The 111,759-nt window shown below is 69.4% G+C and carries 107 protein-coding genes and 3 pseudogenes (2 of these 110 cut by a window edge); 72 read left to right on the top strand and 38 right to left on the bottom strand.

The genetic code is table 11. The annotated features are described in order from the left end of the window. On the top strand, positions 1–420 hold the 3' end of the coding sequence (locus ASD38_RS19260) for a hypothetical protein (protein WP_056462601.1). It extends 948 nt beyond the left edge of the window; the window shows 420 of its 1,368 coding nt (coding positions 949–1,368); the start codon falls outside the window, past its left edge; its stop codon occupies positions 418–420. Between the two features lie 174 nt (positions 421–594). Then, complete coding sequence (aroC, locus tag ASD38_RS19265) at positions 595–1,719, top strand: chorismate synthase (protein WP_056462904.1); 1,125 nt, start codon at positions 595–597, stop codon at positions 1,717–1,719. A 161-nt stretch (positions 1,720–1,880) separates the two neighbouring features. On the opposite strand, the gene ASD38_RS19270 is transcribed toward aroC, so the two are convergent. Beyond that, a complete protein-coding gene (locus tag ASD38_RS19270; RefSeq protein WP_056443022.1) occupies positions 1,881–2,093 on the bottom strand; it encodes a hypothetical protein in 213 nt (70 codons plus the stop codon). 316 nt (positions 2,094–2,409) lie between these two features. Between ASD38_RS19270 and ASD38_RS19275 the strand changes: the two genes are divergently transcribed. Then, positions 2,410–2,916: a response regulator gene (locus ASD38_RS19275; protein WP_056443019.1), complete on the top strand. Its 507-nt coding sequence runs from the start codon at positions 2,410–2,412 to the stop codon at positions 2,914–2,916. 18 nt (positions 2,917–2,934) lie between these two features. Here the strand turns inward: ASD38_RS19275 and ASD38_RS19280 are convergent, their stop codons facing one another. Further along, entirely contained in the window at positions 2,935–3,609 is a 675-nt protein-coding gene (locus tag ASD38_RS19280) for a tetratricopeptide repeat protein (RefSeq protein ID WP_056462603.1), read from the bottom strand. A 170-nt stretch (positions 3,610–3,779) separates the two neighbouring features. Between ASD38_RS19280 and ASD38_RS19285 the strand changes: the two genes are divergently transcribed. Next, positions 3,780–4,013, top strand: a complete 234-nt coding sequence (locus ASD38_RS19285; RefSeq protein ID WP_056462606.1) for a hypothetical protein — start codon at positions 3,780–3,782, stop codon at positions 4,011–4,013. Between the two features lie 153 nt (positions 4,014–4,166). Here ASD38_RS19285 and ASD38_RS19290 read toward each other — a convergent pair whose 3' ends face one another. From ASD38_RS19290 to queC, 7 genes are all read right to left on the bottom strand, one after another. Beyond that, positions 4,167–4,538: a YciI family protein gene (locus ASD38_RS19290; protein WP_056443010.1), complete on the bottom strand. Its 372-nt coding sequence runs from the start codon at positions 4,536–4,538 to the stop codon at positions 4,167–4,169. An 83-nt stretch (positions 4,539–4,621) separates the two neighbouring features. Further along, positions 4,622–5,086, bottom strand: coding sequence for a hypothetical protein (locus ASD38_RS19295; RefSeq protein ID WP_200941445.1), 465 nt, complete (start codon positions 5,084–5,086; stop codon positions 4,622–4,624). Continuing rightward, positions 5,086–5,301, bottom strand: coding sequence for a hypothetical protein (locus ASD38_RS19300; RefSeq protein WP_156390793.1), 216 nt, complete (start codon positions 5,299–5,301; stop codon positions 5,086–5,088). Before ASD38_RS19300 ends, ASD38_RS19295 begins: the two co-directional genes overlap by 1 nt. A gap of 9 nt (positions 5,302–5,310) precedes the next feature. Continuing rightward, positions 5,311–5,625: an ArsR/SmtB family transcription factor gene (locus tag ASD38_RS19305; RefSeq protein WP_200941444.1), complete on the bottom strand. Its 315-nt coding sequence runs from the start codon at positions 5,623–5,625 to the stop codon at positions 5,311–5,313. 260 nt (positions 5,626–5,885) lie between these two features. Next, entirely contained in the window at positions 5,886–6,251 is a 366-nt protein-coding gene (locus tag ASD38_RS19310; RefSeq protein WP_056443003.1) for a 6-pyruvoyl trahydropterin synthase family protein, read from the bottom strand. Positions 6,252–6,323: 72 nt separating this feature from the next. Then, on the bottom strand, positions 6,324–6,956 hold the full coding sequence (gene queE, locus ASD38_RS19315; RefSeq protein WP_056462608.1) for a 7-carboxy-7-deazaguanine synthase: 633 nt from the start codon (positions 6,954–6,956) through the stop codon (positions 6,324–6,326). Between the two features lie 123 nt (positions 6,957–7,079). After that, positions 7,080–7,832, bottom strand: a complete 753-nt coding sequence (queC, locus tag ASD38_RS19320; RefSeq protein ID WP_056442997.1) for a 7-cyano-7-deazaguanine synthase QueC — start codon at positions 7,830–7,832, stop codon at positions 7,080–7,082. Positions 7,833–8,367: 535 nt separating this feature from the next. On the opposite strand from queC, the gene ASD38_RS19325 reads away from it, so the two are divergent. Further along, positions 8,368–11,196 carry a TonB-dependent receptor gene (locus ASD38_RS19325; RefSeq protein WP_056462609.1) on the top strand — a complete coding sequence of 943 codons (2,829 nt, stop codon included), beginning with the start codon at positions 8,368–8,370 and terminating at the stop codon, positions 11,194–11,196. A gap of 383 nt (positions 11,197–11,579) precedes the next feature. Next, a complete protein-coding gene (locus ASD38_RS19330; protein WP_056442992.1) occupies positions 11,580–13,115 on the top strand; it encodes an ATP-binding response regulator in 1,536 nt (511 codons plus the stop codon). 47 nt (positions 13,116–13,162) lie between these two features. Here the strand turns inward: ASD38_RS19330 and ASD38_RS19335 are convergent, their stop codons facing one another. Next, positions 13,163–13,621 carry an SRPBCC family protein gene (locus ASD38_RS19335; RefSeq protein WP_056462611.1) on the bottom strand — a complete coding sequence of 153 codons (459 nt, stop codon included), beginning with the start codon at positions 13,619–13,621 and terminating at the stop codon, positions 13,163–13,165. Next, on the bottom strand, positions 13,618–13,980 hold the full coding sequence (locus tag ASD38_RS19340) for an ArsR/SmtB family transcription factor (protein WP_056462617.1): 363 nt from the start codon (positions 13,978–13,980) through the stop codon (positions 13,618–13,620). The genes ASD38_RS19335 and ASD38_RS19340 overlap by 4 nt, the downstream gene beginning before the upstream one ends. Before the next feature lie 170 nt (positions 13,981–14,150). Between ASD38_RS19340 and ASD38_RS19345 the strand changes: the two genes are divergently transcribed. Together ASD38_RS19345 and ASD38_RS19350 are read left to right on the top strand one after the other, a co-directional pair. Beyond that, positions 14,151–14,582: a hypothetical protein gene (locus ASD38_RS19345; protein ID WP_235523898.1), complete on the top strand. Its 432-nt coding sequence runs from the start codon at positions 14,151–14,153 to the stop codon at positions 14,580–14,582. 49 nt (positions 14,583–14,631) lie between these two features. After that, the gene (locus tag ASD38_RS19350; RefSeq protein WP_056462629.1) at positions 14,632–15,120 is read left to right on the top strand and encodes a CPBP family glutamic-type intramembrane protease; all 489 of its coding nucleotides are present in this window, start codon (positions 14,632–14,634) and stop codon (positions 15,118–15,120) included. A 144-nt stretch (positions 15,121–15,264) separates the two neighbouring features. Here ASD38_RS19350 and ASD38_RS19355 read toward each other — a convergent pair whose 3' ends face one another. Together ASD38_RS19355 and ASD38_RS19360 are read right to left on the bottom strand one after the other, a co-directional pair. Then, a complete protein-coding gene (locus ASD38_RS19355) occupies positions 15,265–15,612 on the bottom strand; it encodes a hypothetical protein (RefSeq protein WP_156390794.1) in 348 nt (115 codons plus the stop codon). 471 nt (positions 15,613–16,083) lie between these two features. Then, a complete protein-coding gene (locus tag ASD38_RS19360) occupies positions 16,084–17,490 on the bottom strand; it encodes an amidase family protein (RefSeq protein WP_056462632.1) in 1,407 nt (468 codons plus the stop codon). Between the two features lie 313 nt (positions 17,491–17,803). Between ASD38_RS19360 and ASD38_RS19365 the strand changes: the two genes are divergently transcribed. Together ASD38_RS19365 and ASD38_RS19370 are read left to right on the top strand one after the other, a co-directional pair. Next, a complete protein-coding gene (locus ASD38_RS19365; RefSeq protein WP_082554796.1) occupies positions 17,804–19,189 on the top strand; it encodes a sensor histidine kinase in 1,386 nt (461 codons plus the stop codon). Further along, a complete protein-coding gene (locus ASD38_RS19370) occupies positions 19,150–19,608 on the top strand; it encodes a response regulator (protein ID WP_082554795.1) in 459 nt (152 codons plus the stop codon). Before ASD38_RS19365 ends, ASD38_RS19370 begins: the two co-directional genes overlap by 40 nt. A gap of 311 nt (positions 19,609–19,919) precedes the next feature. On the opposite strand, the gene ASD38_RS19375 is transcribed toward ASD38_RS19370, so the two are convergent. Beyond that, positions 19,920–21,614 (bottom strand): acyl-CoA dehydrogenase family protein, encoded by a 1,695-nt coding sequence (locus tag ASD38_RS19375; protein ID WP_056442975.1) that lies wholly within the window; start codon positions 21,612–21,614, stop codon positions 19,920–19,922. A 105-nt stretch (positions 21,615–21,719) separates the two neighbouring features. Between ASD38_RS19375 and ASD38_RS19380 the strand changes: the two genes are divergently transcribed. Then, positions 21,720–22,346, top strand: a complete 627-nt coding sequence (locus ASD38_RS19380) for a glutathione S-transferase family protein (protein ID WP_056442971.1) — start codon at positions 21,720–21,722, stop codon at positions 22,344–22,346. 40 nt (positions 22,347–22,386) lie between these two features. On the opposite strand, the gene ASD38_RS19385 is transcribed toward ASD38_RS19380, so the two are convergent. The 3 genes from ASD38_RS19385 to ASD38_RS19395 form a co-directional block, all read right to left on the bottom strand. Further along, positions 22,387–23,166: a site-2 protease family protein gene (locus ASD38_RS19385; protein ID WP_056462634.1), complete on the bottom strand. Its 780-nt coding sequence runs from the start codon at positions 23,164–23,166 to the stop codon at positions 22,387–22,389. A 51-nt stretch (positions 23,167–23,217) separates the two neighbouring features. Then, on the bottom strand, positions 23,218–23,649 hold the full coding sequence (locus ASD38_RS19390; RefSeq protein WP_056462637.1) for an endonuclease domain-containing protein: 432 nt from the start codon (positions 23,647–23,649) through the stop codon (positions 23,218–23,220). Positions 23,650–23,818: 169 nt separating this feature from the next. Beyond that, complete coding sequence (locus ASD38_RS19395) at positions 23,819–25,129, bottom strand: aspartate aminotransferase family protein (protein WP_056462638.1); 1,311 nt, start codon at positions 25,127–25,129, stop codon at positions 23,819–23,821. A 143-nt stretch (positions 25,130–25,272) separates the two neighbouring features. On the opposite strand from ASD38_RS19395, the gene ASD38_RS19400 reads away from it, so the two are divergent. The 3 genes from ASD38_RS19400 to ASD38_RS19410 all read left to right on the top strand — a co-directional run bounded on the left by ASD38_RS19400 (position 25,273) and on the right by ASD38_RS19410 (position 29,129). Continuing rightward, positions 25,273–25,962 carry a GntR family transcriptional regulator gene (locus ASD38_RS19400; RefSeq protein ID WP_056462642.1) on the top strand — a complete coding sequence of 230 codons (690 nt, stop codon included), beginning with the start codon at positions 25,273–25,275 and terminating at the stop codon, positions 25,960–25,962. 225 nt (positions 25,963–26,187) lie between these two features. Next, a complete protein-coding gene (locus tag ASD38_RS19405) occupies positions 26,188–27,675 on the top strand; it encodes an aldehyde dehydrogenase (protein WP_056462645.1) in 1,488 nt (495 codons plus the stop codon). After that, positions 27,672–29,129: an NAD-dependent succinate-semialdehyde dehydrogenase gene (locus tag ASD38_RS19410; protein ID WP_162252150.1), complete on the top strand. Its 1,458-nt coding sequence runs from the start codon at positions 27,672–27,674 to the stop codon at positions 29,127–29,129. The genes ASD38_RS19405 and ASD38_RS19410 overlap by 4 nt, the downstream gene beginning before the upstream one ends. An 88-nt stretch (positions 29,130–29,217) precedes the next feature. Here ASD38_RS19410 and ASD38_RS24750 read toward each other — a convergent pair. Then, positions 29,218–29,301: pseudogene (locus ASD38_RS24750) on the bottom strand (hypothetical protein); the annotation flags it as partial. On the opposite strand from ASD38_RS24750, the gene ASD38_RS19415 reads away from it, so the two are divergent. From ASD38_RS19415 to ASD38_RS19435, 5 genes are all read left to right on the top strand, one after another. Beyond that, positions 29,302–30,669: an aspartate aminotransferase family protein gene (locus tag ASD38_RS19415; protein ID WP_056462648.1), complete on the top strand. Its 1,368-nt coding sequence runs from the start codon at positions 29,302–29,304 to the stop codon at positions 30,667–30,669. An 8-nt stretch (positions 30,670–30,677) separates the two neighbouring features. Then, positions 30,678–32,051: a glutamine synthetase family protein gene (locus ASD38_RS19420; protein WP_156390811.1), complete on the top strand. Its 1,374-nt coding sequence runs from the start codon at positions 30,678–30,680 to the stop codon at positions 32,049–32,051. Positions 32,052–32,274: 223 nt separating this feature from the next. Next, on the top strand, positions 32,275–33,375 hold the full coding sequence (locus tag ASD38_RS19425) for an ABC transporter substrate-binding protein (protein ID WP_056462652.1): 1,101 nt from the start codon (positions 32,275–32,277) through the stop codon (positions 33,373–33,375). Between the two features lie 143 nt (positions 33,376–33,518). Further along, entirely contained in the window at positions 33,519–34,406 is an 888-nt protein-coding gene (locus ASD38_RS19430) for an ABC transporter permease (protein ID WP_056442940.1), read from the top strand. A gap of 163 nt (positions 34,407–34,569) precedes the next feature. After that, positions 34,570–35,421 carry an ABC transporter permease gene (locus ASD38_RS19435; RefSeq protein WP_056462653.1) on the top strand — a complete coding sequence of 284 codons (852 nt, stop codon included), beginning with the start codon at positions 34,570–34,572 and terminating at the stop codon, positions 35,419–35,421. A 48-nt stretch (positions 35,422–35,469) separates the two neighbouring features. Here ASD38_RS19435 and ASD38_RS24755 read toward each other — a convergent pair. Then, positions 35,470–35,583 (bottom strand): annotated as a pseudogene (locus ASD38_RS24755) (hypothetical protein); the annotation flags it as partial. 82 nt (positions 35,584–35,665) lie between these two features. Between ASD38_RS24755 and ASD38_RS19440 the strand changes: the two are divergent. The 13 genes from ASD38_RS19440 to ASD38_RS19500 all read left to right on the top strand — a co-directional run bounded on the left by ASD38_RS19440 (position 35,666) and on the right by ASD38_RS19500 (position 51,312). Continuing rightward, positions 35,666–36,736, top strand: a complete 1,071-nt coding sequence (locus tag ASD38_RS19440; protein ID WP_235523913.1) for an ABC transporter ATP-binding protein — start codon at positions 35,666–35,668, stop codon at positions 36,734–36,736. 211 nt (positions 36,737–36,947) lie between these two features. Beyond that, a complete protein-coding gene (locus tag ASD38_RS19445; protein ID WP_056462660.1) occupies positions 36,948–37,748 on the top strand; it encodes a gamma-glutamyl-gamma-aminobutyrate hydrolase family protein in 801 nt (266 codons plus the stop codon). 118 nt (positions 37,749–37,866) lie between these two features. After that, positions 37,867–39,270, top strand: coding sequence for an aspartate aminotransferase family protein (locus tag ASD38_RS19450; RefSeq protein ID WP_056462662.1), 1,404 nt, complete (start codon positions 37,867–37,869; stop codon positions 39,268–39,270). Between the two features lie 12 nt (positions 39,271–39,282). Then, positions 39,283–39,519: a hypothetical protein gene (locus ASD38_RS19455; protein WP_056462665.1), complete on the top strand. Its 237-nt coding sequence runs from the start codon at positions 39,283–39,285 to the stop codon at positions 39,517–39,519. Then, complete coding sequence (locus ASD38_RS19460; RefSeq protein ID WP_200946025.1) at positions 39,509–39,937, top strand: PIN domain-containing protein; 429 nt, start codon at positions 39,509–39,511, stop codon at positions 39,935–39,937. Before ASD38_RS19455 ends, ASD38_RS19460 begins: the two co-directional genes overlap by 11 nt. Before the next feature lie 26 nt (positions 39,938–39,963). Continuing rightward, positions 39,964–41,364: a glutamine synthetase family protein gene (locus tag ASD38_RS19465; RefSeq protein WP_056462668.1), complete on the top strand. Its 1,401-nt coding sequence runs from the start codon at positions 39,964–39,966 to the stop codon at positions 41,362–41,364. 133 nt (positions 41,365–41,497) lie between these two features. Next, positions 41,498–42,787 carry an NAD(P)/FAD-dependent oxidoreductase gene (locus tag ASD38_RS19470; protein ID WP_056462673.1) on the top strand — a complete coding sequence of 430 codons (1,290 nt, stop codon included), beginning with the start codon at positions 41,498–41,500 and terminating at the stop codon, positions 42,785–42,787. Positions 42,788–42,983: 196 nt separating this feature from the next. After that, positions 42,984–45,005 (top strand): tetratricopeptide repeat-containing sulfotransferase family protein, encoded by a 2,022-nt coding sequence (locus ASD38_RS19475; protein ID WP_056462676.1) that lies wholly within the window; start codon positions 42,984–42,986, stop codon positions 45,003–45,005. A gap of 127 nt (positions 45,006–45,132) precedes the next feature. Beyond that, entirely contained in the window at positions 45,133–47,487 is a 2,355-nt protein-coding gene (locus ASD38_RS19480) for a TonB-dependent receptor (protein WP_056462677.1), read from the top strand. A 162-nt stretch (positions 47,488–47,649) separates the two neighbouring features. Further along, the gene (locus ASD38_RS19485) at positions 47,650–48,999 is read left to right on the top strand and encodes an amino acid permease (RefSeq protein WP_056462678.1); all 1,350 of its coding nucleotides are present in this window, start codon (positions 47,650–47,652) and stop codon (positions 48,997–48,999) included. 185 nt (positions 49,000–49,184) lie between these two features. Next, complete coding sequence (locus ASD38_RS19490) at positions 49,185–50,453, top strand: Xaa-Pro dipeptidase (protein WP_442857060.1); 1,269 nt, start codon at positions 49,185–49,187, stop codon at positions 50,451–50,453. 236 nt (positions 50,454–50,689) lie between these two features. Then, positions 50,690–50,875 (top strand): hypothetical protein, encoded by a 186-nt coding sequence (locus ASD38_RS19495; RefSeq protein WP_056442899.1) that lies wholly within the window; start codon positions 50,690–50,692, stop codon positions 50,873–50,875. Between the two features lie 197 nt (positions 50,876–51,072). Continuing rightward, positions 51,073–51,312, top strand: coding sequence for a hypothetical protein (locus ASD38_RS19500; protein WP_056442896.1), 240 nt, complete (start codon positions 51,073–51,075; stop codon positions 51,310–51,312). Positions 51,313–51,497: 185 nt separating this feature from the next. Here ASD38_RS19500 and ASD38_RS19505 read toward each other — a convergent pair whose 3' ends face one another. The 5 genes from ASD38_RS19505 to ASD38_RS19525 all read right to left on the bottom strand — a co-directional run bounded on the left by ASD38_RS19505 (position 51,498) and on the right by ASD38_RS19525 (position 59,826). Continuing rightward, positions 51,498–52,088, bottom strand: a complete 591-nt coding sequence (locus ASD38_RS19505) for a TetR family transcriptional regulator C-terminal domain-containing protein (protein WP_056462680.1) — start codon at positions 52,086–52,088, stop codon at positions 51,498–51,500. 173 nt (positions 52,089–52,261) lie between these two features. Beyond that, positions 52,262–53,431: an aromatic ring-hydroxylating oxygenase subunit alpha gene (locus ASD38_RS19510; protein ID WP_056462681.1), complete on the bottom strand. Its 1,170-nt coding sequence runs from the start codon at positions 53,429–53,431 to the stop codon at positions 52,262–52,264. A gap of 157 nt (positions 53,432–53,588) precedes the next feature. Next, entirely contained in the window at positions 53,589–55,238 is a 1,650-nt protein-coding gene (locus tag ASD38_RS19515) for a phytoene desaturase family protein (RefSeq protein WP_056462682.1), read from the bottom strand. A 219-nt stretch (positions 55,239–55,457) separates the two neighbouring features. After that, positions 55,458–58,538: an efflux RND transporter permease subunit gene (locus tag ASD38_RS19520; protein WP_056462683.1), complete on the bottom strand. Its 3,081-nt coding sequence runs from the start codon at positions 58,536–58,538 to the stop codon at positions 55,458–55,460. A gap of 208 nt (positions 58,539–58,746) precedes the next feature. Further along, positions 58,747–59,826 carry an efflux RND transporter periplasmic adaptor subunit gene (locus ASD38_RS19525; protein ID WP_056462686.1) on the bottom strand — a complete coding sequence of 360 codons (1,080 nt, stop codon included), beginning with the start codon at positions 59,824–59,826 and terminating at the stop codon, positions 58,747–58,749. A gap of 255 nt (positions 59,827–60,081) precedes the next feature. Here ASD38_RS19525 and ASD38_RS19530 point away from each other — a divergent pair, with 255 nt between their 5' ends. Continuing rightward, complete coding sequence (locus ASD38_RS19530) at positions 60,082–60,714, top strand: TetR/AcrR family transcriptional regulator (RefSeq protein ID WP_056442877.1); 633 nt, start codon at positions 60,082–60,084, stop codon at positions 60,712–60,714. A 15-nt stretch (positions 60,715–60,729) separates the two neighbouring features. Here the strand turns inward: ASD38_RS19530 and ASD38_RS19535 are convergent, their stop codons facing one another. Further along, positions 60,730–61,002 (bottom strand): hypothetical protein, encoded by a 273-nt coding sequence (locus ASD38_RS19535; protein ID WP_056442874.1) that lies wholly within the window; start codon positions 61,000–61,002, stop codon positions 60,730–60,732. A 120-nt stretch (positions 61,003–61,122) separates the two neighbouring features. On the opposite strand from ASD38_RS19535, the gene ASD38_RS19540 reads away from it, so the two are divergent. The 5 genes from ASD38_RS19540 (at position 61,123) to ASD38_RS19555 (ending at position 65,105) form a co-directional block, all read left to right on the top strand. Continuing rightward, on the top strand, positions 61,123–61,320 hold the full coding sequence (locus ASD38_RS19540; protein WP_056442871.1) for a hypothetical protein: 198 nt from the start codon (positions 61,123–61,125) through the stop codon (positions 61,318–61,320). 213 nt (positions 61,321–61,533) lie between these two features. Continuing rightward, the gene (locus ASD38_RS19545; protein ID WP_156390798.1) at positions 61,534–61,869 is read left to right on the top strand and encodes a hypothetical protein; all 336 of its coding nucleotides are present in this window, start codon (positions 61,534–61,536) and stop codon (positions 61,867–61,869) included. Between the two features lie 48 nt (positions 61,870–61,917). Then, positions 61,918–62,064 carry a hypothetical protein gene (locus ASD38_RS24345; protein WP_200946026.1) on the top strand — a complete coding sequence of 49 codons (147 nt, stop codon included), beginning with the start codon at positions 61,918–61,920 and terminating at the stop codon, positions 62,062–62,064. A 101-nt stretch (positions 62,065–62,165) separates the two neighbouring features. Next, the gene (locus ASD38_RS19550) at positions 62,166–63,053 is read left to right on the top strand and encodes an EamA family transporter (RefSeq protein WP_056462688.1); all 888 of its coding nucleotides are present in this window, start codon (positions 62,166–62,168) and stop codon (positions 63,051–63,053) included. A gap of 138 nt (positions 63,054–63,191) precedes the next feature. Beyond that, positions 63,192–65,105: a potassium transporter Kup gene (locus tag ASD38_RS19555; protein ID WP_056462689.1), complete on the top strand. Its 1,914-nt coding sequence runs from the start codon at positions 63,192–63,194 to the stop codon at positions 65,103–65,105. Between the two features lie 201 nt (positions 65,106–65,306). Here the strand turns inward: ASD38_RS19555 and ASD38_RS19560 are convergent, their stop codons facing one another. Next, positions 65,307–66,239: an iron-containing redox enzyme family protein gene (locus ASD38_RS19560; RefSeq protein WP_056462690.1), complete on the bottom strand. Its 933-nt coding sequence runs from the start codon at positions 66,237–66,239 to the stop codon at positions 65,307–65,309. 90 nt (positions 66,240–66,329) lie between these two features. Beyond that, positions 66,330–66,533: a hypothetical protein gene (locus ASD38_RS19565; RefSeq protein ID WP_056462693.1), complete on the bottom strand. Its 204-nt coding sequence runs from the start codon at positions 66,531–66,533 to the stop codon at positions 66,330–66,332. A 119-nt stretch (positions 66,534–66,652) separates the two neighbouring features. Here ASD38_RS19565 and ASD38_RS24760 point away from each other — a divergent pair. Beyond that, positions 66,653–66,754, top strand: a pseudogene (locus tag ASD38_RS24760) (hypothetical protein); the annotation flags it as partial. A gap of 26 nt (positions 66,755–66,780) precedes the next feature. Here the strand turns inward: ASD38_RS24760 and ASD38_RS19570 are convergent. The 3 genes from ASD38_RS19570 to ASD38_RS19575 form a co-directional block, all read right to left on the bottom strand. After that, positions 66,781–67,872 carry a 3-deoxy-7-phosphoheptulonate synthase gene (locus tag ASD38_RS19570; RefSeq protein WP_056442853.1) on the bottom strand — a complete coding sequence of 364 codons (1,092 nt, stop codon included), beginning with the start codon at positions 67,870–67,872 and terminating at the stop codon, positions 66,781–66,783. A 96-nt stretch (positions 67,873–67,968) separates the two neighbouring features. Then, positions 67,969–68,052 (bottom strand): hypothetical protein, encoded by an 84-nt coding sequence (locus tag ASD38_RS24080; protein WP_145688053.1) that lies wholly within the window; start codon positions 68,050–68,052, stop codon positions 67,969–67,971. Between the two features lie 176 nt (positions 68,053–68,228). After that, positions 68,229–70,061, bottom strand: coding sequence for an ABC-F family ATP-binding cassette domain-containing protein (locus ASD38_RS19575; protein ID WP_056462696.1), 1,833 nt, complete (start codon positions 70,059–70,061; stop codon positions 68,229–68,231). Between the two features lie 164 nt (positions 70,062–70,225). On the opposite strand from ASD38_RS19575, the gene ASD38_RS19580 reads away from it, so the two are divergent. After that, complete coding sequence (locus ASD38_RS19580) at positions 70,226–70,978, top strand: hypothetical protein (RefSeq protein ID WP_056462698.1); 753 nt, start codon at positions 70,226–70,228, stop codon at positions 70,976–70,978. Positions 70,979–71,204: 226 nt separating this feature from the next. Here ASD38_RS19580 and ASD38_RS19585 read toward each other — a convergent pair whose 3' ends face one another. Then, on the bottom strand, positions 71,205–74,066 hold the full coding sequence (locus ASD38_RS19585; protein WP_056462701.1) for a TonB-dependent receptor plug domain-containing protein: 2,862 nt from the start codon (positions 74,064–74,066) through the stop codon (positions 71,205–71,207). Between the two features lie 566 nt (positions 74,067–74,632). Between ASD38_RS19585 and ASD38_RS19590 the strand changes: the two genes are divergently transcribed. After that, on the top strand, positions 74,633–77,134 hold the full coding sequence (locus ASD38_RS19590; RefSeq protein ID WP_056462704.1) for a response regulator: 2,502 nt from the start codon (positions 74,633–74,635) through the stop codon (positions 77,132–77,134). Between the two features lie 144 nt (positions 77,135–77,278). On the opposite strand, the gene pbpC is transcribed toward ASD38_RS19590, so the two are convergent. Continuing rightward, complete coding sequence (gene pbpC / locus ASD38_RS19595; RefSeq protein WP_056462707.1) at positions 77,279–79,429, bottom strand: multimodular transpeptidase-transglycosylase PbpC; 2,151 nt, start codon at positions 79,427–79,429, stop codon at positions 77,279–77,281. Between the two features lie 68 nt (positions 79,430–79,497). Between pbpC and ASD38_RS19600 the strand changes: the two genes are divergently transcribed. From ASD38_RS19600 to ASD38_RS19610, 3 genes are all read left to right on the top strand, one after another. Beyond that, the gene (locus tag ASD38_RS19600) at positions 79,498–79,983 is read left to right on the top strand and encodes a YcgN family cysteine cluster protein (RefSeq protein ID WP_056442837.1); all 486 of its coding nucleotides are present in this window, start codon (positions 79,498–79,500) and stop codon (positions 79,981–79,983) included. A gap of 144 nt (positions 79,984–80,127) precedes the next feature. Further along, entirely contained in the window at positions 80,128–80,811 is a 684-nt protein-coding gene (locus ASD38_RS19605; RefSeq protein WP_056462709.1) for a DUF3313 family protein, read from the top strand. Positions 80,812–81,339: 528 nt separating this feature from the next. Beyond that, positions 81,340–82,635, top strand: coding sequence for a dienelactone hydrolase family protein (locus ASD38_RS19610; RefSeq protein WP_235523900.1), 1,296 nt, complete (start codon positions 81,340–81,342; stop codon positions 82,633–82,635). Positions 82,636–82,919: 284 nt separating this feature from the next. Here ASD38_RS19610 and ASD38_RS19615 read toward each other — a convergent pair whose 3' ends face one another. Continuing rightward, a complete protein-coding gene (locus ASD38_RS19615; RefSeq protein WP_056442829.1) occupies positions 82,920–83,147 on the bottom strand; it encodes a DUF4287 domain-containing protein in 228 nt (75 codons plus the stop codon). A gap of 306 nt (positions 83,148–83,453) precedes the next feature. Here ASD38_RS19615 and ASD38_RS19620 point away from each other — a divergent pair, with 306 nt between their 5' ends. From ASD38_RS19620 to ASD38_RS19630, 3 genes are all read left to right on the top strand, one after another. Continuing rightward, positions 83,454–83,894: a DUF1801 domain-containing protein gene (locus ASD38_RS19620; RefSeq protein WP_056462715.1), complete on the top strand. Its 441-nt coding sequence runs from the start codon at positions 83,454–83,456 to the stop codon at positions 83,892–83,894. A gap of 213 nt (positions 83,895–84,107) precedes the next feature. Beyond that, positions 84,108–84,575 carry a hypothetical protein gene (locus tag ASD38_RS24765; protein WP_235523901.1) on the top strand — a complete coding sequence of 156 codons (468 nt, stop codon included), beginning with the start codon at positions 84,108–84,110 and terminating at the stop codon, positions 84,573–84,575. Further along, on the top strand, positions 84,532–85,710 hold the full coding sequence (locus ASD38_RS19630; RefSeq protein ID WP_235523902.1) for a DNA-packaging protein: 1,179 nt from the start codon (positions 84,532–84,534) through the stop codon (positions 85,708–85,710). Before ASD38_RS24765 ends, ASD38_RS19630 begins: the two co-directional genes overlap by 44 nt. A gap of 91 nt (positions 85,711–85,801) precedes the next feature. Here ASD38_RS19630 and ASD38_RS19635 read toward each other — a convergent pair whose 3' ends face one another. Next, complete coding sequence (locus ASD38_RS19635; RefSeq protein WP_056462920.1) at positions 85,802–86,191, bottom strand: endonuclease domain-containing protein; 390 nt, start codon at positions 86,189–86,191, stop codon at positions 85,802–85,804. A 137-nt stretch (positions 86,192–86,328) separates the two neighbouring features. On the opposite strand from ASD38_RS19635, the gene ASD38_RS19640 reads away from it, so the two are divergent. The 10 genes from ASD38_RS19640 (at position 86,329) to ASD38_RS19685 (ending at position 92,293) form a co-directional block, all read left to right on the top strand. After that, positions 86,329–87,483, top strand: coding sequence for a phage portal protein (locus ASD38_RS19640; RefSeq protein WP_056442817.1), 1,155 nt, complete (start codon positions 86,329–86,331; stop codon positions 87,481–87,483). A 159-nt stretch (positions 87,484–87,642) separates the two neighbouring features. Next, entirely contained in the window at positions 87,643–87,882 is a 240-nt protein-coding gene (locus ASD38_RS19645; RefSeq protein WP_056462724.1) for a hypothetical protein, read from the top strand. A gap of 158 nt (positions 87,883–88,040) precedes the next feature. Next, entirely contained in the window at positions 88,041–88,460 is a 420-nt protein-coding gene (locus ASD38_RS19650) for an HK97 family phage prohead protease (protein ID WP_056462727.1), read from the top strand. A 158-nt stretch (positions 88,461–88,618) separates the two neighbouring features. Next, positions 88,619–89,845 (top strand): phage major capsid protein, encoded by a 1,227-nt coding sequence (locus ASD38_RS19655; RefSeq protein ID WP_056442810.1) that lies wholly within the window; start codon positions 88,619–88,621, stop codon positions 89,843–89,845. A 152-nt stretch (positions 89,846–89,997) separates the two neighbouring features. Next, on the top strand, positions 89,998–90,267 hold the full coding sequence (locus ASD38_RS19660; RefSeq protein ID WP_056442807.1) for a head-tail connector protein: 270 nt from the start codon (positions 89,998–90,000) through the stop codon (positions 90,265–90,267). Beyond that, a complete protein-coding gene (locus tag ASD38_RS19665) occupies positions 90,264–90,677 on the top strand; it encodes a DUF3168 domain-containing protein (protein WP_156390800.1) in 414 nt (137 codons plus the stop codon). Before ASD38_RS19660 ends, ASD38_RS19665 begins: the two co-directional genes overlap by 4 nt. Positions 90,678–90,692: 15 nt before the next feature. Further along, positions 90,693–91,109, top strand: a complete 417-nt coding sequence (locus tag ASD38_RS19670) for a phage major tail protein, TP901-1 family (RefSeq protein WP_056442800.1) — start codon at positions 90,693–90,695, stop codon at positions 91,107–91,109. Positions 91,110–91,264: 155 nt separating this feature from the next. Next, on the top strand, positions 91,265–91,558 hold the full coding sequence (locus ASD38_RS19675; protein WP_056442797.1) for a GTA-gp10 family protein: 294 nt from the start codon (positions 91,265–91,267) through the stop codon (positions 91,556–91,558). Positions 91,559–91,571: 13 nt separating this feature from the next. Beyond that, positions 91,572–91,757, top strand: a complete 186-nt coding sequence (locus ASD38_RS19680) for a phage tail assembly chaperone (protein ID WP_056462732.1) — start codon at positions 91,572–91,574, stop codon at positions 91,755–91,757. Beyond that, entirely contained in the window at positions 91,754–92,293 is a 540-nt protein-coding gene (locus ASD38_RS19685; RefSeq protein WP_056462735.1) for a hypothetical protein, read from the top strand. Before ASD38_RS19680 ends, ASD38_RS19685 begins: the two co-directional genes overlap by 4 nt. A gap of 143 nt (positions 92,294–92,436) precedes the next feature. Here the strand turns inward: ASD38_RS19685 and ASD38_RS19690 are convergent, their stop codons facing one another. The 3 genes from ASD38_RS19690 to ASD38_RS19700 form a co-directional block, all read right to left on the bottom strand. After that, on the bottom strand, positions 92,437–92,730 hold the full coding sequence (locus ASD38_RS19690; protein WP_056442789.1) for a GIY-YIG nuclease family protein: 294 nt from the start codon (positions 92,728–92,730) through the stop codon (positions 92,437–92,439). Positions 92,731–92,795: 65 nt separating this feature from the next. Beyond that, positions 92,796–93,257, bottom strand: coding sequence for a DUF805 domain-containing protein (locus ASD38_RS19695; RefSeq protein ID WP_056442786.1), 462 nt, complete (start codon positions 93,255–93,257; stop codon positions 92,796–92,798). A 77-nt stretch (positions 93,258–93,334) separates the two neighbouring features. Beyond that, positions 93,335–93,868, bottom strand: coding sequence for a hypothetical protein (locus ASD38_RS19700; protein ID WP_056462738.1), 534 nt, complete (start codon positions 93,866–93,868; stop codon positions 93,335–93,337). Between the two features lie 63 nt (positions 93,869–93,931). Between ASD38_RS19700 and ASD38_RS19705 the strand changes: the two genes are divergently transcribed. The 8 genes from ASD38_RS19705 (at position 93,932) to ASD38_RS24090 (ending at position 102,870) form a co-directional block, all read left to right on the top strand. Further along, positions 93,932–94,567: a DUF2460 domain-containing protein gene (locus ASD38_RS19705; RefSeq protein WP_156390801.1), complete on the top strand. Its 636-nt coding sequence runs from the start codon at positions 93,932–93,934 to the stop codon at positions 94,565–94,567. Beyond that, a complete protein-coding gene (locus tag ASD38_RS19710; RefSeq protein ID WP_056462741.1) occupies positions 94,567–95,217 on the top strand; it encodes a baseplate hub domain-containing protein in 651 nt (216 codons plus the stop codon). The genes ASD38_RS19705 and ASD38_RS19710 overlap by 1 nt, the downstream gene beginning before the upstream one ends. 148 nt (positions 95,218–95,365) lie before the next feature. Further along, positions 95,366–95,788, top strand: a complete 423-nt coding sequence (locus ASD38_RS19715; protein WP_235523903.1) for an NlpC/P60 family protein — start codon at positions 95,366–95,368, stop codon at positions 95,786–95,788. Positions 95,789–95,798: 10 nt separating this feature from the next. Beyond that, positions 95,799–99,635, top strand: coding sequence for a baseplate multidomain protein megatron (locus ASD38_RS19720; RefSeq protein WP_056462748.1), 3,837 nt, complete (start codon positions 95,799–95,801; stop codon positions 99,633–99,635). Positions 99,636–99,720: 85 nt separating this feature from the next. Continuing rightward, positions 99,721–100,665, top strand: a complete 945-nt coding sequence (locus tag ASD38_RS19725; protein WP_056462750.1) for a DnaJ C-terminal domain-containing protein — start codon at positions 99,721–99,723, stop codon at positions 100,663–100,665. Between the two features lie 176 nt (positions 100,666–100,841). Next, positions 100,842–102,023, top strand: coding sequence for a hypothetical protein (locus ASD38_RS24085; protein WP_156390802.1), 1,182 nt, complete (start codon positions 100,842–100,844; stop codon positions 102,021–102,023). Then, the gene (locus ASD38_RS23515) at positions 102,020–102,361 is read left to right on the top strand and encodes an STAS-like domain-containing protein (RefSeq protein ID WP_082560820.1); all 342 of its coding nucleotides are present in this window, start codon (positions 102,020–102,022) and stop codon (positions 102,359–102,361) included. Before ASD38_RS24085 ends, ASD38_RS23515 begins: the two co-directional genes overlap by 4 nt. Positions 102,362–102,363: 2 nt before the next feature. Continuing rightward, a complete protein-coding gene (locus ASD38_RS24090; RefSeq protein ID WP_156390803.1) occupies positions 102,364–102,870 on the top strand; it encodes a hypothetical protein in 507 nt (168 codons plus the stop codon). 98 nt (positions 102,871–102,968) lie between these two features. Here the strand turns inward: ASD38_RS24090 and ASD38_RS19730 are convergent, their stop codons facing one another. Further along, positions 102,969–103,943 carry a hypothetical protein gene (locus tag ASD38_RS19730; protein WP_056462753.1) on the bottom strand — a complete coding sequence of 325 codons (975 nt, stop codon included), beginning with the start codon at positions 103,941–103,943 and terminating at the stop codon, positions 102,969–102,971. 261 nt (positions 103,944–104,204) lie between these two features. Between ASD38_RS19730 and ASD38_RS19735 the strand changes: the two genes are divergently transcribed. From ASD38_RS19735 to ASD38_RS19765, 7 genes are all read left to right on the top strand, one after another. Next, the gene (locus ASD38_RS19735) at positions 104,205–104,522 is read left to right on the top strand and encodes a PepSY domain-containing protein (RefSeq protein WP_056442768.1); all 318 of its coding nucleotides are present in this window, start codon (positions 104,205–104,207) and stop codon (positions 104,520–104,522) included. A gap of 38 nt (positions 104,523–104,560) precedes the next feature. Continuing rightward, positions 104,561–105,238, top strand: a complete 678-nt coding sequence (locus tag ASD38_RS19740; RefSeq protein WP_056442765.1) for a response regulator transcription factor — start codon at positions 104,561–104,563, stop codon at positions 105,236–105,238. Positions 105,239–105,390: 152 nt separating this feature from the next. Next, on the top strand, positions 105,391–106,773 hold the full coding sequence (locus tag ASD38_RS19745) for an ATP-binding protein (RefSeq protein ID WP_056462756.1): 1,383 nt from the start codon (positions 105,391–105,393) through the stop codon (positions 106,771–106,773). A gap of 371 nt (positions 106,774–107,144) precedes the next feature. After that, positions 107,145–108,485: a hypothetical protein gene (locus ASD38_RS19750; RefSeq protein ID WP_056462759.1), complete on the top strand. Its 1,341-nt coding sequence runs from the start codon at positions 107,145–107,147 to the stop codon at positions 108,483–108,485. Positions 108,486–108,552: 67 nt separating this feature from the next. Then, complete coding sequence (gene ccmI, locus ASD38_RS19755) at positions 108,553–109,674, top strand: c-type cytochrome biogenesis protein CcmI (RefSeq protein WP_056442758.1); 1,122 nt, start codon at positions 108,553–108,555, stop codon at positions 109,672–109,674. Continuing rightward, positions 109,671–110,174, top strand: a complete 504-nt coding sequence (gene ccmE / locus ASD38_RS19760; RefSeq protein ID WP_056442757.1) for a cytochrome c maturation protein CcmE — start codon at positions 109,671–109,673, stop codon at positions 110,172–110,174. The genes ccmI and ccmE overlap by 4 nt, the downstream gene beginning before the upstream one ends. Beyond that, positions 110,171–111,759, top strand: partial view of a heme lyase CcmF/NrfE family subunit gene (locus ASD38_RS19765; protein WP_056462762.1) — the 5' portion only. The gene runs 388 nt beyond the window's last position; the window shows 1,589 of its 1,977 coding nt (coding positions 1–1,589); it begins with the start codon at positions 110,171–110,173; its stop codon lies off the right edge, out of view. Before ccmE ends, ASD38_RS19765 begins: the two co-directional genes overlap by 4 nt.

A 111,759-nucleotide genomic window follows, 5' to 3' on the forward strand; every position in this document is an offset into this window, starting at 1 on the left:
AACGGCGTCGTGCCCGAGGATCCCTGGAGCCTGGTCAGCGGGCTGCAGGCCCCGGGCTGGCGCCAGGCGGGGCCGATCGACGTCGCGCCGGTGGCGGCTGATCCGGCGGCCAGCGCCTATGAGCGGGTGCTGAAGGACGCCGGGGCTTCGGTGTTCCGCGACAGCGTCGACGCCCGCGTGGTGGCCGGGGTGCGCGACAAGACCGGCAGGCAGATCGACAGCCAGGCCCAGGTGGGCGGGTGGCCCATGCTGCCGGCGGGGGCCGCGGCGGTCGATACGGACGGGGACGGGATGCCGGACGCCTGGGAGAAGGCGCACGGCTTCAATCCCGGGAAGGCCGACGGGGCGCTGGACCGCAACCGGGATGGGTGGACGAACCTGGAGGACTACCTGGCGGACGCGGCGAAGAAGCGGGGTTAGTGGCTCACCCCCTTGCCCCCACCTGACGGCTTCGCCGTCTGTCCGCCCCCGTAGGGGGCGGAGGACGCGCCTCTTCCCCCTCTGGGGGAAGACGACCGCGAAGCGGTCCGTAGGGGGCAAGTGATCGCCGCCCCGACCTTTGCCCCCCTGCGCGCTTTCCGCTACACCGCCCCCATGTCGCACAACACCTTCGGCCACCTGTTCCGCGTCACCACCTGGGGCGAAAGCCACGGCCCGGCCCTGGGCTGCGTGGTCGACGGCGTTCCCCCCGGCATCGCCCTCGACGCCGAACAGATCCAGGCCTTCCTCGACAAGCGCCGCCCCGGCCAGGGCAAGTTCGTCACCCAGCGCCAGGAGCCGGACGCCGTGCGCATCCTGTCGGGGGTGTTCGAGGACGAGCGCAGCGACGGCCAGCGCACGACCGGTACGCCGATCAGCCTGATGATCGACAACACCGACCAGCGCTCCAAGGACTATGGCGAGATCGCCCAGGCCTTTCGGCCCGGCCACGCCGACTATCCCTATTTCGCCAAGTACGGCGTGCGCGACTATCGCGGCGGCGGGCGCAGCTCGGCGCGCGAGACCGCCGCGCGGGTGGCGGCCGGCGCGATCGCCCGGCTGGTGATCCCCGGCGTCACGGTGCGCGCGGCCCTGGTGCAGATCGGCCCGCACGTCATCGACCGCGCGAACTGGGACTGGGACCAGATCAACGAGAACCCCTACTGGTCGCCCGACGCGGCGATCATTCCGGTCTGGGAAGAGCATCTGGAGACGGTCCGCAAGGCCGGCTCCTCGACCGGGGCCGTCGTCGAGGTCGAGGCGGCCGGCGTGCCGGCCGGCTGGGGCGCGCCGCTGTACGGCAAGCTGGACGCCGAGCTGGCCTCGGCCCTGATGTCGATCAACGCCGCCAAGGGCGTGGAGATCGGCGAGGGCTTCGCCAGCGCCGCCCTGTCGGGCGAGGACAACGCCGACCAGATGCGGATGGGCGAGGATGGTCCGGTGTTCCTGAGCAACCACGCCGGCGGCGTGCTGGGCGGCCTGTCGACCGGCCAGCCGGTGGTGGCCCGCGTGGCCTTCAAGCCGACCTCCTCGATCCTGACGCTCCGCCAGAGCGTCAACGAGGCGGGGGAAGAGATCGACCTTCGCACCAAGGGCCGTCACGACCCCTGCGTGGGCATCCGCGGCGTGCCGGTGGTCGAGGCGATGACCGCCTGCGTGCTGGCCGACGCCTTCCTGCGCCACCGCGCCCAGACGGGCGGCGGCGCGTTCGCGCCGGGCGGCCAAGGCCAAAGGGTTTGATTTAGAGCTCGTCATCCCGGGCCTTGTGCCCGGGACCCCTCTGTCCGCCGCAAGGGCGGGGGTGTGGCGCGCTGGCGCGCCAATGCGCGTCACCGTCAGCTGAACCAGGGGTCCCGGGCGCAAGGCCCGGGATGACGATGAGATTTTGGAAGCGAGGGCGACTACGCCTTGCGCGCCTCCGGCCATTCCTCGGGGCGCAGGATCATCGTGGGGCGCAGGAAGGCCGACTGGACGCGGTCGTAGCCGCGAACATCAAGATCTCGACAAATGATCTCAAGCAACTCCCCGCCGCTGACCTCCGGCGGGGGTGCGTCGTGCGTCTGGCGCCAGAGCTCCAGAGCTTCGCGTTTGATGAGTTCGTCGCGGGAGGCCATGTGGAATCATATCCCTTCGGCCAAACAACTCTCGGACCTTGCGACTCGTTCCTATTTTTTTCGTTGACAAAAGGTAATCAACCGCCACTGAATTAAGAATAATCTGAATATCCGCCAAGAAGACGCGGGCCAAAACTCGCCATAATTGCGCGGGCCCGGCCAAATCCGAAAACGGCTGGTTATGTCGAAATTCGACATAAGACGAGAAACACCGAGGTCTCGGGTGAATTTCCGATTGACCGATTATTACCGTCTCGTAACGTTTGATCTTGAGCGACGCGTCAAATGGCGAGTCCTCTGAGCGAGCCGGGGGCGCGTGCGCTTCGATCTGCTGAAGATTCTGTTAGTCGACGACAATCAGCACATGCGCATGTTGCTGACCGAGATCCTGCGAGCTCTGGGCGTACGGCAGATTTTCGAGGCGATGGACGGCGCCGAGGCGCTGCAGATGATGCGCGAAACCCAGATGGACTTGGTCATGACCGACCTGACCATGGGTCCGCTGGACGGCATCGACTTCGTCAACCTCCTGCGCAATTCGCCCGACAGCCCCGGCCCGTTCACCCCGGTCATCATGATCACCGGCCACTCCACGATGCGGCGGGTGGCCGAGGCGCGCGACGCCGGGGTCAACGAGTTCCTGGCCAAGCCGGTGACGGCGCGCGGCGTGATCCACCGCATCAACCTGCTGATCGAGCACCCCCGCCAGTTCATTCGCTGCCAGGACTATTTCGGCCCCGACCGCCGCCGCCGCCAGGACCCGGCCTTCATCGGCCCCTGGCGCCGCCAGGGAGACCCGGGCGTGGTGGAGCTGCAGTACTGAGCGGTGCGCGAAAACGGCCTAGGCTTCCACGCCGCGCCGTTTCCAGACATCGGCGATGCGCGGATTGATCTTCAGAGCCCGCTTGATATCGGCCGCGCCGGCCGCCGGATCGCCGGCCCGCTGCTTCACCAGGCCACGCATGTAGAGCGTCGACGCCGAGCGGGGAAACAGGCGCAGGGCCGCGTCGTAATCGGCCAGCGCCAGACCGAGCTCGCCGCGCCGGAAGTGGATGAAGCCCCGCGAGTCGAGGGGATCGATGTTCACGTCACCGATGGCCGTGTTCAGGTCCACCGCCTTGTCGCAATAGGCCAAGGCCTGATCCAGGTCCACGCCCCGCAAGGCGCGGATCCACCCCGCGTGACTCCAGGCGTTGGCGCGATCGGGCGTCAGGCGCAGGACGGCGTCGTGGTCCTCCTGCGCGCCGGCCAGATCGCCGGCGGCCTCGCGCGCGAAGGCGCGTTCGGAGAGCGCCGCGGCGAATTGCGGCTGAAGGGCGATCACCTCGTCGAAAGCCGCGATGGCGGCCGGATAGTCTCGCCGCGCCATCAGGACGCGGGCGTGGTTCAGGGCGTGCTCCTGCCGCGAACCGGTCGGCTGGTAGAGCGGATTGGGGCGCCCGCGGACATCTCGCGCAGAACTGGGCGAGCCGATGAGACATCCCAGCACGACGATCGTCAAAACCAGCGCCCGCATATTGTCCCCGTCTCCGCGGCCCCGCGCCCTTCCACGGCGCAGCTAGTGATATCCGTTTTCGAGGGACTGGCCATCGGCGATCCTTCGGCGCCATACAGCGGCCATCGGACGCGGAGATCCTTAACGCACCCTGGGCTAGAACACTGGCTCCAACCGCAGTGAGCCCGCCCATGTCCGCGCGTCGCCTTCCTCTCGCCCTGGCCCTGCTGGCCGTCGCGTTCACGAGCCAGGGCTGCCTGGCCGTCGCCGCCGGCGGCGCCGTGGTCGGCGCGACCGGAGCCGTGGTCGGAACCACCGGCAAGGTCGTGGTCGCCACCGGCAAGGCGGTGATCCCCGGCGAGAGCAAGAAGGACCGCGAAAAGCGCGAGTTCAAGGAATGGAAGAAGTCGCAGCGGCGGGGCTAGCGCGCCTGCCCACCTTAGGCCCTCCCCCAGTGGGGGAGGTGTCGGCGAAGCCGACGGAGGGGGCGTGTTCGGCGGACGACCACAACCCGGACCTTCGACCCTAGAACTCCCCCGCCGGCCTTCGGCCGCCTCCCCCACAGGGGGAGGGATTGCTTACCCCGCCGCGATCGCCCCCGGCAGGTACAGCCGCATCGGCCGCACCTCGTACGCCCCGCCGGGATTGGCCACGCCCAGCTCGCGGGCGATGTCGAGGGCCTCGTCCATGTCGGCGACGTCCAGCACGTAGAAGCCCAGGAACTGCTCCTTGGTCTCGGCGAACGGGCCGTCGACCACGAAGGGGGCGTCGGTCTTGACCAGGGTCTTGGCGGTCGTCGTGGCGCTCAGCCGGCCCGACGGGCCCATCTTGCCCTCGGCGATCAGCCGGTCATGGACCACCGACAGGCGGCCCATCACCGCGTCGTCCTGCGCCTGGGTCCAGCCCATGACCTCGTCCTGGTTGTTGTAGCACAGCAGCATGTAGAGCATGGGCGAGGTTTCCCGACGTCATTGGCGAGGCAGAGATAGGCCAGCCGGACGCGCGAAGGAAGACCGACGTTTTTCGAATCCGCCTAGCGCCACCGATCGCCCTTCGCCCGGGCGAAGGCGGAAAGCACGTAGGGCCAGGGGATGATGATCGGGAAGATCACGACCAGGGCGCAGGCGAAGGCGGTCGATGCGGTGTCCGCGTCCATCCGGCCCGCCCGCCACAGCGGAACCGCCACCACCGACAGCCAGATCACCTTCCACGCGATCTCGAACAGCAGCAGCGGCAGCATCTTCAGCGGATAGCGCAGGCCCAGCAGCGCCAGCAGCGACAGCGCGCCCAGCATGCACTGCACGACGCCCTGCATCAGCCCCCATGACCCGTGGTCGAGGAGGATGCCCGGCCAGATCTCGATCCCGAGACCGACGGCGATCAGCAGGTAGCCGGCCCGCAGCGCGTACAGACGCCAGAGGGGCGGCGCGGCGTGGTCCCGGGCGGACGAAGCGGCCCCGCCGCGCCCGGCGGAGGCCAGGGAAAGGTCGGCGGCCACTATTCCACCGCCTTGAGGATCTTCTCGATCCCGTCCAGCCGCGCGCGGACCTCGACCAGGACGGTCAGGGTCTGTTCCGAGATCTCCCGGTAGGCCTGGTCGCCGGCCAGGCGCGCCTTGGCCTGCTGCACGGCGGCCAGGTAGCGCAGGCCGAAGATCAGCAGCACCGTCCCCAGCGGGAGGCAGATCGTCAGAATGTACAGGTGTTCGGACATGAACATCTCCTACTTGTCGGTTTTCTGGGTGAGGGACTGGACGCGCTCGGCGATCAGGGCGGGGGTGATCTCGAGCTGGAAATCGGCGACCTCGAAATAGTTGAGGGCCTTGCCGTCCTGCGACAGCTCCAGCTGGCTGGTGACCAGCCCCGCCTCTTCCAGCTTGTTCAGATGCAGGTGGAGCAGCGGCCGGCTGATGCCGATCTCGCGCGCCAACCGGCTGACATAGTTGCGCCCGCCCGCCCGCAGCGCCGCGATGATCCGCAGGCGGTGCGGACTGTCCAGCGCCGACAGGATCGCCAGCAGCCTGTCCCCCGGGGTCATGTGATCCATCCGCATTTCATGTGTAATAAATAACTGACACATGAAAGCTGTCAAGCGGCTTTCTGTCCCCTCGCTCGCGACACGCCACCTAAATTTCCGTCATCCTCGGACTTGTTCCGAGGACCCCTGCTTCAGCCGCGAAGAAGGAAGATCCTTTTGAAACAGACACGGGCGGGCACGCCGTCAGGCGACAGCGCGGCGGACCTAGGGATCCTCGGAACCAGTCCGAGGATGACGGGCGCTGGGGACCGGTAGGGCGCTTAAAGCGTCAGCGCGCAGCTTTCGCCGATGGTCGGGCGCGAGACCACCACGCGCGACAGGCCCGGGAATTGAGGCGTCAGGCGCTCGGCGAAATACAGGCAGATGCGCTCCAGGGTCGGGCTTTCCAGCCCCGGGCGATCGTTGAGCAGGCCGTGGTCCAGCTCGGTCGCCACCGCCTTCAGCGCGCCGTCCAGGCTGTCCAGGTCGGCCACCCAGCCCGCGTCCTGCATGGTCCCGCGCACGCTGGCCTCGACCTTGAACGAGTGGCCGTGCAGCTTGCGGTAGCGATGGTCGGCGGGACCTTGCTCGATGTAATGCGCCGCGTCGAAATGCGCGGCCTTCGTGATCTCGAAGACGGGCTTCATCTAATGCTTCTTTGACTAGGCCTGGGAGGCTCTAGCGCGTCGACCCTGTCACCAAGTCGAGCGCCTTATCCGTCAGGGCAGGCCGAGATATTTGTGTGTCTGGACGCTTAAACGCCATTGTGGGTGCGAAAGGCAATAGGCGACGGCCAATTGCGTGTTCCGCTCGCGGTCCGGGCCGTCCATCGGCTGCAGGTAGAAGCGCTCGAAATCCAGGGCCGCGAAGCGCTCGGGAAGCGCCTTGTCCTGCGGATAGACCAGCTTCAGCTCCTGGCCCTGGGTCTGGACGACCGGGGCGTCAGCCTTGGGGCTGACGCAGACCCAGTCGATCCCCTCGGGCGCTTCCACCGTGCCGTTGGTCTCGACCGCGATCATGAAGCCGCGCGCGTGCAGGGCGGCGATCAGGGGCGGGTCCAGCTGCAGCAGCGGCTCGCCGCCGGTGCAGACCACCAGGCGGTCGTTGGGGCCGCCGGTCCAGGCCGCCTCGACCGCGTCGGCCAGGGCTTCGGCGTCGGCGAACTTGCCGCCGCCTTCGCCGTCCACGCCGACGAAGTCGGTGTCGCAGAAGGTGCAGACGGCCTTGGCGCGGTCCTGCTCGCGGCCGGTCCACAGGTTGCAGCCGGCGAACCGGCAGAACACCGCCGCCTTGCCCGCCTGGCCGCCCTCGCCCTGCAGGGTGAGGAAGATTTCCTTGACGGAGTAGGTCATTGGGAACGCTCGAGGGGCCGCCCTCGTCCTTCGACAAGCTCAGGATGAGGGCTACTGGTGCGGTGGAGATCACAGGCGCTCAAAATGAAAACCTCATCCTGAGCTTGTCGAAGGACGAGGTTTTCACGCACCGAGCCCGTCCCGCCCCGCCGCGTCCCATTCCTCATACCCCCGCCGCCGCAGCTCGCAGGCCGGGCATTCGCCGCAGCCGTGGCCCCAGGCGTGCAGTTCGCCGCGTTCGCCCTGGTAGCAGGTGTGGCTCTCGACCACGATCAGGTCGACCAGGTCCTCGCCGCCCAGGGTCTTGGCCAGGGCCCAGGTCTCGGCTTTCGTCAGCTTCATCAGCGGGGTCTCGATGACGAAGTCGCGGTCCATGCCCAGGTTCAGGGCGCTCTGCATGGCGTCCAGGGTGTCGCGCCGGCAGTCGGGATAGCCCGAGAAGTCGGTCTCGCACATGCCGCCGACCAGCGCCCCCAGGCCCCGGCGGTCGGCTAGGGCGGCGGCGTAGATCAGGAACACCAGGTTGCGGCCGGGCACGAAGGTGGACGGCAGGCCGCGCTCGGTCATCTCGATGGCGACGTCGGCGGTCAGGGCCGACTGGGCCACCGCGCCGAAGCCGGTCAGGTCCAGCACGTGGTCCTCGCCCAGGCGGTCGGCCCAGTGGGGGAAGCGCTCGGCCATCCGATGGCGCACGGCCTGGCGGGCCTGCATCTCGATCACATGGCGCTGGCCGTAGTCGAAGCCGACGGTCTCGACCCGGGCGTAGCGCTCCAGGGCCCAGGCCAGGCAGACGCTGCTGTCCTGGCCGCCGGAGAACAGCACCAGGGCGGCCTCGGCGCGCGGCGGCGTCGACGGGGAAGGGGGGGAAGCGGACATCGCGTTTCTCTACACGAGGCGCGCGGGATTGGCACGTGGGAGGACCGCCGACCGAGGCGCGTGCACGGCAAGGTATCGCCAATCCGGCCCCGGCCAGGGGGTGGGGGCGTGCGCTCTCGACTGTGTCCTGGGGTCATCAGCCCTGAAACATTTGTTTCGAACGACGATATTTTGGCTGTACCTTCAGCGCGAATGGGACACTATGAACCACGCGCGGCGGCAAGCCTCGTCAAGGTTTCCCAGGCTGAAACCACGCCTGACGCTACGTCAGGCGCCGAACCGGCTTTTCTAATTTTAATGAAAACTTACCCGTCCGAGGTGAATGTGACCTTGGGTAAAGTGAAAAGGTGTAACCTATCAATGATTACTTAGGCTCTGGCCGGTTGACAGCCCCAGATACCAAGTATGCAATCGCCTTATGCTGCGAGGGGTCGGCCGTACGCCCGCGTAGTGCTTAAAAGTACGGCGCCGAGGAAACAACGCGACGTCCGCAGGCTCCGCCATAAGGAGCCGCGACGTCCAGGGAGGGAATAGAATGTCGCGATCTCTGCGTATGCGGAGCCTGCTGGCCATGGGTGCGTCCGTGACCGTGCTGGCCGCCGTCGCCACCCCAGCCTTCGCTCAAACCACGCCCGGCGCCCAGCAAGGCGGCGGCAACGTGCTCGAGGAACTGGTCGTCACCGCCCAGAAAAAGGAAGAAGCCCTGCAGGACGTGCCGATCGCGGTGTCGGCCTTCAGCCAGGACAGCCTGGAAGCGCAAAAGATCGACGGCGGCCCCAACCTGCAACTGGCCATTCCCAACGTCACCTTCGCCAAGGGCAACTTCACCAACAGCTTCAACTTCGCGATCCGCGGCATCGGCAACAAGGCCGTCGGCGTCTCGACCGACGGCGGCGTCGGCGTCCACGAGAACAACGCCCCGCTGCAGTCGGGCAACCTGTTCGACGCCGAGTTCTTCGACGTGGAGCGCGTCGAAGTGCTGCGCGGTCCGCAAGGCACGCTGTACGGCCGCAACGCCACCGGCGGCGTGGTCAACATCATCACCGCCAAGCCGACCGACACCTTCGAGGCCCAGATCCGGGCCGAGATCGGCAACTACAGCACCCAGAAGCTGCGCGGCATGATCAACATGCCGATCGTCGGCGACAAGCTGGCCATCCGCGTGGCCGGCAACTATCTCAAGCGCGACGGCTTCGTCACCAACACCTACAACGGCCACAAGGTCGACGACCGCGACCTGTACTCGACCCGCGTCTCGGTGATGTTCAATCCCACCGACTCGCTGCGCACCAACTTCATGTGGGAGCACTTCAACGAGGACGACAGCCGCGCCCGCGTCGGCAAGCAGCTCTGCACCAAGGACAACGGCCCGGCCACGCTCGGCGGCGTGCCCACCGGCGCGGCTCGCGCCTTCCTGACCCAGGGCTGCCAGAACGCCTCGCTGTACAGCAACAACGCCTACGGCACCGTCAACACCTCGGGCACCCTGACCGGCGAACTGGGCAACATCTTCGGCTTCACCAGCGGCGACGCCAACGCCGGCGACACCACCAGCCACGACCTGCGTGAAATCGAGACGCTGTTCGACCCGATCTACCAATCCAGCTCGGACATCTACCAGTTCAATCTGGACTACGACCTCACCGACCAGCTGACCCTGACGGCCATGACGTCGTACAGCGAGGGCGAGGTCTATACGAAGCTGGACTACAACCGGAACGTCTCGACCGTTCCGTTCAACAGCACGGGGCTTTCCCCGGGCGGCTTCTTCACCGACCCGCAGGTCGGCACCACCAACAAGTTCACCACCCTGGACGTCTCCTCGGGCACGTCCAAGCAGTGGAGCCAGGAAATCCGGCTGCAGTCGAACTTCGACGGTCCGCTGAACTTCAACTTCGGCGGCATCTATTTCGACTACAAGACCGTCACCGACTACTACGTGATCGGCAACTCGCTGACGATGTCGGCCATGGCGCTGAACTTCCAGAAGACCGGCAACCCCAATTGCAGCCCGGTCGCCCTGCCGACCACCTGCATCGGCATCGACCCCAACGCCACGCCGGACGGCAGCGGCCACAACTATTATGACAACCGCTCGCCCTATCACCTGAAGTCGAACGCCCTGTTCGGCGAACTGTACTGGCAGGCCAACGAGAAGCTGAAGTTCACCCTGGGCCTGCGCCGCACCCACGACGACAAGACCCTGGACGTCTACGACACCGTCCTGCTGTCGCCGGGCATCGGCCTGAAGCAGAGCACCACCAACCCGCAGGAAAAGTCGGTCTTCAACGAACTGACCGGCCGCTTCGGCTTCGACTACAAGCTGACCGACGACAACCTGCTCTATGCCTTCTATTCCAAGGGCTACAAGGGCGGCGGCTCGAACCCGCCGGCGGCGGTCGGCTCGGCCGTCAAGCCGCAGTTCGACCCGGAATTCGTCAACGCGTTCGAGCTGGGATCGAAGAACACCCTGATGGGCGGCAGCCTGATGCTGAACGCCACCGGCTTCTACTATGACTATCAGGGCTACCAGATCTCCAAGATCGTCAGCCGCACCTCGGTCAACGAGAACATCAACGCCACGGTCTACGGCCTGGAGCTGGAATCGGTCTGGTCGCCGGTTCACAACCTGCGCCTGAACGCCAACGTCGGTTACCTGCACACCAAGATCGCCGACGGCGTGGCGTCGATCGACACCATGGACCGCACCCAGCACAACCCGGCCTATACCCTGGTCAAGGCGGGCCCCAGCCTGCCCAACGCCGCGGTCGGCTCCAACTGCGTGGTGACCACCGCGGGCGCCGCCACGATCATCGGGGCCGGGGCCGGCGCGACCCTGCCGTTCGCCTGCGGCGGTCCGCAAGTCTACCAGGCCTTCCTGCAGACCCCGGCCGCTCTCGGCGGCGCGGGCCTGCCGCCCGCCACGGCGGCCTTCCTGGCCAACATGACGGGCCTGTACAACTACGGCGCCGGCTATTCGATCGAGGGCACCACGGCGGACCTGTCGGGCAACGAGCTGCCCAACTCGCCGCACTGGACCACCTCGGTCGGCGCCCAGTACACCTGGGACTTCTCGGGCGGCTGGTCGGCCACCCTGCGCGGCGACTACTACCGCCAGAGCAAGCAGTTCACCCGGGTCTACAACACCGCCTACGACACGCTGGAGTCGTGGGACAACACCACCGTCACTCTGAAGGTCGAAAAGCCGGAGTGGGGGCTGTCGATCGACGCCTATGTCAAGAACCTGAGCGACGACACCCCGATCACCGACGCCTACACCACCGACGACAGCTCGGGCCTGTTCACGAACCTGATCACGCTGGAGCCGCGCACCTACGGCGTCAGCGTCACCAAGTCGTTCTAGGCAAGAGCGCCAAAACCGCCTCTCTCGAGGCGACTTTGGGCGGAACCAGGAAGGGCGGCGGAGCGATCCGCCGCCCTTTTTGTTTGGACGGGGCCGAAGGGGCGCCGCGGCCGAAGATCAGATCGCGAGCAGGTCGCGTTTTTCGGCGCTCGACCCTGAGCGGACGTTGGCGCCCTTCTCCTCCCCCGTTTCACGGGTGAGGAGAGGAACGCAATGTCCGCGACCCATCGTGGCGGACGCCTTGAGAACGCCGGGCGGACAGGCCTTCCCCCCAAGGACCGCGCGTCGCAAGGCCCCAAATCCCCAAACACGTCGACCATTTACGACTCCGCAACGCCAACGGGTGAAGGTGAGGTCCCCAAAACGCCTCGCCGAACGGCCGCATGGACACCCTCGCCCGACTTATCGACCGCCGAGCCCCGATCGCTCCCACGACCCCGTGCGGTGACGTCGCGGCGATGTTCCATGTCCAGGCCGACGCCGCCGCCATCGCCGTGGTCGTGGACGGCAAGCCGCTGGGCATGGTCTATCGCGACGTGTTCCAGGGCCAGATGGCCGTCGCGCCCGAGCTGGCGGCAAGCCCGATCTCCGAGGTCATGGACCGCGAGGCGCGCACGGTCGAGGCCAGCGTGTCGGCCGCCGCCTTCGTCGACCGCCTGACCCAAAGCGCCACCCCGATCTTCCGCAGCGCCTATCTCGCCGTCGACGAGGCGGGCGACTATGTCGGCGTCGGCGGGCTGAGCTCGCTGCTCACCTCGCACCGCCGCCGCCAGCGCGAGGCCGACGACGCCATGGCCCTGGTCGAGCGCATGGCCCACGACATCGGCCGCCATCTGGAAGGCGTCCTGGCCTTCACCGAACGGCTGGAGCAGTCGCGGCTGACGCCCGACGCCGCCGCCTATGTCCGCGCCATCGGCGACACCAGCCGCGACATGAGCCAGGTGCTCGGCCGCGCCATGGACCTTCGCCGCGCCGCGACCGGCGACCTGGCCCTGGCGCCGGCGCCGGCCCTGCTGCGCGACCTCAGCGACGCCGTCGAGGCCCGCTGGGCCCCCCGCGCGGCCGAGGGCGGCTCGACCCTGCTGTTCTCCTATGACGGCGACCCGGACGCCGCCGCCCTGATCGACGCCGACCGCGTGCTGCAGGTGTTCGACGCCCTGATCGAGAGCGCCCTGGCCAGCGGCCGCGGCGTCATCGAGGCCAGCCTCAAGGTCCACCACGTCGAGAACGGCCTGATGCTGGAAGGTCGGGTGCGCGACAACGCCCCCGGCTCGGCCGAGGCTCGCCTGGCCCGGGTGTTCGCCCCGCTGGGCGCGGGCTGCATCGAGGACAGCAACGAGCTGGCCCTGGGCGTCGGCATGGCCCTGGCCCACGGCCTGACCCGCGCCATGGGCGGCCCGCTGCGGGCCGAGGCCAACATGGGCGCCGGCCTGACCGTGCAGTTCGCGCTGAGCGTTCCCGAGGCGACCCTCACGGCGTCGGCCGGCGAGGAGCCGAGGCTCGACACCCGTTCGGCCCACATCCTGATCGTCGACGACAACGCCACCAACCGCATGGTCGCCGAGGCGCTGTGCGAGATGTTCGACTGCACCTCCGAGCAGGTGGCCGACGGCGCCGAGGCCGTCGAGGCCGCCAAGTCGGGCCGTTTCGATCTTATCCTGATGGACATCAAGATGCCGCGCATGGACGGCGTCGCCGCCACCCGCGCCATCCGCGACCTGCCCGGCCGGGCCGGCGCCGCGCCGATCGTCGCCCTGACCGCCAACGCCGACCCCAACGACGTGGCCACCTACATCGCCGCCGGCATGCAGGACGTGGTGGAAAAGCCCATCAAGCCCGAACGCCTGGCCGCGGTGCTGTCGGCCCTGCTGAGCGACGACGAGGACGACGCCGGCGAAGACGCCGAGGCCGCGGCCTAGGGCTGTCGACGCTCGGTGTTTCGGACGGCTCCGTCGCGAACGGCCCTTCAGTCCGCGGTCAGCAGCGCCTCCAGCTTGCCATAGACGTCGTCCAGGCCGTCGGTGAAGCCGGCGGCGATCGCGGCGGCCCGCGCCTCGGCGTCGGCGTAGCGCATCACCTGGGTCATGCGGGTCCCGGCGCCGCGCGCGACCAGGTCCGTCGTGACCTCGACACGGTAAGAGGTATCGCCGCTGAAATGCTCGACATGGGTCATGTGATGCGGGGCGTCGGCGGCCAGGATCGGCCCCCAGAAAAAGAACGCCTCCCATTCGAAGTGAAAGGCCCCGCCCGGACGCGCGTCCATCTCGCAGCGCTTCATCTCGCCCAGCCACAGGGGGATCAGCGCGGGCTCGGTCAAACCCCGCCAGACGCGGGCGGGCGGATGGGTGAAATCGCGACGGATGACGATGTCGGTTTCGCCGTCCATCACGAGCTGCAGCTGGGTCAGGTCCAGGGTCATGGTCATCGGGTGCTCCTTTCAGGATTGGCGGAAGGGGTTTGGTCGGTTTCGTCCGACAGGCCGTCGAGAACCGCGTCCAGCTTCTGGAACCGCGTCTCCCAAAGCGCCCGGTATTGGCCGAGCCAGTCCCAGAGCGCCTCGACCGCGTCCGGTTTCAGGCGGCGGGGGCGGGCCGTGCCGTCTATGCGGGTCTCGATCAGCCCCGCCGCCTCCAGCACCTTCAGGTGGCGGCTGATCGCGGGCTGGCTGATGGAAAAGGGACGGGCGAGGTCCTGCACCGTCGCCTCGCCCTGCGCCAGCCGCGCGATGATGGCGCGGCGGGTGGGGTCGGCCAGGGCGGCGAAGGACTGGTCAAAAGTGGTCACGACGGGGCATCCATTATATAACGTATCTGCTATATAACAAAATCATGATGCAAGTAAAGCCGAGACCGCAGCCTAGGGGCGCCCCTCTGGCGGTGTTCAGCCGCCCGGCTTGTACGGCAGGGGCATCGGGACTAGCGTCCGCGACAGCAGAACAGCTGGGAGGCCAGACCATGAAGCCCATGCTCTTCCTGGCCGCCGCCGCGGCCATGTCGTCCGCGGTCCCGGCCTCGGCCGACAACGGCCAGAGGTTCGACCACGCCGCCCAGATTAACGCCTATTCCAACGTCCTGCCGCGCGACCATGCCCGGGCGTGCTTCGACGGGCGGTTCATCGCCGGCGCCAATCGGTCCGGTCCGAACATCCTCTATGTCCAGTCGCCCAAGGGGGCGATCTTTCGCCTGCGGATGGCCAGCAATTGCCCGGCCCTGGACGACGCCCACAAGCTGACCATGCGGTCCAACGGCGGCGACCTCATCTGCTCCGGAGACCCGGCCGAGACCGTCGCCTGGACGGCGGCGGGCTCGCGGCGTTGCTACGTCAACGAGGTCCATTGGCTGAACCCAGACGAAAGGCTCGCGCTCGCGACGGCGGTCGGGCGATAGTCTCGACGCGCGAGGTCCCCGCGCCTTTCGCGCCGGGTTAGGGTGCGCCATGCTCCAGCGCCTGCGCCGATCCCTGACCACCTTGCCCGACGCGCGCGGCTGGGCGCTGTGCGGCCTGGTCGCGGCGGTCACCGGAAGCCTGATGGCGGTCCTCGGCTTTTCGACCGGGCTCTACGCCCTGACCCCGACCGTTCCCGGCCTGCCGCCGCGGCTGCTGACCGTGCTGTTCGTGCCGGCCCTGGGCGAGGAGATCCCGTTTCGCGGCCTGCTGGTTCCCGGCCGCGACGAGACCTCCAAGCCCTGGCCGGCGATCGCGGTCTCGACCGCGCTCTATGTCGCCTGGCATCCGCTGGAGGCCCTGACCTTCCTGCCCCGGGGCGCGATGTTCCTGCGCCCGGACTTCCTGGCCTGCACGGCGATCCTCGGCCTCGGCTGCGCCCTGATGCGCTGGCGGACGGGCTCGCTGTGGCCGGCGGTGATCCTGCACGGCGGCTTCGTGGTGGTCTGGCAGACCTGGCTGGGCGGGGTGCGGCTGTAGCTTAAGGCCCTCCCCCTGTGGGGGAGGTGTCGGCGAAGCCGACGGAGGGGGGAGTGATCGGACGCCGACCAAGCCTGCGATCCGCGACCCGAAAACGCCCCCCACCGATCGCTTCGCGATCGCCTCCCCCATAGGGGGAGGGATTTAGAAACTGAACGCCAGCTTCGCCCCCACGAACTTGCCGTCGGGGTCGTAGCCGCGGGCGCGGCCCGCGCCGCTGTCGTCGGCGTTGGGTTTCAGGCCGCACAGCAGGCCCGCGCCCAGCACGGCGTCGCCGGCCTTGCTCTCGACCGAGGTCCGCGCCACCCCGGGCGGGAGCGGCGTCGGGGCCCGCGAATACAGCACCGGCAGGCCGGGCGCGGTCAGGTCCAGGGGCTTGGCCGGGGCCAGGGACAGCCTGGGGGCGGGCCGCGTCGCCTCGGCCTGGGCGACGCCGGCGAGGGCGAAGGCCGCGGTCAGGGCGAGCGGGGCGAGGCGGAGAGCGACCATCATGTCTCCAAGATGGGAAGCCGGCGGCGGGCCCCAAGGGTCCTCCAAACGCCTCCCCCGGTAAAGCGCGCACGCGCCGTCCAGCCTGCGACGCTGCATCGCAGCAAAACCCTTGTGAATGACAACGTTGTCATGTAATGTCGCGCTCATGGGGACGATTTGATGTCCCGCCCAACCTGGATGAAGAAAATGCTCAGCCTGATCGTTCTGACCCTCTCGGCCATCAAGGCGCAGCGCGACGCCGCCTGAAACGCCTAAACAGCCCCGCTTCGGCGGCTGACCTTAAAAGGCCCGCGAACCCTCCGGTTCGCGGGCCTTTTCGTTGTGCGACGCAACATCGGCCGTCCGCGACGGAACGTCACCGGTCCGCGCAAGCTGGGCCTGTCGGGCGAGCTGTGGCACGCCGACTGCGCCCCGGCCGCTCTGGGACAGCAGCGCCGAGACGCTTCGCAGGTGGGGCCTGGCGGACCGAACCTAGCGTCCGGCCGCCGCGATCTCCGCGGTCAGGCCGAACGCCGTGGCGATCTGCCCGGCGAACGCGATCGTGGTCAGGTCCTCCAGGAACGGACCGATGAACTGCGCGCCGATCGGCAGGCCGTCGCGGGTGCGCCCGATCGGCGCCGCCGTGGCCGGCAGGTGCGGCATGCCGGCGATCAGCGGCCAGGCGGTCTGCGGGGCGAAGGCGACGTCGGCGCCGTCGATCCGCAGGGTCCGGTTCAGCCCCGGCCAGGGGTCGTGATCGGCGAACTGCGGAAAGGCCGGCGTGGCGTAGCAGGGCGCGATCACCACGTCGAAGGCCTTGAAGAAGTCGTCCCAACGCCGCCGCAGCATCTCCTGGGCGATCAGGCAGTCGTAGTAGTCCTTGACCGTGCCCTTGGGCTCGGGCGCGTCGGGGTTCATGCCGGTCCTGTAGGTCCAGGCGAATTTCTCCACCAGCGCGTGGGAGTCGGCCAGTGACGGCAGCAGCGGGCTCTCCCGCGACACCGAGGCCCCGGCCTTCTCAAGTTCCGCCGCCAGGGTGTCGATGGCCCCGACGATCTCGTCGTCGACCGTCGCGGTCGGATGCCCGGTCAGGACGAACACCCGATAGCCGGAGAGCGTGGCGTGCCGGGGCGGCGGCAGGTCCAGCCGGTAGGCCGCGGCGTCGCGCCCTTCCGGGCCGGACAGCACCTTGAGGGCCAGCTCCAGGTCGGCCGCCGTGCGCGCCATCGGCCCCGCCGCCGCCCAGGCCCGGCCCACGATGACGCCGCCGCCCGGCGGTCCATGTCCCTCCAGCGAGATCAGCGGGAACGACGACAGGTGGCCGTGGACGCCGCAGAACGAGGCCGGAATGCGGATCGAGCCGCCGGCGTCGCCGCCCAGCTCCAACGGCACCATGCCCGCCGCCAGGGCGGCCGCCGATCCGCCCGACGAGCCGCCGCACGACCTCGCCAGGTCGTGCGGATTGCGGGTCCGGCCGTAGATCGGGTTGTCGACCTGGTAGTCCGCCAGGCCGGCCGCGACATTGGTCTTGCCCAGAATGACCGCGCCGGCCGCCTTCAGCCGTCGCACCGCCGCGGCGTCCTCGGTGGGCCGGTAGTCGCGCGCGATCTCCAGTCCGAACGTGGTCGGCAGGCCGGCGATGTTGAAGCATTCCTTGACGGTCATGGGCACGCCGGCCAGCGGCAGGTCGGCGCCCAGGGCGACGGCCAGGTCGACCTGGCGGGCCTGGCCGCGCGCGCGATCGAAGTCGCGCACGACCACCGCGTTGATCGGCCCGTCCAGCGCCTCGATCCGGGCGATCGCCGCGTCGGTCAGCTCCAGGGCGCTGACGGATCCGGCGCGGACGGCCTGGGCGAGCGCCGTCGCGCTCGCCGTCGGCGATGCGGCAAGTTCATGCATGATGGGGACCCCTTCGGTTGAGGGGTCCGAAAGCTACGCATAAAACGCCGCTCGCCAATTCTTGAACTGAGTTATTTCATCCCCAATTCCAGTATGCCGGAGGGGCGAGGCGGCGAACTTCGCCGAACTCGGAGCCCGGCTCGGCCGGCCGCGAACCGTCCTTTTAATCCGTCATTCCCGCCCTGAAACGACGGGGATACGCCGCTACCGACAATGAGCGGCTCCGGCGCCGACCATGCACGCGTCGCGCCCGCGAGCGAGGCTGGATTGACCCAGATCAACGCGCGGACGTGACCGTGTCTGAGGATGTGGCATGTCGATGACCATTCGCGTCAGTACGATCCTCTCCCTTCGAGGCATACTGGCCGATCGGCCCGGTGTGCTTGGCGATCTGGTCATCTGCGTCTTCGGAGTCGGCGCCGCCCTGGCCCTTCGTCTTGCCCTGAGCCCATGGATCGAGGGCGCGCAGTTCATCACCTTCTTTCCGGCGGTGATCCTCGTGACCTTGTTCTGCGGAACATGGCCAGGTCTGGTGGCGATCGGTCTCTCGGTTCTGGCCGCGACCCAGGTGTTGCACGGCGGCGAAGTTTCGCTCGCCCAGGCCAACGCCGTCGTGCTGTTTGTCATCGTCGCCACCATGGACGTGTCGATCATCTCGGCCATGCTCGCGGCGAACGCCGCCCAGAAGGCGTCGTCGCAGCGGATCGGAGAGCTGAACGCCAGCCTGCGCCGGAGCGAGGCGAAGTTCCGCAACCTGATCGAGACCGCCCCCGACGCCATGGTGATCGCCGACAAGGACGACCGCATCGTCATCTTTAACGCCCAGGCCGAACACATGTTCGGTTACGCGCGCGCCGAGCTGATCGGCCAGTCGATCGCCGTCCTGCTGCCGGAACGGTTCCGGCAGCCCCACGCCGGCAAGGTCGCCGCGTTCCTGGCAAGCCCGGGCCTGCGGCGGATGGGCGAAGGCGCCGATATCTTCGGGCGGCGCAAGGACGGCACGGAATTCCCCGTGGAATCCAACCTCAGCCTGCTGCCGGGCGAGGACAACGACCTGGTCTGCGCCGCGATCCGCGACATCACCGCGCGGCGGGAGAGCCGCGAGTTGCAGAAACTGTTGATCCGCGAGCTCAATCATCGCGTGAAGAACACCCTGGCCAGCGTTCAGTCGATCGTCCACCAGACCCTCAAGACCGCCGGTTCCCCAGAAGCCTTCAGCGAAGCTCTGACCGCACGGCTGGCGGCCCTGTCGCAGAGCCACGATGTGCTCACGCGCAGCGATTGGTCAGGCGCCGACGTCCGCGAGATCGTCGCCGAGCAGCTGCGCCCCTACGGGAGCGGTTCCGCCTGCCGGTTCAGCGTGACGGGGCCGGATGTAAAGCTGCAGCCTAATCGGGCGGTGACTCTCGGCATGGTGCTCGGCGAACTCGCGACCAACGCGGCCAAGTACGGGGCGCTCTCCAACAGGGGCAGGGTCGCGGTGCGATGGAGGCGGCGTTCGGAGCTGGGCGCGCCTCGCCTGCGACTGCTCTGGCTCGAGCGCGGCGGCCCTTGCCTCGCCGTCCCGACGCAGCGCGGGTTCGGCACGCGGCTGATCGAACGCAGCTTGGTCGGCCTGGGCGGGGCGGCGCGCCTACGCTTCGGTTCCCGCGGCGTCGCATGCAGGCTCGACTTCCCGCTGCTGGAAACCGAGACGTGAGCTCTCGCGGAGACTCCCGAGACCTGGCGGGCCGGCGCATTCTCCTGGTCGAGGATGAGCCGTTGCTCGCCATGTTGGTCGAGGACCTGATCGGCGAGGTCGGCGGCGTCGTGGTGGGGCCGGCGGGCTCGGTCGATGAAGCCCTCAAGGTTTTGGCGGCGGGCAAATTGGATGGCGCCATCCTTGATGTGAATCTGGGCGGCGAAATGGTCTATCCCGTCGCCGATACGCTCGCTGCTCAGGGCGTGCCCTTCGTCTTCGTCACCGGCTACGGCCGCCATGGCATGACAGGGACCCACAGCGAACGGACGACCGTCCAGAAGCCATTCAATCCGACGACCTTCGCCGATGAGGTCGCGGCGGCCCTGTTTCCACCGGACAACGCGGCGTGCGCCGCGGCCTTTTCCCCGGGTTCATAGTCCCTGGAGATCGGCGCCAGCTCACGGTGATGCTCGAACTCGCCGAAGCCGTCCTCCTTGAGGGCCACCACGCTCGGATACAGGTCGGACTCGCGCGACTGAAATTCTCGACCGTGACACGGATGGGCTGGGACATGTCCGCCTCGCTGCGTGTGGGTGCGGACTCAAATACACGGGTTGGAATGACGGGCGGATCAGGCGATCCGCCTGAAGCGGCCGAGGACTTACCCGATATGTCCGGCATCCCCCTTGGCGGACGCGGCGCGGGCGGCCGAGATCGCGGCCGCCCGCAATGGCCTGTCGATCTCTCCCTAGTTTCCCTCTTCCAGCAGACGCCGGGCGATGACCTGGGCCTGGATCTCGCCCGCCCCCTCGAAGATGTTGAGGATGCGGGCGTCGGCCAGCAGGCGGCTGGCGACATATTCCATCGCGAAGCCGTTGCCGCCGTGGATCTGCAGGGCGTTGTCGGCGGCGGCCCAGGCGACGCGGGCGGCGATCAGCTTGGCCATGCCGGCCTCCAGGTCGCAGCGCTTGCCCTCGTCCTTCTGGCGGGCGGCGAAATAGGTCAGCTGGCGCACGCCCATGATCTCGGCGGCCATCATGGCCAGCTTGTTGTGGACGCGCGGGAATTCGAAGATCGCCTGGCCGAACTGCTTGCGGTCCAGGGCGTAGCCGAGACCGGTCTCCAGCGCCGCCTGGGCCACGCCGACGGCGCGGGCGGCGGTCTGGATGCGGGCGCTCTCGAAGGTGGCCATCAGCTGCTTGAAGCCCTGGCCGGGCACGCCGCCCAGCAAGTTCTCGGCCGGCACCGCGAAGCCGTCGAAGCCCAGCTCGAACTCCTTCATGCCGCGATAGCCGATCACCCCGATCTCGCCGCCGCTCATGCCGTCGGCCGGGAAGTCGTTGCCCTCGACGCCGCGCGGCTTGGGGGCCAGCAGCATCGACAGGCCGCGATAGTCGGTGGTGGCCGGGTCGGTGCGGACCAGAAGGGTCATGACGTCGGCGCGGGCGGCGTGGGTGATCCAGGTCTTGTTCCCGGTCACCACGTATTGCTCGCCCTTGAGTTCGGCGCGGGTGCGCAAGGATCCCAGGTCCGAGCCGGTGTTGGGTTCGGTGAACACGGCGGTCGGCAGGATCGAGGCGTCCGAGATCTTCGGCAGCCAGTACTGCTTCTGGTCTTCCGTGCCGCCGGTCAGGATCAGCTCGCCGGCGATCTCCGAGCGGGTGGCCAGCGAGCCGACGCCGATCCAGGCCCGCGACAGCTCCTCGGACACCACGCACATGGCGGTCTTGCCCATGCCGCTGCCGCCGTACTCCTCGGGGATGGTCAGGCCGAACACGCCCAGGGCGCCCAGCTCCTCGACCAGCTCGATCGGGATCAACTGGTCCTTCAGGTGCCATTCGTGGGCGAACGGGGTGACCTTTTCCTCGGCGAAGGCGTGGAACTGGTCGCGGATCATCTCGAAGGTCTCGTCCAGACCGGTGTGCTCGAGGGTCGGACGGCCGCGGGCCTCGGCCAGGCGCCGGGCGACCCGGGTCTTCACCGCTTGCGTGCCGCCCTCGACCATCAGCTTCATCAGGCCGTTGGAATAGAGGCGGTTCAGCACCGAGCGGTCGGTGATCAGGTGGGCCGGACGGACGATCTCGCCCTGGTTCATCGGCACGCCGCCGACCAGCTGGGCGCAGTATTCGGAAAACAGCAGCTGGGCCAGCAGGGCCTCGATCTCGCCGAACCGGCCCTCGGCCTCCAGCCGCTCGGCCCAGCCGGCGACCTGGTTCAGCAGCTCGGCATAGGCGGCGTACCAGCCGTAGCCGTGCACCTGGTGCTGATGCTCGTCGGCCAGGGCGCGGTCGATCTTGCCGTTGGCGCCGGTGATCGCCGCCTTCACCGCCGGCTTGGCCTCGGCCACGAACAGCTGGGCCGCGCCGGCGGCCTCGCGCAGCAGGCCGGTCAGCCCCGGCAGGATCAAGGGTTGGGTGGTTTCCTGGGCGACCGCTGTGGTCATGGCTTGCTCCCGTGCGCCGAACAGTTGTTTTCTTTCACTCTGGAGCTTTTCGCACCTGCGAGCAATGCCGCAGTGCAACATAAATGGCCCAAAAGGGGAAGAAACATGCTGGTCGTCCACCACCTCAACGAGTCGCGCTCGCAGCGCATCCTGTGGCTGCTGGAGGAGCTGGGCCTGCCCTACGAGATCAAGTTCTACACGCGCGACGCCCAGACCCGCCTGGCGCCGCCCGAGCTGATCGCCGTCCACCCGCTGGGCAAGTCGCCGGTGCTGACCGATGGCGAAGCGACGATCATCGAGAGCGGGGCGATCACCGACTATGTGATCCGCCGCCACGCCGGCGGCCGGCTGGCGCCCGATCCGGCCGGCCCCGACTACGACGCCTACCAGCAGTGGCTGCACTACGCCGAGGGCTCGGCCATGCTGCCGATGCTGCTGCGGATGTATGTCGGCCGGCTGGGCGCGGCGGGGGCGCCGCTGCATCCGCGCATCGAGGGCGAGATGGCCAACCACCTGTCCTATGTCGACGGCGCGCTGGCCGGCCGCCAGTTCTTCGTCGGCGACAGCCTGACCGGCGCCGACATCCAGATGAGCTTCGTGGCCGAGGTCGCCAAGGCGCACGGCAAGCTAGCGGACTATCCGAACCTGGAGGCCTGGATCGGCCGCATGCACGCCCGCCCGGCCTGGCGGGCGGCGCTGGCCAAGAGCGGGCCGTACGGCCTGGGGCAATAGGCCCGCCGGAACCCTCTCCCCGCGCGGGAGAGGGGAGGGCTCACCCCTCCCAGAACCGGAACGCGTGATACCCCGCGCCGATGTCCGGCCGCGACACGCCGAACAGGTCGGTGATCGTCACCACCACGCTCAGGATGGCGTCGTTGACCGCCGGCACGAGGAAGATCGCCAGGAACAGGCCGATGAACACCAGGTTGCCGAATTTCAGCGCCCGCTGCTGGACCTCGGGCGGCAGGTAGGGGCGGATCACGCCGAAGCCGTCCAGGCCGGGCAGGGGCAGCAGGTTCAGCACCAGGGCGAAGGCCTGCAAGAAGGCCAGGAAGGCGGCGGCGCGCGACAGCGGGCTGGTCTGCACGCCGAACGCCCGGTCGGCGGCCAGGCACGCGGCCAGGCCGATCAGCACCGTCAACGTGCCCAGCGGTCCGGCCAGCGAGGCCAGGGCCCGGCCGCGCTTGCTGCGCATCAGGTCGTCGCGCAGATAGACCGCCCCGCCGGGAAAGCCGATCCCGCCCAGGGCCAGGGCGAGCAGCGGCAGGATCAGGCTGGTCGACAGGTCGGTGTATTTCAGCGGGTCCAGGGTCAGATAGCCCTTCTCGGCGATCGTGTGGTCGCCGGCTTTGTAGGCCACGAAGGCGTGGGCGAACTCGTGGATCGAGACGCTGAGGATCCAGCCCGCCACCACGAAGGCGAAAGTCAGCACGCCGGGCGGGTCGGGCAGCCGGGCCAGGGCGAAGGCCAGGCCCGTGAAGATGACGATCAGGATCAGGGCGTTGGGGCTGATCGGAGCGGGCTTGGCGGGACGGGCGTCTGCGAGGGTCATCCGTCCTTATACCCACACCCGAGGACAGAGCGAAGGCTCAGCTTCCTCTCCTCACCCGCGCAGCGGGGGAGGTGGCGCGGTGCCGATAGGCGACGTGACGGAGGGGGCGTCCCGGCCGTTCCGCTCGCGAATGAGCGCCGTGGCCAGGTCCCAGATTCCATCCGCCACGCCGGTCGGGTCGGCGAACACGTCGGCGGCGGCGTAACGCACGATCGTCAGGCCTTTCCGCGCCATCCAGGCGTCGCGGCGTGCGTCATGCTCCGGTGCGTCGCCCATGTTGTGACACCAGCCGTCGACCTCGATCACCAACCTGGCGTCCGCGCAGTAGAAGTCGGCGACGTATGGCCCGATCGGGTGCTGGCGGCGGATGCGGGGCCCGTCGGGCTGGCGGGCGCGCAGGCGGACCCAAAGCATGACCTCGGGCGGGCTCATGGTTCGGCGCAGGGTTTTGGCGCGCGAGTGTGTCTCGGCTGAAGACCTCATGGGTTGAGTATGCCGCCGAACGCCCCCTCCGTCACGCTGCGTATTCGCAGCGCGCCACCTCCCCCGTTTCACGGGTGAGGAGGAAGCGGCGCGGATCTTCTCCTCCCCCGTGAAACGGAGGAGGTGGCGCGAGGCGCAGCCTCGTGACGGAGGGGGCGTCCAGGCGGCCTCAGTCCACCCCCGTCAGCACCGCGCGGATCGTGTCCACCACCTGGTCCACCTGCGCCTCGGTGATGATCAGCGGCGGCGATAGGGCGATGATGTCGCCGGTCACGCGGATCAGCAGGCCCTTGTCGAAGGCGGTCTCGAAGGCGGCCATCGCCCGGGCGGTCGGCGCGCCCGGCCTCGGCTCCAGCTCGATCCCGGCGATCAGGCCGAAGTCGCGGATGTCGATCACGTGGCGGGCGTCCTTCAGCGAATGCACGGCCGCGCGCCAGTAGGGCTCCATGTCCAGGGCCCGTTGGAACAGGCCTTCCTCCTGATAGACCTCCAACGCCGCCATGCCGGCCGCGCAGGCCAGGGGGTGGGCCGAATAGGTGTAGCCGTGGAACAGCTCGATGGGCGCGTCGGCGCCGTCCATCATCGCCTGGTAGATCCCCTCCGAGGCCGCCACCGCCCCCGCCGGGACGGCGGCGTTGGTCAGGCCCTTGGCCATGCAGATCATGTCCGGGATCACCCCGAACCGCTCGGCCGCGAAGGCCGCGCCCACCCGGCCGAAGCCGGTGATCACCTCGTCGAAGATCAGCAGGATGTCGTGCTTGTCGCAGATCGCCCGCAGGCGTTGCAGATAGCCCTCGGGGGGGACCAGCACGCCGGTCGAACCGGCCACGGGCTCGACGATCACGGCGGCGATGTTGGACGCGTCGTGCAGGGCGACGATGGCTTCCAGCGCGTCGGCCAGCTCGGCGCCGTTCTTGGGCAGGCCCTGGCTGAACAGGTTGCCCGCCACGCCGTGGGTGTGGGGCAGGTGGTCGACGCCGGTCAGCAGCGAGCCGAAATACATCCGGTTCTTGGGGATGCCGCCCACCGAGATGCCGCCGAAGCCGACGCCGTGATAGCCGCGCTCGCGGCCGATCAGCCGGGTCTTGGTCCCGTTGCCGCGGGCCCGGTGATAGGCCAGGGCGATCTTCAGGGCGGTGTCGACCGACTCCGAGCCCGAGCCGGTGAAGAAGATCCGGTCCAGGCCCGGCGGGGTGATCTGGGCGATGCGGCTTGCGAAGGCGAAGGCCGCCGGATGGCCCATGTTGAAGCTGGGGGCGTAGTCCATCTCGCCGGCCTGGCGACGGATCGCCTCGACGATCCTCGGCCGGTTATGCCCGGCGTTGACGCACCACAGGCCCGAGGTGGCGTCCAGGATCCGGCGGCCGTCGGGCGTTGCGTAGTGCATGCCCTCGGCGTGGCTGAGAATCCTCGGATTGGCCTTGAACCGCCGGTTGGGCGTGAACGGCATCCAGAAGGCGTCGAGGTCGTTGGTCGCCATGGGGAGCTCCGGATCAGGCTTGCATTGTGATCGCAATTGGAGGTCTGCTGGCAAGACCAAACCGGACAAGCCGGGGCCGGAGATGGGGACACACACTCATCCCGCGGCCGGTGTGATCGTGGCTCGGGCAGAGGAGTGAGTGTGTGTCCCCGGCTTCCACAGGCTCTCAGAGACGTCCCCTCGCCGACAGCCTGGCCGTCCACGACCAGGTCTACGAAGCCATCCGCCAGGCCCTGATCAACGGCCGCATCGCGCCGGGGGTCGGGGTGTCCTTGCGCAGCCTGGCGGCCGAGCTGGGCGTGTCGCCGATGCCGGTGCGCGACGCCGTGCGGCGGCTGGTGGCCGAGCGGGCCCTGGCGATCAATCCGGCCAACAAGCGGCTCAGCGTGCCGTCGCTGACGGCGGCGCGGTTGGAGCAGCTGTCCCAGGCCCGGCTGTGGGTCGAGCCGGAGCTGGCCGCCCGCGCCGCGCCCCATGTCGACGCCGCCCTGGTCAAGCGCCTGCGCGACCTGGACGCCGCCGTCGACGACGCCCTGAAGCTGGGCGACGTCGACGCCTACATGACCGCCAACCACGACTTCCACTTCGCCATCTACGAGCGGGCCGACGCCGAGGTGCTGCTGGCCATGGCCGGCGGCCTGTGGCTGCAGATCGGACCGTTCATGCGCGTGGTGTTCGGCCGGGTCGGCGCCGACGGCCTGGTCGCCGACCGCCACGTCGAGGCCGTGGAGGCCTTGAAGGTCCACGACGCCGAGGGCGCGCGCCGGGCCATCGCGGCCGACCTGTCGGAGGGCATGGACAAGATGCGGGCGGCGGTGGAGGCGGGGCGGTGATCCTCTCCTCACCCGTGAAACGGGGGAGGTGGCGCGTCGCGCAGCGACGTGACGGAGGGGGCGCTCGCCGCCGCCGGACGTATCCGCATCGCGCCACCTCCCCCGCTGCGCGGGTGAGGAGGAAGGGCGCCCAACCGTCAGGCGCCGGCTCTTCAGCGCGCGTCCCCACCTTGACAGTGGCTCCCCCACCGCAAACTGTGATCACAATTTTCAGAAAGATCCCGCGTGACCGCCCCGTCCATCTTCGACGCCCTCAAGAGCCTGTCCCTGCCGGGGCTGGCGGTGATCGACGGCGCCTTGGTCGGGGCGGCGTCGGGCAAGACGCTCGACAACGTCTCGCCGCGCGACGGGACGGTGATCAACCGGGTCGCCGCCTGCGAGGGCGTCGACGTCGACCGCGCCGTGGCCGCCGCCCGGACCGCCTTCGAGGACGGCCGCTGGCGCGACCAGGGCCCGCGCGCCAAGAAGGCCGTGCTGTTCAGGCTGGCCGAGCTGATGGAGCGCGACGCCGAGGACCTGGCGCTGCTGGAGAGCCTGGACACCGGCAAGCCGATCCGCGACGCCCGCGCCGTCGACATCCCGTTGTCGATCGGAACCACCCGCTGGTACGCCGAGGCGCTGGACAAGATCTATGGCGAGGTGGGGGCCTCGCCGATCGACCGCCTGAGCTGGGCCGTCCACGAGCCGCTGGGCGTGGTCGGGGCCATCGTGCCGTGGAACTTCCCGCTGCACATGGCGATGTGGAAGGCCGCCCCGGCCCTGGCCATGGGCAATTCCGTGGTCCTCAAGCCCGCCGAGCAGTCGCCGCTGACGGCGCTGAAGCTGGGCGAGCTGGCCCTCGAAGCCGGGCTCCCGCCAGGGGTGCTAAACGTGGTCCCCGGCCTGGGCGGCGTGGCGGGCGAGGCCCTGGCCCTGTCGATGGACGTCGACATGATCGCCTTCACCGGCTCGGGCCCGGTGGGCCGGCGGCTGATGGAGTATTCGGCGCGCTCGAACCTCAAGCGCGTCTCGCTGGAGCTGGGCGGTAAGTCGCCCCAGATCGTCTTCGCCGACTGCCCGGACCTGGACGCCGCCGCCGAAGCGGCCGCCTGGGGCGTGTTCTATAACCAGGGCGAGGTCTGCACGGCCGCCTCGCGGCTGCTGGTCGAGGAGGGGATCAAGGACGCCTTCCTCGAGAAGGTGATCGCCGTCGCCAGGACCATGGTCCCCGGCGACCCGCTGGACCCCGCGACCGTGTTCGGCGCCATGGTCAGCGAGCGGCAGATGCACACCGCCCTGGACTACATCGCCGCCGCCGACCGCCAGGGCAATCGCCGGCTCCTGGGCGGGAAGCGGGTGCGCCGGGAGACGGGCGGCTTCTATGTCGAGCCGACCATCTTCGACGGCCTGGAGCCCGATCACACCCTGGCCCGCGAGGAGGTGTTCGGCCCGGTGCTGGGCGTGCAGACCTTCAAGACCCAGGACGAGGCGATCGCCCTGGCCAACGACACCGTCTACGGCCTGGCCGCCGGCCTGTGGACCAGCGACATCAACCGCGCCCTCGGCTCGGCTCGGCGGCTGAAGGCCGGGCTGGTGTGGATCAACGGCTGGGACGCCTGCGACATCACCATGCCGTTCGGAGGCTTCAAGCAGTCGGGCTTCGGTCGCGACCGCAGCCTTCACGCGTTGCACAAGTACGCCGACCTGAAGTCGGTGTCCGTGACGCTGAGGTGATGACCATGACGCTCGAACTTGTCGAAACCGCCGCCTTCATCGACGGCCTGTGGATCGAGAGCGAAACCACGTTCGAGGTCCTGAATCCGGCCGACGGCTCGGTGATCGCCCAGGTCGCCGACCTGGGCGCGTCGGAGACCAAGGTCGCCATCGAGGCCGCCCATCGCGCCTTTCCGACCTGGGCCGCCAAGACCGCCAAGGAGCGCGGGGCGATCCTGCGCAGATGGTCCGACCTGATGCTGGCCCACGCCGAGGCCCTGGCCCGGCTGATGACCGCCGAACAGGGCAAGCCCCTGGCGGAGTCGCGGGGCGAGGTGGCCTACGGCGCGGCGTTCATCGACTGGTTCGCCGACGAGGCCAAGCGGGCCTACGGTCATGCAATCCCCAGTCCTATGCCCGGCAAAAGGCTGATGTCGATCAAGCAGCCGGTCGGGGTCTGCGCGGCCATCGCGCCGTGGAACTTCCCGATCGCCATGATCACCCGCAAGGTCGGCCCGGCCCTGGCCTCGGGCTGCACCGTGGTGGTCAAGCCGGCGGCCGAGACCCCGCTGTGCGCCCTGGCCATCGCCCGCTTGGCGACCGAGGCGGGGGTGCCGGCCGGGGTGCTGAACGTCGTCACCGGCAAGGACAGCGCGGGCATCGGCAAGGCCCTGTGCGACGACGCGCGGGTGCGCAAGCTGTCGTTCACCGGCTCGACCCCGGTGGGCAAGACCCTCTACGCCCAGTGCGCCGGCACCATGAAGAAGCTCAGCCTGGAGCTGGGCGGCAACGCGCCGTTCATCGTCTTCGACGACGCCGACCTGGAGGCCGCCGTCGACGGGGCGATCGCCAGCAAGTACCGCAACACCGGCCAGACCTGCGTCTGCGCCAACCGGCTGATCGTCCAGTCGGGCATCCACGACGCGTTCGTCGCGCGGCTGACCGAGAAGGTCGGCGCCATGAAGGTCGGGCCGGGCACGGGCGAGGGCGTGACCATCGGTCCGCTGATCAACGCCAAGGCCATCGCCAAGGTCGAGAAGCTGGTGCGCGAAGCGATCGAGCAGGGCGCCAAGGCCACGGTGGGCGGCGGCCGCCACGACCTGGGCGGGCTGTTCTGGCAGCCCACGGTGCTGACCGGCGCGACGCCGCAGATGCGTCTGTTCCAGGAGGAGATCTTCGGCCCGGTCGCGCCGATCGTGAAGTTCGACACCGAGCAGGAAGCCATCGATCTGGCCAACGCCACCCCGTTCGGCCTGGCCTCCTACTTCTACAGCCGCGACGTCGGCCGCTGCTGGCGGGTGGCCGAGGCGATCGAGGCGGGGATGGTCGGCATCAACGAAGGCATCATCTCCACCGAGGTGGCGCCGTTCGGCGGGGTCAAGGATTCCGGGCTGGGCCGCGAGGGGGCTTCGGAGGGGCTCGATGAGTACCTGGAGACCAAGTACCTGTGCTTTGGCGGGGTGGGTTCCGGATGACCGACGCCCTGACGCCCCCTCCGTCACGAGGCTGCGCCTCGCGCCACCTCCCCCGTTTCACGGGGGAGGAGAAAGATCGCGCCGCTTCCTCCTCACCCGCATCGCGGGGGAGGTGGCGCGCTGCGGATACGCAGCGTGACGGAGGGGGCGTTCGGCCCAGCAGGTGGGCCCCATGACCCCCAAACCCGCCAACGCCCCCATCCTGTCCGACCTGATCCAGGACGAGGCCCGCCGGTTCGTGGCCGAGCATCCGCGCTCGTGCGCCCTGTCGCGGCAGTCGGCCGACGTCTGGCGGGGCGGGGCGCCGATGCACTGGATGACCGACTGGGCCAGTCCGTGTCCGATCTTCGCGGCCCAGGGCGTCGGGGCCCAGATCACCGACGTCGACGGCAAGCTGTACGACGACTTCTGCCTGGCCGACACGCCGGCCATGTTCGGCCACGGCCAGGAGGCGGTCGCCCGGGCCGTCGCCGACCAGGCCCGGCGCGGGACCGGCTTCATGCTGCCCACCGCCGGCGCGGTGATCGTCGGCCGGCTGCTGGCCGAGCGCTTCGGCCCGCCGCTGTGGCAGATGGCGACCACGGCCAGCGACGCCAACCGCGCCGCCATCCGCTGGGCCCGGGCGGTCACCCAGCGGCCGGTGATCCTGGTGTTCGACGGCTGCTATCACGGCATGGTCGACGACGCGTTCGTGACGCTGAAAGACGGCGTTCCGGCGATGAAGGCGGGCCTGCTGGGCCAGGTCCACGACCTGACGGCCACCACCCGCGTCGTGCCGTTCAACGATCCCGAGGCCCTGGCCGCCGCCCTGGCGCCCGGCGACGTCGCCGCCCTGCTGGCCGAGCCGGCCATGACCAATTGCGGGATGATCCTGCCGCAGCCGGGCTTCCTGGACGTGATGCGCGACCTGACGCGCCAGGCCGGGACCCTGCTGATCCTCGACGAGACCCACACGCTCTCCACCGGCCCCGGCGGCTACGCCCGGGCGCACGGCCTGGTTCCGGACATGCTGGTGGTCGGCAAGGCCATCGCCGGCGGCGTGCCGGCCGCGGTCTGGGGCGTGACCGCCCAGCTGTCCGAACGAATGGACGCCGCCGCCGCCCGGGTCGGGCCCGGCCAGTCGGGGATCGGCACCACCCTGTCGGGCAACGCCCTGGCCCTGGCGGCCATGCGGGCCATGCTGACCGAGGTGATGACCGACGCCGCCTATGCGCGGATGCTGGCCGGGGCCGGGCGGCTGGTCGAGGCCCTGCGGAAGATGATCGCTGGGCGCGGCCTGCCGTGGTCGGTGGTCCATGTCGGCGCCCGGGTCGAGCTGGTCTTCGCCGCCTCGCCGCCGAAAAACGCCGCCGCCATGCGCGAGGCGCTGGACCCGGACCTGCTGTCCGCGCTTCATCTGTGGCTGATCAACCGAGGGGTGCTGATCGCGCCCTTCCACACCATGATGCTGGTGTCGCCGATGACCGAAGACGCGGCGGTGGACCGACTGGTCGCCGCCGTGGATGGGTTCGCCGGGGCGCTGGAGGGACTGAGTTTATGACGACACCCATGGTCGCCGACCCCCAGGAATGCATCGACTTCCTCGCCGCCCATCCGCAGGTGAAGTACGTCGACGTGTTCTTCACCTCCATGACCGGCGTCCCCCGCGGCAAGCGCCTGCGGATCCACGAGCTGCAGGCGGTCTATGACTACGGCCGCTTCCTGCCGGGCTCGATCCTGGTGGTCGACACCAACGGCGCCGACTGCGAGGACACCGGCCTGGTCTGGGAGGACGGCGACGCCGACCGCCGCGCGCGGCCGGTTCCCGGGACCCTGACCCTGGCCCCCTGGCTGGGCCCGGACATGGCCCAGGTGATGCTGTCGCTGTACGAGCTGGACGGGGCGGCCAACGACCTGGACCCGCGCCACGTGCTGCGGCGGGTGCTGGACCGCTTCGCCGCCGACGGCCTGACGCCGGTCGCGGCCTGCGAGCTGGAATACTATCTGGTCGACCAGCAGCGCGGCCCCAACGGCGAGCTGCTGCCGGCCCGCTCCCACCAGACCGGCGAGCGGCCGCACGGGATCCAGGTCTACGGCCTGCCCGAGCTGGAGGCCCACGCCCCGTTCCTGCGCGAGCTTTGGGAGGTCTGCGACACCCTGGGCGTGCCGCTGGAAGGCGCCATTTCGGAGTTCGCGCCGGGCCAGGTGGAGCTGACCCTGAAGCACAAGCCCGACGCCCTGGAAGCCGCCGACGACGCCCTGCGCTACAAGCGGGCCGCCAAGGGCGTGGCCCTGAAGCACGGCTGCGAGGCCACCTTCATGGCCAAGCCCTGGGCCGACCAGGCCGGCAACGGCTTCCACGTCCATGTCAGCTTCAACGACGCCGAGGGCCAGAACCTCTGCGCCAGTGACGACCTGGAAGGCTCGCCGCTGCTCAAGCACGCGATCGGCGGCATGAAGGCGCTGATGGCCGACTGCATGGCCATACTGGCGCCCAACGCCAACAGCTATCGCCGCTTCAAGGCCAACAGCTACGCGCCGGTCGCCCCGACCTGGGGCGTCAACAACCGCACGGTGTCCTTGCGGGTGCCGGCCGGCCCGCCGCCGACCCGCCATGTCGAGCACCGCGTGGCGGGCGCCGACGCCAATCCGTACCTGGTGCTGGCCGCGCTGCTGGCCTGCGCCCACCACGGCATTTCCAACAAGATCGATCCGGGGCCGGCGGTGGTCGGCGACGGCTACGCGGCCGCGGCCAAGGAGAAGATCCGCCTGCCCACCGACTGGCACGCGGCGGTGAACCTGTTCGAGGCGTCCGACGTGCTGCGCGACTATCTCGGCGAGCGGTTCGTGGAGATGTTCGTCTCGGTCAAGCGCACCGAACAGGCGCGCTTCGGCGCGGTGGTCACGGCGCTGGATTATGACTGGTATCTGCGCAACGCCTGACGGCGGGGCGCGGAAAGACAAAGAGTTGAGGCCGCTGGACGCGGCGACTGTAGTCTCGGTTGTCATCCCGGACGAGCGCGCAGCGCGAAGATCCGGGACCGACGCGTGAGCGCAGGCGCTTCCGGCGGTCCCGGATCGGCGGCCCTTCGGGCCTTGTCCGGGATGGCAGGTTTTTTGGGTTGTCGAAATCATCCGTCGTCAGACGAATTCAAGGGGAGACACCATGAGCACCAACCGCATTCTCGGCACACGCCGCTCGCTGCTGACGGCCATGGGCGCCGCGGCCATCGGCATCAGCTTCACCGCCTGCGGCCAGAAGCCCGCCGGCGAGGCGGCCAAGTCGGCCGGCGGCGAGGAAGCCAAGCTGAACTTCTACAACTGGGACACCTATATCGGCGAGACGACGCTGGACGACTTCAAGAAGGCCACCGGCGTCGACGTCAATATGAGCCTGTTCGCCACCAACGACGAACTGTTCGCCAAGCTGAAGGCCGGCAACGCCGGCTACGACGTGATCGTGCCGTCCAACGAGTTCGTCACCCGCATGGGCCAGGCGGGCATGCTGGAGGAACTGGACCACGCCAAGATCCCCAACATCAAGAACATCGACCCGGCCTTCCTCGACCCCGACTACGACAAGGGCCGGAAATACTCGATGCCCTACAGCTGGCTGGTGCTGGGCATCGGCTACAACAAGAAGAAGGTGAAGGGCGTCCCCGACAGCTGGAAATATCTGTTCGACAGCGCCCAATACAACGGCCGCATCGCCCTGCTGTCGGAAAGCGCCGACCTGATCCGCCTGGCCGCCAAGTACAAAGGCCACAGCGTCAACAACATCCCGCCCGAGCTGGTCGCCGAGATCGAGCAGATGCTGATCCGCCAGAAGCCCTATGTGAAGGCGTTCCACGACGACAACGGCCAGGACATGCTGATGGCCGGCGATGTGGACCTGGTGCTGGAGTACAACGGCGACATCGCCCAGGCGATGAAGGAGAATCCGGACCTGGACTTCGTGATCCCGAAGGAAGGGTCCCTGCTGAACTCCGACACCCTGTGCATCCCCAAGGGCGCGCCGCGTCCGGACAACGCCCACAAGTTCATCAACTACCTGCTGGACGCCAAGGCCGGGGCCGAGATCTCCAAGACCATCCTCTATCCGACGCCCAACGCGGCGGCCAAGGCGCTGATGCCGGACGACTACAAGAACAACCCCGTGATCTTCCCGTCCGCCGAGGCCCTGGCCAAGTGCGAGTACGGGGCGTTCGAGGGGGCCGAGAAGGCCAGCCAGTACGAGGAAGTCATCACCCGGGTGCGGGCGGCTTAATCGCCCCTCCCCCCGTGGGGGAGGCGATCGCGAAGCGATCGGTGGGGGGAGTTTTAGGGCGGTCGACGTTCGATCACTCCCCCCTCCGTCGGCTTCGCCGACACCTCCCCCACGGGGGGAGGGACTATTGAAGAGGGACCGACATGGAGCAGAGCTGGAAACAGGCCAAGGCCGTCTTCGCCACGGCGCTCAGCGCGCCGCTGGTGTGGCTGGTGCTGTTCTTCCTGGTCCCGCTGGCCATCGTCTGGGCCTACAGCTTCGGCCACAACGAGGGCCTGACCCAGATCGCCATCACCGGCACGTTCAAGAACTACGCCCGGGCGATCGAGCCGCTGTACCTGAAGATCTTCCTGAAGTCGGCGGGGGCGGCCGCCATCACCACGGGCCTGTGCCTGGTGATCGGCTTTCCGGTGGCCCTGGCCATCACCTTCGCCTCGCAGCGGGCCAAGACCTGGCTCCTGCTGCTGATCATGCTGCCGTTCTGGACGAACCTCTTGATCCGCACCTACGCCCTGATCGCCGTGCTGCGCGACGAGGGCTATATCAACAAGGGCCTGGAGGCGGTCTGGACCCTGGCGGCCAAGGTCGTGCCGCTGGCGCCGTTCCAGCCGCTGGAGATGATGCACACCAATTTCGCGGTGATCGTCGGCCTGGTCTACGTCCACCTGCCGTTCATGGTGCTGCCGCTGTATTCGGCGCTGGACCGCCTGGACAAGTCGCTGCTGGAGGCCAGCCTCGACCTGGGCGCCGGGCACATGCGCACCCTGTTCAAGGTGGTCGTGCCCCTGGCCCTGCCGGGCATCGCCTCGGGGATCCTGATCACCTTCATCCCGGCCCTGGGGGCCTATCTGACCCCCGACCTGCTGGGCGGCCCCGACAGCCAGATGATCGCCAACGTCATCGAGCGCCAGTTCAAGCGCGCCAACGACTGGCCCTTCGGCGCGGCCCTGTCGTTCCTGCTGATGTACCTGACCTTCGTGGCGATCGCGGTGCAGGCGCTGCTGTCGCGGAAGAAGGGGGTTGCGGCATGAGTGTGTTGAAGCCGCGCCCATCAAGGCCCTCCCCCTGTGGGGGAGGTGTCGGCGCAGCCGACGGTGGGGGGAGCGATCGGCCGGCGACCGCGCTCCGGATCCTCATCCCTGAAACTCCCCCCACCGGCCTTCGGCCGCCTCCCCCACAGGGGGAGGACTTCGCATGACCCGCAAATCCCCCCCCGGCCCGCTCGAATACCTCCGCCGCTGGCAGATGCAGGCCTGGCTGGCGGCCGTGGGGGTGTTCCTCTACGCGCCGCTGATCGCCCTGATGGCCTTCAGCTTCAACGACAGCCGGCGCAACATCGTCTGGAAGGGCTTCACGCTCAAATATTACGACAAGGCCTTCAACGACTCGTCGCTGATCGAGGCCTTCGCCAACTCCCTGACCATCGCGGCCCTGTGCACGGTGCTGAGCGTGGCCCTGGGGGCGATGGTCGCCCTGGTGCTGTGGCGGTTCCGCTTCCCGGGCAAGACGGTGCTGGACGGAGCCCTGGCCCTGCCGATCGTGGTGCCCGAGATCTGCATGGGCGTGGCCATGCTGGTGTTCTTCGCCAAGATCGTGCCCTGGCCCGTGGGCCTGCCCTGGCCGCTGAACCTGGGGGCCATCACCATCGCCCACGTGTCGTTCTCGTTCCCGTTCGTGGCGGTGGTGGTCCGCGCCCGGATGGCCAGCTTCAACCGCGAGATGGAGGAGGCGGCCCGCGACCTGGGGGCCGGCGAGTGGCGCACGATCTGGGACGTCATCCTGCCGCACATGGCCCCGTCGCTGGTGGCCGGGGCGCTGCTGGCCTTCACGCTCAGCCTGGACGACTTCGTGATCACCTTCTTCACCTCGGGACCCGACACCGTGACCTTCCCGGTCAAGGTCTATTCGATGGTCCGTTTCTCGGTGACGCCCGAGGTCAACGCGGCCTCGACGATCCTGATCGTCCTGACCGTGATCCTGACGGCCGTGGCGCTGAAGCTGCAGGGCGATCCGGCGGGCGTGGCCGGACATGGGGACAGCAAATGAGCGGCCGGACGCCCCCTCCGTCGGGCTTCGCCCGCCACCTCCCCGGTTTCACGGGGGAGGAGAAGGTCGGCGTGCTTCCTCCTCACCCGCATAGCGGGGGAGGTGGCGCGCCGCGAATACGCAGCGTGACGGAGGGGGCGTCCAGCGGCCGCCCAGCGACTGAGTTTGACGTATCTCGGGGGCAGACGACGTGACCAACCAACCCATCATCACCTTCGAGAACGTCACCAAGCGCTTCGGCAAGATGGCGGCCGTCGATGACGTGACCCTGTCGATCCACGAGGGCGAGTTCTTCTCGCTGCTGGGCCCGTCGGGCTGCGGCAAGACCACCCTGCTGCGGATGCTGGCCGGCTTCGAGACGCCGACCGAGGGCCGGATCCTGATCGACGGCAAGGACGTCAGCCTGGTGCCGCCGAACAAGCGGCCCGTGAACATGGTGTTCCAGTCCTACGCCGTGTTCCCGCACATGAGCGTGGCCGACAACGTCGCCTACGGCCTGAAGGTCGACCGCGTCGGCAAGGCCGAGCGCGACCGGCGGGTGGAGGAGGCGCTGGACCTGGTCCAGCTGCACGGCCTGGCCGGCCGCAAGCCCGACCAGCTGTCGGGCGGCCAGCGGCAACGTGTTGCGCTGGCGCGAGCGCTTGTAAAACGGCCGCGCGTGCTGCTGCTGGACGAGCCGCTGTCGGCCCTGGACGCCAAGCTGCGCGACCAGATGCGCACCGAGCTGTGCACCCTGCAGGAGAAGGTCGGCATCACCTTCATCATGGTCACCCACGACCAGGACGAGGCCCTGGCCCTGGCGTCGCGCTGCGCGGTGATGAACCGCGGGGTGCTGCAGCAGGTGGCCGGTCCCAGCGACCTCTACGAGTTCCCCAACAGCCGCTTCGTGGCCGACTTCATCGGCAGCGTGAACCTGTTCGAGGGCGTGCTGGCCGTCGACGAGCCCAGCCACGCGGTGGTCCGCTCGCCCGACCTGGACTGCGACATCTTCCTGGACCACGGCGTCACCGGCGCGCGCGGCGGCACGGTCTGGGCGGCGCTGCGGCCCGAGAAGATCGAGCTGCACAAGCGTCCCGACGGCGGCGCCCCGCCGAACATGGGCGATTGCCCGCAAGGTCAGAACGCCGTGGCCGGGGTGATCAAGCACGAGGCCTATCTGGGCGGTCAGAGCGTCTACGAGGTCGAGATCAAGAGCGGCCGGCGGATCAAGGTCACGCGCCCGAACCTGACGCGGTGGGACCAGGAGGACTTCAAGCTGGGCGAGGCGGTTTGGCTGGGCTGGCACGCCTGTTCGCCGGCGGTGTTGTTGAGCTGATGACAGTGGCTCACCCCCTTGCCCCCACCTGGCGGCCGCGCACGCCAAGTCCCTCCCCCCGTGGGGGAGGTGTCGCCCGAAGGGCGACGGAGGAGGGCGTGATCGGCCGCCGGCCGGGTCCACGATCTTCGATCCGACAACTCCCCCCTCCGATCGCTACGCGATCGCCTCCCCCACAGGGGGAGGGACCGCGGTCAGATGGAGGCAGGACATGAGACCCGTCGCCGGGATCATCTGCTGCACCCGCACCGTCGGGATCGAGCCGGCCCAGGCGGTGATGAACCGCTATGTCGCCAATGCGATGAAATACGCCGACGCCGCGGCCCTGCTGGTCCCGTCGATGCCTGAGCTGATGAAGGCTTCGGAGGTCGCCGGCCGCCTGGACGGCTTGATGCTGACCGGCAGCCCGTCCAACCTGGACCCGGCCCTCTACGGCCAGGCCGTCGACGACGCCCCGGGCCCGTTCGACGCGGCGCGCGACACCATGACCGCCGACCTGATCAAGGCCATGCTCGACCTGGGCCGGCCGGTGTTCGGCGTGTGCCGGGGCTTCCAGGAGATCAATGTCGCGTTCGGCGGCACCCTGCGTCGCGACATGGGTCATGGAGAAGGAGGGGGCGCCGACGACCTGATCGCCCACCACGCCCCCGACGAGGTCGATTTCGACGGCATGTTCGACCACGAGCACCGCGTCGACCTGACCCCCGGCGGCGTGCTGGCCCGGGCCTTCAACGCCGAGGCGGCCACCGTCAATTCCGTGCACTACCAGGGCGTCGACCGGCTGGGCGAGGGGCTGCTGGTCGAGGCCCGCGCGCCCGACGGCGTGGTCGAGGCGGTTTCGGCCAAGGTCAACGGCGCGCCGGTCCTGGCCGTGCAGTGGCATCCCGAATGGAAGACTGAGCGCAATCCGCAGAGCCAGGCGTTCTTCCAGGTGTTCGGGCGGGCGCTGCGGAGGGAACCCCTCGGTCCGCTCATCCCGGCGAATGCCGGGACCCAGATGGCCAAGCGCTGAGGTGGATCCCATGCACGCCGCGCCCTTCCAACCAGCCCAAGCGCCATAGGATCTGGGTCCCGGCATTCGCCGGGATGAGCGGATTCAGAAAATAAGAAAAGTCCCAGGAGAGCACCCGATGACCGTCCCCATCCGCAACCATGACATCGCCGAGCTCAAGCGCCTGGACCTGGCCCATCACCTGCCGGCCCAGACCGACTACAAGCTGCAGCAGGAATTGGGCGGCAGCCGGATCATCACCCGGGCCGACGGCGTCTACATCCACGACGGGGAAGGCCATCAGATCCTGGACGGCATGGCCGGGCTGTGGTGCGTCAACGTCGGCTACGGGCGCGAGGAGCTGGCCAAGGCGGCCTACGACCAGATGCTGGAGCTGCCGTACTACAACACCTTCTTCAAGACCGCGACGCCGCCGCCGATCCAGCTGGCCGCCAAGATCGCCCAGAAGATGGGCGGCCACTTGACCCACGTCTTCTACAATTCGTCGGGTTCGGAGGCCAACGACACGGTCTTCCGCCTGGCCCGCCACTATTGGAAGCTGAAGGGCCAGCCCAGCCGCACCGTCTTCATCAGCCGCTGGAACGCCTATCACGGCTCGACCGTGGCCGGGGTCTCGCTGGGCGGCATGAAGCACATGCATGCCCAGGGCGACCTGCCGATCGCCGGCGTCGAGCACGTGATGCAGCCCTACCCATTCGGCGAGGGCTTCGGCGAGGATCCCGCCGCCTTCCGCGACCGCGCGGTCAAGGCGATCGAGGACAAGATCCTCGAGGTCGGACCCGAGAACGTCGCGGCCTTCATCGGCGAGCCGGTGCAGGGGGCGGGCGGGGTGATCATCCCGCCGGACGGCTACTGGCCGGCGGTCGAGGCCCTGTGCCGCAAGTACGGGATCCTGCTGGTCTGCGACGAGGTGATCTGCGGCTTTGGACGCCTGGGCCAGTGGTTCGGCCACCAGCACTACGGGATCAAGCCCGACATGATCGCCATGGCCAAGGGCCTGTCGTCCGGCTACCTGCCGATCAGCGCCGTGGGCGTGGCCGACTTCATCGTCGCCGAGCTCAAGGAAAAGGGCGGCGACTTCATCCACGGCTTCACCTATTCGGGCCACCCGACCGCGGCGGCCGTGGCCCTGAAGAACATCGAGATCATCGAGCGCGAAGGTCTGGTCGAGCGCACCCGCGACGACACTGGCCCCTACCTGGCCAAGGCCCTGGCGACGCTGAACGACCACCCGCTGGTCGGCGAGACCCGCTCGCTGGGCCTGATCGGCGCGGTCGAGATCGTCCGCGAGAAGGGCACCAACCATCGCTTCCTCGACAAGGAGGGCGAGGCCGGGCCGATCGTGCGCGACCTGTGCATCCAGAACGGCCTGATGGTGAGAGCCATCCGCGACAGCATCGTCTGCTGCCCGCCGCTGATCATCACCCACGCCCAGATCGACGACCTGGCGGCGATCATCCGCAAGTCGCTGGACCAGGCCGAGCCGGTGCTGCGGGCGCTTAAGGAAACTGTGCAACTGTGATACTGTGAGGCCATGAAAAACATCACAGTCACCGTGGATGACGAAACCTATCGACGGGCTCGCATCAAGGCCGCCGAGAAGGACACGTCCGTCTCAGCCCTGGTTCGCCAGTTCCTGACTGAGGTCGCCGCCGACGAAAGTCGGGACGAGCGGCTCAGGCGCCTGGAGGCGGAAACGCGCGCCCAGATCACGGACTTCGTGGTGGGCGACATGCTGTCCCGCGACGAAGTTCACGAACGTGGCCGATAGCGTGCCTGTATTCTTCGACACCAACGTCCTGATGTACTCGATCAGCGTCTCGCCGGCGGAAGCCGCTAAGCGGGAGCGGGCCCTGGTCCTGCTGGATCGTGATGACGGCGTCGTGTCCGTGCAGGTGTTGCAGGAGTTCTACGTCCAAGCCACGCGCCCTTCGGGTCCGAAGCCGCTGCCTCACGCCCTGGCCGTGGCCATGGTCGAGGCCTGGCAACGGCATATGGTCGTCGACAACACCGTCGGAACGTTGCGCGCCGCTTTCGAGATCAAGGAACGGTACGGCTTCTCCTATTGGGACAGCGCCGTCGTGGCCGCCGCCTGGGCGGCCGGCTGCACCGAGCTCTACACCGAGGATCTTTCGCACGGCCAGGTCGTCGAAGGCGTTCGCGTCATCAATCCCTTCAAGCCCAGCTAGACTTCGAAAAGCGCGAGGAGCGCCCCATGAAGTACAAAGAAAAGAAATCCAAGCCCGCCCCCAAGACCACGCGCGGGGTGGCCTCGCTGGACGAGGCCAAGGACTGGTTCGCGCGGCAGAACATCGAGGAGATCGAGTGCGTCGTGCCCGACCTGGCCGGCGTGGCGCGGGGCAAGATCATGCCGGTGCGCAAGTTCCTGGGCGCGCCGTCGATGAACCTGCCGCTGGCGGTGTTCTACCAGACCATCACCGGCGACTTCCCCGAGTTCGAGGGGGCGGTCAACGCGGTGCAGTCCGACACCGACATCTTCCTGACCCCCGACTTGGCCACCCTGGCCGTGGTGCCCTGGGCCCAGGACCCGACCGCCCAGGTGATCCACGACGCCTTCCACCCCGACGGCCGGCCGGTCGAGGAGAGCCCGCGCCAGGTGCTGCGCCGGGTGGTGGCCCTCTATCGCGAGAAGGGCTGGGAGCCGATCGTGGCGCCCGAGATCGAGTTCTACCTGGTCGACAAGAACACCGATCCCGACTACCCGCTGAAGCCGCCGATCGGCCGTTCCGGCAGGCCGGAAACCGGCCGCCAGGGCTATTCGATCGCGGCGGTCAACGAGTTCGACGCCCTGTTCGAGGACATGTACGAGTACTCCGAACGCCAGGGCCTGGAGATCGACACCCTGATCCACGAGAGCGGCGTGGCCCAGATGGAGATCAACCTGCGGCACGGCGCGCCGCTGGAGCTGGCCGACCAGGTGTTCATGTTCAAGCGCACCATCCGCGAGGTGGCGCTGGAGCACGAGATCTACGCCACCTTCATGGCCAAGCCGATGGCCGCCGAGCCCGGCAGCGCCATGCACATCCACCAGTCGATCCTGGGCGTGGACGGCGAGAACCTGTTCTCGGATCCCAAGTCCGGCGACGCCACCCCGCTGTTCTACGCCTTCATCGCCGGCCAGCAGCGCTACCTGCCGGCGATCATGGCCATACTGGCCCCGTACGTGAACTCCTACCGCCGGATCGCCCGGGACAGCGGCGCCCCGGTCAACACCCAGTGGGGCTACGACAACCGCACCTGCGGCCTGCGCGTGCCGCCGTCCGACCCGGCCAACCGGCGTCTGGAGAACCGCATCCCCTCGTCGGACGCCAATCCCTACCTGGCCATCGCCGCGACCCTGGCGGCCGGCTATCTGGGCATGACCCAGAACCTGTCGCCGACCGCGCCCGTGGACACCGACGCCAGCGTGCGCGGCATCGAACTGCCCCGCAGCCTGCTGGAGTCGGTGGCGCTGTTCGAGGCCGCCAAGCCGCTGGTCGACCTGCTGGGCGCGACGTTCTGCAACGCCTACGCCACGGTCAAACAGGCCGAGTACGAGACCTTCATGCGCACGATCAGCCCGTGGGAGCGGGAGTTTTTGTTGCTGAATGTGTGAGGTTCGGGCGGTGAACACTTGCCCCCTACGGGCCGCTTCGCGGCCGTCTTCCCCCACAGGGGGAAGAGGACGGGTGTCCTCCGCCCCCTATGGGGGCGGACAGGCGGCGCAGCCGCCAGGTGGGGGCAAGTAGGTGTTCGCCAACACCGGTCATCCCGCCACCTCGTGGTACGCCGCCACCGCCACGCCCTTCCCGACGCTCCCCGAGCTCCAACAGGACGCCCGCGCCGACGTCTGCGTGGTCGGCGCCGGCTACACCGGCCTCGGCGCCGCGCTCGAGCTGGCCCGGCGCGGGGTGTCGGTCGTCGTGCTGGAGGCCGCCCAGGTCGGCAGCGGCGGGTCGGGGCGCAACGGCGGCCAGGTCCATACAGGCCAGCGCAACGACCAGGCCTGGCTGGAGAAGCGACTGGGCCGCGACGACGCCCTGCGCCTGTGGACGATGAGCCAGGACGCTCGGGCCCACCTGCTGGGCCTGATCGCCGCGCACGGCATCGCCTGCGACTTCGTGCCCGGCATGATCCACGCCCGCCACCGCAAGGGCGGCGAGGACGAGGACGCGGCCCATATCGACTTCATGCGGGACCGCTACGGCTACGACCAGCTGGCCCCGATCGGCGAAGCCGCCCTGGCGCGCGAGCTGGGGACGCGGGTCTATCACGGCGGCCTGATCGACCACGGCGGCGGCCACCTGCATCCGCTGAACCTGGCCCTGGGCATGGCCCGGGCGGCGAGGACGGCGGGGGCGGTGATCCACGAGCGGACCCGCGCCACGGCCTGGCGGCGCGAGGGCGGCGCGATCGTCGTCGAAACTCCGCGGGGCCGGGTGACCTGCGACCAGCTGATCCTGACCGGCGACGGCTATCTGGACGACCTGGCCGGCGGCGCGGCCCGGGCGCGGGTGATGCCGATCAACAACTTCATCCTGGCCACCGAGCCGCTCGGCGAGCGGGCGGACCAGATCATCCGCTCCAACGCCGCCGTCGCCGACAGCCGGTTCGTGATCAACTATTTCCGCAAGTCCCCCGACGGCCGGCTGATCTTCGGCGGCGGCGAGAACTACCGGCCGGGCTTCCCGCCGGACCTTAAGGCCTTCGTGCGGCGGCGCATGCTGCAGGTCTATCCTGACCTGGCCGACGTGAAGGTGAGCCACGCCTGGGGCGGGACCCTGGGCATCACCGTCCACCGCGCCCCGTTCGTCCGCGAACTGGCCCCGGGCGTGCGGATCGCCGCCGGCTATTCGGGGCAGGGGGTGATGCTGGCGCCCTGGTTCGGCAAGCTGCTGGCCGACGCGGCGCTGGGCGAGGGGGAGGGAGTGGAGCTGCTGGCCCGGCTGCCGACGCCGCCGTTCCCGGGCGGGCGGTGGCTGCGGTGGCCGCTGACCGTGGCGGGGTTGAGCTGGTATGCGCTGAGGGATCGGATGTGAGGCGGTGGCTCACCCACTTGCCCCCACCTGACGGCTTCGCCGTCTGTCCGCCCCCATAGGGGGCGGAGGACGAGAACGCGACGTCCTCTTCCCCCTTTTGGGGGAAGACGGTCGCGAAGCGACCCGTAGGGGGCAAGTGCTCGCGGGCAAGGCCCGACCGTTGACTTCCCCACCGCCCCATCATCCCATCCTCCTCATGCAGTCCCAGACCACCGAGCCCTCCGGCAGCGTCGCCACCGCCCTGGCCCACGCCCAGCGCCTGCTGGCCATCGATCCGCGTCTGGCCGCCGAGCAGGCGATGGCGATCCTGGAGGCCGTGCCGCGTCACGCCGAGGCGGTGCTCATTCTGGCGACAGCCTTGCGGCTGTCGGGTGACCTCCAGCAGGCCCTGCGGGTGGTCGATCCCCTGGCCCGGGCCTTCGCCCAGTCGCCGCCGATCCAGCTGGAGCACGGGCGGATCCTGGCCGCCGCCGGCCAGACCCAGGCCGCGATCGCCGCCTTCAAGCGGGCGCTCGCCGCCGAGCCGGACCTGGCCGAGGCCTGGCGCGGCCTGGCCGAGGCCCTGGAGTTGGTCGGCGACGACGCCGGCGCCCAGGCCGCCCGGGCCCGGCAGATCAAGGGCGGGGTCCGCGACCCGGTGCTGATGACCGCCGCCGTCGCCCTGGTCGAGGAGAAGCCCGGCGAGGCCGAGAAGATCCTGCGCGGGCTGCTGGAGACCCGTCCCGACGAGCCGGCGGCGATCCGCATGCTGGCCGAGGCCGCGGCGAGGCTGGGCCGCCAGGAGGAGGCCGAGACCCTGCTGGTCCGCTGCCTGGAGATCGCCCCCGGCTTCACCGCCGCCCGCCACAACCTGGCCACCGTGCTCTACCGGCTGGGACGCTCGGAGGAGGCCCTGGTCCAGCTGGACCGCTTGCTGGCCGAGGCGCCGCGCAATCCGGCCTATCTCAATCTGAAGGCCGCCGCCCTGGCGCGGATCGGCGAATACGCCCAGTCGATCGCCATCTTCGAGGACGTGCTGGCCCGCTATCCGCAGCAGCCCAAGGGCTGGATGAGCTACGGCCACGCCCTGAAGACCGTCGGCCGCTCGGCCGATTGCGTGGCCGCCTACCGCAAGGCCGTCGACCAGGCCCCGTCGCTGGGCGAGGCCTGGTGGAGCCTGGCCAACATGAAGACCTACCGCTTCAGCGACGCCGACCTGGCGGACATGGAAGGCCAGCTGGCGCGCGAGGACCTGTCCGACGACGACCGCCTGCACCTGGACTACGCCCTGGGCAAGGCCCACGAGGACGCCGGGCGCTACGCCGAGTCGTTCGGCCACTACGTCAAGGGCGCGGCGCTGCGGCGGGCCCAGATCCACTACGACCCGGCGGTGATGGCCAGGCACGTGGCTCGCAGCAAGGCGGCGCTGACGGCGGGGCTGTTCGCGTCGAAGGCCGGCCAGGGCTGCCCGGCGCCCGATCCGATCTTCATCCTGGGCCTGCCGCGGGCCGGCTCGACCCTGGTCGAGCAGATCCTGGCCAGCCACTCGGCGGTGGAGGGCACGATGGAGCTGCCCGACGTCACCGCGATGGCCCGCCGGCTGAGCGGGGCCAAGACCGCCAAGGACGAGTCGGCCTATCCCGAGATCCTGGCCACGCTAAGTCCCGAGGATCTCAAGGCGCTGGGGGAGGAGTTCCTCGAGCGCACGCGGGTGCAGCGCAAGACCGACCGGCCGTTGTTCATCGACAAGATGCCCAACAACTTCGCCCACATCGGCCTGATCGCCCTGATGCTGCCCAACGCCAAGATCATCGACGCCCGGCGCCACCCGATGGGCTGCTGCTTCTCGGGCTTCAAGCAGCACTTCGCCCGCGGCCAGAACTTCAGCTACGGCCTGGAGGACATCGGCCGCTACTACGCCGACTATGTGGAGCTGATGGCCCATTTCGACGCCGTGCTGCCGGGCCGGGTGCATCGGGTGATCTACGAATCGATGATCGAGGATCCGGAGGCCGAGATCCGCGCCCTGCTGGACTATTGCGGCCTGCCGTTCGAGGACGCCTGCCTGAACTTCCACGAAAACGACCGTGCCGTGCGCACCGCAAGCTCAGAGCAGGTTCGCCGGCCCATCTTCAAGGACGCGGTCGAGCATTGGCAGAACTACGAATCGTGGCTGGAGCCGCTGAAGACCGCTTTGGGACCGGTGCTTTCCAGTTATCCGGCCGCGCCTGAATTTTGATCAGCCCCTTCGCACCCTGCCATTTCTGCAACAGTCGGCCGAATTGACGTTCGTTTGAATTTTGATCCTTGCGGGGACCAAATTCGAAGGAGAGCATCGTTCACCTAACCTGTTCGGGGGAGCGATAATGCCGTTGACCAAGCGTAACACGCACGGATCGTCCAAGACGGCGATTTGGACCACAGCCCTGCTGGCGTCGTCGATGCTTACCGGGGTGGCGGCCCAGGCCCAGACCGCCGAGAGCGGGGCGGTGGCTCTGGAACAGGTGGTGGTCACCGCCCAGAAGCGCTCGGAAAACCTGCAGGACGTGCCGATCAGCATCCAGGCGCTGGGGACCAAGACCCTGGAAGAGCGCCACATCACCGGCCTGAACGACTACATCAAGTTCCTGCCCAGCGTGTCGATCCAGACCACCTCGCCGGGCTTCTCCAGCGTGTTCATGCGCGGCATCGTCAGCGGCGACAACGCCAACCACTCGGGCCCGCTGCCCACGGTCGGCACCTATCTGGACGAGCAGCCGATCACCACGATCCAGGGCGCGCTGGACCTGCACATCTACGACATCGCCCGGGTCGAGGCCCTGGCCGGGCCGCAGGGCACGCTGTACGGCGCCAGCTCGCAGGCCGGCACGGTGCGGATCATCACCAACAAGCCCAGCACCGCGGGCTTCAGCGCTGGCTACGACCTGGAGGCCAACACCATCGCCCACGGCGACGCGGGCTATGTGGCCGAGGGCTTCGTCAACCAGCCGATCAGCGACTCGATCGCCGTGCGCTTGGTCGGCTGGGCCGAGCACGACGGCGGCTATATCGACAACGTGCCCAACAGCCTGTTCTTCCCCACCTCGGGCGTGACGATCAACAACGCCGCGCGGGCCAAGGAGAACTACAACGACGTCGACACCTACGGCGGCCGGGCCGCCCTGCGCATCGAGCTGGGCGAGAACTGGGTGGTCACCCCGACCATCATGGGCCAGCAGCAGAAGGTCGGGGGCCTGTTCTCCTACGATCCGTCGCTGGGCGACCTGAAGGTGGGCCACTTCTATCCGGAGAACTCCGACGACAAGTGGGCCCAGGCGGCCCTGACCGTCGAGGGCCAGATCGCCAATCTCGACGTCACCTACGCCGGCTCGTACCTGAAGCGCGAGGTCGACTCCCACTCCGACTACACCGACTACTCGTACTTCTACGACACCATGACCACCTACGGCGCCTATTGGACCGACGACGCCGGCAACCCGGTCAATCCGGCCCAGTACATCAACGGCAACGACCGCTATTCCAAGGTCAGCCACGAAATCCGCGTCGCCAGCCCGCAGGAGAACCGCCTGCGCTTCGTGGCCGGCGTGTTCTACCAGCGCCAGACCCACGGCATCACCCAGGACTACAAGATCGACGCCATCGGCGAGTCGATCTCGGTGCCGGGCTATCCGCACACCATCTGGCTGACCAAGCAGAAGCGGGTGGACCGCGACGAGGCCGTCTTCGGCGAGCTGGCCTATGACATCACCGACCAGCTGACGATCACCGGCGGCATCCGGTTCTTCAAGGCGCACAACACCCTGAAGGGCTTCTTCGGCTATGGCGCGGGCTACAGCAGCAACACCGGCGAGGCCAAGTGCTTCACCGGGCCCGAGATCGCCGGCTCGCCGTGCACCAATCTCGACAAGGGCATCAAGGAAGACGGCAACTCGCCCAAGGTGACCGTGACCTACAAGGTCACGCCCGACAAACTGATCTACGCCACCTATTCCGAGGGCTTCCGGCCCGGCGGCATCAACCGCCGCGGCACGATCCCGCCCTACACGTCCGACTACCTGAAGAACTACGAGGCGGGGTGGAAGACCACCTGGCTCGAGAACCGCCTGCGCTGGAACGGCTCGGTCTATCTGGAAAAGTGGCAGGACTTCCAGGTCGGCCTGCTGGGGGCCAACGGCCTGACCGAGATCCGCAACGCCGGCGCGGCCGAGGTCAAGGGCGTCGAGACCGACGTCAACTGGGCGATCGCCCAGGGCTGGACCCTGAACGCCTCGGGCGCCTACACCAGCGCCCACCTGACCGAGGACTTCTGCGAGGACCTGATCAACGGCTGCGCCGCCACCGGACCGGACGCGCCGGACGGCTCGGTGCTGCCGATCACCCCCAAGCTGAAGTTCAACCTGACCACGCGCTACGAGTGGGACATCGGCGACCTGCAGGCCCACGTCCAGGGCTCGGCGGTCTATCAGAGCGGCAGCTGGACCGACCTGCGGATCCAGGAGCGCGAGATCATCGGCCGCCAGAACGGCTACACGACCGCCGACTTCACGGCCGGGATCGCCCGCGATTCCTGGACGCTGGAGGCCTATATCAAGAACGCCTTCGACAAGCGCGCCAGCCTCTATCGCTACGCCGAGTGCATCGAGACGGTCTGCGGCGGCCGCACCTATGTGGTGCCCAACCAGCCGCGGCTGATGGGCATCAAGTTCGGGCAGCGGTTCTGATCGCAATCAGGGTTGTCATCCCGGAAGCGCGCAGCGCTGTCCGGGACCCAGGGGGTTCGCACCGCCTTCGCCCAGTCCCCTGGGTCCCGGACAGCCTCTGCGAGGCTTCCGGGATGACAACCATTGTTGCGTGAGCAGCGTGGTCCGTGAAAGCGTAACCGCATGACAGCGACCCCGCAGAAGGTCCCCATCCCCAAGATCACCGCCCCGCGCGCCCCCTCCTCGCGAGAATTGGGCTTCTGGATGTGCACGGCCCTGGTGGTCGGCAACATGATCGGCTCGGGGGTGTTCATGCTGCCCGCGTCCCTGGCCCCCTACGGCTGGAACGCGGTGTTTGGCTGGCTGCTGACCATCGGCGGCGCCGTCTGCCTGGCCTTCGTGTTCGCGGGCCTGGCGCGCGAATTCCCCAAGGCCGGCGGGCCCTACGCCTACACCCAGGAAGCCTTCGGGCCGCTGGTCGGGTTCATGGTGGCCTGGAGCTACTGGATCTCGCTGTGGGTCGGCAACGCCGCCATCGCCACCGGGGCGGTCAGCTATCTGTCGGCGATCTTCCCGGCCATCGCCGAGGTTCCGGGCCTGCACCTGCTGGTCACCCTGGGCGCGGTCTGGCTGATGGTGGCGATCAACATCGCCGGCGCCCGCCTGGCCGGCGGCGTGCAGGTGGTGACCACCGTGCTCAAGCTGCTGCCGCTGGTCGCCGTGGCCGGCCTGGCCTTCTGGGTGATCGGCCGCGACCACGGGGCCAGCCTGACGCCGTTCCGCGCCGCCGACATCCATCCGGGCGGGATCACCGCCGCCGGGGCCCTGACGCTGTGGGCGCTGCTGGGCCTGGAGTCGGCCACCGTGCCGGCCGGCAAGGTGGTCGATCCGGTCCGCACCATCCCGCGCGCCACCCTGGTGGGCACGGTGTTCACCGGCGTGATCTACCTGCTGGTCTGCTCGGCGGTGGTCCTCTTGATGCCGACCGACACCCTGAAGGTCTCCAACGCCCCGCTGTCGGACTTCGTGGGCCTCTACTGGGGCGGAAACGCCGGCAAGATCCTGGCCCTGTTCGCGGCGATCAGCGCCTTCGGGGCCCTGAACGGCTGGGTGCTGCTGCAGGGCGAGATGCCCTACGCCATGGCCAAGGGCGGGGTGTTCCCGGCCTTCCTGGCCAAGGAGTCGGCGCGCGGCGCGCCCGTCCGCGCCCACCTGCTGTCGGCCGGCTTCCTGACCGTCCTGGTGCTGATGAACTACGCCAAGTCGATGGCCGACCTGTTCACCTTCATCGCCCTGGTGGCCACCACGGCCTCGCTGTTCGCCTATCTGGCCTGCGCCCTGGCGGCGCTGAAGCTGCAGGCCAGCCGCCGCATCGCCCCGACAACGACCTTGACCGTGATCGCCCTGCTGGCCGGCGTCTATTCGGTCTGGACCCTGGTGGGGGCCGGCGGCCAGGCGGTGCTGCTGGGCGTGGGCCTGCTGGCCGTCGGCGCGCCGTTCTACTGGCTGACGCGGGGGCGGGGGGCCAAGTGACCAACGGATGATTTTTTGATCCGCTCATCCCGGCGAATGCCGGGACCCAGATCCCATGGCGGTGTGTCGGGTTGGAAGGGCTCAGAGCTTTTGGCGTCAGCCACACCGCCATTCCATCTGGGTCCCGGCATTCGCCGGGATGAGCGGTTAGAGAGAGATTGCTTATGACCGTACGCACGATCCTGATGGCCGCCGCCCTGGCGCTCGCGCCGCTCGCCGCCCCCACGGTGTCTTGGGCCGCCCCCCTCTACGTCCACGCCGGCAAGCTGGTCGACACCCTGCAGGGCAAGGTCCTGACCGACCAGCTGATCAAGATCGACGGCGAGCGGATCGTCTCGGTCGCGCCGTGGAAGACCGCCCCGACCGACGGCAAGGTCATCGACTGGTCCAGCCGCATGGTGCTGCCCGGCCTGATCGACATGCACACCCACCTGGTCGACCAGGAGCAGACCGAGAACATCGCCGAGCCGCTGCTGACCACCGCCGCCTACCAGGCCTATATCGGCGCCGCCCACGCCCGCGCGACCCTGGAGGCCGGCTTCACCAGCGTGCGCGACGTCGGGACCTGGCGGGCGTTCGGCGACGTGGCCCTGCGCGACGCCATCGACGCCGGCCTGGTGCCCGGCCCCCGGATGTCGGTGGCCGGCGCCTACATCACCATCCCCGGCGGCGGCGGCGAGATCACCGGCCTCGCCGACGACGTGAAGATCCCCGATGAGATGCGGGCGGGCGTGGTCGTCGACGCCGCCGACGCGCGGCGCAAGGCGGCCAACATCCTGGCCCACCACGCCGACTTCCTGAAGCTGATCGCCACCGGCGCGGTCCTGACGGTCGGCACCGAGCCGGGCCAGCAGGAGCTGACCGAGGACGAGATGCGGGCCGCCGTCGAGGAGGCCGCCCGTCGCGGAACCTACGCCACCGCCCACGCCCACGGGGCCGAGGGCATGAAGTCGGCCATGCGGGCGGGGGTGCGCTCGATCGAGCACGGCTCGCTGATGGACGACGAGGCCATCGCCATGATGAAGGCCAAGGGCGTGTTCCTGGTGGCCGACATCTATGACGGCGACTGGATCGACGCCTACGGCAAGGCCCACGCCTGGCCGGCCGAGACCCTGCGCAAGAATTTCGAGACCACCGAGGCCCAGCGCGAGGGGTTCCGCAAGGCGGTCAAGGCCGGGGTCAAGATCGCCTACGGCACCGACGCCGGCGTCTATCCCCACGGCCTGAACGCCCGCCAGCTGCCCTACATGGTCCGCTACGGCATGACCCCGATGCAGGCCATCCAGTCGGCGACCACCGTGGCGGCCGAGCTGATGAAGACCACCGACGTCGGCGCCGTGGCGCCGGGCCGCTACGCCGACCTGATCGCCGTGGACGGCGACGCGATCGCCGACATCGCGGTGCTGGAGCACGTCGGCGCGGTGATGAAGGGCGGGGTGGTGGTCAGAGATTGAACCCTCTCCCGGAGGGGAGAGGGAGGGGCCCGCCGCGTAGCGGTGGGAGGGTGAGGGGTTAGGGACGGCCGACGGCGGGAAGGGCGTAACCCCTCATCCTCCCACGCCTGCGGCGCGGGCCCCTCCTTCTCCCAATGGGAGAAGGTTTTTCCTTGGGTGCGACATAGTATCGTTGAGCGAAACGCAACCTACAACTTAAGCGCCTCGTTAACCTTTTGAGGCGCAGCGTCCGTATCATGATCACTCGCCTCCTCACCGCCACCGGTCGTCTGGTCGTCTCGTTCGGCGCGGCCTTGCCGCTCGGCGATCGTCTCCTCGATTCCCGCTTCAGCGACGACGAGGGCGAGCACCTGATGTGGGGCCTGGGCTTCTATGTCAGCCTGATCCTTGCCGTGGTCTCGCTGTTCGCCTGGAAGCACTGACGAATCCCCAGCGATTCCAAGCGCGATAAGGGATTTCGCGGCCAGCCGCCGCAATCCTGCCCGCGGAGTGACCATAGATCCCCTTGGCTCGGCTCCTGCAGTGTGCAATGCAACACAATGTTGCTGTGCAGCATTGATACAGCTGTCACGCAGACGCCGTAAGACCGACGCTGAGTGAGCACCAAGGAGTGAGTACCATGGCCGCCGAACACACCTATTTCGTTCGCCCCGTCTCCGGCGTCTGGCACGTCACCTGGAACGACACGCTGGAGCTGATCGGCTCCTACCCCGCCCAGCCCGAGGCCGTCGGCGTGGCCGAGATGCTGGCCCGGCACATGCGCGCCCAGGGCAAGACCGCCCGGGTCCAGGTGTCCGAACCCGAAGCCCGCCGCGCCAACTGGGGCCGCACCAACATGGGCGCCCAGGCCGCGGCCTAGTCACCGAACTCACCCTCTCCCATGGGGAGAGGGAGGGACCCATCGCTCGCGATGGGAGGGTGAGGGAGTTCTGAGTCCGACGGCGCGCCGGCAGGGCGCTGTGAGATACCGGTGAGGGTGTAACCCCTCACCCTCCCACGCTCTTCGAGCGCGGGCCCCGCCCTCTCCCTATGGGAGAGGGTTTTCTATTTTATATACCCCGCCGCCAACCGCTCAGCGATCGCCCCCGCCTCGGCCGGGCTGAACACCGTCGCGTCCAGGCACAGCTCCAGCCACAGCCCATCGACCACGGCCGTGAGGCCGATCGCCGCCAATCGCGCCTCGACCCTCGGATCGCAGGCCGTCAGCAATTCCTCCAGCCGCGCGCGGTAGCCGGCATAGGTCCGCCGGTGGATGGCGGCAATGGCCGGGTCGACCTTGACCAGGCTCCAGAAGGCCAGCCAGGTGGCCAGCAGGTCCGGGTCCAGCACCGGCGGGGCGAAGCTGGCGGTCAGATAGGCCGACAGGCGCTTGCGGGGGTCCGATCCCGCCGCCGCGACCGCCGCCTCCAGCGCCGCGTCGATCCGCGCCCCGGTCGCTTCGTAGGCCGCGGCGACCAGCGCGTCCACGCCCTCGAAATAGTGCCGCAGCAGCCCGGCGCTGACCCCCGCCTCGGCGCAGATCGTCCGCACGGAAGCGCCGGCCACGCCCCTGGCGGCCAGCACGCGCGAGGCGGCCTCGATCAGGGCGGTGCGGCGGACGTCGGGCGTTTCGCGGGTGAACGGGGCGCGGGTCATGGGTGAAGGCTTGAGCGTTCGCGAAACGCCCCCTCCGTCACGATGCGTATTCGCATCGCGCCACCTCCCCCGCGATGCGGGTGAGGAGGATCTGGCGGCGTCCCTTCTCCTCACCCGTGCAACGGGGGAGGTGGCGCGTCGCGAAGCGGCGTGACGGAGGGGGCGTCACGACCTCACCACCCCTCCGGCGGCCGATGCAGCCGCGCTTCCGGGATCAGCGCCCGCATCTTCCGCCCGAAGCTTCGAAGCGACACCTCGCTCGAAGCCAGCGGTCCGGCCGTGAAGCTGCGCGACGCCATGCCCTGCTGCACGCGGGCCACCAGCTGGGTGTCCTCGGCGTTGACCTGGCGGTTGATGCGCCAGTTCAGATACCGCGCGGCCTTCATCTCGCGCCGGCTGTCGGGCAGGGCGTAGGCGATCTCGCGGATCATCGTCTGGGTGGGCGAGACCGGGATGAACTGCATGAAGTCCACCTGGTCGGGATAGATGTCGAAGGCCTGGTTGGGCCAGAGCTTGAAATAGGTCCACAGACGCTTGCGCTCGGGCGGCAGGTGTTCGACGTCGGGCAGCACGTGCTGGTACATCCGCTCGGACGGATTGCGCGACGGCTCCTCGATCAGCCGGCCCCACATCTTGTCGACCCAGGTCTCGGCTTCCACGCCGTAGCCGCGACCAAACAGCCGGGTCAGGCCGGGGTGGGCGATCGGGATGTGCAGGCCGTCCGAATAGTTGTCGCTGATGTTCTTCCAGTTGACGTCGCGCGGCCGCAGGGTGACGCGGCCGAACGGGACCATTTCCTCGAAGCGGTAGGGCTCCAGCTCGTGGTCGTAGGGGGCCATCATCTCGGCGACGCTGGGGCCGTCCCCTTCGAGCCGCACGAAGACGAAGCCGCGATAGACCTCGACCTGGACCGTGTGGAGCCCCTGTTCTTCCATCTTCAAGGCAGGGTAAGTTTCGGCGTGCGGCACGCCGATCAGCCGGCCGTCCAGGGCGTAGGTCCAGGCGTGGTAGGGACAGACGATCCGGCCGCCCCCCTTGCCGCATTGGCCCGACGGCCCGTCCAGCAGTCGCGCGGCCCGGTGCCGGCAGACATTGGCGAAGGCTCTGACCCCGCCGTCCTTGCCGCGCACCACGACCGTGCTCTCGCCCAGGAAGTCGAAGGTGTGGAAATCGCCGGGTTTGGGGACGTCATTCAGATGGCAGACGATCTGCCAGGAGGGCCGCAGGACCTTGTCCTGTTCTTCGCGGAAGAAGCGGGCGTTGTCGTAGAGCCAACCGGGCAGGCCCCAATTTGCATCAGGATCGGCGGCGTCGGGGTCGTGGTTGGGGAGGTTCAGGTCCATCACGAAAGCCCTCCAGCGACAATGCGGCTAACACTTGCCCCCTCCGGGCCTTCGGCCCTCCTCCCCCAAAGGGGGAAGAGGCGCGTCCTCCGCCCCCTATTGGGGCGGACAGACCGCGAAGCGGGCAGGTGGGGGCAAGTGGGTGAGCCTCCCACGTCTACCGCCCCACCAGGCTCAGCTTCACCGCCGTCGCGAAGTCCCGGTCGCGCAGGATCTCCCGCGCCGCGTTCCGCCCCGGATTGCCCGACACCCCGCCGCCCGGGTGGCAGCCGGCGCCGCACATGTAGAGCCCCTTGATCGGCGCCCGATGGCTGGCGTGGCCCAGCACCGGCCGGGCCGCCCACAGCTGATCCAGCGACATGTGGCCGTGCATGATGTCGCCGTTGACCAGGCCGAACTTCCGCTCCAGGTCGACCGGCGACAGGATCATCCGTCCCAGGACCGACGCCTTGAAGTTCGGGGCCCACTGGTTGACCGTGTCGATGATCAGGTCGGCGGCCGCCTCGCGCTCGTCGTCCCAGTCGCGGCCGTCCGGCAGGTCCCAGGCGAACTGCTGGCAGAACAGGCTGGCCACGTGCTGGCCCGGAGGCGCCAGGCTGTCGTCCAGGGTCGAGGGGATCAGGATCTCGACGATCGGCTTCTTGGAAATCCCGGTCGCCTTGGCGTCGCGATAGGCCTCGTCCATGTAGTCCAGGGTCGGCGACAGCACGATGCCGCACTGGTGGTGCTCGGCCACGGCCTTGCCGGGCAGGCAGGTGAAGTCCGGCAGCTCCGACAGCGCCACGTTCATCCGGAAGGTGCCCGAGCCGTTCTTGTAGCCCTTGATCGCCTTCCTGAACGGGGCGGGCAGGGCCGAGGGGGCGATCAGCGAGCCGTACAGCAGGGCGGGATTGAGGTTGGACGAGACGATCGGCGCCATGATCTGGCGGCCGTCGACCAACTGCACGCCGATGGCCCGCTTGCCGCCGCCTTTCGGCAGGTCTTCGACATGCACGCCCTCGACCTTGGCCTTGAGCAGGATCTCCACGCCCTTGGCGCGGCAGGCCTTGGCCATGGCCTGGGTGATCGAGCCCATGCCGCCGACCGCGTGGCCCCAGGCGCCCTTCTTGCCGTTCACCTCGCCGAAGGTGTGGTGCAGCAGCACATAGGCCGAGCCCGGGGTGTCGGGGCTGGCGAAGTTGCCGACCACGGCGTCGAAGCCGAAGCTGGCCTTGACCGCGTCGCTCTCGAACCAGCCGTCCAGGAAGTCGCGGGCGCTCTTGGTGAACAGGTCCAGCAGGTCGCGCTTGCGCTCGCGGCTGAGGCCCGCCAGCCGCCCGCCCTGGCGCAGGGCCCGCAGCAGGCCCGGCAGGCCGTCGCCGAGATTGGGCGGGGTCTCGCCGGCCAGGGCGCGCAGCACGTCGCCGATCTCGTCGAGCATGGCGTAATAGGCCGGCAGGCGCTCGGCGTCCCTGGCCGAGAACTTGCGGAACTCGGCCTGGGTGCGCTCCAGCCCGCCGCCCAGCTTCATGTAGGTCTTGTCGTCGATCGGCAGGAAGTTGGAGATCGGCCGCTCCAGGATCCGCAGGCCGTGGCCGTGCAGGTCCATGTCGGCGATGACCTTGGGGCTGAGCAGGCTGACCGTGTAGCTGGCCACCGAGTTGCGGAAGCCGGGGTGGAACTCCTCGGTGACGGCCGCCCCGCCGACCACGTCGCGGGCCTCGCAGACCGTGACCTTCAGCCCGGCGCTGGCCAGGTAGAAGGCGCAGACCAGGCCGTTGTGGCCGCCGCCGATGATGATCGCGTCGCGGTGCTGGGTGGCGGTCATGTGTCTCTCCCCGGGTGGTGGGGGGAGGTTGCTATACGAGTGTATAATAGGCAAGAGGCTCAGTGGCTCACCCCCTTGCCCCCACCTGACCGCTACGCGGTCTGTCCGCCCCCATAGGGGGCGGAGGACGCGCACTGCGCCGGCGCCTCCTCTTCCCCCTGTGGGGGAAGACGATCGCGAAGCGATCCGTAGGGGGCAAGTGCTAGCCGCACCGAGCCCCTAGGTGTGCTCCGCCTTCCCCCGCGCCGTCAGCCAGTACATCACCGGCGTCGCCACCCGCGACAGCACCGTGCTCGTGATCAGCCCGCCGATGATCACGATGGCCAGCGGCGAGTACAAACCCGACCCCTCCATCGCCAGCGGCAGCAGCCCGCCGATCGCCGTCACCGAGGTCAGCAGCACCGGCAGGAACCGCACCTCGCCGGCCTTCTCGATGGCGTCGTGCAGCCCCATGCCGCCCTTGCGCAGCTGTTCGGTGAAGTCGACCAGCAGGATCGAGTTCTTGATCTCGATGCCGATCAGCGCGATCAGCCCGATCGTCGCGGTGAAGCTCAGCGAATAGCCGGTGATCCACAGCGCCGCGACCGCGCCGAACAGGCCGAACGGGATGATCCCGGCCACCACCAGGGCGGTCTTGAACTTCTGGAACTCCAGGACCAGCACCGCCAGGATCCCGAACACCGCCACCATCACCGCCGCGCCCAGGCCGGCGAAGCTTTCCGACTGGGCCTCGGCTTGGCCGCCCATCGACAGGCGGTAGCCGGGCGGCATCGGCAGCTCGCGGTTCAGGCGGGCGACCACGTCCTGGGTGACCTTGGCCGTCAGGTATCCGGTCTGAACGTAGGACGACACGGTCACCGTCCGCTCGCGGTCGTAGCGGTCGATGCGGGTGGGGCTGGAGCGGAGGGTCGGGCTGGCGATCGAGCCCAGGGGCGCGGCCTCGCCCTCGGCGGTGGGCACGTAGATCTTCGACAGGTCGGCCAGGGCGTTGCGGCTGCCCACGGCGTTGGGCCCCTCGGCCACGCTCATCGGAAGACGCACCTTGACCGCGTAGTCGTCGCCGTCCGGATCGCGGAAGCGGCCGGTCTCCTCGCCCGACAGCGCCAGGCGGGCGGCGCGGCGCGGGGCGCCGGCCGGCACGCCCAGGGCCGCGGCCTTGCCCTCGTCGACGCCGAGGTCGAGGTCGGTGCGGTCCAGCCGCACGGGGTTGTTGACGTCGCGCGTGCCGGGCGTGGCCTTCAGGATGGTCTCGGCGCGCGCCGCCAGGGCCTTCAGCACCTGCAGGTTCTGGCCGGTCAGGCGCACGGCCACCGGGGCGTCGATCGGCGGGCCGTTCTCGAAGGTGACGACGCTGATCCGCGCCCCGGGGAAGCGGGCGAAGTCGGCGCGCAGGCGGTCCAGCACCTTCTCGCTCTTGCCCGGCTCCCAGGCCTTCAGGCTGGCGAACACCTCGCCATAGGTGGTGGCGCTCTCGCGTTGGGTGATGTTGTAGAAGATCTGCGGATTGCCGCGTCCCAGGTTGTCGGCCTGCCAGACGATCGCCGGCTCCTGGCTGAGCCGGGCCTCGACGAAGCGCAGGGCGCGGTCGGTGCGGGCCAGGGGGCTGCCGTCGGGAGTCTCGACCCGGACCAGGAACTGCGGGGTCTCGGCCGCCGGGAACAGGGACGAGCCGACGATCTTCAGCATCGGCACGGCGATGGCGCAGATGGCCAGCATGATCGCCAGGCTCAGCCACGGCCGCGCCAGGCTGAAGTGCAGCACCGGGCGATAGAAGCGGTGGATGCCGCCGTTCACCGCCCGCAGCAGCGGATTGCCCTCGGGGTCGGAGTGCTTGTCCAGCACCCGGCTGGCCAGGAACGGGATGATGGTCATCGACACCAGCAGCGAGGCGCCGACCGTGCACAGCACCGTCACCGGCAGCGACTTGATATAGGCCCCCGACCCGGCCGGCAGGGCCATCAGCGGCAGGAAGGCCAGCATCAGGCAGGCCGTGCAGCCCAGCACCGCCAGGGCGATCTGGTTGGCGCCGTTGACCGCCGCTTCGGCGCGCGCCTCGCCCTCGCGGATGCGGCGGGCGATGTTCTCGGTGATCACGATGCTGTCGTCGACCAGCAGGCCCAGGGCCAGCACGAAGCCGGCGATCGACAGCTGATTCAGGGTGAAGCCGAAGGCCTGCAGCAGCACCAGGCCGATCAGCAGGGACAGCGGGATCGACACCATCACCACCAGGCCGGCGCGCGGTCCCAGCGGCAGCAGGGTGATCAGCACCAGCAGGAGGGCGATGCCGAAATCGCGGAACAACTTCGTCAATCTATGCTCGACGTTCTTGGCCTGGACGAAGCCGCGCTCCAGCTTCACCCCGGCCGGCAGGGTCTTTTCGTAGTCGTCCAGCACCCGGTCGACGGACTTGGTGATCCGGGCCACGTCCTGGCCGTCCTTCTGGGTGACGGTGACGAAGATCGCCCGCTTGCCGTTGAAGCGGGTCAGGTGGGTGGGCTCGTCCTGGGCCCAGGCCACGTCGGCGACGTCGCGCACCCGCACCACCTGACCGCCGATCGAGCGGACCGGGGTGTCCTTGACCACGTCCAGCGAACGGAAGGCCCCGCCGGCCTTGACGTTGAACCGCCGGTCGCCCGCCTGCACCGCGCCGATCGGAGCCTCGGCGCCGGCCGCCTTCAGGGCGTCGGAGACGGCCGTGGCGGGCAGCTTCAGGGCCGACAGCCGGGCCAGGTCCAGCGACACCCGCACCTCGGACGACGGCGCGCCGTAATAGCGCGACTGGCGCACGCCGGGCACGCGGTCCAGCCGCTCGCGCAGCCGGTCGGCCACCTTCTCCAGCCGGCGCATGGGCAGCACGTCGCTGGTCAGGGCCACCTGGACGATCGCCACCTCGGTGGTGCGCACCCGGTCGATGTCCAGGCGGGCCAGACCGGCCGGCAGATTGCCGCGGATGGCGTTCACCTCGCGGACCACCTGGTCGTACTTGCGCTCGGGATCGACGTCCCAGGTGAAGTGGACGCGGATCACCGCCGCCCCGTCCAGGCTGGTCGACTCGACCTTGTCGATATTGTCCAGGCCGTCGACGGCGTCCTCGATCGGGTCGGCGACCAGCTGCTCCATCTCCGAGGGCTCGGCCCCCGGCAGCACGGCGCGGATCACGACGATCGGCACCGGAAAATGCGGATCCTCCGAACGCGGCACGTTGGAGAAGGCGTTCAGCCCCAGCATCACCAGCAGGCCGAAGGCGACCAGGGTGAACTGCCAGCGGCGGACCGCGAAACCGGCGAGGTCGAACTTCATTGCGAAGGCCCTCGCTCGGGTGGTGACCATGTCACCCCCACATCCGTCATTCCCGCCCTTGTGGCGGGAACCCCTCTGTCCGCCGCCAGGGCAGGGGTGTGGCGCGCCGGCGCGCCAAAGCGCTTCACCGTCAGCTGAACCAGGGGTTCCCGCCACAAGGGCGGGAATGACGGTTGAGAGGGAGGTGCGTGAAAGCCCAACACCGCCTTCATTGCCCCGCCACCTTCCCCAACACCCTGGGATCGGTCACCGTCACCCGGTCGCCGTCCGAGACGAAGCCGGCGCCGGCGGTGATCACCCGCGCCCCGTCGGGCAGGCCGGCGACCAGGGCGTCGTCGCCGTCGAAGCCGCCGAACTGGACGGGGGTGCGGCGGGCCCTCATCTCCCCTTTGGCGCCGTCGAGGCGGAGCACGGCCGCCTTGCCGCCCGAAGCCTCGAGCACGGCCTCGGCGGGGATGCGGGCGAAGCCGGCGTTGGTCGTGGCCGCCACGCGGCTGGCCAGGCGGGCGGTGGCGATCTGGCCGCTGCGCAGCTCGGGCCGGGCGGCGACCTCGATCTCGACCGTCACCGCGCCGGTGCGGGCGTCGGCCGACTGGCCCACGCGGGTGACCCGGCCGGCCAGGATCTGGCCCGGCAGGGCGTCGACGGTGACCTCGACGGGCGCGCCGACGCCGATCCCGGCCACGTCGCGATCGGGCAGGGGCACGCGCAGCACCAGGGGGCTGTTCAGGTCGGCGATGCTGACCACGGCCTGGCCGGGCTGCACCACCTCGCCGGCCTGGGCCTTGCGCTCCAGCACCACGCCCGAAGCGGGGGAGACGAGCTGCGCCCAGCGCCGGTCGAAGGCGGCGGAATTGTAGGCGGCGCCGGCCGAGCGCACGGCGCTCTCGGCGTCGTCGACCCGCACCTTGGCGACATAGCCCTTGGCGTAGAGGGTCTTGGCGCGCTCCAGGTCGCGGCGGGCCTTGTCGAGGTCGGACGACGAGGCCTGCTGGCGGGCGTCGACGGCGGCCGGGTCGATGGCGGCCAGCACCTGGCCGGCCCGCACCGCGTCGCCGGCCTCGACGGAGACGCGGGTCAGCACCCCGGCGATGCGGAACGACAGGGCCATCTCGCGACGGCGCTCCAGGGTCCCGGTGGCGGTGACGCCGCCGGATGCGCGCGGGGCGCTGACGGCGACGGCCTCCACCGCCTGGGGCGGCGGCGGGGCGGCGGGGGTCTTGGCGGGACCGCAGGCGGCGAGGGCGAGGAGGGCGATCAGCGCGGCGCCGGACGCCCCCTCCGTCACGAGGCTGCGCCTCGCGCCACCTCCCCCGCGTTGCGGGTGAGGAGAAGGGATCTGCGGCGTTCTCCTCACCCGTGAAACGGGGGAGGTGGCGGCCCGGCCCTTCGCCGGGACGACGGAGGGGGCCTCCCGCGCCGATCCGGCTTCCAAGTCCCCGACCATGACCCGCCCTCTCGACTATCGATCAGTGATAAGTTATCAGTGATAGATTATCGCGACTTGTCAAGCCGCGCGAGGCTTGAGAAAGGCTCGAACACGATGAAGTCGCCGCAGGTCAGATCTCCCCGCAAACCCAAGGGCCAGGGCGCCGAGCGCCGCGAGGAGATCCTCGACGCGGCCCTGCGGCTGTTCAGCGCCAAGGACGTGCACGTGGTCTCCACCCGGCAGATCGCCGAGGCGGCCGGGATCAGCCAGCCGGCGCTCTACGCCTATTTCGCCACCAAGGACGACCTGATCGCCGAGCTGTGCGTGCGGGCCTTCGCCAAGCTCAAGGCGCGGATGGACGACGGCAAGTCGCGCTGGACGCCGACGCCCGAAATGTTCGACCGGGCGATGATGACCTATATCGATTTCGGCCTGAGCGAGCCCGACGCCTACCGCGTGGCCTTCATGGTCGAGAAGAGCCACGACGGCTCCTTCAACGCCCGCACCGGCGGCCGGCCGATGGCGGCGGGCATGGAGGCCTTCCAGGGCTTCGTGGCGATGATCGCCGAGCTGCACGCCGCCGGCCTGACCCACGACGACGACCCCCTGCGCCTGACCCAGACCCTGTGGGCGGGCCTGCACGGCCTGGTCTCGCTGCTGATCGCCCGGCCGGAGTTCCCGTGGACCGAGCGCGAGGCCCTGATCGCCGGCCACATCGCGATGCTGCGACGCGGGGCGCTCAAATAGTCCTTGGGGGAGGGGTCAGGACTTCACGTCCAGGTTCCCGCCTTCCACCCGCACCGGCTTCAGCGCCTCGCGCCGGGCCGGGTCGATCGCGCCGGGACCGGTGACCGCGCCGGCGTAGAGCACGGCCGGGTCCGCGGGCCCCTTGGCCTTGTCGTCCTCGGCCTTGGGCTTGTTGATGTCGTAGGGGCCGTTCTTGGGATGGGCCGGGTCGATGTGCTTCTTGGCGTAGTCGATGTCCGTGCAGTCCTTGCACGCGAAGCCGTTGATCGTGGTGGTCTGGCTGGTCATGGCGTCCTCCCGATGGGGGTGAGTTCGCGCGGCGCCGGAAATGGTTACATGGCGAAATCCGCCGTCCCCCCCTATATCCCCGCCTTCCACTCCATTTCGCTAACGTCGGAACCCCGCGCCATGGCCAAGCTGCAGCCCCTCGAAACCTTCAGTCTGCAGGAAACCGAGGACGGCTACCGCCTGCTGGTCTCGGCGATCGGCGGCGAGGCGCTCTATGTCTCGATCACGCCCGCCCAGATGGACGACATCATCGAGAGCCTGGAAGCGGCCATGGGCGGCGAGGAGGAAGAGGGCGTCGAGGACGACGAGGGGTTCTAGCGAGCGCAGCGAGCGTTCCGCCCCCTATGGGGGCGGACAGGCGGCGAAGCCGCCAGGTGGGGGCAAAGCGGGTACGCCTCCGCCCTGCAGTTGAACACTTGCCCCCTACGGGCCTTCGGCCGTCTTCCCCCAGAGGGGGAAGAGGGTTCTCCCCGCGATACGTAAGGAACGGCCACGCTTCCGTCGGCTGTGAAACGGCGTAGGGTCATCACCATGAAACGTGGCGCCGTGAAAGCAAGCTGGTGGGCGCGGGGGCTGATGCTCCTGAGCGCGATCCTGTTGCTCGGCGCGCCGGCGATGCCGACCGCCGCCATGCCGATGGATTCCAGCCACGCGCAGGCGCCGTGTCACGACATGGATCACGATGGGGGCCACGACAGGGGCAAGTCCCTGTGTTCGGACGGCTGCGTCGTCGCCTGCCAGGTCATCGCGGCGCCCGGGACGCAGATCGCCGAGCCCGTTGAGACCGGTCTGGCGATCCCGGCCCCCACGCCCTCCCCTTGGCCGCCGGGACGCGCGCCGGCCCCGGAGCTTCCGCCGCCGCGGTGAGGTCCGAATTCAGAATTTCATCCTTCAATCTGAAATCGGAAACCCATCATGAAACGTATCCTTTCGACGGCGGCGCTGATGCTGCTTGTCTCGGCGTCGGCCGCCTACGCCGCCGCCCCCGAAACCGTGACCAAGGCCGTTGAAGCCTGCTGCGCCCTCGGCGCGGCCTGCTGCAACGGCGGTCCCTGCGGCTGATCCAGCCCCCTAGGCTAGACCGGGACGCCCGCTCCGAAAGGGGCGGGCGTCTTGCGTTCGGGTCCATGGGCGGCCGCGCCCATCCCTGCTAGAGACGCCGTATGTCTCCCGCCGCCTCGCCTCTGCGCGCCGCTCTGCCCTACGTTTGCCTGCTCGGGGCCATGGTGTCGCTGTGCGCCGGGACCTCGTTCGCCAAGACCCTGTTCCCGCTGGTCGGAGCCCAGGGGACCAGCGCCTATCGGGTGGGGTTCTCGGCCCTGATCCTGTGCCTGATCTGGCGGCCGTGGCGGACGCCCCTGGCCCGCAAGGACCTGGTCGCCGTGGCGACCTACGGGGCGGTGATGGGGGCGATGAACCTGTGCTTCTACATGGCCATCCGCACGATCCCGCTGGGCCTGGCCATCGCCATCGAGTTCACCGGCCCGCTGAGCCTGGCGATGATCCACGCCCGCAAGCTGATCCACTTCGTCTGGATCGCCCTGGCCGTGGCGGGCCTTGGCCTGCTGCTGCCGCTGGGCGACACGAGCCTGAACCTCGACCTGGTCGGCGTGGCCTTCGCCGCGGCGGCGGCGGTGTTCTGGGCGCTGTACATCGTCGCCGGCCAGCGGACCGGGCACCTGCACGGCGGCCGCTCGGTGGCCCTGGGCATGGCGACGGCGGCCCTGGTCATCGCGCCGTTCGGCCTGGCGACCGCGGGCGCCGCGCTGCTGAACCCCGTCGCCATCGGCCTGGGCCTGGTGGTGGCGGTGGTCTCCAGCGCCATTCCCTATTCGCTGGAGATGGTCGCCCTGCGCGGCATCTCCAAGCGCAGTTTCGGGGTGATGCTCAGCCTGGAGCCGGCGGTCGGGGCCCTGGCCGGCCTGCTGGTGCTGGGCGAACACCTGGCGCCCCGCCAATGGCTGGCCATCGCCTTCGTGATCGCCGCCTCGGTGGGCACGGTGGCCACCGACCCGTCGCGCAGGCAGGCCGAGGCGCCGCTGCACGACTAGGGCCGGGGGACACGCACAAGTGCATGTCCCCCGGCGCGGAATCTTTATGACGCCCTTATGCCCGCGCTCGAAATCCACATGGCGCCCTTACGCCGACCGCCTGTAGGCCACCGCTTCTCTCCGACGGACGCGAGCCTGATGGCCCATACCTTACCCGAGCCGACCCACCCGGGGGCGCGCGCCGCCCGGTTCGGGGCCCTGTGGCTGGGGGCGCTGGGCGTGGTGTTCGGCGACATCGGCACCAGCCCGCTCTACGCCATGCGCGAGGCCCTGGCCCACGCCCGAGGCGTGGACCCGCAGGCGGCGGTGTTCGGCGTGGTGTCGCTGGTGTTCTGGGCCCTGACCCTGGTGGTCACCCTGAAGTACGTCGCGATCGTGATGCGGGCCGACAACGGCGGCGAGGGCGGCACCCTGGCCCTGATGGCCCTGGCCCAGAACGCCCTGAAGAAGCGCTCGGCCTGGCTGGTGCTGCTGGGCATCGTCGGGGCCGCCCTGTTCTACGGCGACGGCCTGATCACCCCGGCGATCTCCGTGCTGTCGGCCGTCGAGGGGCTGACGACCGCCCCGGTGATCGGCGCCCATTTCGCGCCGTTCGTCCTGCCGCTGGCGGCGGTCATCCTGCTGGGCCTGTTCGCCGTGCAGTCACGCGGCACCGAGGTGGTGGGACGGTTCTTCGGGCCGATCACCCTGATCTGGTTCGTGGTCCTGGCGGCCCTGGGCCTGCCGTTCGTGCTGCAACGGCCCGAGATCCTGCTGGCGCTGAGCCCCGTCTACGCCGTCAGGCTGATGATGGCCGACGGCCTGCTGGGCGTGACGATCCTGGGCAGCGTCTTCCTGTGCGTGACCGGGGCCGAGGCGCTGTACGCCGACATGGGCCATTTCGGCAAAGGCCCGATCCGCGCCGGCTGGCTGACGGTGGCCCTGCCGTGCCTGATGCTGAACTATCTGGGCCAGGGCGCGCTGTGCCTGATCCGCCCGGCGGCCATGGACAACCCGTTCTTCGACCTGATCCCGCACGCGGTCTACTGGCCGGTGATGGCCCTGACCACGGCCGCCACCATCATCGCTAGCCAGGCGGTGATCACCGGGGCCTTCTCGGTCACCCAGCAGGCGGTGCAGCTGGGCCTGCTGCCGCGTCTGGACATCAAGCGCACCAGCGAGACCGTGGCCGGCCAGATCTTCGTGCCGCAGGTCAATGTCGCCCTGGCGGTGGGCGTGCTGTTCCTGCTGTTCATGTTCCGCACCTCGTCGAACATGGCCTCGGCCTACGGGGTGGCGGTGACCACCACCATGGTCGTGACCGTGGCCCTGCTGTTCGTGGTGGCGCGCCGTCACTGGCGGTGGCCGTTGTGGGCCTGCGTGGCCCTGCTGGCGCCGTTCCTGGCGCTGGACCTGGTGTTCCTGGGCTCCAACGCCCTGAAGATCGCCGAGGGCGGCTGGGTCCCCCTGGCGGCGGCCGGGGCCATCATCCTGGTCATGTGGACCTGGCGGACGGGCAGCGACCTGCTGCACCAGAAGGTCCATCGCGACTCGATCGCGCTGGTCGATCTGATCGACAACCTGCGGGCCCGGCCGCCGCATCCGGTGCCCGGCACGGCGATCTTCCTGACCTCGGACCCCTCGGTCGCTCCCGTCGCCCTGCTGCACAATCTCAAGCACAACAAGGTGCTGCACGCCGACAACGTGATCATGACCGTGCGGACGGCCGATCAGCCGCGGGTCGCCGAGAAGGACCGGATCGAGATCGAACCCCTGGGCGAAGGCGGAGGGGGGGCGGGCTTCAAGCGGGTGATCGTCCACTACGGCTTCATGGAGACGCCGCACATTCCGCGCGCCCTGGGCAGCTGCCGGCGGCGCGGCCTGGCCTTCGACCTGATGTCGACCTCGTTCTTCGTCGGCCGCCGCACGGTGGTGGCCTCGCCCGGGGCCGGCATGCCCCTGTGGCAGGACCGGCTGTTCATCTGGATGGTCAGGAACGCCGCCGATCCGATCGACTACTTCCACATCCCCGCCGGCCGGGTGGTGGAGATGGGGTCGCAGGTGGTGGTGTAGGGGCGCCTCTTCGCTCACGAGCTTCGCACCCCTTTCAGGCGTCATCCCGGGCCTTGTGCCCGGGACCCCTCTGTCCGCCGCAGGTGCAGCGGGGGCGGTTCGCCGGCGAACCGCTTGTGTCTCACGGTTCAGCTGAACCAGGGGTCTCGGGCACAAGGCCCGGGATGACGACCAAGAAGAGGTAGGCGCCGACCGAAGTCCTCACTCCGCCGCGTAGACCACCGGGTGCACGTGGGCCCACAGGTGGGCGCGGTAGGTGTCGAAGCACTGCTCGCCGCAGATCAGCCGCATGACCGCGCCCTCGGCGATGAAGCGGGCGCAGTCGGGGCGTTCGCTGACCAGGGGGTGCAGGGCCTCGGCGTTCCAGGCCTTGGAGTGCTCGACGTCCAGCTGGGCGTGCAGGGCGAAGTACTTGCGGGCGGCGGGCGAGACGCCCAGGCGCTTGAGGCCCGCGTCGACGCAGGCCACCCGGCCCGGGGCGGTCAGCTCGACCACGCCCAGGGCGCCGATCGACTGATAGGTGTAGCGTCGCGTGGTGGCGAAGGCGGTCATGGTGTTGGCCAGGCACAGCGACTGCCACAGGGTGGAGTCGATGGTCGGCGTCAGGCCCAGGACTTCCGTCGTGCGGGTCAGCATCGGGCCATGCATGCCGGCCGCCGCGCCCCGGCCCATCTCGTCCCAGTAGTTGCGGGCCAGCTCCAGCTTGGCGCGGTCGCTGACCTTGACCTGGGTCATCGCCACCAGGTCGTCGAAGCCGGCCTCGCCGGCCGCTTCCTGGGTCAGGAACCACTTGATGTCCTCCAGGCCGGCCGCGCCCTCGATCCAATCGAACAGCGGGTCGTCCTGGCCGGGGCCGGTCTCGCTCAGGTCCTCGAACCAGGCCACGAAGTCGTCGGCGTCGGTCGGCACGCCGGCGACCAGCGGCAGGATCAGGTCGCGGAACTGCTCGATGTACTCGCCCTCGATCCGCTTCATCCGGGCCTCGTCCGAGAGCTCGGCGCGCCAGTCGGGATCGGGCGTTCCCACCGCCAGGCGGCGGTGGTTCCAGTGGGCCAGGCCCCGGTGCAGGGCCTCGGCGTCGGGGAATTGCGGGCTGAAGGCGCCGATGCGCGCCAGTCGTTCGCCACCAAACATGGCGTGCTCCTAGGATCGGGTGCGGGTCTTTTCAGGGGACGAAAAGGCCGCCTCCGGGGGAGGAGGCGGCCTGGTTCGAAGACGCTGGGATCAGCGCTGGTCGGTGCGGCCGGGCTCGATGGCGCCGGTGTCGGCGCCGCCTTCCAGGCCGTTGTTCAGGTCGTCGACGCCTTCGCCTTCGACGCCTTCGTTGTCACGACGCGGCTGGCCTTGCTGGTTCTGCTGGTCGGACTGCCGGCGTTGATCGTCGGACGGTTGTTGCTGCAGGCCTTCGCGGTTGGTGTCTTCACCCATGGTGGTCGCTCCCTGATCGCGCCGGAGGCTTCCGGCGGGGAGATCAACGAGGCGGAGAGAGGAGCGTTCCTAAGTCGAAAAAGCGACAATTTGGCCGCGAGGTCGCCAGGGCGGCGGGCGAATTCCTCGTCCTTCGACAAGCTCAGGATGAGGAATTCGAACTCAGCCGTCGCAGAAGCAGGCCTCATCCCGAGCTTGTCGAAGGACGAGGCCGGCTCCTGGGCGACGCCGGTTAGGTGTCCCCGCTCTACCGCGCCCGCCGCCCGGCCCGCACCGCCGCCGCCAGCGCGTCGAGCAGGCCGACCGAGGTCCCCCAGTCGACGCAGGCGTCGGTCACCGACTGGCCGTAGGTCAGGGGTTGGCCGGGGACGATGTCCTGGCGGCCGGCGACGAGATTGCTCTCGATCATCACGCCCATGACCGGCGAGCGGCCGGTCGCGACCTGGGCGCAGAGGTCGGCCACGACGGCGGGCTGGTTGTCGTGGTTCTTGCCGCTGTTGGCGTGGCTGGCGTCGACCATGATGCGGGGCGCCAGACCCGCCTTGGCCAAGGCCTGCGCCGCCGCCGCCACGCTGACTTCGTCATAGTTGGGCGTCGCGCCGCCGCGCAGCACCACATGGCAGTCGGCGTTGCCGGTGGTGGTGGCGATGGCCGCGCGGCCCTCCTTGGTCACGGCCAGGAAATGGTGCGGCTGGGCGGCGGCGGTCACCGCGTCCACGGCCACCTTCACGTCGCCGTTGGTGCCGTTCTTGAAGCCGACCGGGCACGACAGGCCCGAGGCCATCTCGCGGTGGATCTGGCTTTCGGTGGTGCGCGCGCCGATCGCGCCCCAGGCCACCAGGTCGGCGATGTATTGCGGGGTGGTGACGTCCAGGAACTCGCAGGCCGCCGGCAGGCCCTGGGCGCTGACGTCCAGCAGAACCCGCCGCGCCAGCCGCAGGCCCTCGTTGATCCGGAAGCCGCCGTCCAGGTCCGGGTCGTTGATCAGGCCCTTCCAGCCGACCGTGGTGCGGGGCTTCTCGAAATAGACCCGCATGATCACCTCCAGCTCGCCGGCATGGCGTTCGCGCTCGACAGCCAGGCGGCGGGCGTACTCCAGGGCGGCCTTGGGGTCGTGGATCGAGCACGGCCCGATCACCACCACCAGCCGGTCGTCGCGACCGCTCAGGATCTCGTGCACGGCGCGACGGGCGTCGCCGACGACCTCGGCGACCGACGAGGTGGCCGGCGCCTCGCCGATCACCTGGGCGGGCGGACTGAGGGTCTGAAGCTTTTCAATGCGCAGGTCGTCGGTGGGGACGGGCAGCGAGACGAGATGGGCGGCGGTCGAGGAAGGCACGGCGTAACTCCTGGAAGGTCTGGAGGTCCGGCGGCCATGAAAAAAGCCGCCCGGGGAACCCCTGGCGGCTGGTGAAAGGCGTTTGCGGCTCTGATTTCAGGCCGAACGATCCCCTCCCGGCGCCAGAGGCGTCGGATAGCTAAAATACCAAAACAGCTGTTGGCTGGCGGCGAGGATCATGGGCGCAAGCCTAGAGGCAAGTCGACGGCGTGTCACTAGGGTGTGTGAGGCCCGGCGGAGGGGCCGCCCTCGTCCTTCGACAAGCTCAGGATGAGGGCTGGTTTGGTGTGGTTGGCATTCGAATTCCTCATCCTGAGCTTGTCGAAGGACGAGGAATTCGCTCACCGTCAGAAACCCTACCCCGCCATCGCCTCGCGCTTCTCTTCCAGCGCCAGCCAGTCTTCCTCGGCCGTGGCCAGGTCGGCGCGGGCCTTGTCGAGGTCCTTCATGACCTTGTCGAAGCCCTTGGGATCGCGGGCGTAGAAGCCCGGATCGGCCAGCTTGGCCTCGATGTCGGCGATGATCTTCGGCGAGGCGGCGATCAGGGCCTCGCACTCCTCCAGCCGCCGCTGGTCCTTGTAGGACAGCTTGACGGTCTTCTTCGGCGGGGGCGGGGCCGACGGCGTGATCACCGCCTTGTTCGAGCCCGTGCCGGTGGCGAAGTCGCCGGCCGCGCCGCGGGCGCCCTTGAAGAAGTCCGGGGCCTGGTCGATCAGGTCGCTCCAGCCGCCGGGGGTCTCCAGCACCCGGCCGTGGCCGTTCATGGCGATGGTCGAGGTGGCCAGGCGATCGATGAAGTCACGATCGTGGCTGACCAGGATCAGGGTTCCCTCGAAATCAGCCAGGACCTCTTCCAGCAGGTCCAGGGTGTCCATGTCCAGGTCGTTGGTCGGTTCGTCCAGCACCATCAGGTTGGTCGGCGTGGCCAGGGCGCGGGCCAGCAGCAGGCGGTTGCGCTCGCCGCCCGACAGGCTGGTGACCGGCTGGCGCAGCTGGGCCTCGGTGAACAGGAACTCCTTGGCGTAGCCGGCCACGTGCTTGGGAATGCCGCGCACCAGGATGGAGTCGCCGCCGCCGGGGGTCAGGAAGTCCCACAGCGTCATCTTCTCCGACAGCGCCATGCGGTTCTGGTCGACGTAGGAGATCTCCAGATTGGTGCCCAGGCTGATCGTGCCGGCGTCGATCGGAATCTCGCCCAGCAGCATGCGCACCAGGGTGGTCTTGCCCGCCCCGTTGGGGCCGACCAGGGCCACGCGGTCGCCGCGCAGGATGCGGGTGGAGAAGTCCTCGACGATCACGCGGTCGCCGAATGTCTTGGTGACGTGCTTGGCCTCGACCACCTTCTTGCCGGAGGTGCCCGAGCTCTCGACGGCCAGGGTCATGCTGCCGCGCTTGTCGGCCTGGATGTCACGCTTCTGGGCGCGCAGGTCCATCAGGGCGCGGCGGCGGCCCTCGTTGCGGGCCCGGCGGCCCTGGACGCCGCGCGCCAGCCAGGCGTTTTCCTTCTCCAGCTGCTTGTTGAGGCGACGCTCCTCGTCGGCCTCGGCGGCCAGCACCTGCTCGCTCCAGATCTCGAACTCGGCGAAGCCCTTGTCCAGGCGGCGCACCTTGCGGTGCTCCAGCCAGAAGGTGCGTTGGGTGACGCGGTTCAGGAAGGCGCGGTCGTGGCTGACGATCAGGGCCGCGCACTTGGAGTTGGCCAGTTCCTCTTCCAGCGTCTGGATCGCGAAGATGTCCAGGTGGTTGGTCGGCTCGTCCAGCAGCAGCACGTCGGGCTGCTCGGCGAAGGCGCGGGCCAGGGCCGCGCGGCGACGCTCGCCGCCCGACAGGCCCACCGTGCTCTTGGCGTAGTCCAGGCCGAAGTCGGCCAGGGTGGCGTGGGCCTCGTAGTCCTCGGCCCCGCCGGCCGTGCAGTAGTCCAGCAGGGTCTCGCCGGCGATGTCCGGCTCCTGGCTGACATAGACGATCTTGGCGCCCGGCTGGGCGGCGCGCTCGCCGCTGTCGGCCTCGATGCCCTGGTTGGCCAGGATCTTCAGCAGGGTCGACTTGCCGGCCCCGTTGCGCCCGACCAGGCAGGCGCGCACCCGCGGCTCCAGCGCCAGGTCGACCCCGTCGAACAACGGCTTGGCGCCATCGGCGAGGCGGACGTCCTTGAGAGCCAGGACAGGGGCGCGAGTCGGGGAGGCCATGATCGGAAGGTCTTACTGTCGGCGAGGAATGAGGAGATGGGGGCGTATAGCAGGGCCGGCGAGGGGGCGGGGGGTTTTCTTGTCGCGGGGCGGGGGCGCCCGCGGACATCCTCTTTCTCCGGACAAGGATTGCAGGAACCCACGGCCACGCTACCTTGGCGCGTATGAGCGACGCGCCCGAACCCCGCACACAGATTCAACCGCTCTATCCGCTCGGCGTGGTCCTCGTCACGGGCCTGTTGTGGTGGGCCGACGGCCGGCTGTGGGCTTCGACGGCGGCCTATGCCCACGATAGCTTCTGGTTCGTCATGATGGCGCAGTTCGTGCTCGGGTCCTGGCTCCGCAAATCCCGGTTTGGGCAAGTCTTCGCCGTGCTCCTGGACGGCGCGTTCTTCTGGGTCGGCGCCCAATGGGCCTGGGGCGGTATCGCGAGCGGCGGCGCGGGGCGCTGGATCGTGCTGATCGGCGGCGGCGTCACGCTGGCGTTGATTTTCGCGAGCGTGGCGTGGGAGCGGTTCCCGGCCGCTTGGCGCGCCCGCGTGGCGGCCTCGAGGATCGCGCGTGGCGTTGGGATCTGCCTGATCGTCGCGACGGTGGGCGGCTTTCTCTGGTTGGAAGGCGACGGCTCCTCCACGGGGAACGTGCTGGAAGAGCTGCCTTGGACCGTGTTGGCCATGCTCCTGGCCCTGGCCGGCGCCCTGGCCCTAGCGCTGTGGCGGCTGGACGGCTGGAAGCGCGTCCTGGCCTGCTGGGTGATAGCGAGTCTGGCCTGGGTGGGCCTGATGACGGGTCTTGCGACAGGCGTTCCCCCAGGCGCGGTCGGCGCGGGCGGATGGTTGCTGGCGATCGTGCCGCCGCTGATCGGCGGCGCGGTGACGACGGCCTATTGGCGAATCCAAAAGACATACCGGGTCTAGCCGAGCCTCAGGCCGCCTGGGGCAGGCGGTGGAAAACGACACGAAGCCCCGGAGGTTGCGCAAAGCCTCCATAAGGCCGCGCCGCCGGCCGGTGTGGTCACCGGTGGGTGAGTGTGCGTCCCCGTCAGCCAAGAAAAAGGGGCCGCCCTTGCGGGCGGCCCCTCCATCTCATCGGGGTTCGTACTGGTGACCCCGTACGCGAGATCTCTTTGAACCAGGCGCGCGCCTAGTACTTCATCTTCACGCCGACGCGGAAGAACCGGCCGATGAGGCCCGCTTGCGAGAAGGTCGGGTTGTAGTTCACGCCGGCGTAGTTGGCCGGGTTGAACTGCGGACCCTCGTCGGTGGCGTTGAGCACCGCCGCCTGGAGCTGGACCTTGTCGTTGATGTCGTACGAGCCGGTCAGGTCCAGGTCGATGAAGGCCTTGCTGTGGCAGAACTTGTTGTCGATCTCGGTTCCGCCGTCATAGAGGCATTCGGGACCGGAATCGGCGTCGATCGAGCGCTGGCCGCTGACATAGTTGACCGCGCCGGTGATCCGCCACGGACCTTGAGCGAAGCTGTTGGTCCACACGCCGCGATACTTCGGCGTGCCCGCGCCCGACGACAGGGCGTAGGGGCTTTGCTTGCCGACGTAGTTGCTGGTCACGCCCGCGATCGTGAAGTCGTAGTTGAAGATCACGGTCGCATCGAGCTCGCTGGTCCAGCGCACCTCGCCCCAGGGCAGGTCGTAGTCGGTGCGGATGTTCCAGTCCATGCCGCTGGTCGACAGCGAGTCGGCGTTCACATAGGGCGAGCCCACCGACAGCACGCGCGGCAGGGCCGTCGGGTTCAGCGGGTCGGGCGCGTCCGGGGTGATCGTGTAGCCGGGCGGGATCGGCTGGCCGGCATAGTAGGCCGCCAGGGCCGGGCCCGAGGTCAGGGCCGCGATCACGTCCTTCTTGTCGATGTGGTAGTAGTCCAGCGAGGTGCTGAAGTGACGGTTCGGGGCCCAGACGCCGCCGAACGTGTAGCTTTCCGACTTCTCCGGCTTGATGTCCGGATTGGCCGTGGTGTTCAGCTGGAACGCGTAGGTCTGGGTGTAGGCGTTGCCGCCGTTCGGGAACGAGCCGGGGTGCAGCGCGATGAAGCTGGCCGGCAGGCCTTGCGAGTTGGTGAAGCCGATCGAGGCGCTGTCGCCGCCTTCCGAGAAGCTCGGCGCGCGGAAGCCCTTCGAATAGGTCGCCCGCAGGGCCAGGGTCTTGATCGGGGTCCACTTGGCCGCCAGCTTCGGCGAGAAGTTGCCGCCGACGTCGGAATAGTGGTCGTAGCGGCCCGAGAGGTTCAGCTCGAGGCTCTCCAGCACCGGCAGGCCGATTTCACCGAAGGCCGAGGCCACGGTGCGGTTGCCGCGGGTCTGGGCCGAGCCCAGGCCCTGGGTGTCGCCGAACGGATTGATGTTCGGATCCTCGGTGGCCTCGTAGCGGAACTGGCCGCCGAAGGCGACGCCGATCGGACCGCCGCGCAGCTCGCCGAACTGGCGGGTGGCGTTGAAGTCGATCGAGTCCAGGTCGGTGGTCGAGGTCTTCAGCATCACCGGCGCGAGCTTGTCGCGGACGGCCTGGCTGTTGGCCGACGGGTTCATGAAGTTGTAGGTGCCGTTGGTGATGACGTCGATCAGGGCATTGTAGCTGATGAAGCCTTCCTGACGGGTCTCCAGCGACGAGTGGGCGATGACCAGGGTCGAGTTGTAGTCCCAGCCGAGCGCGTCGCCCTTCACGCCGCCCGCCATGCGGTAGACGCGGTTGGTGTAGGTGTTCTTCGACGGAATGTCGCCGAAGCCGTAGTTGATCAGCGCCGAACCGGTCGGGCCGGCATAGGCGGGGTTGGCGCCCGAATAGGGGTTCATCGGGTTCAGGCTGCCGTCCGGCAGGAACTGCGGCAGGGCGATGCCCACGGTGTTGTGCGGCGAGCCGACCACGACCTGCTGCAGGCCGTTGTTCACGTCGACCTTGTTCTGGAAGATGCTGCCGCTGAGATAGGCCTCGAGGTGGTCGGTCGGCTTGACCGTGAAGCGGCCGTAGCCGCCGATGCGCTCCTGCTTGGGCTGGTGGTCGCCATAGGTGGCGATGTTGCTGGCGCAGTAGTTGTTGCCGTCGGCGTCGGTGGTCAGCGGGGCGTCGGGGCCGCAGGTCCGCAGCGGGTTGCCGGCATAGGCCGCGCCGGTCGCCGGGTCGATCAGGGCCGTGGCCTTGTGGGTGACCGGGTCGATGGCGCCGCCGACCACCGCGTAGCCGTAGGGGCCGGAGGCGCGGAAGCCGGGCTGGGGATTGTTGTTGTCCCCGCCGATCGAGGTCAGATCGTTGTTGTTGAACGGGAAACCGCGCTGGTCGATGCGGATCCGGTCGTCCTTCTGGTATTCGAAGTCGACATAGGCGTTGTACTTGTCGGCGTCGACGTCGCCATAGCCGGCCTCGGCGTTGAAGCGGAACTGGGCGCCGCCGCCGTGCTGGGTTCCGCCGTAGGACGCCTCGGCGTCCGCGCCCTGGAAGTTCGACTTCATGATCACGTTGACCACGCCGCCGATGGCGTCGGCGCCGTACAGCGACGAGGCGCCGTCCTTCAGGGTCTCGACCCGCTCGACCGCGTTGAACGGAATGGTGTTCAGGTCGACGAAGCCCTTCTGACCGTCGTCGGCCAGCGGGTAGTTGGCGGTGCGCTCGCCGTCGATCAGCACCAGGGTCGAGTTGACCGACAGGCCGCGCAGGGCGACGCCCGACGAGCCGGCCGCGAAGCCGTTGCCGAACGCGGTGGGGATGCTGCCGCTGTTGTCGGCGGCCAGGGTGCGGATGGCGTCGGCCACCGAGGTGATGCCGCGCTGTTCCAGCTGGGCCTGGGTCTGGACGGTGACGGGCGAGGGGGTCTCGGCGTCGGTGCGCCGCAGCAGCGAACCGGTGACGACGACGGCCTCGACCTCGTTGTCGGCGGGCGCGGCCTGGGCGGCGGGCGCCGGCGCGGTCTGCGCGTTCGCGGCGAAGGCGGCGAAGGTGGCGACCCCCGCGATCATCGTCGTCGCGAACAGGCGTCCGCGGGTGATTTGCAATTTCATGTCGGTCCCTCCAGGCGCTCGGAGTCTGGTCTCGTCGACCCGCTCGTCCCGTCGCCCTGTCAGTTTCAGGTTTCCCGGATGGACCTGCGTCCCCGGTTGCCTTTGGGATAGGAGCCGCCAAAGACGCCCGTCAATCGTCGACGCCGCTATGTAATCAATATGTCTAGGACCTGTCACATCCAAGCAACTGCCGATACCGAAATGCGGCGACAATGGGTCTTTTAGGTGTCAGCGGTGCAATGTGATGTAGATAGAACGCCGATATCCAAGCTTGACTGCAAATATAAGGGTTCCTTGATCTATATGATCTGAAATGAATCCTTACAGTCCTGTAACTATTATAACGTTGCTCATCGAAAGTCGATATTCCGAGATCGATTATCGATATGTGCAAGCGCACAAAGCGAGGCCCGCGGGCGAGCCCGGGCGTGCCCCCGGAAGCCTTGAGCGCCCGTCTGGCGCGGGGCGACCGTTCGTCGCAGCGGGCCCCGGTTAAGCTCTTGGCCACCCCCTTCGCGGCAAAAGGCTTGGTTCGGTCGGGGGATGTCGTGGGACCTGAAGCAGACTTGTCGGAATCGAGCCTGAAAGAGGGCGTCGTCGCCGCTTCGCGCGAGGGCGTTGACAGCGATGTCTGGTCGCCGTCCGTCCGGCGTCGCCGGTCGTGGACCCGCAACGGGGCGGAGCTGTGCCTGATCGCGCTGTTCGTCCTGACCGCCGCGATCATCGGGTTCCAGCACCAGCTGTTCGACCGCGAGATCGTGGTGACCGACGCCACCGCGGCCAATTACGGCTACAGCGGCTATGCCGACCAGGTGATCGGCGGCAGCTCCAGCTTCAAGGCTTCCGACAAGCCGCTGGCCTGGTCCTGCGACCTGAAGCCCGGGGCCTCGGTCTCGCTGTTCTGCGGCTACGAGGTGGTGCTCGACGGCAACGGCGCCCTGCGGGGCATGGACCTGCGCACTCTGGACACGATCACCCTGACGATCGACTACGACGGGCCGGCCACCGCCCTGCGGTTCTATCTGAAGAACCAGGACGGCCGGTACAGCAAGATCGGCGACCGTTCGACCGCCAAGATCAACAAGGTCGAGTTCTCGGTCCACAAGGGCCGCCAGACCGTGACCCTCAGTCCCCGCGACTTCAGCGTCGCCGAATGGTGGCTGTCGGGAAAGAACTTCGCGCCCGAGCTGGCCCGCCCCCAGTTCGACGACATCGTGGCGATGGAGGTGTCCACCGCCACGGTCGCGCCCCCGGGACGCTACGACATGAGGATCCAGTCGCTGGTCCTGCGCCGCTCCAGCGTCGCGCCCGCCACCCTGTACCTGATCATCCTGGCCTCGTGGGCGGTGCTGATCGGCCTCTACATGGCCGTGCGGGTCGAGCGCGCGCGCAAGGACACCCGCGACAAGGAACGGGCCCAGGCGCAGGCGCGCGCGGCCCTGGCCGAGGCCAAGGCGGTCGCCGAGCGGGCCAGCGAGGCCAAGTCCGACTTCCTGGCCCATATGAGCCACGAGCTGCGCACGCCGCTGAACGCGGTGCTGGGCTACGCCCAGCTGCTGGAGCGCCGGAACCTGGCCAAGGCGGACCTGAGCGCCGTCCGGACCATCCATCGCAGCGGCGAGCACCTGCTGTCGCTGATCACCGACCTGCTGGACCTGTCCAAGATCGAGGCGGGGCGCATGGAGCTGCGCGCCGCGCCCGTGCGGCTACGCCAGGCGGTCGCCGCGGTCGCCGAGATGATCCAGGTGCGGGCCGAGGAAAAGGGTCTGACGTTCGAATGCCTGGTCGCCGACGACGCGCCCGAGGCCGTCCTGGCCGACGACAAGCGCCTGCGCCAGATCCTGCTCAACCTGCTCGGCAACGCCGTCAAGTTCACCAGCGAGGGGCGGGTGTCGCTGCGCGTGGCGATGCTGGACCACGACGCGGCCGCCGCGACCCTGCGCTTCGAAGTGCAGGACAGCGGCCCGGGCATCGCCGAGGACGAGCTCGAGCGGATCTTCCAGCCGTTCGAGCAGGTCGGCGAGATCCAGCGTCGCGAAGCCGGCGCCGGGCTGGGCCTGGCCATCAGCCGGCAGCTGGCCGGGCTGATGGGCGCGACGATCCAGGTTCAGAGCCGCCTGGGCCAAGGCGCCTGTTTCTGGTTCGAGGTCCGCCTGCCCCTGGCCCAGGCGCTGGACGCGGACGGGGCCCCGGCCCTGGCCGACATCCGCGGCTACGCCGGCGCGCGCCGCCGCCTGCTGGTGGTCGACGACAACCCCGACAACCGCGACCTGCTGCGCGACCTGCTGCTGCCCCTGGGCTTTACGATCGAGACCGCCGGCGACGGCCGCGAGGCGGTGCGGGTCGCCCAGGCCGTGCGGCCCGACCTGATTCTGATGGACCTGAAGATGCCGGTGATGGACGGCCATGAGGCCACCCGGCTGATGCGGCTGATCGAACCGCTGAAGGACGCGCCGATCATCGCCGTGTCGGCCAACAACGCCGAGGAGGCCCGGGCCAGCGCCCGGCTGGCGGGGGCCGACGACTTCGTCGCCAAGCCCATCGACAACGGCGAGCTGCTGTGCGCCATCGGCCGGGCTCTGGACCTGCGATGGGTCGTCGCCGACGCGCCCGAAGCCCAGGCCGAAGTCGAGGCCGAAGCCGGGCCCGCCGCCGGTCCCGCGCGCCGCCTGCGGATCCTGGCGGCCGAGGACAACCCCGCCAACAAGGCGCTGCTGCGCGCCATGCTGCAGGGGCTGGACGTCGAGCTGAGGCTGGCCGCCGACGGGGCCGAGGCGGTCGAGGCCTGGGCGGCCGACGAGTTCGACCTGGTGCTGATGGACGTGCGGATGCCGGGCATGAACGGCGTCGAGGCCGCTCGGGCCATCCGCCTGGACGAGGCCCGGACCGGCCGCCGGCGCACCCCGATCGTCGCCCTGTCGGGCGACGCGTCGGCGCACCACCAGGTCGAGTACGAGGCCGCGGGCATGGACGCCTGCCTGGCCAAGCCGATCGACCTGCGCCAGCTGTATGCGCTGATCGAGGCCGTGGCCGAAGAGACCGCGCCGGAGCTGCGGGCGGTCGGCTGATGGGCGATCAGCGCTAGGTGCGTTCTCCCCGTCCTTCGACAAGCTCAGGATGAGGATTTCTACTGTCGAGGCCTGCGCAATGGTCCTCATCCTGAGCTTGTCGAAGGACGAGGGCCACGCACGGCGCCTGAATATCGATAGCCCCTAGTACGGCAGCTGCTCCGGCGCTCCGCTCGACGTCGTCGCCGCCCCCTCCGGCGTCGCCGCCGGCTCCAGCTCCGAGGCCGAGCGGGCGAACTCGGCGCCCAGGGTCTCGTAGAAGCCGTTGCGCGGATCGGGCGTCGACAGGGGCTCGGGATCGGGCAGCAACCAGGGGAAGTCGCGCACCGCCAGCCCCTCGTGGGCCGCCAGCATGTAGCGCCGCCAGATGCTGGCCGGGATGTCGCCCCCGACCACCCGGTTCATCGGCCGGTCGTCGTCATTGCCCACCCAGACCCCGGTCACATAGTCGGGCGTGAAGCCCACGAACCAGGCGTCGCGCCAGTTCTGGCTGGTGCCGGTCTTGCCCGCCGCCGGCCGGCCGAACGCCGCCCGCTTGGCGGTGCCGACCTCGACCACCTTCATCATCATCTTGACCATCATGCTGGCCTTGCTGATGTCGTAGACGCTGGGCGGCGCGGCCGGGGCGGTGTGGGTGAAGATCGGCTCGCCGCCCTGGGTGGCGATGCTCTCGATCACATAGGGCTGCACGCGGGCGCCGCCCTGCTGGAACACCTGGAAGCCCGAGGTCAGCTGCAGCAGGTTCACCTCATAGGCCCCCAGCGCCACCGACAGGTCGGGATTGGAGGGCAGGCTCGTTATTCCAAAACGCCGGGCCAGGTCGCCGATCGCCGGGCCGCCGGCCTCCTGGGCCAGCTTGACGGCGACGGTGTTGATCGAATTGACCAGGGCGTCCTGCACGGTCATCGGGCCGCGATAGCCGCCGGCGTAGTTCTCGGGCTTCCAGTCGCCGAACTGCACCGGCCCGTCGACGCGGATGTCGCTGGGCAGCACGCCCTTCTCCAGGGCGGCGGCGTAGACGAACGGCTTGAAGGTCGAGCCCGGCTGGCGGCGGGCCTGGACGGCGCGGTTGAACGGGCTTTCGATATAGTCGGTCCCGCCGACCATGGCCCGCACGGCCCCGTCGGCCGACAGCGACAGCAGGGCCGCCTGGCGGGCCCCGGCGCCCTCGCCGCCGATGGCGATGGCCTGGCGGACGGTCTCGACGCCCACATGCTGCAGGCGCGGGTCGATGGTCAGGCGCACAACCAGGTCCGGGGCGTTCTGGCCGGCGATGCGCACGGCCTCGCTGGTGGCGTAGTCCAGCACCCAGCCGTAGTCGCCCTCGTCCTGGATGGCCAGGGGCGACAGGCGCGGGGTGTTGTCCAGGGCCTGGCTCTCCTGCTCGGCGGTGATCCAGCCTTCCTTGCGCATGCTAGTCAGGATCAGGCGCGAGCGGGCCAGGGCGCGGCTCATGTCGCGGGTCAGGGCCATGCGCGAGGGCGCCTTGGGCAGGCTGGCCAGCAGGGCGGCCTCGGACAGGGTCAGCTGGCTGGCCGGCTTGTTGAAATAGGTCTGGGACGCGCCGTCGACGCCATAGGTGCCGGCCCCGAAATAGACCCGGTTCAGATACAGCTCCAGGATCTCGTCCTTGGTCAGCACCCGCTCCAGCTTCCAGGCCAGGTACATCTCCTGCACCTTGCGCTTGGTGATCCGGTCGGGGGTCAGGAACAGGCCCTTGGCCAGTTGCTGGGTCAGGGTCGAGGCGCCCTGCACGGTGCGGCCGGCCTTGCGGTTGACGTTCAACGCCCGGACGATGCCGTACAGGTCGATGGGGCCGTGCTTGTAGAACCGCCGGTCCTCGGCCGCCAGGAAGGCCTGGGGCACGTAGTTGGGCACCGTTCCCAGGGTGATGCGCCGGCCGTAGCGCGGACCGCGGGTGGCGATCACCTGGCCGTTGCGGTCCTCGAACCGAATGCCGGGCGCGCGGTTGACCGCGAACAGCGCCTCGCGCGACGGCAGGGGCGGGGCGTCGCGCAGGTACTTCCACCAGACATAGCCGGCGCCCGAGGCGGCGGTCAGCAGGGCCAGCAGGACGACGACGGCCAGGGTCCACCAGATCCAGCGGCCGCGCTTGGCCTTGGCGTGCTTGAGGTCGGCGCGGAAAGGCTCTTCCGGCGGGCGCCGCCCAGGGGGAGGCGGGGGCGGTTCGGACAGCGGCGGCGGCGTCGCCGAGGCGAATTCCGCGGGCCGCGCGGGCTGTTGGCCCTTGGGCCCATCGTCGAAGCGATAGGGCGGCAGCGTCCAGTCGTTCAAGTCGGCCCCCCGGTCACTTTGGTCCCATCCCGTTTGAAGAGAGGGCGAATAGGGTTTAGGACGCCGGGATGATGGCGCGCAAACCTTTCTGGGAGACGAAGTCCCTAAATCAGATGACCGTCCCCGAGTGGGAGAGTCTATGCGACGGCTGCGGCCTTTGCTGCCTGGTTCGCTTCGAAGACGAAGACACCGGCGAGATCATCCCCACGCGGGTGCATTGCCAGCTGTTCGACGAGCACCGCTGCACCTGCAAGGACTATCCCAACCGCCGCAAGACCGTGCCCGACTGCATCAAGCTGACGCCGCACAACATCGAGACCCTGGAGTGGATGCCGCCCTCCTGCGCCTATCGCCGGCTGCACGAGGGCAAGAGCCTGCCGCTGTGGCATCCGCTGATCACCGGCGATCCGGAAAGCACCCACAAGGCCGGGATCTCGGTGCGCGACCAGACGGTGTCGGAGCTGTCGTTCAGCGATCCGGAAGACGCCCTGGACTTCGTGGCCACCGACCTGATGTACGACAAGAGCGACGTTATCTACGACCCCGAGGACTGAGCCTTGAAACCCTCTTCCATGGGGAGAGGGTTTCAAGGGCGAGCCCGGCCGCCATGCTGAACCAAGCCAATTCCGGGTTTCCACCGATTTACACCTTAAGGTCACGGCCGGATCGTCCCGGCGGAGCAGATCCGGAGCCCGACCATGGACAGACGCCATTTCGCCGCCCTGGCCCTCACCAGCCTCGCGATGACCGCCGCCGCCCGGCCCGCCCTGGCGGCCAAGCCGGGGGCCGAGTGGGACGGGCTGGTCAAGGTCAAGGCCAAGCGGTTCGACAAGGTCTATCTGCGGCCCGGCGCCGACTTTCGCGGCTACACCAAGGTGATCCTCGACCCGACCGAGATCGCGTTCGAGAAGAACTGGCAGCGCGACTACAACAATAACCAGAGGTCGACCTCGCTGGAGGTCACCGACCGGGACATCCAGCGCATGATCGAGGAGGGCCGCAAGTCCGCCGCCGAGATCCTGCAGAAGGCCTATACGGCGGGCGGCTATCCGGTGGTGACCGAGCCGGCGTCCGACGTCCTGCGGGTGCGCACCTCCCTGATCGACATCATCGTCCGCGCGCCGGACGTCATGGGCCCGGCGAACGTGCGCACCTACAGCCGCGACGCCGGCGAGATCACCCTGGTGGTGGAGGCGCGGGACTCGCTGACCGGATCCCTGCTGGGCCGGGTGGTCGACGACCGCACGATCGACGACTTCACGATGGAATGGCGCAACCGGGTCACCAACCGCATGGACTTCGACCGGCAGGTCGAGTCCTGGGCCAAGAACAGCGTCAAGGGCCTGAACCAGCTGAAGACCCTGTCGCCGATCGCGGGGTAGGGCGGTCGCATTCAGCACTTTGAACGGCTCGGCCCGTCTCCGAGCCATCCCTTTGATCCGTCATTCCCGCCCTGAAATGACGGGATCCACCGCGACCGACAATGTCCGTCGCCGGCGCTGAGCGCGGACATGCTGATCGTTGTTCGGGGTGGAAAAGGCAAGCACCCGGCGCGCCTGCTGGCGATACGGGCGCCTGGGTCTCACAGCTTCACATTACAGAAGCTTTAGTTGGCGCCGTTCGGGAACGCGGCCATGGCTGCCCCGCCCGAGGGGAAAGACATGCGCGTATTGTTTCTGTTGCTGGTGCTTCTTGCCGCACCGTCCGCTGGCCTCGCAGACTCTAACTTTACCCGCGCGAACCCGCCCGGCCCGCACGCGGTGGGACTGAAGGTCGTCGATCAATACGATTTCTCCCGCGCCTATCGGGGGCTCACCGACGTCGCCACGGGCAAGGTGGTCACCGGAGAGCGAGCGCGGCCGATCCAGACCTTTGTCTGGTACCCTGCGGCAAAGACCGCCGAGCCGACTATGACCGTCGCCGACTATCTCAAGATCGGCGCCAGCGACGACGATTTCGAACACACGCCCGCCGAGCGCGCGGCCCTGGAGGCCGCGTTCGCCCGGCAACGGACCGGCGCCCTGTCGCCGCAGCGCGCCAAGGCCGAGCTGGCCGCGCCGATGCAGGCCCATCGTGACGCCGCCGCCGTATCAGGCAAGTTCCCGGTCGTGATCTACGCTCCTAGCTTCAGCGCCTGGGCGTTCGAGAACGCCGACCTGTGCGAATACCTGGCCAGCCAGGGCTATGTGGTCATCGCGAGCCCCAGCCTGGGTCAGGCTCAGCGCGACATGACAACCGACCTGGAGGGCGTCGAGACCCAGGCGGGCGACATCGAATTCCTGATTGGCTACGCCCATGGCCTGCCCCAGGCCGACACCAACCGCTTGGCCGTGATCGGCTATAGCTGGGGCGGCCTGGCCAATGTCTTGGCCGCGGCCAAGGATAGCCGCATCGACGCCCTGGTCGCCTTGGACGGCTCGGTCCGGTACTGGCCCCAGTTGCTCAAGCAGGCCGCCTACGCCACCCAGGCCCGCGCCACCGCACCGCTGCTCTTTGTCGCCGCCCGGCCGCGTGAGATCGAGGAGCTGTCAGAGGGCCGCAACGAAGTGACCAGCCCGCTCAACCACATGAAATATGCCGATGTCTACCGCGTGACGCTGGCCCCCTTGGTGCATGAGAACTTCTCGGTGATGTTCGGCCAGCGCCTGCTGGGCGACAGCCGTTACGACGAGTACGACAAGGACGAGCTGTCGACCGCAACCGCCTGGATGGAGACCTATGTCCGCCGGTTCCTGGACGCCTATCTGAAAGGCGACGCGGCCAGCCGGGCGTTCCTAGACCTGCCGGCCGCCAAGAGCGGCGCGCCCGCCCATCTGCTGACCACCCGCGTGACCCACAGCCAGGGCGCGCCGCCCACCCGCGCGGCTTTCGCCGCCGAACTGGCTCGCCAGGGTTTCGGCAAGACGTCGAGCGTCTACGAGGCCTTCAAGGCCCGGGAGCCCAACTTCACGCTCTCCGACGACGAGCTTGTGAGCTGGGGCTACCAGCGCATGGGCGACGGGGACATCGGCGCGGCGATCGCCCTGCTTCGGCTGGACACCGAGATCCACGCGGACAGCTGGAACGCCTTCGACAGCCTGGGCGAGGCCTACGCCAAGAACGGCGACAAGGCCCTGGCGATCGCCGCCTACCGCCAGTCGCTGGTGCTGAACCCGAAGAACACCAACGGGGTCGAGCAATTGAGAGCGCTCGGGGTGCAGCCCTAGGGGCGCAAAAGGCCCACGGCGCGACGTCCGCGACGGGTCCTGTCCCGCCATCTGCAGCGGAGCCCGATCCGGACCTTCAGATCGCGGCCGCGAGCAATTGTCGGTCTCGGGTGACGCACGCCCTTGTGGCGGGAACCCCTCTGTCCGCCGCAAGTGCGGGGGTGTGGCGCGCCAGCGCGCCATTTCGCTTCACCGTCATCTGAACCAGGGGTTCCCGCCACAAGGGCGGGAATGACGGTTAGAAGGGGAGGGTTTGGAGCAGCTCAAGGCTCCGATCTAGACCCTCAATCCCCTGGCCCCCGCTTGCCCGACAGCAGGGCGTAGATCGCCATGGCGTGCCCGTGGCCCAGGCCCAGCTGGCCCTTGCCCCAGGCCACGACCTGGCCGGCCTTCACGTCCGGCTTGAGCGCGCCGCCCTCCGACAGCCCGGCCGCGTCGGCCGCCGCCTTCAGGGCCGGGGCGTCGAGGCCGGTCTTGGCCTGGATGGTGTCGAGATAGGCTTGGAAGGACATCGGGCGGCTCCGTGGGGTGGCTGTTGATCCCAGGACGGGCGGGAAGCGCGCTGGCCGACAGGGGGCGGTGGTTTTTTTGCCCGCCCCTCGCCCCCGTCGTCGCCGGTTCGCGCCAGCGGACAGGCCTCGCCGAGGCGCTTTCGTGAGACGTCTGTCGAAGGCCATCGCGGGTCGCCGGCGCCGCCGAAGGTCGAAGAAAGTCAGCGGACCATGTCGATTTTGGACGGGTCCGATCGTCGTCCCGATGAGGCTGGCGGTCGCGGTCCGAGTCGCGGCCTGGCGAACCTAGAAAGGGAGACCTCCGGCATGAGCGTGCGCGAGCAGATCGAGGGCTACATCGGCGATCAGTCTCCAGCCAAACGCGAGGAATTGCGGGATCTACACCGGCGCATCCTGGCGATTTCGCCCGACGCCAAGCTTTGGTTCCTGGATGGCCGGAACGACGCCGGCAAGGTCGTTTCCAATCCGAATATCGGCTACGGCTCGGAGACGCTCAGCTACGCCGCCGGGGAGTCCCGGGCGTTCTACAAGATCGGCCTGAGCGCCAACACGTCCGGACTGTCGGTCTACGTCATGGGCCTCAAGGACAAGACCTACCTGTCCAGGACCTATGGGGCGCGGCTCGGGAAGGCCAAGGTCTCCGGCTATTGCATCAGCTTCAGGTCCGTAAAGGACGTGGACCTCGGCGTGCTCGAGGAGCTCGTCGCCGACGCCCTGGGGCCGGGGCCGGCGGGCGCGTCGTCCTAGGACGGACCTTTCGAACCTCAGGGGCGGGTCGACGGCGGTCGCGACCCCTCAAATTCCCGCCGCGACAGCGCCCCTGACGGGGATCCAGCCTCGTCGATCCTCGGCGCTTGGCGAACGAACGCCAGCGAAATCAACGTCCTAAACTTTCTCGACCTAAGTTATCAGCGGCGCTCGCTGCTCCCGTATCTTTGTGCCATGGCCGGGAGAAGCGAGATGACCCCCGAAGACCGGATGTGGTGCAGCGATATCGTCCTGGTGGACGTGCATGTCGCCAACGTGAAGCGGATCGAGAGCGAGGCCGCCCAGAGTTCCAAGGCCGAACTCAACGCGCTGGTCGCCGGTGCCGGTCTGGCCAGCCGCCGCGTCAGCGGCGCCCTGGCGGCGAGCCGCAAGGGCGTGGCCGACGTCGCGGCCAGGGCCAAGGCCGCCGAGGCGGTCGGGATGAAGACTCCGGCCGCCAACGAGAACCAAGCCGAGGCTCCCGAGGAGATGGAAATGGATGACGACACTGGTCGAACCCCCGAGCGGGTGGAGCAAGTTCGAGCCGAGATTCGCCGCCGATTGGGCGTGGTTGAAGACGCCCGAGAATCTAAATCTCTGGACGGAGCTGGCGCCTTGGACGCTGGTGGAGCGCTGCATGGCGCGGCGATCGCCGGAGCCGCACCAGAGTCCTCCGCCTGACCCCTGGACCACCTGGCTATTCCTGGGCGGTCGCGGGGCGGGCAAGACCTTCGCGGGCGCCGCGTGGATCGCCGACCAGGCCGAGCGCCACGACAGCCTGGCCCTGGTCGGCCCCACCTTTCACGACGTGCGCGAGGTGATGATCGAGGGCCCTTCGGGCCTCAAGAGCCTCTACCCGCCGGGCGAACGTCCGACTTGGCGCGCCAGCCGGCGACGTCTGGAATTTCGCAACGGCGCCGTCGCTCAGGCCTTCTCGGCCGAGGACCCGGACTCCCTGCGCGGGCCGCAGTTCCACGCCGCCTGGGCCGACGAGTTCTGCGCCTGGCCCAAGCCCGCCGAGACCCTGGCCATGCTGCGGTTCGGCCTGCGCCTGGGGACCGACCCGCGCCTGGTGGTGACCACCACGCCCCGGCCGATCCGCGCCCTGCGAAACCTGATCGCCGAGCCGGGCACGGTCGACACCCGCGCCCCGACCTCGGCCAACGCCGACCACCTGGCGCCGGCCTTCCTGTCGACCCTGCGGAGCCTCTACGGCGGCACCCGCCTGGCCGCCCAGGAGCTGGACGGGCTGATCGTCGAGGGCGAGGGCGGGCTGTTCCGCGCCCAGGACCTGGCCCGCTGCCGGGGCGCGCCGCCGGCCGCCTTCGAGCGCGTGGTCGTGGCCGTCGACCCGCCGGCCACGGCGGGCGGCGACGCCTGCGGCATCGTGGTCTGCGGGCGCTTTGACGGCCGGGCCTTCGTGCTCGAGGACCGCACCGCCAAGGGCCTGTCGCCCAACGGCTGGGCCCGCCGCGCGGTCGAGGCCGCCGTCCGCTGGTCGGCCGACGCCCTGGTGGCCGAGGCCAACCAGGGCGGCGACATGGTCCGCTCGGTCCTTGCCCAGGCCGCCCCGCCCTGCGCGGTCAAGCTGGTCAAGGCGTCCGTGGGCAAGCGCGCCCGCGCCGAGCCGGTGGCGGCCCTGTACGAACAGGGCCGCGTGATCCACTGCGGGGCCTTTCCGGCCCTGGAGGAGGAGCTGATGGCCCTGGGCTCCGGCGACCTGGACCACAGCCCGGACCGGGCCGACGCGTTGGTCTGGGCGGTGAGCGAGCTGATGCTGGGGGTGGGGAGGAGGCCGCGGTTGAGCGTGTTGTAACGCACTGACTTGCCCCCTACGGACCGCTTCGCGGTCGTCTTCCCCCATTGGGGGAAGAGGTTCGCCGGCGCTGACGCGCTTCCTCCGCCCCCTATGGGGGCGGACAGGCGGCGAAGCCGCCAGGTGGGGGCAAGTGAGTGAGCTGCTCACGTATCGCGAGGACCGCGCTGTCGACCGAATCCAGCACCCAGCTCGCTGGAATCCGCAGCGTCATGATCCCTTGCCGCGCCAACCATCGGTCCCGCGCGGCGTCCTTCTCCGAACGGTCTTCGGTGTAGTGTTCCGCGCCATCGACTTCCACCGCCAACCGGTGCGCCGGACAGAAGAAGTCCAGCACATAGGGCCCAATCGGGTGCTGCCGACGGAACTTCAAACCGTCCAGCTGCCCACGCCGGATGGCGTTCCATAGCTTCAGCTCCGGCAGGGTCATCTCTTTGCGCAGCCGCCTGGCGTTGACGACCGTCGGTCGTGGCGCGGTCATGTGGCTCACCCCCTTGCCCCCACCTGACGGCTGCGCCGTCTGTCCGCCCCCCATAGGGGGCGGAGGATGGCGCGCCGCCGGTCCAGGCAACCCTAACATGTTCCCTTTTTGTTCTCAACCTCCGCGAGGCGTCCGACATGCCCCTGTTCAAACCCCGCCGTCCGCCCCCCATGGCGCCGGAGGCCAAGGACTCCCGGGCCGCGCGCCTGATCGCCCTGACCACGGCGGGCCGTCCGCGCTGGACGCCGCGCGACTACGCGGCCCTGGCGTCCGAGGGCTTCGGCAAGAACCCGATCGCCTATCGCTGCGTGCGGATGATCGCCGAGGCCGCCGCCGCCGTGCCGCTCACGGTCTTCGTCGGCGGCCGGCGGGCCGACGACCATCCGCTGCGCAAGCTGCTCCAGGCCCCCAATCCCGAGCAAGGCGGGGCCGACCTGATGGAAGCGTTCTTCGGGCACCTGCAGGTGGCGGGAAACGGCTATCTGGAGGCTTCGGGCGACGACGCCCCGACCGAGCTCTACGCCCTGCGGCCCGACCGGATGACCGTGGTGCCCGGTCCGCGCGGCTGGCCCCTGGCCTACGACTACCAGGCCGCCGGCCGCACCGCCCGGATCGGCCGCGACGGGTCCGGCTGGCTGCCGGTGCTGCACCTGCGGCTGTTCAACCCGACCGACGATCATTACGGCTTCTCGCCGCTCGAGGCGGCGGCCTTCGCGATCGACGTGCACAACGCCTCGGGGGCCTGGAACAAGGCCCTGCTCGACAATTCGGCCCGGCCGTCCGGGGCCCTGGTCTACGCCAATCGTGAAGCGGGCGACCGGCTGTCGGCGGAGCAGTTCGAGCGGCTGAAGGCCGAGCTGTCCGACGCCCACGCCGGCACGGCCAACGCCGGACGGCCGCTGCTGCTGGAGGGCGGGCTGGACTGGCGGCCGATGTCGCTGAGCCCGGCCGACATGGACTTCATCGCCGGCAAGTCCGCCGCCGCCCGCGAGATCGCCCTGGCCTTCGGCGTCCCGCCCCAGCTGCTGGGCGTGCCGGGCGACGCGACCTACGCCAACTACCGCGAGGCCAACGGGGCGTTCTGGCGCCACACCGTCGTGCCCCTGGCCGAGCGGGCGGCGCGGGCCCTGTCGGTGTGGCTGGAGCCCAAGTTCCCCGGCGCCCGCATCGCCTGCGACCTGGACGCCGTGCCGGCGCTTTCCGCCGAGCGCGACGCGCTGTGGGCGCGGCTGGAGGGGGCGAGCTTCCTGACCGACGCCGAGCGGCGGCGGTTGGCGGGGCTGGAGGGGTAGCTCACCCCCTTGCCCCCACCTGACCGCTACGCGGTCTGTCCGCCCCCATAGGGGGCGGAGGACGCCCCCAGCCGCCGCACGGCGTCCTCTTCCCCTCTGGGGGAAGACGGCCGCGAAGCGGCCCGTAGGGGGCAAGTGTTCACCGCCCGGGAGACACTCATGACATCAACCCGCTGGCGGCTCGACCGCCAGGTCTCCGTCGGCCTGCTGGTCGCCGTGGCCCTGCAGGCCGCGACCGCTCTGCTGTGGGCAGGCCGGGCCAGCGCCCGCATCGACGACCTGCGCCAGCGTCTCGACGCCCAGGCTCCGGTCGCCGAGCGCCTGGCCCGCCTGGAGGCCCAGGCCGACGCCACCCGCGCCTCGCTGGCCCGGATCGAGAGCAAGCTGGACGCGCAGTAGCGCACGGACTTGCCCCCACCTGACGGCTGCGCCGTCTGTCCGCCCCCATAGGGGGCGGAGGACGCTCCAGCCGCCGCACGGCGCCCTCTTCCCCCTGTGGGGGAAGACGACCGCGAAGCGGTCCGTAGGGGGCAAGTGTTCACCGCACAGGAGCCCTCATGAAAGACCTTCCTGTCGACGGCCACGCCTCGCTCTTCTGGACCCGCGACCTCAACGACGACGTCGCCGCCGCCGGCGCCTTCGCCGCCAGCCTGGCCCGCACCGGTCCGGGCGGGGTGAAGATGCTGCACCAGCACGACGACGCCGAGCCCGTCGGCGTCTGGGACGAGATGGCCGAGGACGCGGCGGGCCTGTTCGTCCGTGGACGGATATTGCGAACCACGCCACGCGGCCGCCTCGTCGCCGCCCTGGTCGAGGCCGGGGCGCTGGACGGCCTGTCCATCGGCTTCCGCGCCGTGAAGGCCCGCCCCGACGACACCGGGCGCCTGCGCGTGCTGACCGCGGTCGAGCTGTGGGAGGTGTCGATCGTGACGTTCCCGATGCTGCCGGGCGCGCGGCTCAAGCGCGTCGACGGCTGATCACCAAGTCCCTCCCCCCGTGGGGGAGGCGGCCCGGAGGGCCGGTGGGGGGAGCGGACCCACCTCGGCCAACTCCCCCCAACCGTCGCCCTTCGGGCGACACCTCCCCCACGGGGGGAGGGCCTTTCCTGACGACTTCCCAAAAACCGGAGATTCCCATGAAGGAAACCAAACAGGCCGCGGCCTCGCCGGAGGCCCGCGCCGCGCTGCACGAAGTGCTGGCGGCGTTCGAAGGCTTCAAGGCCGCCAACGATCAGCGCCTGGCGGCGCTGGAGACCAAGCGCGCCGACGTGCTGCTGGAGGAGAAGGTCGCGCGCATCGACGACGCGGTCGCCAACGCCCAGGCGCGGCTGGACCGCGTGCTGGCCGACGCGCGTCGGCCCACGATCGGCGGGGAAGGCCGGCTGGTCGTTCCCGACGAGCGCAAGGCCGCCTTCGACCGCTACATCAAGACCGGCGAGACCCCCGCGCTTCTGCTCGAAGCCAAGGGCCTGTCCGAGGGCGTGGCCACGGCCGGCGGCTATGTGGCCCCGGCCGAGCTGGAGCGGCAGATCCTGCGCCGCCTGGCGGCGTCCTCGCCCATGCGCGACATCTGCCAGGTGCGCACCATCGGCGCGGGCACGTTCCGCAAGCCGGTCTCGACCGCCGGCCTGGCCGCCAGCTGGGTGGCCGAGACCGCCTCGCGTCCGGAGACCACGGCGCCGACCCTGGACGTGATCGACTTCCCGGCCGGCGAGCTCTACGCCAGCCCGGCCGCCACCCAGGCCCTGCTCGACGACGCCTATGTCGACATCGACGAGTGGCTGGCCGAGGAGGTGCAGGACGCCTTCGCCGCCCAGGAGACGGCGGCCTTCGTCGCCGGCGACGGGGTCAACAAGCCCAAGGGCCTGCTGGCCTATACGGCGGCCGCCGACGCCTCGGCGACCTGGGGCCAGGTCGGCTACCTGGCCACCGGCGTGGCCGGCGCCTGGCCGGCCTCGAACCCGACCGACAAGCTGATCGACCTGATCTACGCGGCCAAGACCCAGTACCGCCAGAACGGCCGCTTCGTGATGAACCGCCGCACGGTCAGCGCGGTGCGCAAGTTCAAGGACGCCCAGGGCAACTACATCTGGAACGCGGCCCTGCAGCCGGGCCAGTCGGCCAGCCTGCTGGGCTATCCGGTGACCGAGATCGAGGCCATGCCCGACGTCGCGGCCAACGCCATGGCCATCGCGTTCGGCGATTTCGAGAAAGGCTATCTGATCGTCGACCGCGCCGGGGTGCGAGTGCTGCGCGACCCCTATTCGGCCAAGCCCCACGTGCTGTTCTACACCACCAAGCGGGTCGGCGGCGGGGTGCAGAACTTCGACGCGATCAAGCTGCTGAAGTTCGCGGTGTCGTAGCCGCGGCGACGCCCTAAAACTCCCCCCTCCGTCGGCTTCGCCGACACCTCCCCCACAGGGGGAGGACCTCGCGATCAGTTCCTCCCCCTGTGGGGGAGGCGGTCCGAAGGACCGGAGGGGGGAGTCTCTTCCTTCCTTTCAGGACCCCCCACATGCCCCTCTCCACCACCCTGGCCGAGGCCAAGGGTTTCCTGCGCGTGGCCGACGCCGCCGAGGACGCCCTGGTGACTCTGCTGATCGACGCGGCCGAGGCGCGGGTCGCCGCCGCCGCCGGCCTGGCGCTCACCCAGGCCAGCCCCGCGCCGCTGCGGCTGGCGGTGCTGGTCCTGGTCGCCCACGCCTACGAGCATCGCGACGGCTCCGAACCGCCGCCCGGCCTGGTCGAGGCCTGGCTGGCTCCGTACCGCGAGGCCCGGCTGTGAGCGGGGCCGACGCGGCCGTCGCCGCCGCCCTGGTCGAGGCCCTGAAGGCCGCGCCCGCCGTCTCCGCCCTGGTCGCCGCCCGCGTCCACGCCGACGCCCCGCGCCATCCGGTCTATCCGTGCGTCAGCCTGGGCCGCCAGGAGAGCCGGCCGTTCGGGTCCGACGGCGACCTTGGGGCGGACGGGCTGGAGCACCTGCTGACGCTCACCTGCGCCAGCAAGTTCGGCGGGCCCGAGGAGGCCCGCGCCGTCACCGCCGCCGTCCGCGCCGCCGTGCACAACGCGGCCTTGAGCGTCGCGGGCCGTCGCCTGGTCACCCTGCGCGTCACCTATGCCGACGTCTTCCGCGCCGCCGACCGCGAGCTGTCGCTCGGGGTGCTGCGGGTGCGGGCGGTGACCGAAGCCCTCTAACGAAAGGACATCCCCATGGCCGCCCAAGCCGGCAAAGACATCCTGCTGAAGATCAGCGACGGCGCGCCGACGCCGGCGTTCACCACCGTGGCCGGCCTGCGGACCCGGACGATCAGCCTCAACGCCCAGACCATCGACGCCACCGACGGCGACAGCGCCGGCCGCTGGCGCGAGCTGCTGGCCGGATCGGGCGTGCGTTCGGTCGCCGTGTCCGGTTCCGGCGTGTTCCGCGACGCGGCCTCCGACGCGGCGGTGCGCGACAGCTTCTTCGCCCAGACCGCCCGGACCTGGCGGCTGGTGATCCCCGACTTCGTGCAGCTGGAGGGGCCGTTCCTGGTGGCGGCCCTGGAATATGCCGGCGACCACGACGGCGAGGCGGCGTTCGCCCTGTCCCTGGCCTCGGCCGGGGCGGTGACGTTCACGGCGATCTGATCTTCTCCTCCCCCGTGCAACGGGGGAGGGGGACCACGAAGTGGTGGAGGGGGCGCGGCCGTGCGCATGGCCGCGGCGGACGCCCCCTCCGTCGCGATGCGTACCCGCATCGCGCCACCTTCCCCGCGATGCGGGGGAGGAGAAGGAGCTCAACCATGCCCACTATTCCCAACCCCGCCCGAGGCGAGGTCGTCGTCCCGCTGGCCGGAACGCCCCGCCGGCTGTGCCTGACCCTGGGCGCCCTGGCCCGCATCGAGGCGGCGCTGGATCTCGACGACTGGAGCGCTCTGCCCGAGCGTTTCGGCCGGCTGTCGGCCACCGAACTGCTGGCGGTGCTCGCGGCCCTGCTGGAAGGCGGCGGCGAGGATCCCGAGGTGCTGGACACAGCCCCGGTCTCGATCCCGGAAGCCGTCGCGGCGGTGGCCGCCGCCCTCTCTGCCTGTGCTTAGGGGCGGCTTGCGCATGAAGGCTCATTGGCGCGCGGCCCTGCGCCTGGCGGCCCTGGGCCTGGGCATCCCGCCCGAGGCCTTCTGGCGGCTGCCCCTGGCCGAGTGGCGGGCTTTGACCGAGGCCCCGGCCGCGTCGGTCCTCAACCGCGCGGCGCTTGACGCCCTGATCGCCCGCTTTCCCGATGAGGAGACCCGATGAGCGACTTCCAGCACGACGGCCTCGACGCCGTCCCCGCCCGCGCGACCGAGGCCGCCGCCGCCCTGGCCGCCCTGCGCGCGCCGGCCGAGCAGGCAGCCCGGGCCATCGACGAGGCCTTCGCCAAGGCGGGGACGGGCCTGGCCCGCTCGCTGGCCCACGCGGCCGCCGACGGCAAGGTCAGCCTGGCCGAGCTGGCGCGGGCGGTGATCGACGCGGTCTCGGCGGGTTCCGGCGAAGGCGGGAGCGGCCTGGCCCAGGCCCTGGTCAACGCGGTTGGCTCGCGGTTTTCAGGCGCGAGGGCCGACGGCGGCCCGGTCGCGGCCGGCGGCGCCTATCTGGTCGGCGAGCGCGGCCCCGAACTGTTCCGCCCGGCCGGGGCCGGCGCGGTCGAGCCGCTGAGCGGCCTTGGGGCCGGCGGCGGGGTCAATGTCACGATCAACGTCCAGGGCGGCGACGCCGCGGGCCTGGCCCGCTCGGACGCCCAACTGGCCCAGGCCCTGGCGCGGGCGGTGAGCCTGGGGGCGAGGGGGCTGTGAAAATCGAACCGCTCATCCCGGCGAATGCCGGGACCCAGATCCCATGGCGGAGAGACTGACTGGAAGTGCTCGGCGCGTTTGGCGTCAACCACACCGCTATTCCATCTGGGTCCCGGCATTCGCCGGGATGAGCGGATCTATATTCAGGCGTTGGGGTTCAAATCGTGGAACAAGTCTCGCCACGTCGGATTGTCGGCTTCGATCAACATCAGCTTCCAGGATCGCCGCCATTCCTTGATCCGCCGCTCGCGCCGAAACGCGCCCTCGCGGGTCTCGAAGACCTCGTACCAGACCAGGACCGTGCAGCCATACTTCGCCGTGAAGCCGTCGCGAAGATACCCGCGATGCTCTTCGATGCGACGCATCAGATCATCGGTGGACCCGATGTAGAGCGTGCCGTTCCGCCCGCTTGCGACGATGTAGGTGTAGAAGGCCATGCAGCATTTCCCCACCGCCTGGACGATGGGGAAAGCTTAGAAATCAACGTTTAAGCGTTTCACGCTCAGACCATCACCGGCGTCAGCAGCGGCGGTTCGCCGTAGCGGTTCTCGCCGGGCTGGCCTTCGGCGATCCCCACCCACAGGGTGAAGCCGATCATCGTCACGAAGGCGACGACGATGCTGACCAGCAGGACGCCGACGCCGGCCAGGGCGGCGATCTCGGGGTCGTGGTTGGTGACCGCGGCCATGACCGCGCCGACGCCGATCCAGAGGGCCGAGCCGATCACCAGCATCGGGCCCAGCGCCAAGGCCGGCGCCTGCCACCAGCCGCTGCGGCCCATGTCGTGCAGGCGCTTGGTGCACAGGCACACCCAGGCGAACAGCGCGACCAGCCCCAGGGCGTGGCCGATCACCGGGATCCACCCGGCCACCACCTGGACGCCCAGCAACATCAGCCAGCCGATCCAGAACGCCTGGCGGCCGATGCGGCCCTCGGCGGAGAAGAACAGCGATTTCCAGTTCATTTCCAGCTCCCAATCTTGAGGCGAGATTAGGGCCGGCGGGCTCGCGGTTGAAGTGAATTGCACGTCATGACGCGGGTTTAACCTGGAGCAAGCCGCCAGGATCGGGCGGGGCCGGACGCCGGGGACGAGCGCAACGCGCCGAGCCAGGTCGTGAAGACGAGTCCCAGGACGGCCGTGACCATCGCATCGGCCGCGAGCGGCGCGATGATCGCCATCCCGTCGGGGAACAGGTCGTACACCCAGAACCCGACCAGGACGTGGACCAGCAGGCTGGCCAGGCCGAGGACGATCAGCGCGTGAGGGCGTTTGCCAGCGTCGCGCGCCCGCTTCAGCATCAGGCAGGCCGTGGCGTAGAGGCGCGCGGCGACCAGAAAGACGCCCGCTAGGAGCGGAACATCCGGCAGGGCGGCGTGACGGAGGTGACCGGCGACGTCGCTGAGGACCCAGGCCTCTCCGACCGCGGGAAGCGCCGCCCAGGCCACGTCCATGTCGACGACGGTCAGCCCGACAACGACCGCCAGGCTGACGATCGTCAGCTGGATCAGGCCGCTCCAGAACGCGCGCCGATCGATGGCGCCGCGCGGGTCGAACAACAGGGACAGCAGGCTCATCGGCGGGCTCCTCCAGGCTTTCAATTCCTATAAGTGAACGCTCACTTACATTCAAGAGGCTAAATCATGACCGCGTTCCACGAGACGCGCCTGCCCGCGCGCCTGGCCTTCGGCTGCACCGGCGGGGTCGAGCGGCGGACCCAGGTGACGACCCTGGCTTCGGGCTTCGAGCGGCGGTCCAGCCCCTGGGCCCAAGGGCGACGTCGCTATCTGATCGGCACGGCGACGCGGCCGCTGGACGACGCGGCCGAGCTGGTCGCGTTCTTCGAGGCGCGGCGCGGGCGGTTGCACGGCTTCCGCTTCCGCGACCCGGCCGACTGCAAGTCGTGCGCGCCCTCGGGGACCCCGGCCGCTACGGACCAGGCGATCGGAACCGGCGACGGGGTCCGCGAGACCTTCGCCCTGGCCAAGACCTATGGGAGTGACGAGACGGCGGCGGTGCGGCCGATCGCCAAGCCCGTGGCCGGAACGGTCAAGGTCGCGGTGGCCGGCGTCGCCCTGGCGGCCGGGGCCTTCGCGGTCGACACGGCCACGGGCTTGGTGACCCTGACGAGCGCCCCGGCGGCCGGAGCGGCGATCACCGCCGGCTTCGAGTTCGACGTGCCGGTGCGCTTCGACGGCGACCGCATCGACGTCACCCTGGAAAGCTTCAACGCCGCCCGGGTCGGGGCCGTGGCCCTGATCGAGGTGCGGGTCTGATGCGCGCGGTTCCCGCCGAACTGGTCGACCGCCTCGAAAGCGGCGCGGCCGGCCCCTGCCACGCGTGGATCCTGACCCGGGCCGACGGGATGGTGCTGGGCTTCACCGACCACGACCGCGACCTGGTCGTCGAGGGCGTGACCTGCAAGGCGGCCAGCGGCTGGACCGCCGGGGCGACCGAGACGGCGGCCGGCTTCTCGCCCGGCCTGGCCGCGGCGGTCGGCGGCTTCGACGACGCGGCGCTGTCGGAGGCCGACCTGGCGGCCGGGCTCTATGACGGCGCGCGGGTCGAATGCCGGGTGGCCGACGCGTTGGCGCTCGGCCTGTCGGTGTTGCTGTGGAGGGCCAGCGTCGCGTCCGCCAAGGCCGAGGGCGGGGCCTTCACCCTGGCCCTGGAAGGCCCGCTGGCGGCGCTGGACCGCGTGGCGGGGCGGACGTTCGGCCGGTCCTGCGACGCGGCGTTCGGCGACTTGCGGTGCGGGGTGGATGTCGGGACCTTTCCGGGGGCGACCTGCGACAAGCGCTGGGCCACGTGCCGGGAGGTGTTCGGCAATGGGCTGAACTTCCGGGGTTTCCCGACGGCGCCGGGCGAGGATTTCCTGACGCTGTATCCCAGTGACGGGGAGCGGAATGACGGCGGGCGGCGGTGAGGGGACCACTTGCCCCCACCTGGCGGCTGCGCCGCCTGTCCGCCCCCATGGGGGGCGGAGGACGGCGTGCGCGGCCCCTCTTCCCCCTCTGGGGGAAGACGACCGCGAAGCGGTCCGTAGGGGGCAAGTGTTCACCGCCGAAACGTCGGTGAGTTCACGCGCCCTGGCCGAAGCCCGCCTCTGGCTCGGCACCCCCTATCAGCACCAGGCCTCGCTGCGCGGGGTCGGCTGCGACTGCCTGGGCCTGGTGCGCGGGGTCTGGCGGGCCTTGCACGGCGCGGAGCCCGAGGCCCCGCCGCCCTATCGCCCCGACTGGGCCGAGCTGGGCGGGCGCGAGCTGCTGGCGCAGGCGCTCGAACGCCGGCTGATCCCGCTGGATCCCGCCGCCGTCCGCCCGGGCGACGTGCTGCTGTTCCGCATGGCCCCCGGCGCCCCGGCCAAGCACTGCGCGATCGCCTCGGCGCGCGACCGGATGATCCACGCCTATTGGGGCCGCGCCTGCGTCGAGAGCTGGCTGGGCCGCTGGTGGCGCGAGCGGCTGGTCGCGGCGTTTCGTTTTCCCGAAGTCTGAAGGACACCCCATGGCTCAGGTCATCCTCTCCGCCGTCGGCTCGGCCCTGGCGGGGCCGATCGGCGGGGCGATCGGCTCCACGGTCGGCCAGGCGATCGACAACGCCGCGATCAACGCCCTGACGCCGGCCCGCCAGGTCGGACCGCGCATCCCGGCGCTTCGGCTGTCGGGCGCGGCGGAGGGCGCGCCGATGGCCGCGGTGTTCGGCCGGGCCCGGGTGGCCGGCCAGGTGATCTGGGCCGCGCGGTTCAAGGAACGCTGGGTCGACGGCCATGCGGGCGGAAGCAAGGGTCCGCGCACCACCAGCGCCGCCTACAGCCTGTCGTTCGCCGTCGCCGTCTGCGAAGGCCCGATCGACGGGATCGGCCGGGTCTGGGCCGACGGCAAGCCGATGGACATGGCCGGGGTGGTCATGCGCGTCCACACCGGGGCCGAGGACCAGGCGCCCGATCCGCTGATCGCGGCGGTCGAGGGGGAAGCCCCGGCCTATCGCGGCACGGCCTATGTGGTGTTCGAGGACCTGCCGCTGGGCGCCTACGGAAACCGTCCGCCGCAGCTGTCGTTCGAGGTGTTCCATCGCCCCCGCGCCGGCGGCGCGCCGGCGGGTCTCGAAGACCATCTGAAGGGCGTCTGCCTGATCCCCGGCGCGGGCGAGTTCGTCTACGCCACGGATCTGGTCCTGCGCCGCGACGGCCTGACCCGGACCACGGCCGAGACCCTGAACAACAGCGAGGGCCGTCCCGACCTGATGGTGTCGCTCGACCAGCTGCAGGCCCAGCTTCCCAACGTGGAGGAGGTGACCCTGGTGGTCGCCTGGTTCGGCGACGACCTGCGCTGCGGGTCGTGCGCGATCCGGCCCAAGGTCGAGACGGCGGCCAAGGCGACCCTCCCGTTCGACTGGCGGGTCAACGGCGTGGAGCGCGCCGACGCGGCGGTGGTCTCGCAGAGCGGCGGCGGCCCGGCTTATGGCGGCACGCCGGCCGACCGGGCCGTGCTGCAGGCCATCGCCGAGCTGAAGCGGCGCGGGCTGCGCGTGACGCTCTATCCGTTCGTGCTGATGGACGTGCCGGCGACCGCCGGCCTGCCCGATCCGTATGGCGGCGCGGCCCAGGGCGCCTATCCCTGGCGCGGCCGGATCACCTGCCATCCCGCCGCCGGTCGCGCCGGTTCGCCGGACAAGACCGCCGCCGCGACCGCCCAGGTCTCGGCCTTCTTCGGCGCGGCGACGGCGGCCCAGTTCGGGGCCGCCGACGGCCTGCCGACCTACAGCGGCCCGGCCGGCGACTGGGGCCTGCGGCGGATGCTGCTGCACTACGCCAAGCTGGCCCAGCTGGCGGGCGGGGTGGACGGCTTCATCCTGGGCTCGGAGCTGCGCGGCCTGACGACGGTGCGCGACGGGGCCTCGTCCTATCCGGCCGTGACCGGGCTGAAGAGCCTGGCCGCCGAGGTGCGGAGCCTGCTGGGGCCGGCGACCAAGCTCGGCTACGCCGCCGACTGGAGCGAGTATTTCGGCCACCAGCCGGGCGACGGGTCCGGCGACGTCCACTTCCACCTCGACCCGCTGTGGAGCGACGCGAACATCGATTTCGTCGGGATCGACTTCTATCCGCCGATGGCCGACTGGCGCGACGGCGACGACCACCTGGACCTGGGGCAGGGCGGGCCGCACGACATCGCCTATCTGCGCGGCAACCTGACCGGCGGCGAGGGCTTCGACTGGTTCTACGCTTCCGACGCCGCGCGGACGACGCAGACCCGCACCCCGATCACCGACGGCGCCCATGCCGAGCCCTGGGTGTTTCGGCCCAAGGACCTGCGGGGCTGGTGGAGCCATCAGCACTTCAACCGTCCGGGCGGCGTCCGCGCGGCGACTCCGACCGCCTGGGTTCCGCAGTCCAAGCCGCTGCGGCTGGTCGAGTTCGGCTGCGGCGCGGTCGACAAGGGCGCCAACGCGCCCAACCTGTTCGTCGACGCCAAGAGCGCCGAGAGCGCCCTGCCGCCGTTCTCGGACGGGACCCGCGACGAGGTCGGCCAGCGCCGGGCGCTGGAGGCGGTGCTGGCCCACGTCGCCGATCCGGCGACCAATCCGGTCTCGCCGGTCTATGGCGGGCCGATGATCGAGGGCGCGGCGGCCTGGTGCTGGGACGCCCGGCCGTTCCCCGACTTTCCCGCCCGCAGCGGCGTCTGGGCCGATGGGCCGAACTGGACGCTGGGCCACTGGCTGAACGGCCGGGCCGGGATCGCCCCGCTGCCTGAACTGGTCGCCGCCCTGGCCGATCGGGCCGGCGTGGCAATCGACCCCGGCGAGGCCGGCGGCTCGGTGGTCGGCTATGTGGTCGACCGGCCGATGCGGCTGCGCGACGCCCTGGCGCCCTTGCTGGAAGCCTTCGCCCTGGACCCGGTCGAGCGCCAGGACGGCGTCGTGCTGGCCGGCCGCTCCGGCCCGCCGGCCCTGACCGTGGGCGACGACGACCTGGCCTGGCCGGAGGATCGCGACGCGCCGGTCGCCGCCGCCCGGACCCTGGCCGCTCCTGTCCAGACCCTGCGCCTGCGCTTCATCGACGCCGCCCGCGACTATCAGACCGGCGCGGTGATCGTCCGCCGCGAAGGCGGGTCGAGTTCGGGGGAGGGGAGCGCCGACCTCGACGCGCCGCTGGTGCTGGCCGCCGCCGAGGCTCGTGCCGTGGCCGCGCGGCTGCTGGCGGCCGCCGACCCGCGCGAGGCCACCGTCCACCTGTCGCCCCTGGCCGCCCTGCGCCTGGAGCCCGGCGATCGGCTTGAGCTGCCCAGCATGATCGGGGACGGCGCGACCTGGCGGGTGACGCGGATCGATCTGGACGAGCATCCCGGCGCCCAGCTGGCGCCGGTGGTCGATCCGGTGCGGGTCGGGGGCGACCTCGACTGGACGCCCGCCCCGCCGCGCGAGGTCCCGGGCCCGCCGGTGCTGCACGTGCTGGACCTGCCGGGCCAGACCGACGAACGGCCGCTGGCGGCGGTGGCCGCCGCGCCGTGGCGGGCCTTCGACATCCATGCCGGCGTCGGGCCCGAGGCCCTGCGCGCGCGGGCGACGGCCGCCGTCCCCGCCACGGTGGGCGTCACCCTGTCGGACTTGCCGGCCGGGCCGCTGCACCGCTTCGACCGCGCCACGCGGCTGACCGTGCGGCTGGAGGGCGCGGCCCCGGTCAGCCGCGACCGCTCGGCCGTCCTGGCCGGCGCCAACGCCCTGGCCGTGCGCGGGACGGGCGGCGAATGGGAGATTCTCCAGTTCCTGACCGCCGAGCCGGTCGGCAGCGACGTCTGGACCCTGTCGGGCCTGCTGCGCGGCCAGGCCGGCAGCGACCCGGCCATGGCGGCCCTGACCCCGGCCGGCGCGGCGGTGGTGGTGCTGGACCAGGCGCTGGTCCGCGCCGACCTGGCCCTCGCCGAGCGCGGCCTGCCGCTGACCTGGCGCGCCGCCCCGGCCGGCGGCCCGGCCTCGGGGCCGTCGATGAGCGAGGCGTTCGAGACCTGGCGCGGCCTGTCGGCTCGCCCCTGGTCGCCGGCCCACCTGCGGGTGCGGAGCGAAGCCGGCGACGCTGTCGTGACCTGGATCCGCCGCGCCCGCCTAGCCGGCGACGGCTGGGACGCGGAGGTCCCGCTGGGCGAGGAGCGCGAGGTCTATCGGGTCGAGATCCTGGACGGCGGGACCGTGGTCCGCGCGGCCGAAACGACCGCGCCGGCGTTCATCTACACGGCCGCTCAGCGCGCCGCCGATTTCCCCGCTGGACCGACCGGGGCCCTGGCTGTCAGGGTCGCCCAAGGCTCGGCCCTGTTCGGCTGGGGCGCGTCACGCCAGGTCTTCCTGTGATATTAATGCAACATAACGCTTGCGCGCCGCGCCGAACGGCCTAATTGAAGCGTTCCGCCTTTTCGAACTGACGTGAGGAGCCTCCTTGGCGCGCGACCCCTATCTGGAGCTTGGCGTTTCCCGCACCGCGAGCGCGGCGGAAATCCGCAAGGCTTTCCACAAGCTCGCCAAGCAGCATCACCCCGACGCCAACAAGGGCGACAAGAAGTCGGAGGAGAAGTTCAAGCAGGTCAGCGCCGCCTTCGACATCCTGGGCGACGTCGACAAGCGCAAGAAGTTCGACGCCGGCGAGATCGACGCCGACGGCCGCGAGACCATGCGCGGCGGCTTCGGCGCGGGCGGCGGCAATCCGTTCGGGGCCGGCTTCGGCGGGCGCGGCGGCGGCGGCTTCCGCGGCGGCGGCGGCGAGGGGCCGGAGATCGACCTCAACGACCTGTTCGGCGACATCCTGGGCCGCAATCGCGGCGCCGGGGCCGGCATGGGCGGCGGCGCCCGCGGCGGCTTCTCGCCCAAGGGCGCCGACGTGCGCGCCCGGCTCGACATCGACCTTGAAGAGGCGATCAAGGGCGGCAAGAAGCGCGTGGCCTTCTCGGACGGCCGCACGATCGACGTGACCATCCCGGCCGGCGCCCAGGAAGGCCAGACCCTGCGCCTGAAGGGCCAGGGCAGCCCGGGCCGGGGCGGGCAGGGCGACGCCCTGATCGAGCTGGCCGTCAAGCCGCACCCGATCTACCGACCCGAGAACGGCGCCCTGGTCATGGACCTGCCGATCAGCGTTCCCGACGCGGTGCTGGGCGGCAAGGTCGAGGCTCCCACGCCCGACGGCCCGGTGACCCTGACCGTCCCCAAGGGCTCCAACAGCGGCGCCAAGCTGCGCCTCAAGGGCCGCGGCCTTTCGGACGCCAGGGGCCACCGCGGCGACCTGTTCGCCCGGCTGGTGGTGACGCTGCCGGACGCGCCGGACGCCGAGCTGGAGAAGTTCGCGGAGCAGTGGCGGGAGAAGCGGCCTTACGCGCCGAAGCGGCGGTAGGACGGGCGACTGAAAAGAATCCGATTGGGAGCGAACTGACGCTGCATTCTTTCGGAGACTACGTGCGACCCACCATTAGTTCGGCCGTGCTATTATCGGAACACGATCAGCTCTACCATTGCTCCGGATTCGGCAGGGACTGACGTCTAGGTGCCGCACTCACGGGCGGCACCGCGATGAGACGACAGAGCGCCATTCAGAAGGCTAGACATTTAAAGTGGCTTCGTGCGCTTGGGCGACGCATTCGTCGTCGTCGGTCAAAGGGCGCTTTCTTTGGTGGGATTTCACTCAGAAGGCCCGATGACGCGCTAGAAGCCTTTCGAATAGCTACAGCGAAGCTACCTGTGCCGAAAATTGATGTGCGTCCGTTTGCCTGGCCGGGTATGCCAAAGCATAAGGCGACATTTATTTATGCGCCTAAGACGTTATGGCTTAACGCAGCTCACGACGAAGTTCTTGGGTTTATGTATCAATATAGACTGCTATCGTATAGATCAGATCTTCTTATTGCTAAGCGTCGTCAATCCATGGTGGCGGATTTGACAGGTGTTGAGAGTCTTGGGTTGGATGCTGCTTTGATGCTTACAGCGGAGTACCATCGAAATTGTTTGAAGTTCCCAAATCGCCGACCATATATATCAGACGAAACCTGGCCGCCGCCCATTCGATCGGTATTTCGATCCCTTGGGTTGTACGATCTAGTAGATGCGCCGCCTCCCAACAATGAGGAAGAGATCGAAGAACCGTTCGATTTGCGCTTCGTGCCTTTCATTAGTGGAGAAAAGGTCGAGGGCGAGGTCGCTGATCAGCTTATTCGTCAGCTAAGCGAAGTAGCAGGTTCGACGCCCGCACGGGTGAAGGTTTATGCGGGTTTGCTTGAAGCAATTAAAAACGTGAGAAATCATGCTTACCCCGTGGACGCTCCGCCGCGAATTGACCCGATCGTCAATCGATGGTGGGGGGCTGGCGCATATCAACCGTCGAAGCGTCAGCTCCAATTCGCAGTCTACGATCAGGGTGTTGGTATCCCTGCTACCCTGCCAAAGAAAACGTTCTTTGAAGCGATATTGCAAATGACGAAACCGGAGCGCACAGACGCGGATGTGATCGAAGGAGCCATTGAATACGGCCGCACTCAAACCGACCTAGAGGAGCGTGGTAATGGCCTTTGGACGATTTGCGATGTGGTGCGGGAACTGAAAGGCTCCTCGGTTCGTATCGTGAGTGGTCGGGGCCAGGTGACATGGTCGGCCGGTCGGGGCGTACGTAAGAAAAACTTCGTAAACCCCTTCTGTGGGACGCTGATAGAATGGACGTTGAGGTTGCCACCAGAGGACGAAGGCAGGGCGATCGCATGACCGAGGTCCACGTCGCAGAGGTTTTTTCGCCGTTCTTGGGCGGTCGATATCGGGATGACGGTCCCTGGAGCGGCGAGGAGTTCCGCGACGATCTTTTGCTTCCTCGGCTTGAAGAAGCTTTTGCGTCGCATTCTCAACTGGTGATAATCCTTGATGGCGTTGCGGGCGTCCCCTCTTCCTTCTTAGAGGAAGCTTTTGGTGGTCTGTTGCGTGCCCGCAAAGACTGGACGCTTCCAAAGATCGAGGAAGTCCTCGTAATTCAAGCGGGCGATCCCGAGTTGCTCCCCTACGTTCGGTTGGCTCACGAACATATGAAACGACAAGCGCTTCGGCAGTAGTCGTGTCAGATTTCTGGACATGGGCTGGCGATAAAGTCGTACCGGGGCTGGTCATTGCTGTTACGACGGCATTAGTGGCACCTTGGGCGCTTGAGAGACATCGTGGACGGCGCGATGCCGTATTTCGTGCAACTGACGCGCTTCAAACAAGATTGGATAAGATCTATGAGAGGAGCGTCGATTACTGGTTGCGCGATCACGATGCTGAGAAGGATCCGTCAGCTGAGCATCACCTTCAGCATCTTCTTGCCGATGTGACGACCTTCGTTCGGCAACTTGGGCCAGATTTGTTCGAAGTGGCCGAAGCGCAAGGGAATTATAAGTTGGCCATGCTGGCTGATGCTGTGACCGGTGGGGAGTTTCTTTCAAGACGTCGCGTTGCTGATCCGCAACGACTCAGCCAGATTTCGGTCGAAATGCATTCCCTAACTAGGTTTATTCTAGGTCGTCGCAAACGCTGGTTGGATTACTGGTGGCCAACTGCCATGTGGCAGCGAAAAAGTTCTTAAAACTGCTTGGCGGCTAAAACAACCTGCGGCCGCATAAACTGATACTCTGGAGAGGCCGGCGGCGCCTTAGGAACGCCAAAGATCCATCTCTCTGCCCCTCACCCCACCCCGTTCGGCAACGCCGCCTTCTTGATCAGATACGCCCCCTGGCCGATGCCAAAGCTGCCCAGCAGGGCGGTGTCGACGTCGGGCAGCTGGGTGGTCTTGACGATGTCGATCAGGGTCAGGAACTCCCAGCTGGCGCAGGCGAAGATCACCGTGGCCACGCCGCTGATCAGGATCATCTGGAAGTCGCCCAGGTCGGCGTCGCCGAAGTCGTTGAGCACCAGGTCGGTGAAGCTGGGCCGGGTCGCCGGGGCGGCGGCCGTGACGACGCCCGCGGCGGCGGCGCTGGCGCTCTTCTGCACGGCCACGACCTTGGCGGCGCCGAACGACAGGCCCGAAAGGCCCGTCATGGCCAGGACGTTGGCGGTCATCGAGATCCCGCCCATGAACTCCCAGCCCAGGAACCAGCCGCGCAGGATCACGGCGGCGCCATAGACCACGGCGACCACGCCGAACCACAGCACCATCTGGGTCTGGGAATTGCTCATGCGGTTGTCGTCGCCGACCAGGAATCGCCACGGCTTGCCGATGGTGGCGAAGGTGGCGGCGGCGGCGATGACCGCGAAGGCGGCGACCAGGGCGATCAGTCGCTGCAGGATCGGCACGGGCCGGGCGACGCGGGTGATCTGGACCACGTGCTGGGGGTTCAGCGGATTGTCCACCGTCAGCCAGATCCGGTCGCCCGGCCGGGCGCCCAGGTCCAGGGCCTGCTTGTCGGCGGGACGGTCGACGGTCAGCGCCACGGGCGCGGCGGCGCCGGTCGGCAGGAAGGTGAGCCGGTCGGAATTGGCGCCCAGGGCCGAGGGTTCGACGCCGACGGCCTGGATCACGCCCTCGGCCGTGGCGGGCGAGGCGCTGGGCGGGGGCGTGTCGGCGCGGGCCGTGGCGGGCGGACTCGAGGCCAGCGCCAAGCCGAGGGCCAGGCCGCACATCAAGGCCAGGCCCCGGAAATTTCCGAACGGTCGCATATGTTCCCCCTAAGGACCTTTCGAAGGTCCGGCGTCGCGTCCAGGCCCGGGCTGAATCCCGACGCCCTGCACGCGAGGATTGCACGCTAGAACCGTGTTATTTGACTGGCAAGCCCGAGCTTGAAGCGTCGCCGACGTCAGGATCGGGCGGCCGGCGGCGGGCGGGGCTTTCCCGCGCCGAATCCGTGACAGAACGTCGCTACACGTCCATAACGGCCGTGTTCAGCCTCTATTCAGCCGCAACGCTTTAGATCGTAGCCCATGAAGCCGATCCACTTCCTCTTCGCCGCCGTTCTGGCCGCCGCCGCCCTCCCGGGCGTGGCGTCCGCGCAGCGCGGCCCGGACTCGCTGGGCGCCGATTGGCGCGCCCGGCAGGACCAGGCGCGTGGCGGCGTGCAGTCGGGCCAGCTGGTGCCGCTCAGCCGGGTGATCGAACAGATCGGCCGGCGCACGCCCGGCCGCGTGCTTGACGCCGGCCTGGAAGGCCCCAATTACCGGGTCCGCTGGGCCACCACCGACGGTCGCCGCATCGACTTCATCGTCGACGCCCGGACCGGTCAGATCCTCAGCGCCAACTAAGCTCCAAACCGCGTCACGAGACAGAGGCTCCCCCAAAAATGCGCATCCTGCTTGTCGAAGACGATCCCGACCTGTCGCGTCAGCTGAAGCTGGCCCTGGGCGACGCGGGCTACGCCGTCGATCACGCCGCCGACGGCGAGGAAGCCCAGTTCCTGGGCGAGACCGAGCCCTACGACGCGGTGGTGCTGGACCTGGGCCTGCCCAAGGTGGACGGCGTGTCGGTGCTGGAGCGCTGGCGGCGCGGCAATGTCGCCACGCCGGTGCTGATCCTGACCGCCCGCGGCTCGTGGAACGAGAAGGTGGCGGGCTTCGACGCCGGGGCCGACGACTACCTGACCAAGCCGTTCCACACCGAGGAGCTGCTGGCCCGCCTGCGCGCCCTGCTGCGCCGCTCGGCCGGCCACGCCTCGCCCAGCCTGTCGTGCGGCGGCCTGCGCCTGGACCCGCGCGCGGCCCGGGCCAGCGTCAACGGCGAGCCCCTGCGCCTGACCTCGCTGGAATACCGCCTGCTGCACTACATGATGATGCACCAGGGCCGGGTGATCGGCCGCACCGAGCTGGTCGAGCACCTGTACGACCAGGACTTCGACCGCGACTCCAACACCATCGAGGTGTTCATCGGCCGGCTGCGCAAGAAGCTGGGCAGCGACCGCATCGAGACCGTGCGCGGCCTGGGCTACCGCCTGACGCCGCTGGAAGGCGAGACGACCGAGTAGGATCGCCGGTTGACGCCGGGGGTTCGCCCTCGTCCTTCGACAGGCTCAGGATGAGGGCTACTGTGAGCGGCGGATCGGTGGAAAACCTCATCCCGAGCCTGTCGAAGGACGAGGTTTTCGGACCCGCGGCCTTGGCCGAGGGGCTCTAGATCATGTGGGACCTCAGCAAGCCCTCGCTGGTCCGGCGGCTGGTGCTGCTGGCCGGGATCTGGAACCTGGTGGTGCTGGTCCTGGCGGGCGTCTTCCTGACCGCCCAGTTCCGGGACGCGGCGATCCGGCGCTTCGACCAGTCGCTGGCCGTGCTGACCGACGACCTCTATGCCGGCTCGACCGTCGAGGACGGGGTGCTGAAGGCCCCGTTCCTGACCGACATCCGCGCCACCCGGGCCTATTCGGGCCGCTACTGGACGATCCTCGACCAGCCGGCCGGCGGGGGCGGGCTGAACGTCATCGAACGCTCGCGCTCGCTGTTCGACAGCGACCTGGCGATCTCGGTCGAGCAGTCCGAGCGGCTGATGGCCGAGCCGGGCAAGACGCTGTATTTCGACCTCAGGGGCCCGCAGAACCGGCCGCTGCGCGCCGCCGCCCTGCTGGCCCGGCTGCCGGACTATCCGCGCCCGGTCGTGTTCATCGCCGCCGAGGACCGCTCGCCGATCGACGCCGACGCCGACCGATTCGCCCGCATCACCTCCCTGGCCCTGGTCATCCTGGGCGTCGGCCTGATCGCCGCGGTGGTGGTGCAGGTGCGGGTCGGCCTGCTGCCGCTGTTCCGTCTGCAGCGCGAAGTGGCCTCGGTGCGGCGCGGCCGGTCCGAAAAGCTCGAGGGCGCCTATCCCGAGGAGCTGGAGCCCCTGGCCGTCGAGCTGAACGCCCTGCTGGCCCACAACCAGGAGGTCGTCGAGCGCCAGCGCACCCACGTCGGCAACCTGGCCCACGCCCTGAAGACCCCGCTGTCGGTGATGCTGACCGAGGCGGGCCAGCGGCCCGGCGCCCTTTCCGAAGTCGTCGAGCGCCAGGCCCAGACCATGCGCGAGCAGGTCGACCACCACCTGCGCCGGGCCCGGGCCGCCGCCCGTTCGCAGACCTTGGGCGAGCGCACGCCGGTCGAGCCGATCATGGACGAGCTGGCCGTCACCCTGGAGCGGATCTTCCAGGACAAGGGCGTCGAGATCGACTGGCGGTGCCCGGAGAACCTGTGCTTCCAGGGCGAACGCCAGGACTTCATGGAGCTGGCCGGCAACGTGATGGAGAACGCCGGCAAGTGGTGCAAGGGCAAGGTGCGCGCCGTGGCCGCGGCCAGCTCGCCCGAGCAGATGACCCTGACCGTGGACGACGACGGACCCGGCCTGCCGCCCGACCGCTGGAGCGACGCCCTCAAGCGCGGCCAGCGGATGGACGAGCACACCCCGGGCTCGGGCCTGGGCCTGTCGATCGTCGACGAACTGGCGCGGGCCTACGGCGGCTCGGTGACCCTGGGCGCCTCGCCGCTGGGCGGGCTGAGGGTGACCTTGGTGCTGCCGCGATCGGGAGGGTAGGGCCTTTTCTCCTCACCCGTGAAACGGGGGAGGTGGCACGGCGCCGATAGGCGACGTGACGGAGGGGGCGTCCAGACCGCCCACTCGAGAATCAGTCCCCATGGTCCAGATCCTGGATGTCGCCTAACGCCCCTCCGTCACGCTGCGTATTCGCAGCGCGCCACCTCCCCCCCCCCCCCCCCCCCCCCCCCCCGACGGCGGTGTTTGCTCAACCCAGCATTTCGCCGATTTTCGACAGACACCGGCGGACACGGTCCAGCGACCTTTCGACACCGTTCTTTGAACAGCAAAAAGATATGGTTTCGGAAAGTCTTAACCTCGTTGGCAACATGGTTGACGCGGCCCAGAGTGGACTGGTCCAGCGGGGGGTTATGGCCGGGATCGCCGCCAACAAGTTGCTGATGGTTCGGAAGCTGGTGGAAACCGCGCCCGACGCCGCTTTGCGCAGCCTTGAACTCGCCCTGGCCGGTCCGGCCGGCGGGCAGGGCGCGTTGGCGGCCGTGCGCGGCCTCGTCGAGGACGAGACCGCCGCCCGCTACGTCCGCAACAGCGTGCTGGCCCCGATCGTCCCGCTGTGCGCCCAGCGCGACACCGAGCAGACCTCCTTCCCGCCCCGCACCCTGACCCTGCTGTGGTCCGCCTTGAAGGCCAAGGCCCCCAAGGAGGTCGAGGAGGCCGCGGCGCGCTGCAATCCGTGGGACCTGGACGAGGGCCCGCCCGAGGTTTTCAACGAACTCTGCAAGATCGCCGCCAAGGGCCTGCGCGCCCAGACCGACGCCGGCTTCCAGGCCCTGGACGCGATCTGCGACATCGACGAGCTGGCCTCGTGCCTGGAGCTGTCGGCCATCGTCCGCGTCGCCCTGCCCAGGCTGCAGGAATGGGTCAGCAAGATGAGCGAGGAGCGCGCCTCCGCCGCGCGCCTGGCCTACAAGGACGCCTGCAAGATCCGCCCGGACGCCGGGCCCCTGCTGTTCGAGATGCTGGCCGCCCACCTGCCCGACGACTGGCGGATCCTGCGGGTGATCTCGGCGGTCATGGAGCGGCCGGGCGACAAGTTCTGGGCCTCGTCGGAGGTCAGCGTGTTCGGCGAGCGGGTGCTGACCGACATCGCCAAGAACATCGACCTCATTACGACCTTCGACCTGGACAAGGGCCAGGCCGAGGGCCGCAAGGCCGCCCAGGCCGCCCACAAGGTCTCTCAGGAGATCACCGAGTTCGAGCAGTCTGTGAACCTGGCCAAGGACGGTCCCTGGGGCCGGCGGATCGCCAAGCACAAGCAGGCCGTCGCCCACGCGGTCGAGACGCGCATGAACGGCGCCGAGCGGGAGCTGCTGGCGGCCCTGCCGCTGCGGCCGATCTCGATGCTCGGCGGCAAGAAGGGCAAGGGCGTGCCGCAGCTGACGACCGAGCCCGACGAGGCCCTCGGCCGGCGGCTGACCGCCGTGCTGACGTTCATCGCCGAGATCCGCGGCTGCGCCATGCAGAGCGGCTATGGGGCCAGCCGGGCCAAGGTGCTGGAGAAGCTGAACGGGCGCCTGGACCAGTACATCGAGGACATCCTGCACGTCGTCCGCACCGGCGACGGCGGCGACCAGGGCCTGGCCCGGCTCTATGTCGACCTGGCCGCCGGCTACATCGCCTACAGCCGCGACGAGAAGACCGCCGAGATCGTCCGCCGCCGCGCGGCCGCGGCGATGGCGGCCGCCGCGTAACCCCATCGGGTTCCTTAAGCGCTTTTTTCGCTAACGGCCGACGCCGTTTCCCCGCTAACACGCGGGCATGATCGCTTTCTGGATCGCCGCGGCGGGATTGTCGGCCGTCGTCGCCGCCCTGATGATGCGCGGCGCCGCGCGAGCATCCTTGGGCGTGGGCGACGACGCCAGCCTCGCCGTGCACCGGCGGCAACTGTCCGAGATCGACGACCTGGCCGAACGGGGCCTGCTGGCCGACGCCGAGCTGAAGGGCGCGCGGGCCGAGGCCGGCCGTCGGCTGCTCGCCGCCGCCGACCACCAGGCCCCGTGGCCCGCCGCCAATCCCCGGCTGCGGCCGCTGGTGCTGGTCCTGGCGGCCGTCGCGCCGGTGATGGCCCTCGGAATCTATGGACTGATCGGGGCCCCGGGCCTGGCCGACCAGCCGTACCTGAAGCGCGTGGCCGCGTGGCGCAACACCGATCCCGCCCAGCTGGAGCCGCGAAAGATCGCCGCCGTGCTGGAGCAGATCGCCATCCAGCGCCCCACCGATCCCGAACCGCTGAAGAACCTGGCCCTGGCCCGGATGGCCGCCGGCGACGCCGCCGGCGCGTCCCAGGCCCTGCGCCGCGCCGTGATCGTCGCCCCCGCCCGCGCCGACCTGTGGGCCGGGCTGGGCGAGACCTTCGTGGCCGAGGGCCAGGGCGAGATCGGGCCGGACGCCCGCAAGGCCTTCGCCGAGGCGCTCAAGCGCGATCCCCGCAACACCAGCGCCCGCTACCATCTGGGCCTGGCCCGGATCGCCGACGGCGACGTCAAGGGCGGCCTGGCCGACTGGAAGGCGCTGCTGGCCGACCTGCCGCCCGACGATCCGCGCCGCATGGGCTTTGGCCACCAGATCGCCCAGGTCGAGGCCCAGGGCGGCCTGCCGCCTTCGGCCGCCCCGACCGGCCGCCCCGCCGAAAGCGCCCAGGGCGGTGACGTCCAGGACATGATCCAGGGCATGGTCGCGGGCCTGGCCGCCCGCCTCGAGGCCAATCCCGACGATCCCGACGGCTGGATCAAGCTGGTGCGCGCCTATTCGGTGCTGGGCGACGACGCCCGCCGCGACGCCGCCCTGGCCAAGGCCCAGACGCGCTACAAGGATCAGCCCAAGGTGCTGGCCGCCCTGCGTCAGGCGGCCCAGACCCCGTCCCAGAAGACCCAGCCATGAGCTTCCTGCCCAAATCCCGCAAGGCGCGCCGCCGCCTGACCGTCCTGGCCGTCGCCGCGCCCGTGGTGGCCTTGGCCGTGGGCTTGGCCCTGTGGGGCATGCGCGACGCCATCTCGCTGTTCTACACCCCGGCCCAGGCCGCCGCCGCCCACGTGCCGGCCGGCCGCAAGGTGCAGCTGGGCGGGCTGGTCAAGGCCGGCAGCGTCGTCAAGCATCCGGACGGCCTGGTCGAGTTCGTGATCGCCGATCAGCGCTCCACGGCCCTGGTGCGCTATCAGGGCGACCTGCCGGACCTGTTCCGCGAAGGGCAGGGGATCGTCGCCTCCGGCGCCTTCGACCCGTCCGGGACCTTCGTCGCCAAGCAGGTGCTGGCCAAGCACGACGAGCGCTACATGCCGCGCGAGGTCTCCAAGGCCCTGAAGGAACAGGGCGAGTGGCGCGGCGACGGCGCCCAGCCGACCTATAAGGCGCCGACCTACGGCGCGAAGACCAAGTCATGATCACCGAATTCGGCGCCTACGCCCTCGTCCTGGCCCTGGTCCTTTCGGCGCTGCAACTGAGCCTGTCGGCGATCGGCGGCGCGCGGCGTTCGGCGCTGCTGGCCGGAGCCGGCCGCGGCGCGGCGCTCGGCGCCTTCCTCTGCACGGCCCTGACCTTCCTGGCCCTGGTCCACGCCTTCGTGATGTCGGACTTCTCGGTGGCCAATGTCGCGGCCAACTCCCACACCGCCAAGCCGATGCTCTACAAGGTGGCCGGCGCCTGGGGCAGCCACGAGGGCTCGATGCTGCTGTGGTGCCTGGTGCTGACCGGCTACGGCGCGGCCGTGGCCAGCTTCGGCGAGGCCCTGCCGCCCCGCCTGCGGGCCTACGCCGTGGCCACCCAGGGCGCGCTGGGCGTGCTGTTCCTGGCCTACACCGTCTTCGCCTCCAACCCGATGACCCGCTTGCTCGACGTCCCGGTCGAGGGCGCGTCGCTGAACCCGCTGCTGCAGGACCCGGCCTTGGCCTTCCACCCGCCGTTCCTCTACTGCGGCTATGTGGGCTTCTCGGTGGTGTTCTCGTTCGCCATGGCCGCCCTGATCGAGGGCCGGGTCGACGCGGCCTGGGCCCGCTGGGTGCGGCCCTGGACCCTGGCGGCCTGGAGCTTCCTGACCATCGGCATCACCTTGGGCGCCTTCTGGGCCTATTACGAGCTGGGCTGGGGCGGCTGGTGGTTCTGGGACCCGGTCGAAAACGCCAGCTTCATGCCGTGGCTGATCGGCTCGGCCCTGCTGCACTCGGCCGTGGTGCTGGAAAAGCGCGGCGCCCTGCCGGGCTGGACGGTGTTCCTGGGGCTGGCGGCCTTCACCTTCTCGATGCTGGGCGCGTTCCTGGTGCGCTCGGGCGTGCTGACCAGCGTCCACGCCTTCGCCGTCGACCCGACGCGCGGGATCCTGCTGCTGACCATCATGGGCGTGGCGGCCGGGGCCGGCTTCCTCCTATTCGCCCTGCGCGCCCCCAGCCTGAACGCCGGCGGCCTGTTCGCCCCGGTCAGCCGCGAGAGCGCCATCGTCCTGAACAACATCATCCTGTCGACGGCCACGGCGGTGGTCCTGGTCGGCACCCTGTTCCCGCTGATCCGCGAGGCCATGGACGGCGAGGCGGTGTCGGTGGGCGCGCCGTTCTTCAACATGACCTTTGTTCCCCTGATGGTGCTGGCCATGGCCGTGCTGCCGGCCGGGCCGCTGCTGGCCTGGAAGCGCGGCGACGCGCGGCTGGTCGTGCGCCGCCTGTGGCTGGCCCTGGCGCTGGCCGCGATCCTGGGCCTGGTCGCCTTCGCCGTCGTCGCCCCGCGCAGCGGCCTGGCCAGCGCCGGCCTCGTGGTTGGCTTCTGGCTGATCGGCGGGGCGCTGCTGGAGCTGGCCGAGCGGATCAAGGCCTTCCGCGCCCCGTGGGCCGAGGTGCGCCGCCGGGCGACCGGTCTGCCGCGCGGCGCCTGGGGCACGACCCTGGCCCACGCCGGCCTGGGGATCTTCGTGCTGGGCGCGTCGTTCGAGACCACCTGGCGGGTCGAGGCGGCCCAGGCCCTGAGCGTCGGCGGACAGCT

The sequence above is a fragment of the Caulobacter sp. Root487D2Y genome, from assembly GCF_001427165.1.
In the GTDB taxonomy this organism is placed as follows: Bacteria; Pseudomonadota; Alphaproteobacteria; order Caulobacterales; family Caulobacteraceae; genus Caulobacter.

Bases quoted from the DNA above. Each gene is read 5' to 3' on its own strand.
- ASD38_RS19335 (WP_056462611.1), bottom strand. From the start codon at position 13,621: ATGACCATGACCCTGGACCTGACCCAGCTGCAGCTCGTGATGGACGGC.
- queE (WP_056462608.1), bottom strand. From the start codon at position 6,956: ATGACCTACTCCGTCAAGGAAATCTTCCTCACCCTGCAGGGCGAGGGC.
- ASD38_RS19695 (WP_056442786.1), bottom strand. From the start codon at position 93,257: ATGAACTGGAAATCGCTGTTCTTCTCCGCCGAGGGCCGCATCGGCCGC.
- ASD38_RS19500 (WP_056442896.1), top strand. From the start codon at position 51,073: ATGGCCGCCGAACACACCTATTTCGTTCGCCCCGTCTCCGGCGTCTGG.
- ASD38_RS19395 (WP_056462638.1), bottom strand. From the start codon at position 25,129: ATGGCGACCAACGACCTCGACGCCTTCTGGATGCCGTTCACGCCCAAC.
- ASD38_RS19430 (WP_056442940.1), top strand. From the start codon at position 33,519: ATGGAGCAGAGCTGGAAACAGGCCAAGGCCGTCTTCGCCACGGCGCTC.
- ASD38_RS19690 (WP_056442789.1), bottom strand. From the start codon at position 92,730: ATGGCCTTCTACACCTACATCGTCGCAAGCGGGCGGAACGGCACGCTC.
- ASD38_RS19370 (WP_082554795.1), top strand. From the start codon at position 19,150: ATGCAGGCTCGACTTCCCGCTGCTGGAAACCGAGACGTGAGCTCTCGC.
- ASD38_RS19600 (WP_056442837.1), top strand. From the start codon at position 79,498: ATGATGGCGCGCAAACCTTTCTGGGAGACGAAGTCCCTAAATCAGATG.
- ASD38_RS19515 (WP_056462682.1), bottom strand. From the start codon at position 55,238: ATGACCGCCACCCAGCACCGCGACGCGATCATCATCGGCGGCGGCCAC.
- ASD38_RS19650 (WP_056462727.1), top strand. From the start codon at position 88,041: ATGAAAGACCTTCCTGTCGACGGCCACGCCTCGCTCTTCTGGACCCGC.
- ASD38_RS19420 (WP_156390811.1), top strand. From the start codon at position 30,678: ATGGTCGCCGACCCCCAGGAATGCATCGACTTCCTCGCCGCCCATCCG.
- ASD38_RS19480 (WP_056462677.1), top strand. From the start codon at position 45,133: ATGCCGTTGACCAAGCGTAACACGCACGGATCGTCCAAGACGGCGATT.
- ASD38_RS19345 (WP_235523898.1), top strand. From the start codon at position 14,151: ATGAAGCCCATGCTCTTCCTGGCCGCCGCCGCGGCCATGTCGTCCGCG.
- ASD38_RS19575 (WP_056462696.1), bottom strand. From the start codon at position 70,061: ATGGCCTCCCCGACTCGCGCCCCTGTCCTGGCTCTCAAGGACGTCCGC.
- ASD38_RS19720 (WP_056462748.1), top strand. From the start codon at position 95,799: ATGGCTCAGGTCATCCTCTCCGCCGTCGGCTCGGCCCTGGCGGGGCCG.
- ASD38_RS19640 (WP_056442817.1), top strand. From the start codon at position 86,329: ATGCCCCTGTTCAAACCCCGCCGTCCGCCCCCCATGGCGCCGGAGGCC.
- ASD38_RS19360 (WP_056462632.1), bottom strand. From the start codon at position 17,490: ATGCATGAACTTGCCGCATCGCCGACGGCGAGCGCGACGGCGCTCGCC.
- ASD38_RS19670 (WP_056442800.1), top strand. From the start codon at position 90,693: ATGGCCGCCCAAGCCGGCAAAGACATCCTGCTGAAGATCAGCGACGGC.
- ASD38_RS19530 (WP_056442877.1), top strand. From the start codon at position 60,082: ATGAAGTCGCCGCAGGTCAGATCTCCCCGCAAACCCAAGGGCCAGGGC.
- ASD38_RS19710 (WP_056462741.1), top strand. From the start codon at position 94,567: ATGCGCGCGGTTCCCGCCGAACTGGTCGACCGCCTCGAAAGCGGCGCG.
- aroC (WP_056462904.1), top strand. From the start codon at position 595: ATGTCGCACAACACCTTCGGCCACCTGTTCCGCGTCACCACCTGGGGC.
- ASD38_RS19380 (WP_056442971.1), top strand. From the start codon at position 21,720: ATGCTGGTCGTCCACCACCTCAACGAGTCGCGCTCGCAGCGCATCCTG.
- ASD38_RS19680 (WP_056462732.1), top strand. From the start codon at position 91,572: ATGAAGGCTCATTGGCGCGCGGCCCTGCGCCTGGCGGCCCTGGGCCTG.
- ASD38_RS19280 (WP_056462603.1), bottom strand. From the start codon at position 3,609: ATGCGGGCGCTGGTTTTGACGATCGTCGTGCTGGGATGTCTCATCGGC.
- ASD38_RS19655 (WP_056442810.1), top strand. From the start codon at position 88,619: ATGAAGGAAACCAAACAGGCCGCGGCCTCGCCGGAGGCCCGCGCCGCG.
- ASD38_RS19465 (WP_056462668.1), top strand. From the start codon at position 39,964: ATGAAGTACAAAGAAAAGAAATCCAAGCCCGCCCCCAAGACCACGCGC.
- ASD38_RS19685 (WP_056462735.1), top strand. From the start codon at position 91,754: ATGAGCGACTTCCAGCACGACGGCCTCGACGCCGTCCCCGCCCGCGCG.
- ASD38_RS19545 (WP_156390798.1), top strand. From the start codon at position 61,534: ATGAAACGTGGCGCCGTGAAAGCAAGCTGGTGGGCGCGGGGGCTGATG.
- ASD38_RS19605 (WP_056462709.1), top strand. From the start codon at position 80,128: ATGGACAGACGCCATTTCGCCGCCCTGGCCCTCACCAGCCTCGCGATG.
- ASD38_RS19350 (WP_056462629.1), top strand. From the start codon at position 14,632: ATGCTCCAGCGCCTGCGCCGATCCCTGACCACCTTGCCCGACGCGCGC.
- ASD38_RS19645 (WP_056462724.1), top strand. From the start codon at position 87,643: ATGACATCAACCCGCTGGCGGCTCGACCGCCAGGTCTCCGTCGGCCTG.
- ccmE (WP_056442757.1), top strand. From the start codon at position 109,671: ATGAGCTTCCTGCCCAAATCCCGCAAGGCGCGCCGCCGCCTGACCGTC.
- ccmI (WP_056442758.1), top strand. From the start codon at position 108,553: ATGATCGCTTTCTGGATCGCCGCGGCGGGATTGTCGGCCGTCGTCGCC.
- queC (WP_056442997.1), bottom strand. From the start codon at position 7,832: ATGTCCGCTTCCCCCCCTTCCCCGTCGACGCCGCCGCGCGCCGAGGCC.
- ASD38_RS19555 (WP_056462689.1), top strand. From the start codon at position 63,192: ATGGCCCATACCTTACCCGAGCCGACCCACCCGGGGGCGCGCGCCGCC.
- ASD38_RS19330 (WP_056442992.1), top strand. From the start codon at position 11,580: ATGGACACCCTCGCCCGACTTATCGACCGCCGAGCCCCGATCGCTCCC.
- ASD38_RS19560 (WP_056462690.1), bottom strand. From the start codon at position 66,239: ATGTTTGGTGGCGAACGACTGGCGCGCATCGGCGCCTTCAGCCCGCAA.
- ASD38_RS19440 (WP_235523913.1), top strand. From the start codon at position 35,666: ATGGCGGCCGTCGATGACGTGACCCTGTCGATCCACGAGGGCGAGTTC.
- ASD38_RS19750 (WP_056462759.1), top strand. From the start codon at position 107,145: ATGGCCGGGATCGCCGCCAACAAGTTGCTGATGGTTCGGAAGCTGGTG.
- ASD38_RS19535 (WP_056442874.1), bottom strand. From the start codon at position 61,002: ATGACCAGCCAGACCACCACGATCAACGGCTTCGCGTGCAAGGACTGC.
- ASD38_RS24765 (WP_235523901.1), top strand. From the start codon at position 84,108: ATGACCCCCGAAGACCGGATGTGGTGCAGCGATATCGTCCTGGTGGAC.
- ASD38_RS19375 (WP_056442975.1), bottom strand. From the start codon at position 21,614: ATGACCACAGCGGTCGCCCAGGAAACCACCCAACCCTTGATCCTGCCG.
- ASD38_RS19675 (WP_056442797.1), top strand. From the start codon at position 91,265: ATGCCCACTATTCCCAACCCCGCCCGAGGCGAGGTCGTCGTCCCGCTG.
- ASD38_RS19700 (WP_056462738.1), bottom strand. From the start codon at position 93,868: ATGAGCCTGCTGTCCCTGTTGTTCGACCCGCGCGGCGCCATCGATCGG.
- ASD38_RS19510 (WP_056462681.1), bottom strand. From the start codon at position 53,431: ATGGACCTGAACCTCCCCAACCACGACCCCGACGCCGCCGATCCTGAT.
- ASD38_RS19745 (WP_056462756.1), top strand. From the start codon at position 105,391: ATGTGGGACCTCAGCAAGCCCTCGCTGGTCCGGCGGCTGGTGCTGCTG.
- ASD38_RS24345 (WP_200946026.1), top strand. From the start codon at position 61,918: ATGAAACGTATCCTTTCGACGGCGGCGCTGATGCTGCTTGTCTCGGCG.
- ASD38_RS19735 (WP_056442768.1), top strand. From the start codon at position 104,205: ATGAAGCCGATCCACTTCCTCTTCGCCGCCGTTCTGGCCGCCGCCGCC.
- ASD38_RS19455 (WP_056462665.1), top strand. From the start codon at position 39,283: ATGAAAAACATCACAGTCACCGTGGATGACGAAACCTATCGACGGGCT.
- ASD38_RS19740 (WP_056442765.1), top strand. From the start codon at position 104,561: ATGCGCATCCTGCTTGTCGAAGACGATCCCGACCTGTCGCGTCAGCTG.
- ASD38_RS19325 (WP_056462609.1), top strand. From the start codon at position 8,368: ATGTCGCGATCTCTGCGTATGCGGAGCCTGCTGGCCATGGGTGCGTCC.
- ASD38_RS19615 (WP_056442829.1), bottom strand. From the start codon at position 83,147: ATGTCCTTCCAAGCCTATCTCGACACCATCCAGGCCAAGACCGGCCTC.
- ASD38_RS19285 (WP_056462606.1), top strand. From the start codon at position 3,780: ATGTCCGCGCGTCGCCTTCCTCTCGCCCTGGCCCTGCTGGCCGTCGCG.
- ASD38_RS19290 (WP_056443010.1), bottom strand. From the start codon at position 4,538: ATGCTCTACATGCTGCTGTGCTACAACAACCAGGACGAGGTCATGGGC.
- ASD38_RS19565 (WP_056462693.1), bottom strand. From the start codon at position 66,533: ATGGGTGAAGACACCAACCGCGAAGGCCTGCAGCAACAACCGTCCGAC.
- ASD38_RS19425 (WP_056462652.1), top strand. From the start codon at position 32,275: ATGAGCACCAACCGCATTCTCGGCACACGCCGCTCGCTGCTGACGGCC.
- ASD38_RS19520 (WP_056462683.1), bottom strand. From the start codon at position 58,538: ATGAAGTTCGACCTCGCCGGTTTCGCGGTCCGCCGCTGGCAGTTCACC.
- ASD38_RS19585 (WP_056462701.1), bottom strand. From the start codon at position 74,066: ATGAAATTGCAAATCACCCGCGGACGCCTGTTCGCGACGACGATGATC.
- ASD38_RS19505 (WP_056462680.1), bottom strand. From the start codon at position 52,088: ATGACCCGCGCCCCGTTCACCCGCGAAACGCCCGACGTCCGCCGCACC.
- ASD38_RS19580 (WP_056462698.1), top strand. From the start codon at position 70,226: ATGAGCGACGCGCCCGAACCCCGCACACAGATTCAACCGCTCTATCCG.
- ASD38_RS19610 (WP_235523900.1), top strand. From the start codon at position 81,340: ATGACCGTCGCCGACTATCTCAAGATCGGCGCCAGCGACGACGATTTC.
- ASD38_RS19365 (WP_082554796.1), top strand. From the start codon at position 17,804: ATGTCGATGACCATTCGCGTCAGTACGATCCTCTCCCTTCGAGGCATA.
- ASD38_RS19435 (WP_056462653.1), top strand. From the start codon at position 34,570: ATGACCCGCAAATCCCCCCCCGGCCCGCTCGAATACCTCCGCCGCTGG.
- ASD38_RS19620 (WP_056462715.1), top strand. From the start codon at position 83,454: ATGAGCGTGCGCGAGCAGATCGAGGGCTACATCGGCGATCAGTCTCCA.
- ASD38_RS19540 (WP_056442871.1), top strand. From the start codon at position 61,123: ATGGCCAAGCTGCAGCCCCTCGAAACCTTCAGTCTGCAGGAAACCGAG.
- ASD38_RS19495 (WP_056442899.1), top strand. From the start codon at position 50,690: ATGATCACTCGCCTCCTCACCGCCACCGGTCGTCTGGTCGTCTCGTTC.
- ASD38_RS19385 (WP_056462634.1), bottom strand. From the start codon at position 23,166: ATGACCCTCGCAGACGCCCGTCCCGCCAAGCCCGCTCCGATCAGCCCC.
- ASD38_RS19415 (WP_056462648.1), top strand. From the start codon at position 29,302: ATGACCCCCAAACCCGCCAACGCCCCCATCCTGTCCGACCTGATCCAG.
- ASD38_RS19475 (WP_056462676.1), top strand. From the start codon at position 42,984: ATGCAGTCCCAGACCACCGAGCCCTCCGGCAGCGTCGCCACCGCCCTG.
- ASD38_RS19730 (WP_056462753.1), bottom strand. From the start codon at position 103,943: ATGCGACCGTTCGGAAATTTCCGGGGCCTGGCCTTGATGTGCGGCCTG.
- ASD38_RS24085 (WP_156390802.1), top strand. From the start codon at position 100,842: ATGAGACGACAGAGCGCCATTCAGAAGGCTAGACATTTAAAGTGGCTT.
- ASD38_RS19310 (WP_056443003.1), bottom strand. From the start codon at position 6,251: ATGAAGCCCGTCTTCGAGATCACGAAGGCCGCGCATTTCGACGCGGCG.
- ASD38_RS19270 (WP_056443022.1), bottom strand. From the start codon at position 2,093: ATGGCCTCCCGCGACGAACTCATCAAACGCGAAGCTCTGGAGCTCTGG.
- ASD38_RS19445 (WP_056462660.1), top strand. From the start codon at position 36,948: ATGAGACCCGTCGCCGGGATCATCTGCTGCACCCGCACCGTCGGGATC.
- ASD38_RS19390 (WP_056462637.1), bottom strand. From the start codon at position 23,649: ATGAGGTCTTCAGCCGAGACACACTCGCGCGCCAAAACCCTGCGCCGA.
- ASD38_RS19660 (WP_056442807.1), top strand. From the start codon at position 89,998: ATGCCCCTCTCCACCACCCTGGCCGAGGCCAAGGGTTTCCTGCGCGTG.
- ASD38_RS19630 (WP_235523902.1), top strand. From the start codon at position 84,532: ATGGCGCGGCGATCGCCGGAGCCGCACCAGAGTCCTCCGCCTGACCCC.
- ASD38_RS19355 (WP_156390794.1), bottom strand. From the start codon at position 15,612: ATGATGGTCGCTCTCCGCCTCGCCCCGCTCGCCCTGACCGCGGCCTTC.
- ASD38_RS19490 (WP_442857060.1), top strand. From the start codon at position 49,185: ATGGCCGCCGCCCTGGCGCTCGCGCCGCTCGCCGCCCCCACGGTGTCT.
- ASD38_RS19300 (WP_156390793.1), bottom strand. From the start codon at position 5,301: ATGTCCGAACACCTGTACATTCTGACGATCTGCCTCCCGCTGGGGACG.
- ASD38_RS19450 (WP_056462662.1), top strand. From the start codon at position 37,867: ATGACCGTCCCCATCCGCAACCATGACATCGCCGAGCTCAAGCGCCTG.
- ASD38_RS19485 (WP_056462678.1), top strand. From the start codon at position 47,650: ATGACAGCGACCCCGCAGAAGGTCCCCATCCCCAAGATCACCGCCCCG.
- ASD38_RS19550 (WP_056462688.1), top strand. From the start codon at position 62,166: ATGTCTCCCGCCGCCTCGCCTCTGCGCGCCGCTCTGCCCTACGTTTGC.
- ASD38_RS24080 (WP_145688053.1), bottom strand. From the start codon at position 68,052: ATGATCCTCGCCGCCAGCCAACAGCTGTTTTGGTATTTTAGCTATCCG.
- ASD38_RS19635 (WP_056462920.1), bottom strand. From the start codon at position 86,191: ATGACCGCGCCACGACCGACGGTCGTCAACGCCAGGCGGCTGCGCAAA.
- ASD38_RS19305 (WP_200941444.1), bottom strand. From the start codon at position 5,625: ATGACCCCGGGGGACAGGCTGCTGGCGATCCTGTCGGCGCTGGACAGT.
- ASD38_RS23515 (WP_082560820.1), top strand. From the start codon at position 102,020: ATGACCGAGGTCCACGTCGCAGAGGTTTTTTCGCCGTTCTTGGGCGGT.